Annotated in this window: 89 protein-coding genes, 7 tRNA genes and 7 pseudogenes (2 of these 103 running past the window's edge); 37 read left to right on the top strand and 66 right to left on the bottom strand. The window is 42.9% G+C overall.

The window, feature by feature from the left end; genetic code table 11:
- The 3 genes from JXR92_RS11885 to uvrA form a co-directional block, all read right to left on the bottom strand.
- Nucleotides 1-519 carry the start of a peptide MFS transporter gene (locus tag JXR92_RS11885; protein WP_005825349.1) on the bottom strand. The gene continues 1,002 nt to the left of window position 1, outside the view, so 519 of the gene's 1,521 nt are visible here — the first part of the coding sequence; it begins with the start codon at nt 517-519; its stop codon lies beyond the left edge, outside the window.
- 117 nt (nt 520-636) lie between these two features.
- Nucleotides 637-1,116: a Cys-tRNA(Pro) deacylase gene (gene ybaK, locus JXR92_RS11880; RefSeq protein ID WP_005825350.1), complete on the bottom strand. Its 480-nt coding sequence runs from the start codon at nt 1,114-1,116 to the stop codon at nt 637-639.
- A gap of 25 nt (nt 1,117-1,141) precedes the next feature.
- Nucleotides 1,142-3,973 (bottom strand): excinuclease ABC subunit UvrA, encoded by a 2,832-nt coding sequence (gene uvrA, locus JXR92_RS11875; RefSeq protein ID WP_117599498.1) that lies wholly within the window; start codon nt 3,971-3,973, stop codon nt 1,142-1,144.
- A gap of 189 nt (nt 3,974-4,162) precedes the next feature.
- Between uvrA and JXR92_RS11870 the strand changes: the two genes are divergently transcribed.
- Nucleotides 4,163-5,953 carry a LysM peptidoglycan-binding domain-containing protein gene (locus JXR92_RS11870; protein WP_117599497.1) on the top strand — a complete coding sequence of 597 codons (1,791 nt, stop codon included), beginning with the start codon at nt 4,163-4,165 and terminating at the stop codon, nt 5,951-5,953.
- 73 nt (nt 5,954-6,026) lie between these two features.
- Nucleotides 6,027-6,728 carry a porin family protein gene (locus tag JXR92_RS11865; protein ID WP_008663316.1) on the top strand — a complete coding sequence of 234 codons (702 nt, stop codon included), beginning with the start codon at nt 6,027-6,029 and terminating at the stop codon, nt 6,726-6,728.
- A gap of 168 nt (nt 6,729-6,896) precedes the next feature.
- Here the strand turns inward: JXR92_RS11865 and JXR92_RS11860 are convergent, their stop codons facing one another.
- The 5 genes from JXR92_RS11860 to JXR92_RS11840 all read right to left on the bottom strand — a co-directional run bounded on the left by JXR92_RS11860 (nt 6,897) and on the right by JXR92_RS11840 (nt 10,501).
- Nucleotides 6,897-7,358 (bottom strand): DUF4293 domain-containing protein, encoded by a 462-nt coding sequence (locus JXR92_RS11860; protein ID WP_005825355.1) that lies wholly within the window; start codon nt 7,356-7,358, stop codon nt 6,897-6,899.
- Complete coding sequence (locus tag JXR92_RS11855; protein WP_005825356.1) at nt 7,358-7,693, bottom strand: DNA-directed RNA polymerase subunit omega; 336 nt, start codon at nt 7,691-7,693, stop codon at nt 7,358-7,360. Before JXR92_RS11855 ends, JXR92_RS11860 begins: the two co-directional genes overlap by 1 nt.
- 24 nt (nt 7,694-7,717) lie before the next feature.
- Nucleotides 7,718-8,536, bottom strand: coding sequence for an outer membrane protein assembly factor BamD (locus tag JXR92_RS11850; protein ID WP_009038614.1), 819 nt, complete (start codon nt 8,534-8,536; stop codon nt 7,718-7,720).
- 196 nt (nt 8,537-8,732) lie between these two features.
- Nucleotides 8,733-9,158, bottom strand: a complete 426-nt coding sequence (locus JXR92_RS11845; protein WP_057098070.1) for an amino acid-binding protein — start codon at nt 9,156-9,158, stop codon at nt 8,733-8,735.
- A gap of 44 nt (nt 9,159-9,202) precedes the next feature.
- A complete protein-coding gene (locus JXR92_RS11840) occupies nt 9,203-10,501 on the bottom strand; it encodes a phenylacetate--CoA ligase family protein (RefSeq protein WP_131226144.1) in 1,299 nt (432 codons plus the stop codon).
- 116 nt (nt 10,502-10,617) lie between these two features.
- Between JXR92_RS11840 and uvrB the strand changes: the two genes are divergently transcribed.
- From uvrB to JXR92_RS11820, 4 genes are all read left to right on the top strand, one after another.
- On the top strand, nt 10,618-12,678 hold the full coding sequence (gene uvrB / locus JXR92_RS11835; RefSeq protein WP_117964397.1) for an excinuclease ABC subunit UvrB: 2,061 nt from the start codon (nt 10,618-10,620) through the stop codon (nt 12,676-12,678).
- 86 nt (nt 12,679-12,764) lie between these two features.
- Nucleotides 12,765-13,820 (top strand): linear amide C-N hydrolase, encoded by a 1,056-nt coding sequence (locus JXR92_RS11830; RefSeq protein ID WP_117599726.1) that lies wholly within the window; start codon nt 12,765-12,767, stop codon nt 13,818-13,820.
- Between the two features lie 133 nt (nt 13,821-13,953).
- A complete protein-coding gene (locus tag JXR92_RS11825; protein WP_138346061.1) occupies nt 13,954-17,295 on the top strand; it encodes a UvrD-helicase domain-containing protein in 3,342 nt (1,113 codons plus the stop codon).
- 44 nt (nt 17,296-17,339) lie between these two features.
- Nucleotides 17,340-20,234 carry a PD-(D/E)XK nuclease family protein gene (locus JXR92_RS11820; RefSeq protein ID WP_138346063.1) on the top strand — a complete coding sequence of 965 codons (2,895 nt, stop codon included), beginning with the start codon at nt 17,340-17,342 and terminating at the stop codon, nt 20,232-20,234.
- 102 nt (nt 20,235-20,336) lie between these two features.
- On the opposite strand, the gene JXR92_RS11815 is transcribed toward JXR92_RS11820, so the two are convergent.
- The 5 genes from JXR92_RS11815 to JXR92_RS11795 all read right to left on the bottom strand — a co-directional run bounded on the left by JXR92_RS11815 (nt 20,337) and on the right by JXR92_RS11795 (nt 24,821).
- Nucleotides 20,337-21,461 (bottom strand): ATP-binding response regulator, encoded by a 1,125-nt coding sequence (locus tag JXR92_RS11815; RefSeq protein WP_117599492.1) that lies wholly within the window; start codon nt 21,459-21,461, stop codon nt 20,337-20,339.
- A 41-nt stretch (nt 21,462-21,502) separates the two neighbouring features.
- Nucleotides 21,503-22,438 (bottom strand): UDP-glucuronic acid decarboxylase family protein, encoded by a 936-nt coding sequence (locus tag JXR92_RS11810; RefSeq protein ID WP_117964401.1) that lies wholly within the window; start codon nt 22,436-22,438, stop codon nt 21,503-21,505.
- Nucleotides 22,439-22,603: 165 nt separating this feature from the next.
- Entirely contained in the window at nt 22,604-23,137 is a 534-nt protein-coding gene (locus tag JXR92_RS11805; RefSeq protein ID WP_117599490.1) for an IbrB-like domain-containing protein, read from the bottom strand.
- Entirely contained in the window at nt 23,134-24,423 is a 1,290-nt protein-coding gene (locus tag JXR92_RS11800; protein WP_087332529.1) for a DUF3440 domain-containing protein, read from the bottom strand. Before JXR92_RS11800 ends, JXR92_RS11805 begins: the two co-directional genes overlap by 4 nt.
- Nucleotides 24,424-24,425: 2 nt before the next feature.
- Nucleotides 24,426-24,821 (bottom strand): hypothetical protein, encoded by a 396-nt coding sequence (locus JXR92_RS11795; protein ID WP_117599489.1) that lies wholly within the window; start codon nt 24,819-24,821, stop codon nt 24,426-24,428.
- A gap of 193 nt (nt 24,822-25,014) precedes the next feature.
- Between JXR92_RS11795 and JXR92_RS11790 the strand changes: the two genes are divergently transcribed.
- Complete coding sequence (locus tag JXR92_RS11790; protein WP_117599488.1) at nt 25,015-25,566, top strand: chromate transporter; 552 nt, start codon at nt 25,015-25,017, stop codon at nt 25,564-25,566.
- A complete protein-coding gene (locus tag JXR92_RS11785; RefSeq protein ID WP_117599487.1) occupies nt 25,563-26,087 on the top strand; it encodes a chromate transporter in 525 nt (174 codons plus the stop codon). The genes JXR92_RS11790 and JXR92_RS11785 overlap by 4 nt, the downstream gene beginning before the upstream one ends.
- Here the strand turns inward: JXR92_RS11785 and JXR92_RS11780 are convergent.
- Nucleotides 26,079-27,296, bottom strand: coding sequence for a sugar MFS transporter (locus JXR92_RS11780; RefSeq protein ID WP_117599486.1), 1,218 nt, complete (start codon nt 27,294-27,296; stop codon nt 26,079-26,081). The two genes, JXR92_RS11785 and JXR92_RS11780, sit on opposite strands and share 9 nt — an antisense overlap.
- Nucleotides 27,297-27,449: 153 nt before the next feature.
- On the opposite strand from JXR92_RS11780, the gene JXR92_RS11775 reads away from it, so the two are divergent.
- Both JXR92_RS11775 and JXR92_RS11770 read left to right on the top strand, forming a co-directional pair.
- Nucleotides 27,450-28,334, top strand: a complete 885-nt coding sequence (locus JXR92_RS11775) for an AraC family transcriptional regulator (RefSeq protein ID WP_117599485.1) — start codon at nt 27,450-27,452, stop codon at nt 28,332-28,334.
- Nucleotides 28,335-28,427: 93 nt separating this feature from the next.
- The gene (locus JXR92_RS11770; RefSeq protein ID WP_117599484.1) at nt 28,428-28,847 is read left to right on the top strand and encodes a pyridoxamine 5'-phosphate oxidase family protein; all 420 of its coding nucleotides are present in this window, start codon (nt 28,428-28,430) and stop codon (nt 28,845-28,847) included.
- Here JXR92_RS11770 and JXR92_RS11765 read toward each other — a convergent pair.
- The 6 genes from JXR92_RS11765 to JXR92_RS11740 all read right to left on the bottom strand — a co-directional run bounded on the left by JXR92_RS11765 (nt 28,824) and on the right by JXR92_RS11740 (nt 33,616).
- Entirely contained in the window at nt 28,824-29,993 is a 1,170-nt protein-coding gene (locus JXR92_RS11765; protein ID WP_117599483.1) for a MalY/PatB family protein, read from the bottom strand. The two genes, JXR92_RS11770 and JXR92_RS11765, sit on opposite strands and share 24 nt — an antisense overlap.
- Complete coding sequence (locus JXR92_RS11760) at nt 29,990-30,856, bottom strand: DUF3737 family protein (protein ID WP_117964406.1); 867 nt, start codon at nt 30,854-30,856, stop codon at nt 29,990-29,992. Before JXR92_RS11760 ends, JXR92_RS11765 begins: the two co-directional genes overlap by 4 nt.
- A gap of 16 nt (nt 30,857-30,872) precedes the next feature.
- Nucleotides 30,873-31,436 (bottom strand): sugar O-acetyltransferase, encoded by a 564-nt coding sequence (locus JXR92_RS11755; RefSeq protein ID WP_117964407.1) that lies wholly within the window; start codon nt 31,434-31,436, stop codon nt 30,873-30,875.
- Nucleotides 31,437-31,444: 8 nt separating this feature from the next.
- On the bottom strand, nt 31,445-32,260 hold the full coding sequence (locus JXR92_RS11750; RefSeq protein ID WP_117599480.1) for a carboxymuconolactone decarboxylase family protein: 816 nt from the start codon (nt 32,258-32,260) through the stop codon (nt 31,445-31,447).
- An 11-nt stretch (nt 32,261-32,271) separates the two neighbouring features.
- On the bottom strand, nt 32,272-33,267 hold the full coding sequence (locus JXR92_RS11745; RefSeq protein WP_138346065.1) for a flavin reductase: 996 nt from the start codon (nt 33,265-33,267) through the stop codon (nt 32,272-32,274).
- Between the two features lie 275 nt (nt 33,268-33,542).
- Nucleotides 33,543-33,616, bottom strand: a tRNA-Asp gene (locus tag JXR92_RS11740).
- A gap of 165 nt (nt 33,617-33,781) precedes the next feature.
- Between JXR92_RS11740 and JXR92_RS11735 the strand changes: the two genes are divergently transcribed.
- A complete protein-coding gene (locus tag JXR92_RS11735; protein ID WP_117599478.1) occupies nt 33,782-35,098 on the top strand; it encodes an aminotransferase class I/II-fold pyridoxal phosphate-dependent enzyme in 1,317 nt (438 codons plus the stop codon).
- A 28-nt stretch (nt 35,099-35,126) separates the two neighbouring features.
- Here the strand turns inward: JXR92_RS11735 and JXR92_RS11730 are convergent, their stop codons facing one another.
- Nucleotides 35,127-36,707, bottom strand: coding sequence for a SusD/RagB family nutrient-binding outer membrane lipoprotein (locus JXR92_RS11730; protein WP_119961884.1), 1,581 nt, complete (start codon nt 36,705-36,707; stop codon nt 35,127-35,129).
- Nucleotides 36,708-36,727: 20 nt separating this feature from the next.
- Entirely contained in the window at nt 36,728-39,835 is a 3,108-nt protein-coding gene (locus JXR92_RS11725; protein ID WP_138346067.1) for a SusC/RagA family TonB-linked outer membrane protein, read from the bottom strand.
- 139 nt (nt 39,836-39,974) lie between these two features.
- Here JXR92_RS11725 and JXR92_RS11720 point away from each other — a divergent pair, with 139 nt between their 5' ends.
- Nucleotides 39,975-40,568: a YqgE/AlgH family protein gene (locus JXR92_RS11720; RefSeq protein ID WP_165491398.1), complete on the top strand. Its 594-nt coding sequence runs from the start codon at nt 39,975-39,977 to the stop codon at nt 40,566-40,568.
- On the opposite strand, the gene JXR92_RS11715 is transcribed toward JXR92_RS11720, so the two are convergent.
- Genes JXR92_RS11715 through recR form a run of 3 tightly spaced genes read right to left on the bottom strand, consistent with a single transcriptional unit; the run spans nt 40,561 to nt 42,236 of the window.
- Nucleotides 40,561-41,097 carry a GNAT family N-acetyltransferase gene (locus JXR92_RS11715; RefSeq protein WP_117599474.1) on the bottom strand — a complete coding sequence of 179 codons (537 nt, stop codon included), beginning with the start codon at nt 41,095-41,097 and terminating at the stop codon, nt 40,561-40,563. The two genes, JXR92_RS11720 and JXR92_RS11715, sit on opposite strands and share 8 nt — an antisense overlap.
- A 13-nt stretch (nt 41,098-41,110) precedes the next feature.
- Nucleotides 41,111-41,569, bottom strand: coding sequence for a hypothetical protein (locus tag JXR92_RS11710; RefSeq protein ID WP_117599473.1), 459 nt, complete (start codon nt 41,567-41,569; stop codon nt 41,111-41,113).
- Between the two features lie 49 nt (nt 41,570-41,618).
- Complete coding sequence (recR, locus tag JXR92_RS11705) at nt 41,619-42,236, bottom strand: recombination mediator RecR (RefSeq protein ID WP_035448317.1); 618 nt, start codon at nt 42,234-42,236, stop codon at nt 41,619-41,621.
- A 175-nt stretch (nt 42,237-42,411) separates the two neighbouring features.
- Between recR and yihA the strand changes: the two genes are divergently transcribed.
- Both yihA and JXR92_RS11695 read left to right on the top strand, forming a co-directional pair.
- Nucleotides 42,412-43,020: a ribosome biogenesis GTP-binding protein YihA/YsxC gene (gene yihA, locus JXR92_RS11700; RefSeq protein ID WP_009036961.1), complete on the top strand. Its 609-nt coding sequence runs from the start codon at nt 42,412-42,414 to the stop codon at nt 43,018-43,020.
- A gap of 11 nt (nt 43,021-43,031) precedes the next feature.
- Entirely contained in the window at nt 43,032-43,628 is a 597-nt protein-coding gene (locus JXR92_RS11695) for a DUF4923 family protein (protein ID WP_044468698.1), read from the top strand.
- A 72-nt stretch (nt 43,629-43,700) separates the two neighbouring features.
- Here JXR92_RS11695 and JXR92_RS11690 read toward each other — a convergent pair.
- The 8 genes from JXR92_RS11690 to JXR92_RS11655 form a co-directional block, all read right to left on the bottom strand.
- Nucleotides 43,701-43,773 (bottom strand) — tRNA-Gly (locus JXR92_RS11690).
- Nucleotides 43,774-43,805: 32 nt separating this feature from the next.
- Nucleotides 43,806-43,887, bottom strand: a tRNA-Leu gene (locus JXR92_RS11685).
- A gap of 27 nt (nt 43,888-43,914) precedes the next feature.
- A tRNA-Gly gene (locus JXR92_RS11680) sits at nt 43,915-43,987 on the bottom strand.
- 14 nt (nt 43,988-44,001) lie between these two features.
- Nucleotides 44,002-44,085, bottom strand: a tRNA-Leu gene (locus JXR92_RS11675).
- A gap of 40 nt (nt 44,086-44,125) precedes the next feature.
- Nucleotides 44,126-44,210 (bottom strand) — tRNA-Leu (locus JXR92_RS11670).
- 28 nt (nt 44,211-44,238) lie between these two features.
- A tRNA-Gly gene (locus JXR92_RS11665) sits at nt 44,239-44,311 on the bottom strand.
- A 111-nt stretch (nt 44,312-44,422) separates the two neighbouring features.
- Nucleotides 44,423-45,568, bottom strand: coding sequence for a carboxynorspermidine decarboxylase (nspC, locus tag JXR92_RS11660; protein WP_035448315.1), 1,146 nt, complete (start codon nt 45,566-45,568; stop codon nt 44,423-44,425).
- 141 nt (nt 45,569-45,709) lie between these two features.
- Nucleotides 45,710-48,064, bottom strand: coding sequence for an ATP-dependent helicase (locus JXR92_RS11655; protein WP_138346069.1), 2,355 nt, complete (start codon nt 48,062-48,064; stop codon nt 45,710-45,712).
- A 144-nt stretch (nt 48,065-48,208) separates the two neighbouring features.
- Between JXR92_RS11655 and JXR92_RS11650 the strand changes: the two genes are divergently transcribed.
- Nucleotides 48,209-48,829, top strand: coding sequence for a superoxide dismutase (locus tag JXR92_RS11650; protein ID WP_117599469.1), 621 nt, complete (start codon nt 48,209-48,211; stop codon nt 48,827-48,829).
- Nucleotides 48,830-48,997: 168 nt separating this feature from the next.
- Nucleotides 48,998-49,606 carry a thiamine phosphate synthase gene (locus JXR92_RS11645; protein WP_117599468.1) on the top strand — a complete coding sequence of 203 codons (609 nt, stop codon included), beginning with the start codon at nt 48,998-49,000 and terminating at the stop codon, nt 49,604-49,606.
- Between the two features lie 13 nt (nt 49,607-49,619).
- On the opposite strand, the gene JXR92_RS11640 is transcribed toward JXR92_RS11645, so the two are convergent.
- The 11 genes and pseudogenes from JXR92_RS11640 to JXR92_RS11590 all read right to left on the bottom strand — a co-directional run bounded on the left by JXR92_RS11640 (nt 49,620) and on the right by JXR92_RS11590 (nt 70,358).
- A complete protein-coding gene (locus JXR92_RS11640; RefSeq protein ID WP_117599467.1) occupies nt 49,620-50,504 on the bottom strand; it encodes a sensor histidine kinase in 885 nt (294 codons plus the stop codon).
- Nucleotides 50,505-50,991: 487 nt separating this feature from the next.
- Nucleotides 50,992-51,366, bottom strand: a pseudogene (locus JXR92_RS11635) (transposase); the annotation flags it as partial.
- Between the two features lie 851 nt (nt 51,367-52,217).
- Nucleotides 52,218-54,227: a glycoside hydrolase family 65 protein gene (locus JXR92_RS11630; RefSeq protein WP_117599466.1), complete on the bottom strand. Its 2,010-nt coding sequence runs from the start codon at nt 54,225-54,227 to the stop codon at nt 52,218-52,220.
- A gap of 64 nt (nt 54,228-54,291) precedes the next feature.
- Nucleotides 54,292-56,577, bottom strand: a complete 2,286-nt coding sequence (gene bglX, locus JXR92_RS11625; RefSeq protein WP_117599465.1) for a beta-glucosidase BglX — start codon at nt 56,575-56,577, stop codon at nt 54,292-54,294.
- Between the two features lie 23 nt (nt 56,578-56,600).
- Entirely contained in the window at nt 56,601-58,547 is a 1,947-nt protein-coding gene (locus JXR92_RS11620) for a glycoside hydrolase family 97 protein (RefSeq protein ID WP_119961877.1), read from the bottom strand.
- 12 nt (nt 58,548-58,559) lie between these two features.
- Nucleotides 58,560-59,411: a glycoside hydrolase family protein gene (locus JXR92_RS11615; RefSeq protein ID WP_226791157.1), complete on the bottom strand. Its 852-nt coding sequence runs from the start codon at nt 59,409-59,411 to the stop codon at nt 58,560-58,562.
- A gap of 155 nt (nt 59,412-59,566) precedes the next feature.
- Nucleotides 59,567-61,219, bottom strand: coding sequence for a RagB/SusD family nutrient uptake outer membrane protein (locus JXR92_RS11610; protein ID WP_117599463.1), 1,653 nt, complete (start codon nt 61,217-61,219; stop codon nt 59,567-59,569).
- A gap of 21 nt (nt 61,220-61,240) precedes the next feature.
- Entirely contained in the window at nt 61,241-64,663 is a 3,423-nt protein-coding gene (locus JXR92_RS11605) for a SusC/RagA family TonB-linked outer membrane protein (protein WP_117599462.1), read from the bottom strand.
- A 143-nt stretch (nt 64,664-64,806) separates the two neighbouring features.
- A pseudogene (locus tag JXR92_RS11600) lies at nt 64,807-67,021 on the bottom strand (glycoside hydrolase family 3 C-terminal domain-containing protein).
- A gap of 52 nt (nt 67,022-67,073) precedes the next feature.
- A complete protein-coding gene (locus JXR92_RS11595) occupies nt 67,074-68,081 on the bottom strand; it encodes a glycoside hydrolase family 43 protein (protein WP_117599461.1) in 1,008 nt (335 codons plus the stop codon).
- Nucleotides 68,082-68,153: 72 nt separating this feature from the next.
- Complete coding sequence (locus tag JXR92_RS11590; protein WP_117599460.1) at nt 68,154-70,358, bottom strand: alpha-galactosidase; 2,205 nt, start codon at nt 70,356-70,358, stop codon at nt 68,154-68,156.
- 791 nt (nt 70,359-71,149) lie between these two features.
- Here JXR92_RS11590 and JXR92_RS11585 point away from each other — a divergent pair.
- Entirely contained in the window at nt 71,150-71,746 is a 597-nt protein-coding gene (locus JXR92_RS11585; protein ID WP_117599459.1) for an RNA polymerase sigma-70 factor, read from the top strand.
- 65 nt (nt 71,747-71,811) lie between these two features.
- Here JXR92_RS11585 and JXR92_RS17485 read toward each other — a convergent pair.
- Nucleotides 71,812-73,027 (bottom strand): annotated as a pseudogene (locus tag JXR92_RS17485) (transposase).
- 248 nt (nt 73,028-73,275) lie between these two features.
- Here JXR92_RS17485 and JXR92_RS11570 point away from each other — a divergent pair.
- A complete protein-coding gene (locus tag JXR92_RS11570) occupies nt 73,276-74,301 on the top strand; it encodes a FecR family protein (protein WP_117599458.1) in 1,026 nt (341 codons plus the stop codon).
- Between the two features lie 297 nt (nt 74,302-74,598).
- On the opposite strand, the pseudogene JXR92_RS11565 reads toward JXR92_RS11570, so the two are convergent.
- From JXR92_RS11565 to JXR92_RS11545, 5 genes and pseudogenes are all read right to left on the bottom strand, one after another.
- Nucleotides 74,599-75,813: pseudogene (locus tag JXR92_RS11565) on the bottom strand (IS256 family transposase).
- Between the two features lie 30 nt (nt 75,814-75,843).
- A complete protein-coding gene (locus tag JXR92_RS11560; RefSeq protein ID WP_373153097.1) occupies nt 75,844-76,341 on the bottom strand; it encodes a hypothetical protein in 498 nt (165 codons plus the stop codon).
- A 51-nt stretch (nt 76,342-76,392) separates the two neighbouring features.
- Nucleotides 76,393-76,643, bottom strand: a pseudogene (locus tag JXR92_RS11555) (chromosome partitioning protein ParA); the annotation flags it as partial.
- 209 nt (nt 76,644-76,852) lie between these two features.
- Nucleotides 76,853-78,318, bottom strand: a pseudogene (locus JXR92_RS11550) (relaxase/mobilization nuclease domain-containing protein).
- 53 nt (nt 78,319-78,371) lie between these two features.
- Nucleotides 78,372-78,766: pseudogene (locus tag JXR92_RS11545) on the bottom strand (hypothetical protein).
- A 734-nt stretch (nt 78,767-79,500) separates the two neighbouring features.
- Here JXR92_RS11545 and JXR92_RS11540 point away from each other — a divergent pair.
- The 3 genes from JXR92_RS11540 to JXR92_RS11530 all read left to right on the top strand — a co-directional run bounded on the left by JXR92_RS11540 (nt 79,501) and on the right by JXR92_RS11530 (nt 81,471).
- Entirely contained in the window at nt 79,501-80,340 is an 840-nt protein-coding gene (locus JXR92_RS11540) for an ADP-ribosylglycohydrolase family protein (RefSeq protein WP_117600526.1), read from the top strand.
- 163 nt (nt 80,341-80,503) lie between these two features.
- On the top strand, nt 80,504-80,716 hold the full coding sequence (locus JXR92_RS11535; protein ID WP_117600527.1) for a hypothetical protein: 213 nt from the start codon (nt 80,504-80,506) through the stop codon (nt 80,714-80,716).
- Nucleotides 80,689-81,471, top strand: coding sequence for a hypothetical protein (locus JXR92_RS11530; protein WP_138345467.1), 783 nt, complete (start codon nt 80,689-80,691; stop codon nt 81,469-81,471). Before JXR92_RS11535 ends, JXR92_RS11530 begins: the two co-directional genes overlap by 28 nt.
- A 186-nt stretch (nt 81,472-81,657) precedes the next feature.
- Here the strand turns inward: JXR92_RS11530 and JXR92_RS11525 are convergent, their stop codons facing one another.
- Both JXR92_RS11525 and JXR92_RS11520 read right to left on the bottom strand, forming a co-directional pair.
- Complete coding sequence (locus JXR92_RS11525) at nt 81,658-81,903, bottom strand: hypothetical protein (protein WP_226791151.1); 246 nt, start codon at nt 81,901-81,903, stop codon at nt 81,658-81,660.
- 524 nt (nt 81,904-82,427) lie between these two features.
- Nucleotides 82,428-82,886, bottom strand: a complete 459-nt coding sequence (locus JXR92_RS11520; RefSeq protein ID WP_055298279.1) for a helix-turn-helix domain-containing protein — start codon at nt 82,884-82,886, stop codon at nt 82,428-82,430.
- Between the two features lie 144 nt (nt 82,887-83,030).
- On the opposite strand from JXR92_RS11520, the gene JXR92_RS11515 reads away from it, so the two are divergent.
- From JXR92_RS11515 to JXR92_RS11490, 6 genes are all read left to right on the top strand, one after another.
- Nucleotides 83,031-83,222 (top strand): hypothetical protein, encoded by a 192-nt coding sequence (locus tag JXR92_RS11515; RefSeq protein WP_007843190.1) that lies wholly within the window; start codon nt 83,031-83,033, stop codon nt 83,220-83,222.
- An 18-nt stretch (nt 83,223-83,240) separates the two neighbouring features.
- On the top strand, nt 83,241-83,555 hold the full coding sequence (locus JXR92_RS11510) for a hypothetical protein (RefSeq protein ID WP_055298277.1): 315 nt from the start codon (nt 83,241-83,243) through the stop codon (nt 83,553-83,555).
- 204 nt (nt 83,556-83,759) lie between these two features.
- Nucleotides 83,760-83,963 carry a hypothetical protein gene (locus JXR92_RS11505; protein WP_005649194.1) on the top strand — a complete coding sequence of 68 codons (204 nt, stop codon included), beginning with the start codon at nt 83,760-83,762 and terminating at the stop codon, nt 83,961-83,963.
- Entirely contained in the window at nt 83,960-87,199 is a 3,240-nt protein-coding gene (locus tag JXR92_RS11500) for a DNA primase (RefSeq protein WP_206897462.1), read from the top strand. Before JXR92_RS11505 ends, JXR92_RS11500 begins: the two co-directional genes overlap by 4 nt.
- Nucleotides 87,200-87,365: 166 nt before the next feature.
- Complete coding sequence (locus tag JXR92_RS11495) at nt 87,366-87,917, top strand: Panacea domain-containing protein (protein WP_055298275.1); 552 nt, start codon at nt 87,366-87,368, stop codon at nt 87,915-87,917.
- The gene (locus JXR92_RS11490) at nt 87,914-88,366 is read left to right on the top strand and encodes a hypothetical protein (RefSeq protein ID WP_055298273.1); all 453 of its coding nucleotides are present in this window, start codon (nt 87,914-87,916) and stop codon (nt 88,364-88,366) included. The genes JXR92_RS11495 and JXR92_RS11490 overlap by 4 nt, the downstream gene beginning before the upstream one ends.
- 115 nt (nt 88,367-88,481) lie before the next feature.
- On the opposite strand, the gene JXR92_RS11485 is transcribed toward JXR92_RS11490, so the two are convergent.
- From JXR92_RS11485 to JXR92_RS11475, 3 genes are all read right to left on the bottom strand, one after another.
- Entirely contained in the window at nt 88,482-89,375 is an 894-nt protein-coding gene (locus tag JXR92_RS11485; RefSeq protein WP_055298271.1) for a helix-turn-helix transcriptional regulator, read from the bottom strand.
- 114 nt (nt 89,376-89,489) lie between these two features.
- Entirely contained in the window at nt 89,490-89,978 is a 489-nt protein-coding gene (locus JXR92_RS11480) for an SLOG family protein (protein WP_055298269.1), read from the bottom strand.
- A gap of 4 nt (nt 89,979-89,982) precedes the next feature.
- Complete coding sequence (locus JXR92_RS11475; protein ID WP_055298267.1) at nt 89,983-90,543, bottom strand: phosphoribosyltransferase; 561 nt, start codon at nt 90,541-90,543, stop codon at nt 89,983-89,985.
- Between the two features lie 760 nt (nt 90,544-91,303).
- Here JXR92_RS11475 and JXR92_RS11470 point away from each other — a divergent pair.
- Nucleotides 91,304-91,525 (top strand): helix-turn-helix domain-containing protein, encoded by a 222-nt coding sequence (locus JXR92_RS11470; RefSeq protein WP_055298265.1) that lies wholly within the window; start codon nt 91,304-91,306, stop codon nt 91,523-91,525.
- Here the strand turns inward: JXR92_RS11470 and JXR92_RS11465 are convergent.
- Together JXR92_RS11465 and JXR92_RS11460 are read right to left on the bottom strand one after the other, a co-directional pair.
- Entirely contained in the window at nt 91,522-91,905 is a 384-nt protein-coding gene (locus JXR92_RS11465; protein ID WP_055298263.1) for a hypothetical protein, read from the bottom strand. The two genes, JXR92_RS11470 and JXR92_RS11465, sit on opposite strands and share 4 nt — an antisense overlap.
- A 99-nt stretch (nt 91,906-92,004) precedes the next feature.
- Entirely contained in the window at nt 92,005-92,364 is a 360-nt protein-coding gene (locus tag JXR92_RS11460; protein WP_055298261.1) for a hypothetical protein, read from the bottom strand.
- A gap of 1,485 nt (nt 92,365-93,849) precedes the next feature.
- On the opposite strand from JXR92_RS11460, the gene JXR92_RS11455 reads away from it, so the two are divergent.
- From JXR92_RS11455 to JXR92_RS11420, 8 genes are all read left to right on the top strand, one after another.
- Entirely contained in the window at nt 93,850-94,080 is a 231-nt protein-coding gene (locus JXR92_RS11455; RefSeq protein ID WP_055298259.1) for a helix-turn-helix transcriptional regulator, read from the top strand.
- The gene (locus JXR92_RS11450; protein WP_055298257.1) at nt 94,055-97,303 is read left to right on the top strand and encodes a helicase-related protein; all 3,249 of its coding nucleotides are present in this window, start codon (nt 94,055-94,057) and stop codon (nt 97,301-97,303) included. The genes JXR92_RS11455 and JXR92_RS11450 overlap by 26 nt, the downstream gene beginning before the upstream one ends.
- A 4-nt stretch (nt 97,304-97,307) precedes the next feature.
- The gene (locus JXR92_RS11445; RefSeq protein ID WP_055298255.1) at nt 97,308-97,973 is read left to right on the top strand and encodes a DUF4391 domain-containing protein; all 666 of its coding nucleotides are present in this window, start codon (nt 97,308-97,310) and stop codon (nt 97,971-97,973) included.
- A 42-nt stretch (nt 97,974-98,015) separates the two neighbouring features.
- Nucleotides 98,016-100,025 carry a DUF262 domain-containing protein gene (locus JXR92_RS11440; RefSeq protein WP_055298253.1) on the top strand — a complete coding sequence of 670 codons (2,010 nt, stop codon included), beginning with the start codon at nt 98,016-98,018 and terminating at the stop codon, nt 100,023-100,025.
- A gap of 4 nt (nt 100,026-100,029) precedes the next feature.
- Nucleotides 100,030-101,982 (top strand): site-specific DNA-methyltransferase, encoded by a 1,953-nt coding sequence (locus JXR92_RS11435; protein ID WP_055298251.1) that lies wholly within the window; start codon nt 100,030-100,032, stop codon nt 101,980-101,982.
- A 2-nt stretch (nt 101,983-101,984) separates the two neighbouring features.
- On the top strand, nt 101,985-105,167 hold the full coding sequence (locus JXR92_RS11430) for a type III restriction-modification system endonuclease (RefSeq protein WP_055298249.1): 3,183 nt from the start codon (nt 101,985-101,987) through the stop codon (nt 105,165-105,167).
- Between the two features lie 73 nt (nt 105,168-105,240).
- On the top strand, nt 105,241-106,329 hold the full coding sequence (locus tag JXR92_RS11425; RefSeq protein ID WP_055298247.1) for a hypothetical protein: 1,089 nt from the start codon (nt 105,241-105,243) through the stop codon (nt 106,327-106,329).
- Between the two features lie 369 nt (nt 106,330-106,698).
- A complete protein-coding gene (locus JXR92_RS11420; protein WP_055298245.1) occupies nt 106,699-107,172 on the top strand; it encodes a hypothetical protein in 474 nt (157 codons plus the stop codon).
- A gap of 252 nt (nt 107,173-107,424) precedes the next feature.
- Here JXR92_RS11420 and JXR92_RS11415 read toward each other — a convergent pair whose 3' ends face one another.
- The 9 genes from JXR92_RS11415 to JXR92_RS11375 are packed head-to-tail and all read right to left on the bottom strand — an operon-like array spanning nt 107,425 to nt 114,850.
- A complete protein-coding gene (locus JXR92_RS11415; RefSeq protein WP_055298243.1) occupies nt 107,425-108,090 on the bottom strand; it encodes a hypothetical protein in 666 nt (221 codons plus the stop codon).
- A complete protein-coding gene (locus tag JXR92_RS11410) occupies nt 108,087-108,632 on the bottom strand; it encodes a hypothetical protein (protein WP_055298242.1) in 546 nt (181 codons plus the stop codon). The genes JXR92_RS11415 and JXR92_RS11410 overlap by 4 nt, the downstream gene beginning before the upstream one ends.
- Nucleotides 108,629-109,174, bottom strand: coding sequence for a topoisomerase C-terminal repeat-containing protein (locus tag JXR92_RS11405; RefSeq protein WP_055298240.1), 546 nt, complete (start codon nt 109,172-109,174; stop codon nt 108,629-108,631). The genes JXR92_RS11410 and JXR92_RS11405 overlap by 4 nt, the downstream gene beginning before the upstream one ends.
- 26 nt (nt 109,175-109,200) lie before the next feature.
- Nucleotides 109,201-109,941: a hypothetical protein gene (locus JXR92_RS11400; RefSeq protein WP_055298238.1), complete on the bottom strand. Its 741-nt coding sequence runs from the start codon at nt 109,939-109,941 to the stop codon at nt 109,201-109,203.
- 5 nt (nt 109,942-109,946) lie between these two features.
- Nucleotides 109,947-111,134 carry a toprim domain-containing protein gene (locus JXR92_RS11395; protein WP_055298236.1) on the bottom strand — a complete coding sequence of 396 codons (1,188 nt, stop codon included), beginning with the start codon at nt 111,132-111,134 and terminating at the stop codon, nt 109,947-109,949.
- Nucleotides 111,135-111,164: 30 nt separating this feature from the next.
- The gene (locus JXR92_RS11390) at nt 111,165-112,490 is read right to left on the bottom strand and encodes an ArdC family protein (protein WP_055298234.1); all 1,326 of its coding nucleotides are present in this window, start codon (nt 112,488-112,490) and stop codon (nt 111,165-111,167) included.
- Nucleotides 112,474-112,704: a hypothetical protein gene (locus tag JXR92_RS11385; protein ID WP_005649252.1), complete on the bottom strand. Its 231-nt coding sequence runs from the start codon at nt 112,702-112,704 to the stop codon at nt 112,474-112,476. The genes JXR92_RS11390 and JXR92_RS11385 overlap by 17 nt, the downstream gene beginning before the upstream one ends.
- Before the next feature lie 29 nt (nt 112,705-112,733).
- Nucleotides 112,734-114,053 (bottom strand): MutS N-terminal domain-containing protein, encoded by a 1,320-nt coding sequence (locus JXR92_RS11380; RefSeq protein WP_055298232.1) that lies wholly within the window; start codon nt 114,051-114,053, stop codon nt 112,734-112,736.
- 11 nt (nt 114,054-114,064) lie between these two features.
- Nucleotides 114,065-114,850: a DUF4099 domain-containing protein gene (locus JXR92_RS11375; RefSeq protein WP_081029531.1), complete on the bottom strand. Its 786-nt coding sequence runs from the start codon at nt 114,848-114,850 to the stop codon at nt 114,065-114,067.
- An 83-nt stretch (nt 114,851-114,933) separates the two neighbouring features.
- On the opposite strand from JXR92_RS11375, the gene JXR92_RS11370 reads away from it, so the two are divergent.
- Nucleotides 114,934-115,343 carry the 5' portion of a glucosaminidase domain-containing protein gene (locus JXR92_RS11370; RefSeq protein WP_055298230.1) on the top strand. 226 nt of this gene lie beyond the right edge of the window, so only the first 410 of its 636 coding nucleotides appear in the window; it begins with the start codon at nt 114,934-114,936; the stop codon falls past the right edge of the window.

Below are 115,343 nucleotides of genomic sequence, written 5' to 3'. Positions count from 1 at the left end.
CCACCAGTTACGCACGCCTACTGCGGCAAACGGGGCAAAGATGGCACCTACATTGATGAACATATAGAATAAGGAGAAACCGGAATCGCGCATGCTGGAGTACTGAGGATTGTCGTACATCTGCCCTACGAGCGCTTGAAGATTTCCCTTGAAAAGACCATTTCCGAAAGCAATGACAAACAAGGCTGCACAAGTAATCACCAGAAACAAGGTCTTATTGGCAACCGGTGTAGGAGACGGGATGGCCAGCATCAAGTAACCTACCGCCATCAAAACAATACCGGCAAAGATGGTACCTTTGTAATTACGGGTTCTGTCGGCAATAATACCACCTATCAATGCTAGAATGTAAATAGAAAAATAAAATGTTGAGTAGATCAAACCTGCCTCTTTTCCATCCAGTCCGAACTTGGCTTGCAGAAAAAGTACAAGAATGGCCATCATGGTATAAAAGCCGAAACGCTCGCCCAAATTAGCAAAAGATGCGGCAATCAGACCTTTAGGGTGTTTGTTGAACATAAAAATTAGTTTTTAGAATTAGTAATTGGATTGATTTCTTGAATAATTCCTGCAAATATATAAATTCTATTGAAGATTTCCTTATAAAATTAAAATATCTCGGCAGAAATAGAAGATTTATTCATTAAAAAGAATACAAACCTCTGCATGCACTTCCCTTACCAAATCCTTCGGATCCAACTTAAGCTGCAAACCGCGTTGTCCGGCACTGATATAGATATACGGAAACCGCAGGCACGTTTCATGGATATAGGTAGGGAAAGGTTTCTTCATGCCGATGGGTGAACACCCACCCCGGATATAGCCAGTCAGAGGTAAAAGTTCCTTAACCGGGATAAGGTCACATTTTTTGTTTCCTGACGCTTTTGCCGCCAGCTTCAAATCCACTTCGTGCTCACCCGGGATGACACAGACAAAATAACCGGATTTATCACCGTGAAGAATCAGCGTCTTGAACACGCAATTGATGTCCTCACCCAAACTGGCAGCTACATGCACTGCACTTAAGTCGTTCTCATCCACCTCGTAGGGAATGAGCTCATACGCAATCTTGGCCTTGTCGAGAAGCCTTGCTGCATTCGTCTTATTGATTTTCATAATATTCTCTATGATGAGATAATTATCACTTGATATTCAATTCTTCACGCAGGAACTTAGGCGTATAGCCTTTCTTGCTTTTAGCAACCTCTTCCGGGGTTCCGCAGGAAAGGAGTTCTCCCCCTCCCTTACCGCCTTCTGGCCCCATATCGATGATATAGTCCGCCATCTTGATGACATCGAGATTATGCTCTATGACGATGACGGTATTCCCTTTGTCTACAAGTTTGTTCAACACGTTCATCAAAACGCGGATATCTTCGAAATGAAGTCCGGTAGTAGGTTCGTCAAGGATATACAGAGTCTTGCCCGTATCACGTTTGGAAAGTTCCGTAGCCAACTTCACGCGCTGGCTCTCACCTCCGGAGAGCGTGGTGGAAGACTGGCCCAACTTGATATAACCCAATCCCACTTCCTGGATAACCTTAATTTTGTTCAATATCTGAGGCACATTCTCGAAAAACTCCACCGCACGGTTGATGGTCATATCCAGCACATCGGCAATGGATTTTCCCTTAAAACGCACTTCCAGCGTCTCTCGGTTGTAACGCTTGCCGTGACATACCTCGCAAGGCACATACACATCCGGCAGGAAATTCATCTCAATGCACTTGTACCCATTGCCTTGGCAAGCTTCGCAGCGTCCGCCACTGACGTTGAAGGAAAAGCGTCCCGCCTTATATCCACGTATCTTCGCTTCGGGCAAGCCGACAAACAGATTGCGGATATCGGAAAACACACCGGTATAAGTGGCAGGATTGGAACGCGGCGTTCGTCCCAAAGGAGACTGGTCCACATTCACCACCTTGTCTATATATTCCAGCCCTTCAATACTGTCATAGTCCAAAGGATCCTGCAGTGAACGATAGAACTTCTGCGAAAGAATAGGCTGCAACGTCTCGTTGATAAGCGTGGACTTGCCACTGCCGGAAACACCGGTAACGCAAATCAGCTTGCCCAGCGGGAACTCCACATCCACATTCTTCAGATTATTACCCTTGGCGCCACGCAGCCACAGACTGTGTCCATTGCCCTCGCGACGCTTGGCAGGCACCTCAATGGCACGCTCACCATTCAAGTATTGGGAAGTCAGCGTATGCGTCCGGAGCATTTCACGGGGAGTACCGGCAAAGACAACATCCCCTCCCAGCCTACCAGCTTTCGGCCCCATATCAATGACATAATCGGCGGCAAGCATCATATCCTTGTCATGCTCCACCACAATGACGGAGTTGCCAATGTCACGCAGTTCCTTCAAAGAGTGTATCAAGCGCTGGTTGTCGCGTTGGTGCAGGCCGATACTCGGCTCATCCAATATATACAGCACATTCACCAGCTGTGAACCTATCTGCGTAGCCAGGCGGATACGCTGGCTTTCACCACCGGAAAGGCTGACGGAACTACGGTTCAGCGAAAGATAATCCAGACCTACATCAAGCAGAAATTTGAGCCGTGTACGGATTTCCTTCAGGATTTCACCGGCAATCTGCTGTTGTTTGCTACTAAGATACGGGTCTACGTTTACCAGCCAGTCATACAGTTCATTGATGTCCATCGTAGACAATTCGTAGATGTTCTTGTCGTGAATGCGGAATGAAAGCGCTTCCTTATTCAACTTGGCGCCATGACACTCCGGACAAACGGCAGTCTTGGCAAACTGGTCCGCCCACTTCTGTGCCGTGGCAGAAGCATCCTTCTCCTGCAACATCTGGATATACTTTACAACCCCCTCAAACGTCACAAAATAATCGGAAGAGGTGCCTATCAGTGAACTCTTTATCTTGATACGCTCGTCCGAGCCGTAGAGAATCTCGTCGATGGCATCCTCCGGTAAGTCTTTGACCGGTGTTTTCAGCGTTGCTTCATATTTCTCCAGCAAGGCAGTAATCTGCCAGAAGATCATGCTGTTCTTGGCTTTCCCCAACGGTGCGATGGCACCTCCGGCAATGGAGAGCTCACGGTCGGGAATCACCTTGTCAATATCAATCTGGCTGACCACCCCCAATCCCTTACACTTAGGGCATGCACCTTGCGGCGAATTGAAGGAAAAGTTGTGCGGCGCCGGTTCCCGATAGGACAACCCCGTCACGGGACACATCAGCCGTTTGCTGTAATGACGCACGCTATCCGTCTGCGCATCGAGTATCATCAGCAATCCGTCACCTTGACGCATGGCAGTGGCCACGCTGTTCTTCAGGCGTGTGTCATCCTTGTCCGTCACCACCAGCTTGTCTATCACCACCTCCACATCATGGTTCTTATAGCGGTCCAGCTTCATGCCTGGCAAGGCTTCGCACACCTCACCATCCACACGTACGTAGAGATAGCCTTTCTTACGCACCTGCTCGAAGAGCTCCTTGTAATGCCCCTTACGGCTGCGCACCAGCGGAGCAAGGATATAAATGCGTTTTCCTTTGTAATCCTTCAGGATAAGATCAAGTATCTGTTCCTCGGTATACTTCACCATCTTCTCGCCGGAGAGATAAGAATAAGCCTCTCCCGCACGGGCATACAACAAACGAAGGTAATCATAAACCTCTGTCGTTGTACCCACCGTGGAACGTGGATTCTTATTCGTGGTTTTCTGCTCGATGGAGATAACCGGACTCAGTCCCGTTATCTTATCCACGTCCGGACGTTCCAAATTTCCCAGGAAGTTACGGGCATAGGCTGAAAAGGTCTCGATATAGCGGCGCTGCCCTTCGGCAAAAATAGTATCGAATGCCAAAGAGGACTTGCCGCTTCCGCTCAGGCCTGTAATCACAGTCAGGCTGTTACGGGGAATCTCGGCATCGATATTCTTGAGGTTGTGCACGCGCGCACCATATACATTGATATATTCTGTTTCTTCTTGCATGTTGATTTATCCTATCGTTTTAACTGCAAAAATAACTGTTTCCCCCCGAATATCAGCCGAAAAGCGCTATTTTTCAGTTTTGAAATGCACAATATTATTTCTTAACGCAATCCTTTGGTTTGAATGCCACAATATTCGTACCTTTGCAGCTACTTTGGGAAATTGTAAACATAAACCAACGATTACTGAATGAAAACGATTAACCGCATTATCTGCTCCCTGCTGCTTGCCAGTGCATGCAGTATCGGTGCAATAGCACAAGAGAATCAATCTTATTTTCTGCATACTATCGAAAAAGGACAAAGTCTCTACTCCATCGCCAGCATGTACGGCGTCAGCCAGTCGGACATCATCAAACTGAACCCCGGCAGTGACGAGAAAATATTCATCGGACGCACATTGCGTATTCCACGCAGCGCTGCCAACATACAAAAAGAAACATACCATACCATCGAAACCGGTGAGACCCTTTACCGACTGACCGTGAAATACAATGTATCTGCCAAAGCCATCTGTGACGCCAACCCGGGACTGAGCGCCGAGAATTTCCGTATCGGACAAGTAATCCGTATCCCTTCCACAACCGAGCCCCAAACCATGGTCCCGGTTGAGACACAAAGCAGCACTGTGGTTGCCAACAACAATATTCTCGGCCCCGTAGAGTCACGATGCCGTGACATGCATAAAGTGAAGCGGAAAGAAACCGTATTCAGCATCAGCCGTGAATACGGCATCAGCGAAGCCGAACTGATAGCCGCCAACCCGGAATTAAAAGGCGAAAACAAAATAAAGAAGGGAACCTTCCTCTGCATTCCCTATCCCAAAGCACAGACGGAGCAAAATATCCAGTCGCAGGCAATACCTACCGACAGCGAGCTGTTCCGTGAAAACCGGAAAAAGACAGAACGCTTCAGCACCATCAAGGCTGCCGTCATCCTTCCCTTCCTGGACGGGGTATCAAAGAGCGAGTCTTCCCGTATGGTGGAATACTACGAAGGCCTGCTGATGGCCGTAGACAGCTTGAAACGTACTGGCACTTCCATTGACTTGTACACTTACAATTCTGGTCCCGAAAGTGCCTCGCTGAACTCCATCCTGGGCAAAAGCGAGATGAAAGACATGGACATCATCTTCGGGCCTCTGTACCAACAGCACATCAAACCTCTGGCCGAGTTTGCCAAGAAACAAGACACACGCCTGGTGATACCATTCACATCGAAAGACAACACGGTATTCCAGAATCCGGCGGTCTATCAGATAAATACCCCCCAATCCTATCTGTACTCCGAGGTGTACGACCACTTTGTGCGCCAGTTCCCCAATGCCAACGTCATCTTCATTGAAGCCAGCCAGGGCACCAAGGACAAGGCAGAATTCATCAAGGGACTGAAAGATGAACTGCGCAACCGTTCCATCCCGATGAAGAGCTTGAAAGAGGATGTCACCGTAGAATCCCTGAAAACAGTATTACGCACGGACCGTGAGAATATCTTTATCCCCACATCCGGCAGTAACCTGACATTGATTAAGATACTTCCCCAATTGACCTTATTGGTGCGCGAACAACCCGAAAGCCGTATCCATCTGTTCGGCTATCCGGAATGGCAGACCTACACCAAAGACCACTTGGAAGCCTTCTTTGAACTGGACACCTATTTCTATTCCTCTTTCTATACCAACAACCTGCTGCCTGCCGCCATCAACTTTACCAAAAACTACCGCAGATGGTATGGCAAGGAGATGGACGAGCGCTATCCCAAATTCGGAATGCTGGGCTTCGATACCGGTTATTTCTTCCTGAAAGGACTTGCGCGCTATGGCTCTTCTTTCGAGAAGAACATGCAGGGACTGGATTTGATTCCCATCCAGACCGGCTTCAAGTTCCAACGGGTAAACAACTGGGGAGGCTTCATCAACAAGAAGGTGTTCTTCGTGCACTTCACCAAGAACTTTGAGCTGGTGAAGTTGGACTTTGATTAGGGATTAAGGATTAATAATCTGATAATCCACTATATAACTATTAACTTGTAGCTTGTAACTTATAACTTATAACATGAACCTGAGAACAATCATCATATTCGCCCTGCTGGTGTGTGCATGTATATTGCCCCTGCATGCGCAGGTGGGCGAGCAACGCCACAACTTCGCTGTGGGCGTCAATGGAGGCATCAATCTGAATAGCGTAAGCTTCTCTCCCTCTGTCAAGCAGAAGAATCTGATGGGTATCAACGGCGGTGTAACAGCCCGATACATTTCCGAAAAATACTTCAGTATGATTTGCGGTGCACAAATCGAGCTGAACTTCTCACAACACGGTTGGGACGAGTATTACGAGGACTATCCCACACTGAGCTACACCCGCACCATGAACTATGTGGAAATACCGTTCCTGGCACATCTGGCATTCGGCAAGGACCGCGGTTTGCAATTCTTCATCCATGCCGGTCCGCAGATAGGTTTCCTGCTTGGCGACAGCGAAAAAATAGACGGCGACTGGGACGGCACTGTAGCAGAATCCTACACCAACATCACCGTGGAACAGCACGGCAAGGCCATAGACAACAAATTCGACTACGGCATTGCAGGCGGAGCAGGCATAGAGCTGCGCACCAAGGCAGGCAATTTCATCGTAGAAGGAAGATACTACTATGCTTTATCCGATTTCTATGGCAGCACCAAGAAAGACTTTTTCTCACGCTCCGCACACGGAGTCATTACGGCCAAGATAACTTATCTCTTCGACTTGAAGAAGTAATGCTTATAGGAGACACCCGTTTCCACACGTAGGAACGACAATTTCCTCTAATGGGAACAGTATAATGGAACGGCTTAACCTCAAGCGGAAACGATAAAAAAGGCAGACCACGTATTCCGAATGAAATACGTGGTCTGCCTTTTGTTATTATCAAGTAGATAAACCTTCTTATCTTCTTAAACGGTCTGCCGCCTTCACCATCACCTCATCTTTGTAGATGGCACGGAAGGCCAGATAGTTAAGGATGATGGCTACCACCGGAAGGCAAAGCGCCCATCCTAACTGGAAAGTCATTGCATCCAAATCACCCTTCAAAATAAACATAAATACACAGAAGGCTATGTAGTAGCCTATCAGCAGAATGCTGCTGAAAATCGTCATGCGTATTTGCAACATACGGTTACGGAAAAGGAATATCGTACAGAAGGCAACAAGTGCACTGAGCAACAATATCCCGAACAAGCCCCAAGTAGACTGAAATCCTCCGTCGGCCAAAGCCACTCCCAGAGGTTTGAAAACATGCGCCGTCACTCCGTCCGCTCCGATGAACTGTCCTACAGGCATGCAAATTGCCACAACCAACAGGATAGTTACCAACAACAAATAAACAGATTGAATACGTTGTATCATTACTGTAATTTTTCTTTTTCCTTAGCCGGGTTACGATAGTAAATCTTACCCTCCACATACTCTTGTGTTGCAATCAATGTCGGCTTCGGCAGTTTTTCGTAATAGCGGGAAATCTCAATCTGTTCCCGGTTTTCGAACACTTCTTCCAAATTATCATTGTAAGAGGCAAACTCAGCAAGCTTTTTGGAAAGGTCATTCTTGATTTCCACACTAATCTGGTTGGCACGTTTTCCGATAATCGCTACGCTTTCGTATACATTACCGGTATCCTCACACAACTCCATCATATCACGGGTCACCGTAGTAGTAGGAGCATTTGTCTTTCTGTAATCCATAAATTTATCTATTGTATTATTATATTATTGCTCTTCACTTCCTTCTCCCAGCATTTTCTGTGCTTCCTTAAAGATTCGGTCGACTTCCTTCATATACTTACTTTCGGGGAACTCATTTTTAAAGGCATAACATTCATCCACAGCTTCGCGGTAACGTTCTGCCCTTTTGTCTTCCACACTGTATACAGCCAACTCATACTTGGCACGCAAGATAAGAATGGATAAATCTTCACGCAGGTTGGTATAGGGATAATCCTTCAAAGCATTCTGCGCAGTGATAACGCAAGCCTGATAGTTGTTACCCAGATAATTACCCATATTATAATAAAGTTTTGCAGACAGATACTCCTTCATCACCAGCTTGTCCTGCAAGGCAAATATCATGTTCTGCGCCTCCTCTTTCTTGGAACTTTGCGGGAAGTATTCCATAAACATCTGCAACTGCTGGATGGCGCTATACGTGCCGGATTGGTCCAAACGCGGCTCCGGAGTATCCAGATACAAAGCTTTACCGGCGTGGAAACGTGCCAGTTCTGTGAATGTACCGCGGGGATAAACGTTGTAGTATTGAATGAAAGTCTGCGCAGCAGTCTGATAATCCTTCTGGTTATAGTAACTCATGCCCAGCATATAGAGGGATTCCTCTGCCTTATCAGTACCTTTGAGAATAGCAATCAATTCGTTGAGCAAAGTGGCAGCACGGTTATACTGACCTTTTGCGAAGTAATTTTTTGCCGCTTCGTACTTGTATTCGTAATCTGTGCTTTTCAGCAATTTGTTGTATTCTCCACACGAGGAGAGCAGCAATGCTGCAAGCAGAGTTATTAGGATGTTCTTCTTCATTACTTTTGTTCAAATAATGCGCAAAGATAGGGGTTCGCATCGAATAAAGCAACGATACGAGCCTTAATTTTTCAAAAACCAGACGAACGGGCAGGAAATAAGGATTAATGGTTAGGAATTAGGGATTAGCGGTTAGTGCCATGCGGAGTAATAGCGCAACCACCAACCACTAATCGCTAATCACTATTTTTACATTTTACAGCTTATACAAATCGCTTGCCGCCAGCAAATCAACCTTTTTTTCTGTCAATACACGGATGCAGTTATCCATGTCGTTAGGACGGATGATGACATTGGCCGTTTCACCGTTGGCAAAGGAATACATGTACTCGATGAAGACACCTTCATCGGAGAGGAAGCGGAGCACTTTCGCCAATGAGCCGGGAATATTGGGACAACTGATGCCTACCACATCCGTTACATTCACAGCGAAGTGATTATCTTTCAAAGCTTTATATGCTTTATCCGGTTCAGAAACAATACCACGAAGGATACCGAAATCGGCATTCTCTGCAATACATAGAGCAGAAAGGTTGACACCTTCTTTTGCAAGAACTTCAGTCACCTCTGTGAGGCGGCCGGACTTGTTCTCCAGAAAAATGGAAAGTTGTTTTGCTACCATAGGTTCATTTACTATTTGACAATTTACAATTTACAATTTGGCAATTACAATTTGCGGTTGTCGATGACGCGCTTGGCTTTGCCTACGCTGCGCTCAATACTGCGTGGTTCTACCAGACGGACATCTACACCGAGACCGAGTACGCTCTGCAGGCGGGCTACGAGCTTCTTCTTCAAAGCCAGCATCTTGTTGATTTCGTCGGAATAGTATTCGGGACGAACTTCAACCTGCAACTCCATGGTATCGGTATTGTTCTTGCGATCTACCAGTAAGAGGTAGTGAGGTTCGAACTCCGGCATTTCGAGAATGACAGACTCGATCTGGGTGGGGAATACATTGACACCACGAATAATCAGCATGTCATCGCTACGTCCCAAAATGCGGTCCATACGGACCAGTGTGCGTCCACAGGAGCACTTATCGTAGTGCAGGGCGGTGAGGTCCTTGGTACGGTAGCGCAACAGCGGCATCCCCTCTTTGGTAAGGTGAGTGAACACCAATTCGCCGGTTTCTCCAGGGGCAACCGGTTCGAGGGTCTTCGGGTCTACAATCTCGGGGAAGTAATGGTCTTCGTTGAGGTGAGTGCCGTGCTGGCACTCGCACTCGTAACCTACACCGGGACCGGCAATCTCGCTAAGTCCATAAATATCAAAAGCCTTGATTCCCAGCTTTGTTTCAATATCCCGACGCATATTTTCGGTCCATGGCTCGGCGCCAAAGGCTCCTATTTTCAACTTGAAATCTTCTCGGGGAAGGCCGGAGTCCTTGATGGCATCTGCCAGATAGAGGGCGTATGAGGGTGTGCAGCAAAGCACGGTAGAACCGAAATCATGCATCAGTGTAATCTGCTTCTCTGTATTACCGCTGGACATCGGGATGACAGAAGCTCCGATATTCTCGGCACCGGCATGCGCACCCAGTCCGCCGGTGAAAAGTCCGTAACCGTAGGACACCTGGAAAATATCCGAACTACCGGCACCATAGGCGGTAAAGGCCCGTGAAAGGCATTCGGACCATACTGAAAGGTCTTTCCGGGTATAGCCTACTACAGTGGGCTTTCCAGTAGTGCCGGAAGAGGCATGAATACGCACAATCTGGCTCATAGGTACGGCACAGAGGCCAAAGGGATAATTGTCCCGCAAGTCATACTTGGTGGTAAAAGGCAGTTTTACAATATCATCTATACTGTTTATGTCATCGGGAGTAATTCCCAGTTCCTGCATTTTCTTACGGTAAAAAGGAGTGTCATGATACACACGTTCCACAGTCTTTTTGAGACGAATGCTCTGGATTTTACGAAGGCTTTCGCGGTCCATGCATTCGATGCTTTCATTCCAAATCATGTTTTTCGTTGTATTACAATTATTAATGGTTATTATCAATATAGCTGCAAAGTAAACAAAAAAATTTTGTTTATCTCAAAGATTTTACCGAATATTGCCGCTTCTAAGAAGAGAAAATGAACAAATTCGAACTGACATCCGCTTACCAGCCCACCGGTGACCAACCGGAGGCCATCGCACAGCTGACCGAAGGCGTGCGCGAGGGGCTTCCCGCACAGACATTACTTGGTGTCACCGGGTCCGGAAAGACATTCACCATAGCCAACGTCATTGCCAACATCAACAAACCAACGCTGATATTGAGCCACAACAAGACGCTGGCCGCCCAGTTGTACAGCGAGTTCAAAGGATTCTTCCCGAACAATGCTGTGGAATACTATGTGTCCTACTACGACTATTACCAGCCCGAAGCCTATCTGCCCTCTTCGGACACTTATATAGAAAAAGACCTTGCCATCAACGACGAGATAGACAAGTTGCGCCTTGCCGCCACCTCGGCCCTGCTTTCGGGCAGAAAAGACGTAGTGGTGGTATCCTCCGTTTCGTGCATCTACGGCATGGGGAACCCGGCAGACTTCTATAACAACGTCATCGAAGTGCAGCAAGGCAAGAATTTCAGTCGCAATGTCTTCCTGCGACGCTTGGTGGACAGTCTTTATGTACGCAACGACATTGACCTGAACCGTGGCAACTTCCGCGTGAAAGGCGATACGGTGGACATTTATCTGGCTTACGCCGACAACCTGCTGCGCGTCACCTTTTGGGGAGACGAGGTGGATAGCATTGAAGAGGTAGACCCTCTGAGCGGCGTAACTGTTGCCAAGTTCGACGCTTATAAGATTTATCCCGCCAACCTCTTCATGACCACCAAAGAAGCCACATTACGTGCCATCCACGAAATAGAGGACGACCTTCACAAGCAGGTACAATGGTTTGAAAACGAAGGCCGCCCATTCGAAGCCAAACGCTTGCAGGAACGGGTGACCTACGATATGGAAATGATACGCGAATTGGGGCATTGCTCCGGCATTGAGAATTATTCGCGCTACTTTGACGGACGTGCTGCCGGTACCCGCCCCTACTGCCTGCTGGACTTCTTCCCCGAAGATTTCCTGATAGTCATTGACGAAAGCCATGTCAGCGTTCCGCAGATACGTGCCATGTATGGAGGTGACCGTGCCCGCAAGATAAACCTGGTGGAGTACGGGTTCCGCTTGCCGGCTGCCATGGATAACCGCCCGCTGAAGTTCGATGAATTCGAGGAGATGGCCAAGCAAGTGATTTATGTCAGCGCCACACCGGCAGATTACGAGCTGATGAAATCCGAAGGCATCGTAGTAGAGCAGGTCATCCGCCCGACCGGACTCTTGGACCCTATCATCCAGGTACGTCCCAGCCACAACCAGATAGATGACCTAATGGAAGAGATACAGCTGCGCATCGAGAAGAACGAGCGTACCCTCGTCACCACCCTCACCAAACGAATGGCGGAAGAACTGACGGAATATCTGCTGAACAACAACGTGAAGTGTAATTACATCCACAGCGACGTAGATACTTTGGAGCGTGTAAAGATTATGGGTGACTTGCGCGAAGGCGTTTACGATGTACTTGTCGGCGTCAATCTGCTGCGTGAAGGCCTCGACCTGCCCGAAGTCTCTCTCGTTGCCATCCTCGATGCAGACAAGGAAGGTTTCCTCCGTTCCCATCGCTCACTGACACAGACTGCCGGGCGTGCCGCCCGTAACGTGAACGGCATGGTCATCATGTATGCCGACAAGATAACGGACAGCATGCAACTGACCATCGACGAAACCAACCGCCGTCGCGAGAAACAGTTGAAGTACAACGAAGAGCACGGCATCACGCCCCAGCAAATCAAGAAAGCGAAGAACCTCAATGTGTTTGCCACCAACGAGGCTGCCGGCGAAGCCGTCCTCAGCGGCGAGAAGTTCACTTCCAGTGCCCCCCGTCCCTATGTGGAACAAGAAAGTACATCTACGCTGGCTGCCGACCCGATAGTGCAGTACATGAGCCGCAAGCAACTGGAAAAGAGTATCGAACGTACCAAGAAGCTTATGCAGGAAGCCGCCAAGAAGCTCGACTTTATCGAAGCCGCCCAGTACCGTGACGAAGTACTGAAAATGGAAGAATTGCTGAAAGAAAAAGACGAGTAAGGAATTTCACCTCTTTTCCTCAAACTATACTCCTCTCCTTTTGTTACTCTATGAAACAGAGTATTAATCATAAAAACAAAAGCGAGATGAATAAACCAATAAAGACAATAGCTGTTGCACTGGCTGCCATAGCCGCCATGAGTGTACAACAAACAGAAGCGTGTACCCGCGCCACCTACATCGGTCCTGACAATACAGTCATTACGGGACGTACGATGGACTGGAAAGAAGACCTTATGAGTAACATCTATGTATTCCCACGAGGCATGCAGAGGGCAGGTTACAACAAAGGAAATACGGTGAACTGGACTTCCAGGTACGGCAGTGTCATTGCCACCGGTTATGACATAGGAACCTGCGACGGTATGAACGAGAAAGGTCTGGTTGCCAGCCTGCTCTTCCTTCCAGAGTCCGTTTACCATCGACCGGGAGACAACCGCCCGATTATGGGCATCAGTATCTGGACGCAATACGTACTCGACAATTTTGCAACCGTACGCGAAGCTGTAGATGAACTGAAAAAAGAATCCTTCCGCATTGATGCACCGGACCTGCCCAACGGTGCCGCTTCCACCCTGCATCTAGCCATCACAGATGAAACCGGAAACACGGCTGTCTTGGAATACATAGACGGAAACCTTGAGATACATGAAGGAAAGCAATATCAAGTAATGACCAACTCTCCCAAATATGAACTCCAGCTGGGTATCAACGACTATTGGAAAGAGGTAGGCGGACTGAATATGTTACCGGGAACCAACCGCTCCAGCGACCGCTTTGTACGCGCATCATTCTACATCAATGCCATTCCGCAAACAGCAGATGCAAAGATTGCCGTACCCAGTGTATTGAGCGTAATGCGCAATGTTTCTGTACCGTTCGGTATCACCACACCGGACAAGCCTCATATCTCCTCCACCCGTTGGCGTTCTGTATCCGACCAGAAAAACAAAGTATATTATTTTGAATCTACCATGACTCCCAACTTGTTCTGGCTCGACCTGAATAAAATTGATTTCAGTCCGAATGCAAGCATCAAGAAGCTTTCGCTGACGAACGGAGAAATCTATGCAGGAGATGCCGTAAAAGATTTGAAAGACAGCAAGGGATTTGTATTCCTATTCCAGACACCGGTAATGTAGTATAGACCATACGTATAGCCTCTTGATAACGGATGCTTCCCCACTTATTTCTATTAAGAGAAAGCAGGGAAGCATTCATTTTTTCATTATTTTTATGTACGTTTGCAGATATATACTCAATGCAGCAACTTACATGGAATTATTAGTATACAAAGCCTCCGCCGGCTCCGGCAAGACCTTTACGCTGGCTGTGGAATACATCAAGCATTTGATAATCAATCCACGCGCCTACCGGCAGATACTTGCCGTAACCTTCACTAACAAGGCCACGGCAGAGATGAAGGAGCGCATACTGACACAGCTTTACGGCATCTGGAAGGGAGAACCCGCATCGAAAGCGTATTTGGAAAGGATTAAGGATGAAGGGTTAAGGATAAAAGATGAAAAGGCGGGAAACGGAAACAATCGGCTGTTGACGGACGAAGACATCCGCCAACGGGCCGGCATGGCACTGCAATACATGCTGCACGACTACAGCCGTTTCCGAGTGGAAACCATCGACTCCTTCTTCCAATCCGTGATGCGCAACCTTGCCCGCGAACTGGAACTGAGTCCTAACCTAAGCATAGAGCTGAACAACAGTGAAGTGCTGAGTGATGCCGTAGACAGCCTCATCGAAAAACTTACCCCCACTTCTCCCGTGCTGGCGTGGCTACTGGACTACATCGACGAGCGTATCCGCGACGACAAACGCTGGAACGTATCGAACGAGGTGAAAAGTTTCGGACGAAATATCTTCGATGAAAGCTACATAGAACGCGGTGAAAAACTACGGCAATGCCTGCGTACTCCGAATACGCTGAAACTCTACCGGGATGTGCTGCGCGATATGGAAACCGAGGCTCTGGAACAGATGAAAAGCTTCTACGACCAGTTTGAGGGCGAACTGGAAGGGCATGCCCTTACTCCCGAAGACTTGAAAGGAGGTGCCCGAGGTATCGGCAGTTACTTCCGCAAGCTGCGCGATGGCAGACTTTCTGACAAGGATGTGCTGAACGCCACCCTGCAAAACAGCCTGACAGATGCAAAAAACTGGGCAACGAAAACATCCTCACGAAAGGACGACATCATCCGTCTGGCAGAAACCAGTCTGATGCCTCTACTGCAGGAAGCCGAAAGAATGCGTCCGCAACGCAACCGTACCCTAAACAGTTGCCGCCTCTCGCTCCAGCACCTCAACAAACTGCAACTTCTCAATCATATCGACGAAGAGGTACGCACGCTAAACCGGGAGCACAACCGCTTTCTGCTCTCGGATACCAACGCCCTACTGCACAAACTGGTGCGCGAGGGTGACTCTTCGTTCGTCTTCGAGAAAATCGGCGCCAACATACGCAACGTCATGATTGACGAGTTCCAGGACACCAGCCGCATGCAATGGGACAACTTCCGCCTGCTGCTGCTCGAAGGACTTTCGCAAGGAGCCGACAGTCTGATTGTGGGAGATGTGAAGCAGTCCATCTACCGCTGGCGGAACGGGGACTGGGGAATACTGAATAGTTTAGGCAATGAAGAATTGAAAATGGAGAATAGAGAATCAAGTTCTCCATTAAACAACTTCCCCGTCCGTGTGGAAACCCTAAAAACAAACCGACGTAGCGAAACCAACATTATCCGTTTCAACAACCAAGTATTTACCGCTGCCATAGACTACCTCAATGCGCTACACCTGAACGAACTGAAAGAGGATTGCCTACCCCTGAAACGCGCTTATGCCGACGTAGTGCAGGAATCGCCCAAGAACACGGAGTACGGCTACGTAAAAGCTGCCTTCCTTGAACCGGACGATGAACACAACTATACAGAGCAGACCCTTCTCGCCTTAGGAGAAGAAGTACAGCGGCTGCTGGAAGAGGGCGTAACACTGAATGACATCACTATCCTTGTCCGCAAGAACAAGAATATCCCACCGATAGCCGACTATTTCGACAAAGAGCTGCATCTCTCTGTCGTGTCCGACGAAGCTTTCCGTCTGGATGCCTCCCTTGCCATCTGCATGCTGATGGATGCCCTGCGCTGCCTGTCGAATCCGGAGAACAAGATTGCGGAGGCTGCACTGATGGAGAATTACAAATTACAAATGACAAATGACGAGCAACCGGAATTCACAACAGCCACTCCCCTTCCCGAAGCCTTTACCTCCCGACGGGAAACGCTGCGCCTGATGCCTTTGTATGAGTTACTGGAAGAACTGTTCAGCATCTTCACCATGAGCTGCATTGAAAAGCAGGATGCCTACCTCTTCTCCTTTTTCGATGCTGTGACGGAGTATCTGCAAAGCAATTCTTCCGAGCTGGACAGCTTCATCCGCTACTGGGACGAAACCCTTTGCAGCAAGACCATCCCCAGCGGTGAGATGGACGGTATACGTATCCTCTCCATCCACAAGTCCAAAGGACTGGAATTCCATACCGTACTGATTCCCTTCTGCGACTGGAAGCTGGAGAACGAAACCAACAACCAGCTGGTGTGGTGCATCCCACCGGAAGAGCCCTATAATGCCATCAGCTTAGTGCCGGTGAACTATTCCACCACCATGGCGGAATCCATATACCGGCAGGACTATCTGCACGAACGGCTTCAGCTATGGGTGGACAATCTGAATCTGCTGTACGTGGCCTTTACCCGTGCCGGCAAGAACCTCATCCTCTGGAGCCGGAAGGAACAGAAGGGAACCATGTCCGAACTCCTTGCCAACACCTTGCCCCGCATAGCCAAAGACGGAGCAGGCAGTTGGGACGAAGAAGCTGCCATATACGAGAACGGCAAGATTTGTCTCTCCTCCATCCCCGTCTCACAGCATGACGCAGACAACCCTACTGATGACGAAGCCAAACCTCTATGCTACGAACAGAAACCTCTATACTGCGAACGTAAACCTGAGGTTTATGAACAGCAACCGGTCAACAGACTTTCGCAAAAGCCGGTCAAACTGCCCGTCCACATGGAGAGTATGCTCCACGACATCGAGTTCCGGCAATCCAACCGTTCGGCAGACTTCATAGCAGGAGTGGACGAAGCAGAATCCAGCCAGCGTTTCATCAACCGGGGACGTTTGCTGCATACCTTATTCTCTGCTATCGAAACCGAAGAAGATATTGACAATGCCATCAGCCAGCTCGTCTTTGAAGGAGTAATTGGACGAAGTGAGACGGAAGAAGAAATACGCGACCTCACCGAACGCGCCTTCTCCCTGCCCCAAGTCAAGGACTGGTATTCGGGGACGTGGCGGCTGTTCAATGAATGCGACATCATCTGGCAGGAAAACGGCGAACTGCGGACACGCCGCCCGGACCGTGTGATGATGCGTGGTGAAGAAATCGTAGTGGTAGACTTCAAGTTCGGAAAGCCGAATAAGAAGTACAACAAGCAAGTACAGAGATACATGCAACTGCTGGTCCGCATGGGGTATGCCGCAGAAAATATACGGGGCTACTTGTGGTATGTAGAGGAGAACAACATAGAACCGGTATAAACTCACTCTCCATCCACTATCAACTATCAATTATCAACTGAATTATGAAAACATTTCTCCAACTGGTCGCCCACGACCTTTACGCCAAAATAGGAAACGACCTCTCGCGCACCGCCATCGTTTTCCCCAACAAACGTGCCAGTCTGTTCTTCAACGAATACCTGGCAGCCGAAACGGACCGCCCCTTGTGGTCGCCCGCCTACGTCAGCATCAGCGAACTATTCCGGCAACTCTCGCCACTAAAGTCCGGTGACCCCATCCGCCTGGTATGCGAACTGTATAAGGTGTTCCGCGAAGAGACCCACAGTGAAGAGACTCTGGATGACTTCTACTTCTGGGGAGAACTGCTCATCAGCGACTTCGACGACGTGGACAAAAACCTCGTAGATGCCGACAAGCTCTTCAGCAATCTGCAGGAACTGAAGAACATCATGGACGGCTACGACTTCCTTGACCAAGAGCAGGAAGAAGCCATCCGCCAATTCTTCCAAAATTTCTCCATAGAAAAGCGCACGGAGCTGAAAGCAAAATTCATCTCCCTCTGGGATAAGTTGGGCGACATCTACCGCCACTACCGCCGAAACCTCACGGAACTTGGCATCGCCTACGAAGGCATGATGTACCGCAATGTCATGGAGCAACTCAACACCGACCGACTACGCTACGACCGCTATGTATTTGTCGGCTTCAACGTGCTGAATAGAGTAGAAACCCGTTTCTTTCAGCTCTTGCAGAATGCCGGAAAAGCGATGTTCTATTGGGACTATGACGTATTCTACACCCGCCTCCCACGCGAACAAAAACCACCCTATACCCACGAAGCAGGCGAATTCATCCTCCGCAACCTAAAGCTGTTCCCCAACCAGCTCCCCGAAAAATCCTTTGATGTACTGCGGAAACCCAAGAATGTACGCTTTATCTCCGCTTCTACGGAAAATGCACAAGCCCGTTACTTGCCTCAATGGATTAGGGAGAACGAAAAACAGAGAAATGAAGAATCTTCATTAAAGGATACTGCCGTCGTCCTCTGCAACGAATCCCTACTGCTTCCCGTCCTCCACTCCATTCCGGCAGAGGTAAAGAACGTCAACATCACAATGGGATTCCCCCTTGCCCAAACTCCGGTATACAGCTTCATCAACGCCCTTGTAGAACTACAGACTACCGGCTACCACACAGGTACCGGACGATATACTTACGAGACCGTACTCACCCTGCTGAAACATCCTTATACCCGGCAGCTTTCCTCCCATGCCGAAGTACTGGAAAGACGGCTTACGCAGGACAATCGCTTCTATCCTCTTCCCTCGGAGCTGAAGCAGGACGCATTCCTTGAACAAGTCTTTACACCACAGAACGGCATCGCCGCCCTATGCAGCTACCTCACCGAACTGCTTCGCGAAGTAGCCGTCCTCTACCGCCAGGAAAAAGACGTGGAAGACATCTTCAACCAGCTGTACCGTGAGTCTCTGTTCAAAAGTTACACTCTCGTCAATCGCCTGCTCAATCTGATAGAGACCGGGGAACTGAGTAGCCTGCGCACAGACACGCTGAAGCGACTGCTGAACCGGCTGCTTACCTCTGCCAACATCCCCTTCCACGGAGAGCCCGCCATCGGCATGCAAGTAATGGGTGTGCTGGAAACGCGTAACCTCGACTTCCGCAATCTCATCATGCTCTCCCTCAACGAAGGGCAATTGCCCAAAGCCGGAGGCGAGTCCTCCTTCATCCCCTACAACCTAAGGAAAGCCTTCGGCATGACCACCATAGAGCACAAAAATGCCGTCTATGCCTACTACTTCTACCGCCTCATCCAGCGGGCAGAAAACGTCACCTTATTATATAACACCTCTTCGGACGGACTGAACCGCGGGGAAATGTCCCGCTTCATGCTGCAATTCCTGGTAGAATCGCCACACAACATCTCCCTTGAGTACCTTGAAGCCGGACAATCCCCCCAGCAAGCCCGGGAAATTGAGATTCACAAGACACCGGAGATGTTGCAACAGATGTTCGATGCCTACGACATCCACCGACGTCCCCAAGCGTTCTTCTCCCCCTCTGCCCTCAATGCCTATCTGGACTGCCGGCTGAAATTCTACTACCGATACGTAGCTGGCCTGAAAGCTCCCGATGAAGTAAGCGCCGAGATAGACTCCGCCCTCTTCGGCACCATCTTCCACCGTTCTGCCGAACTGGTGTACAACGAACTGATAGCCAACGGACGGGAGATACGTAAAGATGACCTGGAACAATTACTGAAAGACGATGTTCGCCTGCAAGCCTATGTGGACAATGCTTTCAAAGAAAAGTTCTTCCATGTGCCCCTTACGGAGCAACCGGAGTATAACGGTACGCAGCTCATCCATTCCAAAGTCATCGCCTCTTACCTGCGCCAGCTCCTGCGCAATGACCTGCAATATGCCCCGTTCCGTATGGAGGGCATGGAACAGGACGTCAGAGAAACGATGGAAATAGATACTCCGCAAGGAAAGCTTGCCTTACAGATAGGCGGTACCATCGACCGCCTGGACAGCAAAGGAGACACGCTACGTATTGTGGACTACAAGACAGGCGGTACTCCCAAGACTCCAGAAAATATAGAACAACTGTTTACTCCCGCCGACAACCGTCCCAACTATATTTTCCAGACGTTTTTGTACGCCGCCATCCTCTGCCGCAAGCAATCGCTGAAGGTAGCCCCTTCCCTGCTCTACATCCACCGGGCAGCTTCCGAAAGCTACTCCCCGATCATCGAAATGGGAGCGCCACGACAACCCAAGGTACCGGTCAACAACTTCGCTTTCTTCGAAGACGAGTTCCGCAAACGGCTGCACGGACTCCTGCAGGAGATATTCAGCCAAGAAGAAACATTCAGCCAAACAGAGGATACCCGGAAATGTGAATATTGCGATTTCCGCAGTCTGTGTAAGAGATAAAAAAACAGACCATCCGTTCATAAGAAACAGACGGTCTATTTGAGTCTGACGGATGGTCTGTTTTACTTCAACGGACCATCCGTTCTATTTTCTTCGTTATCATTACTTCACCGGAATAGAGAAGCTGAATATGGAGCCTTCGCCCTCCTTGGAAGTAAACCACAGTTTACCGCCATTCTTCACGACAAAATCCTTGCACAGCAACAAGCCCAGTCCCGAGCCTTCTTCGTTGTTCGTACCGAACGTGCTGAAATGCGTATCAGCATGCAACAATTTCTTCTGCCCTTCCTCGCTGATGCCACAGCCATGATCTTGAACACTAACAACTGCCATACCATTCACTTCCTCCATCTTCACCAATATTTCGGAATTCTCCTTGCTGAACTTGATGGCATTGCTCAACAAGTTGCGGACTACCGTCTTCAGCATGTCAATATCAGCGTTAACCATCATTCTCTCCGGTTTCATCTCGCGGATTCTTATCTTTTTCAGACTTGCCACCATACTAAAAATCTCAATGACACCGTCTGTCACTTCGACGAGATCCACATCCTGATAAACCACATTCAACTTACCGATTTGACTCTTTGTCCATTTCAGCAAGTTATCCAGCAATGAGAACACATCCTCCGTTGTCTGATTAGCCATCGTCAGAAGCTCGTACATTTCAGCACCTATTTTCTCAAATGGCAAGTTCAATATCAGCATATTCAGCACCATCTTGATGGATCCCATCGGAGAACGCAGGTCATGGGCAATCACCGAATAGAGCTTGTCACGCCCGGCAATGGTACGTTGCAGTTCTTCCGTCTTACTCAAAATCAGCCGCTTGGCAGCTACCAAAGATATTTGGTGGGTAACACGGATAATCAGTTCCTCCTTATTGAAAGGTTTAGAGATGAAGTCATTCGCTCCTACCTGAAAGCCTTTCACAATATCTGCCGTACTATTCAGTGCGGTCAGAAAGATGATCGGAATTTCAGCAGTCTGCGGATTTGACTTTAAATGTTGGGCTACTTCAAAACCACTCATGTCCGGCATCATTACATCAAGCAAAACCAAGTCAGGATTTTCCTTTTCCACCTGCTCCAATGCCTGCCGCCCGTTACTCGCAGTAGCAATTGCGAATTTCTCGTTTGTCAAAAGCACTTTCAACAATAAAACATTTGACATCACATCGTCAACGATGAGGATCTTGTATTCGGAAGGATTTATTTCCATGTTCATCTTTCTATATTGTTTTTCCCGTTATCAAAATCACTATTTAGTTAGGAACGATATTCCTTAAAATACTCTATTATATACTGTAAACCCTCTTCCAACTCTATAGTCGGTTCCCAGCCCAACTTTTCCTTTGCCAGAGTGATGTCCGGCTGACGCTGTTTAGGATCATCATGAGGCAATGGTTTGAAAATCAGTTTCGATTTGGAATTCGTCAACCTGATGACCTTTTCCGCCAGTTCCAATATGGAGAATTCATTCGGATTTCCCAAGTTTACCGGACCGATAAAATCGTCCTCCGTATTCATCATCCGTACCATACCTTCTATACAGTCATCTACATACTGGAAACTCCGTGTCTGATTGCCCGAACCGTATATCGTAATATCCTGGTTCTGCAATGCCTGAACCACGAAATTGGAAACCACCCGTCCGTCATTCGGCAGCATCCGAGGACCGTACGTATTGAATATACGGATAATCTTGATCCGCACTCCATTCTGGCGGTGATAGTCCATAAACAATGTCTCGGCACAACGCTTCCCTTCATCATAACAAGAACGGAGGCCGATTGGATTTACATTTCCCCAATAACTTTCCACTTGGGGATGAATAACGGGGTCACCGTACACTTCGCTGGTAGAGGCCTGCAATATCTTGGCATTCGTCTTTTTGGCCAGTTCCAGCATATTGATGGCGCCCAATACAGAAGTCTTGATAGTTTTAATGGCGTCATATTGGTAGTGGATGGGAGAAGCGGGACAAGCAAGATTATAGATTTCGTCCACATCTGCATCATAAGGGGTTTCCACATCATGCAGTACAAACTCAAAGCGGGGATTGCTCTTCAGATGAGTGATATTTCCTTCCGAACCGGTGAAAAGATTATCCAGACAAATCACCTGATGCCCATCGTTTATCAATCGGGTACAAAGGTGAGAACCTATAAAACCAGCACCACCACTAACCAAAATTTTCTTCATGTAATGTTTTTTATAGTGCCTTAAAGCACATAAGACCTATTCTGTTTGTTTTGATGCTGACAAATGTAGGCGATTTGACTAAATTATGCAAGTTTGCAACGAAATATTTCACTTATTAATGAATATAAAGAGGCAGATTAAAAAATCCACCCCTGAAACATTCATTTATTTATCCAACATATACTCTTCTTTCTTATCCGGAATGCTGAAGTCCTTGTTCGCAAATAAGTCTGCCAAACCCGAAATTTGCTTTAAACGCAATACTTCGTCGCGATCCATTCCGATATTCTTCATTATCCATTCATCCGACATGCCGGCTCTGTCCAATTCCGCAACAATATGGCACATCAACTCGATGTTGTGCGTGCCACGGGCACGATTGTGACGGATAGTGGATGCCATACGGTTGGAAAGTTCCTTGTCAATCACTACCACGGGAAGCAACCCGTTTTCGCGCTGATAAATCCTCTTGGATGTCTTCAACACCTGATAACGGTGGTAGCCGTCCACCAGGATGTAATTATCCGCTTCCTCATCATAGTAACAGACACAAGGCATGGTGAAACCATCTTCCCAAATGGAAAGCTCCAAAAGCTTCATTTCGGGCGGTGCCACTACATTCGGATTGTAATCGTTTGCTTGTATCTTCTCTATTGGAATTGCCTTTACATTATATACCGGACTTTTATCTACGCTCATAACATCATATTTTTGAATTGTTCCATTATCTTGTCTCTTTTGTATGCCTCTTCCTTGTTCAAGGCAAACCCCATGTACTTGCAGGCATGGTCGTTCTTCAGGATGCATATGCACATCCGCTTATAAGTGGGGATTTCCCGGAATTCCGCGATGTCAATATCATCCAGATAGTCCATGCGCACCGGTTTCTTGTTCGTCTTGTAATTCGTGGTATTTATCACTTCGATGGACACTCCTGCATCCCTCAGCTTCTGGATGGTCTCGTCAGCCAGACACCCCCCCTTTGTACGCCAAAATTCAATGCTAACGGTAAGCTTTTTCAAGTAGTTCCTCCGGGTCTCTTCCGGCAAGGTGGAAAGCAGGAACTGCATAAAGCCCTTCCACGTATACCCTTCGGGCAGTCGGACCGTTTGCCACCCCATAGCACGCGTCCCTCCATAAATACCGGTAAAGTTCACCCCGTTGACCCGCCCTATCATTCTTCCCCAAGTATTCGGGTCGATGACGCGATACAGCTTCAAGCTCTCTTGTGCCTCACAGAGAAAAGGGCTTGCCACACGCTGGCGTTCGATATTGACCCCGGCTTTATAATATAGGTCATACAAATGGTTATAGTCAAAGCCGAATTTACCATTGGCTGTCCAGATATCCGTCGTCTTCCAATCATAAATGGGATAAGCATTGAAAATGTCATTGCCTATCTTCGAGGTCCAGCGGTAATTGTGGTACATCTGATACTTCCGGTTCAGATGAATGCTGCGCCAGCGGTTAAAACTCTCTTGCGTACGGATGCCTATGAGAAAGCAGGCACGCACTCCGTCCTTCTTCTCATGCAGCCATTTGGCAAAGTGCATCTGGAACTCATAATCCCACATTTCGGGAGTGTAGAAAGGAAACGTCTCTTTAGTGAGGCAGCCTTTCGGCATTTTCCTCACCCAAATGTCCTCCAAATCCTCCTGCCACGGACGCCAGTAGCTCTGGTACATCGACGTACAAGTCGTTACACGGAAAGGCACGCAAACACGGTACACCTCCAATATATCCTTATTCGCCTCCAATACCCGGTCCACATAATCAATGGTCATGCTGTACTGTATTTCATAGTCCATATGGAATACACACAGTTTACGGTTCAACCGGTTCCGGCGGATATAGTCTATGCATAAATTCAGCAACACTCCACTATCTTTCCCTCCCGAAAAAGAGACGCATATCGTGTCAAACTCCCTAAAAATCACATCAAGACGTTCTTGTGCCAGTTCATACACATTTTTGGGTGCAGCCATAATTATTTGTTTTTCTTCATTTTCACATAACGGGTCCATACCTTGTCTTCCAAAAAGCCCAGCTCGCTGAAGACATCCCTATCTTCGACAAAGCTAACAGCCGTCAGGCTACTCTCCTTGCCCTGCTTCTCAAGTACCTTTTCCAGAAGCAATTTCAGAGTGTCAACATTCCTTTCCTTAATATAATAGTTGTTGATGACACATTCATACTTCTTGTGCTCCACTGGCACAAAACCTACAACATGTTTATTATCCAAAGCAACAAACCACTCGTACTCTTCCGCTGTCCTGAAAGGATAATTGTAGTTCTGTTTCAGTACTTCCGGACTCATAACCAAAGGGGCTACAAGCTCATACAGCTTCTTATCCGTACCATGTAATTGCACTATCTGTATCATACCTACATTTTATATTATTTGTAATTACGTGTTAAAGATAAAGCTTATTTACGACGGAATATCCTCCTTTTAAATAGATTTAAGAATATAGCCCTACAATATAAAATATCAATAAATAAATATTATACCCCTAATTTGTATATGTTGATTAATTTGGGTTTCTTTGCAAAAGAACGTCACCCGAAGAGAAATAATGAAATATTTACTGCTTTTTATGACCTTTGCCAAGATAGGAATGTTCACTATCGGTGGTGGATACGCTATGATACCTCTCATTGAACGGGAAATCGTAAAAAAGAGATGGATGAGTAAAGAAGATTTCATGGAAATGTTTGCGTTGAGCCAGTCACTTCCCGGTGTTTTTGCTGTCAATATATCCATATTCGTCGGCTACAAGCTGCATAAAGTAAAAGGCAGCCTGGTGTGTGCACTTGCCACAATCCTCCCCTCTTTTGTCATCATGATGCTGATAGCCATGTCCTTCGCTCATTTCCAGGACAACCAGGTGATGATACGCATCTTTAATGGCATCCGTCCGGCAGTAGTCGCACTGATTGTGATACCCTGCATTTCGGCTGCACGGGCGCTGAAGCTGAAGTATTGGCAACCGGTGCTTCCAGCCATCGCCACCATACTCATCTGGCAATTCGGGCTATCCCCCGTATACATTGTCCTTGCAGGAATTGCAGGAGGAATGCTCTATACATTATGGTTAAAAGATAAACTGAGAAAATTACAGATATGATTTATTGGCAGCTGATATTGGTATATCTGAAAATCGGAATGTTCGGTTTTGGAGGCGGTTACGCCATGTTGTCCCTCATCCAATACGAGGTGGTGGACCACCATCACTGGCTCACCCTGCAACAATTCACGGACGTGGTGGCCATCTCGCAGATGACGCCCGGTCCGATAGGCATCAACAGTGCCACCTATGTGGGCTATGCAGTTACTCAAAGCGTGTGGGGAGCTGTCGTGGCCACCGTTGCAGTATGCCTTCCCTCGTTCATCCTGGTATTGCTCATCTCTTACTTCTTCGTGAAATGCAAAGACAACAAATACATCAAGGCGGCAATGTCTGGACTACTGCCCATGTCCGTATCATTGATAGCTGCTGCTGCCCTATTGCTGATGAACAAGGAAAATTTCATAGATTACAAAAGCATACTTATCTTTGCAGCCGCTTTCGGCGTGACGTGGAAGTGGCACCTTCACCCTATCTTACTGATAATCCTTGCCGGAATCGCAGGATTCCTTCTATATTGAGGAAGCGGTAGAGACGGACACCATCTTGCGAGCATATGCCCATACCACGCAATAGGCAACCAGCGGTACAATGAACGCCCACACCATCGTCGTATGGTCTGCCACCAGTCCCATCAACAGCGGACCTACCACGCCTCCCACGGGAGACATCATCAGGAAAGAGGAAGCCCTCTTGGTATGGTTGCCCAGCCCGCGCAAGGAAAGGGCAAAAATCGTGGGAAACATAATAGCCTCAAACGCATATCCGCACAACAGAGCTGCAAGCGATATCATCCCTACATCCAGCAGTACCAACGAAGTAGTCACTACTGTCCCCGTAGCACACACCAGCAACATTTTCTCGGCACGCACACGTCCCATAATCCAGCTACCGGCAAAACGTCCCAACATAAATAATCCCAGTCCACCGAAAGAAAGCACTACGGAAGCTTCGCGGGCATTCATCCAATTCTGCTCCACCACGTAATTGATGAAGAAGCTGTTGATGGAAATCTCGCCGACCTCATAGGCAAACAAGGCTATCAGCCCGAAAATGAAAAGCCGGTGTGACCACAATCCGACCTTATTACCAGCTTCGTCCACCTCCACACTATGTTCAATCTCGGGCAACTTGATTCTTGAAAAGACCAGCGCTACCAGCAACACAATTACCCCCATGCAGATATAGGGCAATGCGACATTACCCGAGCCCGTCTGCCCATCCTTCGAGAAGAGTAGCAGTCCAGCCAGTACCGGCGCACAGATACATCCCAGACCATTGAAGGATTGTGCGAAATTCAGTCGGCTGGCAGCAGTTTCCTTTGCGCCCAATTCTGTGGCATAAGGATTGGCGGCAGTTTCAAGAAATGTCAGTCCGCAGCCTATCACGAACAATGCAAACAAGAAAAGATTAAAAGACAGATAATGCTGCCCGGGGATAAAGAGCAGCGAACCGATGCCGTAGAGCAACAAACCGAATACCACACCCCGGCGGTATCCGAAGCGACTGATGAAAAGTCCTGCAGGAATGGCCATAATGAAGTATCCCATATACATCGTCATCTGTATAAAGGCCGAATGTGTCTTCGTGATATCCAGTATCTCTTGAAAGTGCTTGTTCAGTACATTCAGAATGGCATGGGCAAATCCCCACAAAAAGAAAAGAGAGGTAATCAAAATGAAGGGCACAAGGTATTGTCTGCCCACCAATGGTATTCGTTTCTGTTTCATAATATGATAATTCCAGACAATCGTTGCAAGGCGATTGATAATTGCGGGTGCAAAGATAAACAAAACTCCCGGTCTTTACCCAACATTTTCCTATTCGCTATTGTACGGAGCAGCTTTTTCTCTAACTTTACTGCCATCATACAATGTTAAGCCATGAAAAATGCCATCCCACGATACAATTTCTACAAAACTAAGTACGGAAGCGAACTTCTGATAGATGTCGTTGATTTGCAGTATACCCGGAAATTCTTGACCCAGGGAAAAGTACATATTCTGACCTACTATGACATCACCTTCATCACAGAAGGAGAAGGAGAATTCACTATCGGTAACCGGACACACTTGGCAGCTCCCGGTGATGTATTCTTCTCCAAACCAGGTGAGGTGCGCAGTTGGGACACAGACCGTATCGGCAACGGTCATGCTCTAATTTTTGAGGATACCTTTTTGACCTCTTTCTTCAAAGACCCACTATTCGTGCAGCACCTCCCGTTCTTCCGAATGGGAAAAACGGCAGACAAACTCCAACTGCCGAACGGGCTCTATGCACGGATACTCCAACTTCTGCACGACATAAAGGTCGAAATCGACTCTTTCCACCCACACGATACGGGCATATTACGCGCCTTACTTTACGAAGTCCTCATGCTACTCAACCGTGCCTACCGCACCTCTATCCCTCCGGAGACGGGTAAGGAGCCACATAAAGATATCAGCAGCTTCCACCTCAGCCGATTCTTCGAATTGGTTGGGGAGCACTTCCGGGAGCAGCATTCTGTACAATTCTATGCCGATAAACTATGCATCACTCCCAACTATCTGAACGAAATCCTCTCTTCGGCCATAAACATCAATGCCAAGCAGTACATACTCAACAAGATTACAGACGAAGCCCAGCGTCTGCTCACCTACACCGACCTCCCCATTTCAGAAATAGCCTCTGAACTTCATTTCTCAACCGTCTCCTACTTTGTACGTAGTTTCCGACAATGTATAGGGTATACTCCCCTCGCCTACCGGAAAATGGAGAAACCGTGAAAAGTGACATATCCTCCTTCTTTTTTATTGTACAAAAGTTCCACTTACCGGCTATCTTTGCCCTTGAAACAATAACCCATAAAAAAACAAACAATGAGAAATGCAGAAAAAACAGTAGGAAACATGATTGACAAGGAAAAAACCATCTTTGTCGGTTCGATGGATGCCGAAGGCTTTCCCAACATCAAGGCCATGTTGCAAACCCGCAAAAGGGAAGGGATCAAACACATTTACCTATCAACGAACACCTCGTCGATGCGCGTTTCGCAATTTCTCAAAAATAACCGGGCATGCCTTTACGTCTGCAACACACGCTTCTTCAAGGGCGTAATGCTGCGCGGCACGATGGAGATACTGACGGACAGCACCAGTAAGGAAATGATATGGCAGGAAGGCGACACTATGTACTACCCCGAAGGAGTGACTGATCCCGATTATTGTGTCCTGAAGTTCACCGCCTTCGCCGGTAGGTATTACAGCGGATTTAAATCAGAAGACTTCACGATAGAATAAACGGGCCATCCGTTCCAGTCCATCAGCAAGCAGAGCCCGGGGGCAAGCGATATTCAGCCGGATAAAGCCCTCTCCACCGGGACCGTACATCGTACCGGAATTGACCATCAAGTGCTGTTGTTCTTGCAAACGCAAGGCGACAGCATCTGAGTTGATACCAGAGGCACTGCAGTCTATCCAAACCAAATAAGTTCCTTCGAGTGGCAACACGGGATATTGTGGTAACCGTTCCTTGAAAAAGCGGCAGAGGTATTCGTAATTCCCCCGCAGATATTTCCGCAAGGCATCGAGCCATTCCCCACCTTCGTTATAAGCTGCCATTGTGGCGATTACGCCGAACGGATTGACGTCGCATACCTCGTTGATATTGATGGCTCTGTCAATACGGCGGCGCACCTCTTCATCGGCTGCGATGATATTGGCGATTTGCAACCCGGCAAGGTTGAACGCCTTGCTCGGCGAAACGCAAGTAACGGAATTTTGCAAAAAGCGTTCAGACAAGGAGGCAAAGGGTGTGTAGTCATATCCTTCGTAAGTCAGTTCACAATGAATCTCATCCGCCACGACAAACACCTCATTCCGTAAACAAATATCACCTATATGCTGCAGTTCTTCCGGAGTCCAGACCCGTCCGACCGGATTGTGAGGATTGCACAGCAGCAGGATTTTTGCTTTCGGATCGGAAGCTTTCCTTTCAAGATCGGCAAAGTCGATTACGTAGCGGCCATCCTGATAAATGAGATTATTGGCAAACAACTCGCATCCGTCATTACGGATAGATGAATAGAAACAATTATAGGCAGGAGTCTGAACGATGACTTTATCACCCGGCATGGCCAAGGCTTTGATAATGGCTGACAGAGCCGGCACGAGACCACTCGTATAGATAATCCACCGGGAATCAACCTGCCAGCGATGCCGGTCATCGAACCACCGGACAACCGCATCATAATAGGCTTCGGGTACTTTTGTATAACCGAAAATACCGTGCGCCACCCGCTTTTGTAAGGCATCGATAATAGCGGGTGCTGTACGAAAATCCATATCCGCCACCCACATGGGCAGTACATTCTCCTCTTCGGGAATATCCCATTTATAAGAATTCGTCCCGCGACGCGAGATGATTGTATCGAAATCGTATTTCATAATTTATAAATCCAGTTACCATCCCAAAGCCTCAACTCACAATCGGCAGGCGCCTTTATATTTTCGTCGAGAATGATTTCCCCATAGCTTTCGGCAGTGATACAGCCTGTCCGTGGATTCTTCACCCCGCCTATTGTTCCTTTGATGGTTGCCTGCACCGAACTATATTCAAAAGCCCGGTCGCAGTCGGGACCAAAGGTGCAATTCTCCAGTACGAGGTCGTGGGCATAGCAGAGCGGTTGCTCACCGGTTATATGGCAATTCACCAACCGGAGATTGTGCGAATGCCAGCCGAGATATTCGCCGCTGAGTTCAGAATCGTAGATTGTCACATTCTCCACCTCCCAGAAGGCATCCTTCGTAGTGATTTTGGCATTGCGCAACTCCACATTCTTCACATACTGGAAAACGTACTTGCTGTCGCTTTCCAATCCGTCTATGCGGATGTCGCTGCTGAACATGAACGGATAAGTTCCTCCATGCAGTTTCAGATTTTTGATATTCAGTTTTTTACAACGCCAGAACACCTCATCGGCATCGTTTATCTCTACATTCTCTATTTCGATGTCGTGCATCTCGCGAAACATTTTGGGTGCATCGATACGCGTATCAGTCATTTTCAGATGGTCGGAATACCACAGTGCCGAACGCCCGCCGACATCGAAAAAACAACGGTCGATAACAAATCCGTGAACATGCCAGAAGGGATAATTTCCTTCGAACCGACAATCAACAGCTTCGATGTTGCTGCATTCCTTGATGGCTGATTCTCCAGCACGGATAACTACATTCTCCAAACGTAAGTCATGCGATTCGAACAAAGGTCTTTCTCCGCCAAATGCTGTATTTGATATTATTTTCACCTTGTTTTCAATTTTATTATTCTATTCTCTTTATCAATTTTGCGGGGACACCACCTACTATTGTATTTGCTTCCACATCTTTCGTCACGACCGCTCCAGCTCCCACCACAGCATTGTCACCAATTGTCACTCCTTGAAGAATTGTTGCATTAGAACCTACCCAGACATTCTTGCCCAGTACAATTGGTGCCGGATAGGTAGTTTGGCGTTCAGCCGGAGGCAAACCATGATTGAGCGTTGCAAAGACTACATTATGCCCAATTTGGCATCCGTCGCCGATTATCACACCACCATGGTCTTGAAAATGACAGCAGGCATTAATAAATACGCCTTCGCCCACTGTTATATTCTTCCCGAAATCGGCATAAAACGGCGGAAATACTCGGAACGATGACGGAACTTGATAACCGAACAATTCGGATAGCAACTCACGTACTTCGTCCGGCGTATAGTATGCGGTGTTCAGCCGGAAAGTGATACGCCTGGCTTCACTGCTCATTTCGTCCATAAAACGGTGTATCTCCTCCGTATTAAGCGCTTGACGCGTCTTTACATATTCTTTGAATTCGTTCGTAGTCATAGTTTCTCCTATTTAAGTTTATCGTATTCTTCATCCGTCACCGGTTCTAGCCATTCATTAGAAGTATCCTCACCGGGAACTTCGAAAGCAAGATGGGCAAACCAACCATCAGAAGCAGCACCGTGCCAATGCTTCACATTTGCAGGGATATGGATAACCGTACCGGGTAGAATCTCTACTGCCGGCTTGCCCTCTTCTTGATACCACCCACGACCGGCAACACCGATAAGCATCTGTCCACCGCCTTTAGTAGCACGGTGTATGTGCCAGTTATTGCGGCAACGAGGCTCGAAAGTGACGTTAGAGACGGAAACCTGCTCACGTGAAACGGGAGCAAGATAGCTGTTACCTATGAAGTACTGTGCGTATGCTGTGTTCGGTTCTCCAATGGGGAAAATCATTTCACGCTGGAACGCGGCTTTGGTATCTTCACCGGCAGTGTCCTCTGCCCATACGCCTTTGGCCAGATTAAACGCTGCCCACGCTTTGGGCCAACCGGCATAGAAACCGATATGGGTGATGATTTCAGCAATCTCCGTACGGGTGATGCCGTTCTTTTTTGCCGACTGAAGGTGGAACACGAGCGAATTATCCGTGATTCCTTGACTGATAAGAGAAGTTATAGTTACCAAACTACGGTCACGCAGACCGAGTTTGTCGGTGCGGCTCCAGACCTCGCCAAAGAGGACATCGTCGTTTAGTTCCGCAAATTTAGGAGCAAACTCACCCAACTGGGTACGTCCTGCTGTCTGTACTATCTTTTCTTGTGCCATAATATTGAGTGTTAAAATGCTGAATACTGAAATTAAAAAAATCTTGTTCATAGTCGTTCTATTTATTGCATGAAGTTATTGAGCTTGTTAGCCGGATTAAGTGGCGTCTGGTCAGACAAGACCAATGATTTGACCATGTGCAACGTTCCTTGCTTGTATTTCTGAAAGTGTTCTGATGCAATATGTTTTTCATAAGCCGCACGGCTCGCATAGGTTTCGAGAATAGTCACCTTGCAGGGATTCTCCTTCTCGCCGACCGCATACATAGTCAGCACGCCCGATTCGATGCGCAGAGAGATTTCGCCTACTTCGGTTGCGTATTTCATATATTCGTCGAGATACTGCGGATAAACTTCGATTTTCGACAACCGCACGATACCGTCAGCACTCATCGGCTCTTTAGCGCACATACCCGGCTGCTTATCCAGATTCAGGCATTTGCCGATAATCTCTCCCGTGGCAAGGTAGGAATAGGTCGGAAATTCAAACAATACGGGTTTCAGCTTCGTATAGTCAAGTTTCCCGTTATTATCAAGCACTTCAGGAGCAGCGTATGTATTGACTATCGCACAAATGAAATTGTCGAAACCTTCAGTTTCATAGATGTCTACCACCTCACACTCCATGGTGAGGGGTGATGCGTCTATAACAGGGGTACCGTTTTCGCCAATATGGTAGGCAAACACCTCCGACTTATCGACCGTCGCACCGCTTACACTTCCCACATAGTCAGCTTTCGGCAATATTTCACGACTCACTAGATTGACGGAAAGTCGTTTTGAGGCCTTTATCCCTTGATTAGTGTAATGGCTTTTACTCATGCTGATGAGTATCCGGTCATGTCCAATAACACCCGTATGGCCTACCACTAGCCAGTTTACTTTCCCTTCAACCTCCGCCCCGACAACCGTCATCGGCTTGGGATAGAGAGCCAACAGATTTCCGAGATTTTTCTTGTTCGTTTCCATTATATTGGGTTGAACGGTGTTCTCCTTCACTGGGATACTGCACGACATTATGACAAGCAGTGACAGAACTCCTAAAATTATTTTTGCCATACGCTATATTACTCTATTTTTCTTGTTAAACTTCTGATGACAAAGGTACCGCGATAGCACAAGCGAAGGTGTATATGATTTACGGATATTTGTACCCGAATTCCCGATTATACCGCAAGAAAGTTCAAGTTCATCAGATGAGTATAGTAAGACTGGCAGAAATCCCACGAATAATCCCATGCATGATTTTTTAATCGTTATTCTTGCCGATACAGAAAAAAAGCTCTGAAATCCTTGAATTTCAGAGCTTTGCTTTAATTTGATATTTGCTTTCGCGGTGCGTACGGGACTCGAACCCGTGACCCCATGCGTGACAGGCATGTATTCTAACCAACTGAACTAACGCACCATTATTTCATTCTTTCGTTGCTATCTCTCTCGATTGCGGTTGCAAAGGTAGACAAAATTCTTATATCTGCAATAGCTTGAAAGAAAAAAAATCATCTTTTTTTTAACATAGCTTGATTATAAGAGATTTATGTTACCTTTGCAAAACTAAATTAATATTGAAATCATGAGAAATACTCCTATTGAACGTAAGTTGATAGATGAAACTATCGCAGATTTTCATATCACAGACTTTGCCAAAGCAACTATCCGTGAAGTCAAAGCCATTGCAGCCAATGCCGAAGCGGCATCGGGTGTGGAATTCATAAAAATGGAAATGGGTGTACCCGGACTCCCCCCCTCAGCCGTCGGCGTAAAGGCAGAGGTGGAGGCATTGCAGAATGGTATTGCCAGCCTCTACCCGGACATCAACGGACTCCCCGCCTTGAAGCAGGAAGCATCCCGTTTCATCAAAGCCTTTATCAATGTAGATGTAGCCCCCGAAGGTTGCGTACCAGTTACCGGTTCCATGCAAGGAACTTTTGCTTCATTCCTCACATGCAGCCAGTGCGATGAGAAAAAGGATACCATTCTCTTCATCGATCCCGGTTTCCCGGTACAGAAGCAGCAGTTGGTCGTGATGGGACAGAAATATGAAACCTTTGACGTATATGACTACCGTGGCAACAAGTTGAAAGCGAAGTTGGAAAGTTACCTCAGCAAAGGAAATATCTCTGCCATCGTCTATTCCAATCCCAACAATCCCAGCTGGATTTGCCTAAAAGAAGAAGAATTGCGCATCATCGGCGAACTGGCAACCAAATATGACGTCATTGTGCTGGAAGACCTCGCCTACTTTGCCATGGACTTCCGCCAAGACTTGAGCAAACCGTTCCAAGCGCCTTACCAACCTTCTGTGGCACACTATACGGACCTTTACGTGCTGCTCATTTCCGGTTCCAAAGCTTTCAGCTATGCCGGTCAACGTATCGGTGTCAGCTGCATTTCGGACAAACTGTATCATCGGGCCTATCCCGGGTTGACACAACGCTACGGCGGCGGCACCTTCGGCACAGTATTCATCCACCGCGTACTCTATGCGCTCTCTTCCGGCACCAGCCACTCTGCGCAGTATGCTCTTGCCGCCATGCTTAAAGCAGCCAATGAAGGTCAATACAACTTCCTTGATGAAGTGAAAGTATACGGTGAACGTGCCCGCCGCCTGAAAGAAATCTTCTTGCGCCACGGTTTCCACTTGGTATACGACAATGATTTGGGTGATCCCGTTGCCGACGGTTTCTACTTCACCATCGGTTACCCGGGCATGAGTAGCGGAGAACTTGCGCGGGAACTAATGTACTACGGTGTAAGCGCCATTTCGCTGGTGACCACCGGAAGCCATCAGGAAGGATTACGTGCCTGCACTTCCTTTATCCAAGACCATCAGTACGACCAGTTGGACGAACGTATGGCAATTTTTGCCGAGAATCACCCCATCCAATAAAAAATATCCCTATATAAATAAGGTGTTTCTACCAGTTGATGCCGGTATCCCACCACAATCGGGTACCGGCATTGTCATCTCCACCCAGTACCTCTACCAAAGCGGCATACTGCTCGGCATTCTCCGTCTTCAGTCCGCCGGGAAAGTTCAGACGGCGAATCATTGTCTCAGTATCTATGCACCCGTCTTTACTGTGATTAAAGCGTACGGGGAATAGCCGGGGATACCCCGTACGGCGCTGTTCAGCCCAAGCTTCACACCCTTCGGGAAACATGGCAATCCATTTTTGGGTAATAATCTTCTCCAGTTTCGTATCCCTATCCGCTGACTCCAGCCAGCGTGGCGAAACCTGACAACGGGCGGTAATATCATTCTCCATATCGTAGGTATCCACAAAATCGGCAGGCAACAAGTTGCTCTCCAGATAAGCGTCGGACTGCAAGATGCCATACTGACGGAAAGAAGCCATTACCCCTTCTTCATAGCAGATTTTCGCCGACTCATCAGTCCATCCCCGTAGGGCAGCCTCGGCACGCAGGAACCAGACTTCTGCTGCCGGCATCAACACTGCATCAGTCTGCTGGGTAACTTTCAATTTTGAGAGTGTATTATAATAGTTATGTGCAAAGCATGTACCCTGACGAATGCCGCGATACTCGCCTGCAAACTGTTCATTCTGGCAAGTGGCAAAATAGATTTCACGACGGGGATCTTCATATCCGTTCAGTATGGACTCCATCGGCGCTCCCATATAAGCTTCATTCCAAACAAGGTTTATCTCGCCCAACGGATTGGTATATCCACTCGCTGTGGAAACCGCCACCGACTCGTCCGCCTCCCGAATGACTCCGTATTCATTATCCATCGCCTTACGGAATTCCGTTTTTGCCTTCTCCGGACTGGCTACCGCGATGCGCATGGCAAGCCGCATCCTCAACGAGTTGGCAAACTTTATCCAAGAGTCATAATCACCGTCCAACAACATATCGAAACGCGCAAACTCCGAAGCTCTCGGATGCTCGACAATATAATCGGAAAGTACAGCAACAGCCGTATCGAGTTCACAGAAAAAGGCATTATAGACCTCTTTCTGCGTGTCAGGCATATAACGGGCTTCGGGATCGGCAAAATGACTATACACAATAGGGCCGTAATAGTCCGTGACACGGTGCATCACTTCCACCTTCAGTATCTTGGTAATGCCGAAAAAGGCAGGCATACGGTCACGTGTGGCATTCTCCGACTGATATATCTGCGGGAAAACATACTCATAGGTATGTCCCCACATGGCGCTGTTCCATCCATCCTGCAAGTTGTAGTCCGAATTGTGCGAACCTCCATTCAGAGGCTTGGCATCGTGCATGTAACCGCTGAACATGTCGGCATTCAAATTCTGGGTCAATTGAAAAGGCCAGTTCTTCCCCTTTCCGTAGTCGTAATTGAAATAGATGCCTTGCTGGATGATTCCAAGACGGATGCCATGTTCGTTATAGTCGGCCTGCAAGTCCTCGTCCGTCACGCCGGACTTGTCCGTATTGATTTCCTTAAAGTCCCGCGTACAAGCCAGAAACACGAAAACCATGCCAATCAGTACTATAATCCTCTTCATATCAAGTCTCCCTCCCCCTCTTAAAATTCACACTTCAAAGAAAATCCCCAACTACGCGTGGTAGGCATACCGTAGACTTCAATTCCCTGGTTATCGTTGCCCGTAGAGAGTACCAGGTCAGGGTCGAAAGGCGCCTTTTTGTAGAAGAAGAACAAGTTGCGTCCCGAAAAGGACAGTTGTGCCCGCTTGAGGACTTTGGTCTTTTCCATCCAGGCAGCAGGCAGTTGGTAGCCCACGGACAGCTCACGCAGCCTGATGTTCGTGGCATCATACATATAATATTCCGTCACCCCGGCCCGTCCGCCTACAACATTCTTATAAAATCCTTTCACATTATCTATCCGGTTACCTTCAAGCATTACATAACCTTTGTCCCTGGCCCGGGCCGTGACTTCAGAAACGCCATACATATCCATATCCGCCTGCGTCTGAGACAAAATATCGCCTCCAAAGCGACAATCCACCAGAAAATAGAAAGAAAAATTCTTGTAAGACAGCATATGATTCCAGCCAAGCATCAGTTTTGGATTGGCATTGCCCACTTTCACCGTATTGCCATCACCTTCCACCAAAGGCATCCCGGTATTGTCTCCTTCCGTGCCGTAAACGATATCGCCCGCATCGTCACGTACAAAAGCTTTTCCGTAGATGTCACCGATAGAGCCCCCTTTCACCAATTTCATGGCATAACTGGACGAGAAGCTGGTAGGACCGTAAAGAAACTCCTTCAGCGCTTCGTGCAGTGAAATTATCTTGTTGCGGTTGGTGGAAAAGTTCACCTCTGTTTTCCACTTGAAATGGTTCGTCAGCAAAGGAACGGCATCCAGTGAAACCTCCCACCCCACATTCTGTATATTACCCGCATTGACATAACGGTAGGCATATTTATCGCCCGACAGAGTAGGAAGCTTGAAGAACTGGTTCCGGGTATTCGTCTTATAGAAAGTGGCATTCAAGCCAATGCGATTCTTCAAAAAACGCGCTTCTATACCCGCCTCAAAGGAGTGCGTCATCTCCGGTTCCATATCCTTGAACGGCGCGGCATCACTTGCCAAGAACTCTCCGCCTGCCGTGATATGCGAGGAAGGATTTGTGATGAACATGGGAATATCATTGCCCACCATGCTGTATGCCCCCCTTATCTTTGCCAGTGACACCCATCGGGGTAAAGTCATCAGCTTATTGAATATCAGCGAAAATCCCACGGAGGGATAGAAGAACCCGCTTTTCTCATGAGATGTATAAGCCAGCGTGGAGGACCAGTCATTACGGGCCGACAAATCAAGATAGACAAACTCGTTGTAGCCCAGTTGTGCCGTCGCAAACAAGGACTGCAATTGGCGCCGCACATCAATCTTCTGGTCCAGCCCGGCAGAACCATTCATGATGATATTGGCCAGATTGAACACATTGGCATATTTCAGCGAAGCTGTTTTAGAGTCATAGCGGGTGGAGTTCACTGTCTTATCATTGATACTGGCACCGAGCACCGCGTTGAGAGAGAATGCATCCCACTGCTTTTTCATCATCAGTATGGCGTCTCCGTAATATTGGGTTTCCTGATAGTCCATCTCAATATAACGCCCATTGGCTCCCGCTAACGCCGGAGCGGTAGAGGCATAGAACTGCTGGCGCACCTTGTCGTTAATATAGTCTACATTGCCACGGGTCTGCAGGCTTAACCAATCGTTTATCTTCAGATTGGCGGATAAGGAGACTATGACATGCATGCGGTTCTCCTTGCTCAATATGCGATTGGTAATCCAGTAGGGATTCTGCTCAAAATCCTCGTAGGAGGTATGCCAATTCTGTATGTTCAAGTTTCTACCCTCATCATAAACCTCGAAGTTCTCCTTATAATAAGCAATATCCTCACCCCGTGGAAAACGGTAGAGCCCCACCAAAGGATTCATGTAGAAACCACCCACGGTAGGCTTGTTCTTCACCACCTGGCGCATCAGGTTCATACTGCCATCTAACTTCAGACGGGAATTCAATAGAACGGAAGTCTCTCTGAAAGTGAGGTTGTGCTTCGAAAGGTTATGTTTCCCAATGATGCCATGCCCCGTAGTATTGGCATAGGAGAAATAGTTCTGCAACTTCTCATTGCCGTGACTCAAGGAGATGGAAGTTATGGAGGTGACACCAGTAGAGAAGAAGTCTCTCAGATTATCGTATTCGGGAAGGTTTGCCCGTTCTCCCCAACTGTCTACACCATCACTTACTCCATAGCGGTTCTGCATCTTGGGTAGCGCAAAAGCATTGTCGAACATCAGGCTCGTCGAGAAAGAAACACCGCGCTGCCCGTACGACTGCCCCTTCTTTGTAGTAATCAGTATCACCCCATTGGCAGCCTGGCTACCATACAAAGCTGCCGCGGGAGCTCCTTTCAGGATACTGATGCTCTCTATATCTTCAGGATTCAGATTGGAAATGCCGTCCCCTCCGTCACGGTTGCCAGCATTGGCCGTCCCGCCTATGGCAGAGTATGCTTGCTCGGAGGTGGAGTTCAGAATGGGAACACCGTCTATCACGTACAGAGGTTGGTTGTCACTCGCCACCGAACGGACTCCACGGATACTGACTTTGGCTGAAGCTCCCAGACCGGAAGAAACCTGGTTAACACGCACACCAGCTGACTTGCCGGTCAACGAAGTGATTAAGTTGGGCATTTTTACTCGAGTCAATTCCTCGTTTTTTATTAAATCTGTGGCATAAGAAAGAGAATTTTCTTTCTTTTCGATACCCAAAGCGGTAACAATGACATTATCCAGCTCTATCATATTTTCTCTTAGTGTGATATGAAAGGTCGAACGTCCTTCCACCTCAATATCCTGGGAAATGTAGCCGATAAATGAAACACGGAGCACTGCATTATCGGCAACCACCAGCGTGAATTTTCCTTCCGAATCCGCTATCGCACCATTGGCCGTTTCTTTCTCCTGAATAGTGGCACCGGCCAGCGGAAACCCACCTTCATCCAGCACACAGCCACTTACCGTCACTTTGGAAAGCTGTATTTCGGAATGCCCCGGACGTTGCATACGCTCCCAAAATCCCTCCGGGCAATCCGTCCATCCTATAGAAAACAGCCCTAAAATTAACATATATAGTGTAGTATACTTCATTGTATTAAATTGCCAATTACTTGCAAATTTAAGCATTTTCTTCGAATAAAAAAACCATAAAATCTGAGAAAAGAAACTTTTAAAATGAAAAACAGCGAAGAACTTTTGTTTATTGTGGAATATTATGTATATTAGGGGCATGTATAGCAATATAGATCTATTCAAGATAGAAACAAACCATGTGGTTCCTGCCCGGGGAAAGGTCTTGATTTCCGAACCCTTTTTGTGTGACCACATGTTTGGGCGATCCGTCATTCTACTGGTGGACCATACACATGACGGCACAATGGGACTGGTTATGAACAAACCTCTCCCCCTATTCTTGAATGATGTGCTGAAAGACTTCAACTGCCCGGAAAACATACCTATCTATAAAGGAGGACCGCTCAGTACAGATACGTTGTTCTATTTGCACACGCTCAAGGGCATTACCGGAGCATTGCCCATCGGCAAAGGCTTCTACCTGAACGGTGACTTTGAAGCCATTAAAAACTACATCATGCAGGGAAATTCCGTTAAAGGCAGAATCAGATTTTTTTTGGGATACTCCGGCTGGGAGTACGAACAGCTGGACCGGGAAATTGAAGAAAACACTTGGCTGGTAGGCAAAGAAAACATCAGCTCGCTAATGGACGAGGCAGCCAGCGGCACACTCTGGAAGAAGGCATTGTGCAAGCTGGGAGCAAAATATGAAATATGGTCGCGTTTCCCCCAGATTCCAACGTTCAATTAGTGTTGCGGAGAAGTTGCAACAATACGACATCCTTATAGCACCCTCCTACGCGCCACCACTCCCTCAAAAGCCCGCAACGCACAAAACCGCAGGATTCAAAAAGGCGGATACTTGCCTCATTATCCACCGAAATATGGACTATCAACTGCTTCAGATATAGGAAACTGAAAACATAGTCGCACAGCAAACGCAACGCTTCCTTGGCATAACCATTGCCCTGATACTCCTTCCGTATAGCAATGCCCACCTCTCCCCGGGCATGCATGGGAGAAAACTCTGTAATATCAATGGTGCCTATCACCGCATCATCCTCTACACGTACAATCATCATACGCAGCTGGCGGTCGGCAAACATATCGCATTCGGAATTCTCAATATATTGTTTCAAGACAAATCTGGAATAGGGCACGGTGAAGTTCGTCACATCCCAAGTCCGGGAATCATTCTCCATAGCATACATCACTTCCAAGTCTTCCGGCTCCATAGCACGTAGACGCACCCTTTCACTACAGAAATAAGATTTATTCATATCTTCCAGTCGGTTACATTTCTTCTTCTTTATTGATATGCAGTTCTTTACGCAGGCGTCCATCACCCGGCAGGCAGAACAGAGAAGCCGTCAGTCCTATCAGTGCACACAGTACACCCGTACTGCTCAACATTATATAATAGGTGAAAAAACCTGCAAGCACTGGTATGGCAAGCAATGCCAGCCGCACGCCACTCCACAACGCATAAAGGCGGAGGGCTTCGGGAAGCGTCACTACATCTATTTTCCGGATTAATACCCATGAAAAGAGTTTCAGGGATACGGGCACGCAAGAGGCAGCCAGCAGAATGGTTATCGTCTCAGCCATATAGATAGCACGTACATCTCCGGCATACATACCTACCCATTCGCCTCCGGTTTCTCCAAGCAGGACGAGTAGGATGGGGAGCATCCAGAAATAAGCAAAAGTTGTTCGGACACGCAATGCAGTCTTCTTTATTTGTTCTTCCATTTAGTGAATTGATAGTGGATAATGAATAATTGATAGAAGCCCAACACGATCAGGCAGTTCCGGAAAATGGAGTGCGGTTCACGATACTGCGTCCCAGAGTCACTTCATCCGTATACTCCAATTCGTCGCCGATGGAAATGCCACGGGCTATGACGGAGAGCTTCACACCCAGTTTTTCCAGCTTGCGGTAGATATAAAAGTTTGTCGTATCTCCCTCCATCGTCGTGCTCAGGGCAAGAATCACTTCATTGATGCCACCGGCGGCTACCCGCTGCACAAGGCTTTCTATCTGCAAGTCTCCGGGACCAATGCCATCCATCGGCGAGATGACGCCTCCCAACACGTGATACAAACCACGGAACTGTTGTGTGGCTTCCACAGCCATCACATCACGGATATTCTCTACCACACAGACCACGGAAGCGTCCCGTTGCGGACTGGAACAGATGCGGCACGTCTCCGTATCTGATATATTATGGCATACCTTGCAATATTTCACTTCATGCTTCAGCGTCACAATGGCATTGCCGAACGCTTCCACCACTGCCGTATCCTGGCGGAGCAGGTGAAGAACCAGCCTCATAGCCGTCTTACGTCCCACTCCGGGCAACTTGGCAAACTCATTTACCGCCTTCTCCAATAATGTCGAGGGAAACTGTCCATTCATACTTAAAATTTTCCTATTGGCCACAAAGATAGTGCAAACCGAATGCAGAATAAAATGAACTCGTTCATTTTTTATGCTGAGGTGCAGCCTATCTTCGCTTTCTGGGCAAAGATAGTGCAAACTTATGAAATTAGTGCTACCTTTGCCACACGTAAAACCCCAAAAAGGCAACAAAATGGATATTACAAACGCCGAATTCGTCATCAGTAACACAGACGTGCGGAAATGCCCCGCCGGTACATTTCCCGAATATGCTTTCATCGGACGCTCCAACGTAGGAAAATCCAGTCTTATCAATATGCTGACCGGAAGGAAAGGACTCGCCATGACCTCTGCCACACCGGGAAAGACCATGCTTATCAACCATTTCCTAATCAACAAGAGCTGGTACATTGTAGACCTTCCGGGATATGGCTACGCCAAACGGGGACAGAAAGGTCAGGAACAAATCAAACGTATTATAGAAAGTTATATACTGCAACGCGAACAGATGACTTGTCTGTTTGTTCTTATAGATAGCCGGCTGGCTCCCCAAGCCATCGACCTCGAGTTTACGGAATGGCTGGGCGAGAACGGCGTACCCTTTGCCATCGTCTTCACAAAGGCCGACAAACTGAAAGGCGGCAGACTGAACACCCACATCAACGAATACCTGGAACAGTTGAAGGAACAGTGGGAAGAGCTGCCTCCCTACTTCATCACCTCTTCTGAAAACCGCATGGGACGGAAAGAGCTGCTGGACTATATCGAAAGTATCAACAAAAGCCTGAATAGCAAACAATAGACATAAGTAAAATGAAAAGATTAGTTTTTTGGCAACTGTTTGTTGCCGCACTACTGCTGACCGGCAATAGTCACGCACAATCCATCAAGGATTTGTTCAACAAAGAAAATATAGAGAAGGCGGTAAATGCCGTGACCGGCAAGTCAACAGCGGATATGACCGGCACTTGGTCGTATACCGGCTCCGCCATTGAATTCGAATCGGACAACCTGCTGCAGAAAGCCGGCGGTGCCGTTGCCGCCACAGCCGCAGAAAAGAAACTGGACGAACAGCTTGCCAAAGTAGGCATCAAAGCCGGGCAAATGTCATTCACATTCAACGCCGACAGCACATTCAGCGCCAAAGTAGGGCAAAAGAGCATGAAGGGAAGCTACTCCTACAATGCATCCACCCAAAAGGTCAACTTGAAATTCGCCAAGCTGATAGGTATGAATGCCAAGGTCAACGCTACCTCCACAACTATGGACCTGCTGTTCGAATCGGACAAGCTACTGAAACTGATAACCTTCCTCTCCAGCAAAAGCAGCAACTCCACTCTGAAGAGTATCGGCTCGCTGGCCAACAGCTACGACGGAATGATGCTCGGATTCTCATTACAGAAACTGTAACAACAACTTCCATACAACAAAAAAATCCCGCAAGCACCGAACAATGCTTGCGGGATTTTTTTATCTGAAAAGAGCGGAAAACGAGACTCGAACTCGCGACCCTAACCTTGGCAAGGTTATGCTCTACCAACTGAGCTATTTCCGCATTGGATGACTCTCCTTTTTTGAGGAGTAAAGTGCCCAGAACAGGACTCGAACCTGCATGCCTCTCGACACACGCACCTGAAACGTGCGCGTCTACCAATTCCGCCACCTGGGCATAAGTCATCTTCAATACATCTGAAAGAGCGGAAAACGAGACTCGAACTCGCGACCCTAACCTTGGCAAGGTTATGCTCTACCAACTGAGCTATTTCCGCAATGTATAAAAGCGTGAAGAGAAGGAGACTCGAACTCCCACGACATAATTGTCACTACCCCCTCAAAGTAGCGCGTCTACCAATTCCGCCACCTCTCCAACTTACTTTCAACAATTCAAAGAACCGACTGCTTTACCTTGGTGCCCAGAACAGGACTCGAACCTGCATGCCTCTCGACACACGCACCTGAAACGTGCGCGTCTACCAATTCCGCCACCTGGGCATAGGTAATTGCAATCTAAACTGCGTTGAGCGGAAAACGAGACTCGAACTCGCGACCCTAACCTTGGCAAGGTTATGCTCTACCAACTGAGCTATTTCCGCGATTGCGGATGCAAAGGTAGATATTTTCCTTAAACCTGCAAACATTCTGCAGACTTTTTTCACACAGAAAAGTGTACATTTTCGCCAGGCATACAAGCAGACTTTTGATTATCAACTCATTCGCCCACGATAATCTTCATAAGAAAATTGCTTGAAAACTTCAGCTTTTCCTTCTTTTGTCCACATTGCAATGGCCGGATGGTGAATTCCATTGAACATATTCGTCTTTACAGTGGTGTAATGTATCATGTCCTCAAAGACGATTCTCTCCCCTATCTGCAGCTCATGGTCGAAACTCCACAGTCCCATATAGTCGCCGCTCAAGCAGGAGTTTCCTCCAAGGCGATAGACGTAAGGGCCCGCATCGCCCATCTCCGCTCCACGCACTGCAGGCTGATAGGGCATCTCCAGACAATCCGGCATGTGGCACGTAAAGCTAACGTTGAGAATGGCGGTACGAATGCCGCGGTTTTCCACAATGTCCACTATCTCCGAGCTCAGCACACCGGTCTGCCAAGTAAAAGCGGAACCGGGCTCAAGAATGATTTGAAGATGTGGATAGCGCCCCTTCAAGCCCTGCAACAGACGGACAAGATGCTCTACATCATAATCCTTACGCGTCATCAGATGCCCGCCTCCTAAATTCAACCACTTAATCTGTGAGAACCAGCGGGAGAATTTTCCTTCCAAGTGCTCCAATGTGTGTTCCAGCTCGTAGGAAGAAGACTCGCAGTGACAATGACAGTGAAAACCTTCAATACCCGCCGGAAGTTCTTCGGGAAGCTGGTCGGCCATTACACCGAAGCGGGTACCGGGTGCGCAGGGATTATAAAGCTCCGTTTCCACCTCAGAGTATTCAGGATTGATACGGATACCGCAGGAAATGCCGCTTCCCTCCGCCACCACTACCGGATAAAAGCGGTGGAACTGCGAAAGCGAATTGAAAGTAATATGGCTGCTGCACCGCATTATCTCCGGAAAATCGGCCTCGGTATAGGCAGGCGAGTACGTATGTGCCTTACTTCCGAACTCCTCCAATGCCAGACGGGCTTCGTAGACAGAACTTGCCGTAGAGTGGTCTATATACTCCCTGAAAATGGGAAAGGAACGCCACATGGCAAATGATTTGAAAGCGAGGATTATCTCCACACCTGCGCGGTCGGCCACACTTTTTATCAGTGCGAGGTTCTTTCTCAGCAATCCTTCTTCCATAATATAGCAGGGAGAAGGGAAAAGGGAAAAGTCTTTATTTGTCATTCTTCTATCTATATTTACTATTCTAAATTGTCCGTATGTATCGTTCTAACTGTCTTTTTTAAGATACCACAGTCCTACACTCATGCCATCATCCTCTTACAAGTATCCCGCCTCTGTGTGAGACAAAAGATGCGTACTATCCTATGACAGCACTTTGAAACGCGCGAAGCGCAGCAAAAGTTGTTTGTCTCCCGCATTCTTGAAGCGGATGGTGGCTTTCGCATTGTCTCCTTCGCCCTCCACTTTCAAAACTTCACCCAGGCCGAAACGTTCGTGCTCTATCAGTTGTCCCTGCTGTACACGGTTGGCAGACGCGCCGGCAGAAGGCGATGTACTTGCCGTATTTGCAGAAGGCGCCACCCGTTTCAGGTTACGTGGAACGGTCGGCGCAATAATCTGCTGCTTCGGCCGTACAGACACACGCTCTTTTCCTCCATACGGAGCATCTTCCCTATCAGGCGCAAAGCCTCTGGCGTTCTCCCTGCGGAAAACGGCAGCTTCCTCCTCTACCCTGCGGAACATTCCCGCATCCTGAGGCAGGCGCAGGAACCGTACGTCTATATCCTTCAGAAAACGGCTGGGACTGCCAAACTCCATCTTGCCGTACCGGAAACGCGTCTTTGCATACGATAGGAAACAGTGTTCTTCGGCACGTGTGATGGCTACATAGAACAGCCGCCGTTCTTCCTCCAATGCCCGGGGAGAGTCACCCACCATGCTGCTGGGAAAAAGATTCTCCTCCATCCCCACTACAAACACATTCTTGAACTCCAATCCCTTGGCCGAATGTACAGTCATCAGGGTTATCTTCTCATCGTCCCCATCCTTATCCGAATCCTGGTCGGTAAGAAGGGAAACTTCCGAAAGGAAGTCACCCAACAACACGTTAGAGTTTCCTTCCTCCTGCCGTTGGGCGCAAAAATCACTCATACCGTTCACCAGCTCCTCTATATTCTCCTTACGGCTCAGATTCTCGGGAGAGTTGTCTTGACACACATCATTGATGATGCCCGATTGGCGAATAATGTCAGCACCAATCTCGTAGGCATTCTTCTCCGCAGCATCTGTGATAAAGGCAGATATAAGTTCGCGGAATGCCTGCAACTTTCCCACCGTACCTTTATTGAAGTTCAAGCCATACGCCAACGGCTCACAAAGCACGGTCCACAAACTGACATTGTGCCCGGTGGCGGCAGCAATGATTTTTCCCACTGTCGTATCTCCGATACCCCGTGCAGGATAATTGATAATACGTTTGAAAGCCTCTTCATCATTGGGATTCACTATCAGACGGAAGTAAGCGATAACATCTTTGATTTCCTTGCGTTGATAGAACGACAAACCTCCGTAAATACGGTAAGGCATACTGCGTTTGCGCATGGCTTCCTCAAAAATACGGCTCTGCGCATTGGTACGGTAGAGTATCGCAAAATCAGAGTAGGCATAGCGCTTTTCACGCCGCAGTTCAGCTATCTTATTCACCACAATATCCCCTTCTTCCACGTCACTGTATGCCTGGTACACACCGATGGCCTCTCCCTTCTCCTTTTCCGAGAACACTTCCTTGCGTATCTGCCACTGGTTCTTTTCTATCAGGCTGTTGGCCGCGCGGACAATGGTCTGGGTGGAACGGTAATTCTGCTCCAGCTTGAAGACCTTCGTATCGGGATATACTTTCGTAAAATAGAGAATATTGTCAATATCGGCACCACGGAAGGAGTAGATACTCTGTGCATCATCCCCCACCACACAGACATGCTGATGGTTCTTGGCAAGTTGCAGCACGATGCTGTGCTGTGCAAAATTGGTATCCTGATACTCATCCACCAGAATGTAACGGAACTGGTCTTGATAACGCGCCAACACCTCGGGGTGGTCCCGGAACAGCAGGAATGTGTAGAACAGCAAATCGTCGAAGTCCATCGCATCCGCCTGCCGGCAACGCTCCCAATATCTCTGGTAGATGTCGCGAAGCGCCGGAACCTTGGCAGCACGGTCTCCTTCGTAAGTCTCCTTGTTGTTGGCATAGCCTGCCGGAGAAACCAGATGATTCTTGGCATTCGAGATACGCGCCTGCACCATCCCCGGCTTGTACACTTTCTCATCCAGCCCCATTTCCTTGATAATGGAACGTATCAGGCTTTTACTGTCCGCCGTATCGTAAATGGTAAACTGCGAAGTGAAGCCGATATGCCCGGCCTCGACATGCAGAATGCGCAGGAATATGGAGTGAAAGGTTCCCATCCACAGATGGCGCGCCCTCTCCGGCCCCATCTGACGGGCTATACGCTCCTTCATTTCGCGCGCCGCCTTGTTGGTAAAGGTCAATGCCAGAATGTTCCAAGGCTGGTAGCCATTCTCCAGCAGATAAGCAATCTTGTAGGTCAGCACGCGCGTCTTTCCCGAACCGGCACCGGCTATCACCAGTGACGGACCGTCATTGTATAACACCGCGTTCCGTTGTCCTTCGTTCAGTTCCTCTATATAATCGGGCATATCCGTATAATCTTAAAATGATGATATTTTTCCTTCCTTTGTTTTTACGGAGGCAAAGATAAAAAAAGCTTCGGAGACGTACGAACATTTCTATAGGTTATAGTGTTTATATAGTAAAGTTCCAAAATTAAATAATTGAAACTTATGAATACAATATTAACGATTTTAATGATAACAGTTATGACTTACGAAATGCCAAAACTTCCCTACACTAACAATGCACTGGAACCTGTAATCAGTCAGCAAACCATAGATTACCACTACGGTAAACATCTGCAAACCTACGTGAACAACCTCAACAACCTCGTTCCGGGAACGGAATTTGAAGGCAAAGACCTGGTAACCATTGTTGCCACAGCACCGGACGGTGCCATCTTCAACAATGCAGGACAAGTGTTGAACCACACATTATACTTCTTACAGCTTGCCCCGAAGCCTGCCCACAGCGAGCCTACCGGCAAGCTGGCAGAAGCCATCAAACGCGACTTCGGCAGCTTTGAGAATTTTAAGAAGGAATTCAACGCGGCAGCTGTCGGCTTGTTCGGCTCCGGATGGGCTTGGTTGTCTGCCGACAAGAACGGCAAACTCCACATCACCAAAGAAGCCAACGGTAGCAATCCGGTACGCGCCGGTCTTGTTCCGCTACTCGGATTCGACGTGTGGGAACATGCCTACTATCTTGATTACCAGAACCGCCGTGCCGATCACGTAAACGAATTGTGGAGCATCGTTGATTGGGATGCGGTAAGTAAAAGATTCAAATAGACCAACGAGGTCCCACAAAGCCATGTGAAGGACGCCTTCTTGAGTTATAAAGACGCAAGAAGGCGTTTTCTTGTTTAAAGCAGCCATCTAACATATTTTAAAGAAATTCCTTGGCTTCTACCATAAGTATTCATTAACTTTGCTAAACTTAAAAGTTAAACGAAAGAAATGAAACTCATCGTAGTAACAGCACCCACATTTTTTGTGGAAGAAGACAAGATTATCACGGCACTATTCGAAGAGGGGCTGGATATTCTACATCTGAGGAAGCCGGAAACTCCCGCCATGTATTCAGAACGACTTTTAACGCTGATACCCCAAAAATACCATAAGCGCATCATTACTCATGAACACTTCTACCTACAGGAAGAATTCAGCCTGATGGGGATTCATCTAAACACCCGCAACCCCAAAGAACCGCACGATTATTCAGGACACATCAGCTGTACCTGCCACTCGCTGGACGAAGTGCGGAACAAGAAACATTTTTATGACTATCTATTCTTGAGTCCGATATATAATTGCATCACAAAGACCGGAGTTACATCAGGCTTTACAGCCGAAGAACTACGACAAGCAGAAAAAAGTAAAATTATAGACAGCAAAGTCATGGCTTTGGGAGGCATTACCTCCGATAACATCCTGGAGATAAAGGATTACGGATTCGGTGGTGCCGTTATAATGGGTGACTTATGGAATAAATTCAACGCCTGCACCGACCGCGATTATCTGGAAGTAATCCGCCACTTCAAGAAGCTGAAGGAAATGGCTGATTGAGAGCGCAGGTAAATCAAAATTTACCGTACTCTTTGTATTCAATACCGGCAGGCAACGTAAAATAGAAAGTGGAGCCTTCCCCTTTCTTGGACTCCACACCTATACCTCCCCCATAGTGTTCCACAATGGATTTAGTGATGGAAAGCCCCAACCCCGTACCTTTAATATTGTAGTTCATCTTCACAAACCGTTCAAAGATGGCATGTCTTCCCACTTCATCAATGCCACAGCCTGTATCTGCCACATAAAAATAGAAGTTATGATTACTCAATCTCCTACAACCGATTTTCACACTGCCCATCTCCGTAAACTTCAAGGCGTTCCTCACCAAGTTACCTATAACTTGGGCAAAGCGCACGCGATCTACCACCAAACGGCATTGAGGCAGCCGTTCTACAAACTCCACCTGAATACCTGTGGGATGCGAGCGCATATTCTCTGTCGTGCAGACTTCATCAATCAGCGCGTTCACATCCGCTTCTCCATCATTATATTCCAGGGTCTTTGCCTCAATCTTTGAATAGTCCAGCAAGTCATTGACCAGTTGCAGCAGCGAGTCCTTGTTATCATTAATCTCTTTCAGGAAAGCCATACGGGTTTCTCTGTCCAGATCATCCATTTCGGCAAGCATAGTTGTAAAGCCTACAATAGCATTCAAAGGAGTACGAATTTCGTGAGTCATATTAGCTATGAAAGCATCCTTCAGCTGGTTGGATTCTTCGGCAACCTCATTAATGCGCTGCAACGTCTTCAACCTTTTGCTTTTACTGATGGAAATGATTATCATGATGACCAAAAGCAGAATGACAATCATGCCAAAACTGTATATCAATGCTTCATCCTTCTGATAGAGGCCGCTGGTCCAGACATCATATGCTGCCGTAATTGTTAGCATCATCGTTTATTGCTTGCTTATTGGAAAACTATAAAATTATAGGAAGCAAATATACTAAAGAAAATACAAATAAATTAATAGAAACTACAGTTTTTTTTCCAACAAAATGGGCCGCATGCCATTACCAAGTAAAGCATGCAGTCCATAAATTCATTATTCAGTATTATTGGTATCAGCCTTCAATGGCAGCCTGTGCCACTCTAATATAGCTATGAAAATCAATTGCAAACACTTCCTGTGTAAGCAAATGTTTATTTAAAGTTTAAAGTTTGATGGATTTTCCATCATGACTTAAAGGCATCGTTGAAAAGCTGGCTTAACTATCAGATGCTTACACTATGCTGGTAAGCTCTGAGCCTGCAACTCATATCTATTACTTCACTAAAATCTTGTACTCACCACAACCTCTACCAATCTCTCCAGACTAGGCAACTATGGTTAATACTATGGTTATTTCTTTATTGGTTCACCCACCTTCTCCTTATAGAAGGATATCTTTAGATAATTGTATGCTACTTATTCCTTTCTTATGGGTTAAGAATATATACAATGCATAGAACCATTTCTTTAATGATACATGACTACCTTCAAACATTGTACCAAGAGTAACCGTAAATCTTTTCTTACATTGTTTACATTTATATAGTCCTTTAAATTCTCCATTAGACTTTAACTTATAATGCTCTTTCGTTTGACAATTACAGTGTGGGCAAATTGGTTCTCCATGCCATTTAATATCTTCAAGAAATTCTCTGCATAATTTTTCATCATAAAAGGATTTCATCAAATCAATAAATGACTTTACTCCTCGCATTTGTTTATTCTTCTTTATTATTTCTACAATATTGATTATTTCTGTTTCCAATTGACATGTTATTTTTATTATATAAACATAATAAAAAAAACCTAACACACAGAATATAAGTTATTAAAAAATAGATACTTAAATAAAACAATTGGGTATAATTATCATATACATATATCCTGTAATTATTGCTCATTTAAACATTAACCAAGTGCTTCCAATACGATACTTGGAACACTTGGCTTTTATCTGAGTATAATTATCATATCTATATAAAAAATAGAACCCGACTGCCGGAAACAATCAAGTTCTTAATGCAAATTTACCAGTCTCCCATAATCAATTCGATTAAGGGGTTAATCAGCCAAATGCGCTATAATATTTGGCAGATTTTTACTGTAAAACATAAAACGCTGTGAAGCGTTCTAATCAGTTTTTTTAATTTGGTCATAATTGTAATCTCTCTATTTAAGGAGATTACAGTATTTATTTACCACTTTTTACCAAAATTGGCTGATTTACATAAAGGAGCATTATTTAACCTTTACAAATCGGTTTTCAGTATCAGAAAACCGATTTTTTATCGAATTTCGACTATTATCCATGATATTAGAAACAAAGTTTAACAGAACTAACTTTTCGATTCACTTGAAAACAGGCATAAAAAATAGGGAAACCTAAAAGATTTCCCCTATTGAAATAAGATATAAATAGATAGAATTAAAATTAGTATATTAAAGTATATAATTGGGAAAAAAGAATTCGCTTCATACAATCAATACTTCGGTTAAAAGAAACCGATTCTTTAAAACTAAACATAGAAAATGCAAACATCTTTAAAGGCCTTTCCTATTGAAACTCTTTAAGCTAATCATGCACTAAATCAAAAACTATATTTTCATGAAGAGTATTTATTGTTCACGGACATATGTTCTGCGATTTGCTCCCACTCCCTTTACAACGATTTTCTTCCAATGCCTAGGCAGTGCTGAAGGCAACTGTTTAATACCTTCATCGGTCAAGTCCAAACCACAAAAACCATTAATCACCATCTGAAGCAATCCGCCTGCCCCAGTAGTAAAATAAGGATTTGTTCCTCCTGCACCTTCAGAGATTACCCCGAAAGGCGGCAACTGATTTGGCCGGAAACTACGCACGAACAATTCGTAGGCCTTCTCACCATCACCCAACCGAGCATACTGCAGAGCCAATACAGAATAAGACATGGCAGGCCCTGTTTTATCGATTTTGGGCTCATAGTAGAGTAAATCTCTCTTTATTTCCTCTGGTTGAGTTATGACTTTTAACGGATATGCCAACAAGTTCGCATCTGCCTGTTTAATAACCTGACCATCATATCCATCATATTCTCTAGTCACTCCATCTGAGAATCTGGGTATTCGCAGTCTCTCTGCAATAATGTTCCAAGAAACAGGGGGTGCTACACCACAAAGAACTGCCGCTTTGGAAGCATCTTGCAGAGCGCACATCGCAGCCGCATTGGTAAATGCATTATCATTGACCCCCTCAGCATACTCATCGGCACAAACTACATTGCAAATTGAGTAAGAACCGTCTTCATTCTGCTCCACACGGCTTGACAAGAATTCAGCCACTTTTTCCATCAGAGGATATCCTTCTTCTCGCAACCAACGCATATCACGGCTCATACAATAATAATCCCAAGCAGCAATAGCAATATCTGCCGATATATGATGTTCAAAAGGACCTGTCAAGGCAAAAGTAGGACATGATTCCTCACCAGCATCGTCACTTTCCCAAGGGAACATGGCACCATCATAACCATAGCTAAATGCCCGCTGACACGCTGGTTTCAGCCGATCGGTACGATAATCCATCATTGAGCGTGCTATTCCCTGATTGAGAAAAAGCATAGGAGGAAACATCCAAAACTCCGTATCCCAAAAAATATGTCCATTATACCCTTGCGATGTCAATCCGAACGGTGGTATGCTCAAGCGACTACCTGAACGAGCGCTTGAATATAAGTGAAAAAGAGCAAAACGCACGGCAAGCTGCGCTTCGGCATCACCTACAATTTGAATATCCCCTTCCCATAACTCATTCCATTGTTTCAAATGTAAATCCATCAGCCTATCAACCCCTTCCTTAGCTCCATAAATAACCTCTCGATCGGATTCATTGCAAGGATCTATAAAATCACGATGCGTACAGACAGCACCTAACAAAGCAAAAGAAAATGTTTCTCCTTTCTTTAGATCCTTTGTAAATACGTTTCGACCATTACCAGTCTCTGTAACTTCCGTTTCATGCTCAAAAATGAAAGTCGAAGTAGCAGAGACCTGCAGTTTTCTATGCCTAGTCAAAGCGGAGGTACGTAAAAGTTTCAAATTGAGTCCAAAATCCTTAATACTCTTCCGGTGCACTACAGGCTGCAAAAAATCATCGGGGACATCAGCACTATTTTCCACCGACAAGCCGACAGGATCTAAAGCTTTTACGTTCACTCTCACCAAACCTGCATAAGGCATACTGCGCAAGGCGCAGATACTATAAGATACTTCCAACTTATTGGCATAAACAAATCGAGTCTGGTGTATGGCTTCTTTCATATTGATACATTGTTCCCAATCGGATAAAAGTTTTCCATCCAATACTTCCCCATCCACTTTCATATCTATACAGAACGGGTTAATACCACAAATCAGCCTACTAACATCATGTGGAACACCTGCATCAAACACATGATTCAGTACTACCTGCTTGACAGAGAAAGGTTCTTTCCAAGGTAAAATACCAATTCCTCCATTTCCTACGGCAGTACCATAATAGGTGCTATGATAATCTGATGTCTTTATACTCCAAAACAGATCTTGGGCATGAACAAAAGTAAATCCACACACTATCCATATCAAAGCTAACAGTATATTTTTTTTCATAACTATATTATATCTAATACTAATGTTCTAAAAGCGAATATGATACAAAGAAGACAGATAAAAGCTATTCTGCAAAAAATGTTTTAGACTGTACGTCCCGACTATTTGTACCTACCATGACTTCAAAATCTCCAGGTTCATAAACATATTGCAATTTCGAATTGTAGAATTTTAAATCCTCCTCTGCAATTACAAACTTAACTTCACGGCTTTCCCCCTTCTTTAAGAAAATGCGTTCGAATTTCCTCAGTTCCTTTACCGGACGAACAACATCGGCATAGATATCACGCAAATACAATTGCACGACTTCATAACCATCATAACCTCCTTCGTTTCTAACAGTAACAGAAACAATTATTTTTCCACCTTTCTTTAAAACATTAGAACTTAATACCATATCGTCATATCGGAAATGGGTATAACTCAATCCATAACCAAATGGGTATAATGGGTCATTGCTATCTTCTAAATAATTACTTGTATAACGATTAAACGTACATCTATCCGGATCAGGACGACCTGTATTGTGACTATTGTAATACAACGGAAGTTGCCCTACAGAACGTGGGAATGAAGTCGTAAGCTTTCCACTGGGACTCACTTTTCCAAACAACACGTCAGCAATGGCATCTCCAGCTTCACTACCAGCAAACCAAACATTTAGAATGGAAGGAACAATAGCTGATTCTTCAACTAGCACTAAAGGACGCCCCGTGAAGAGAAGCAACACAACAGGTTTTCCTGTTTTGACTAATGCTTTTAACAAGTCACGCTGAGCATCTGGAATTTCCAGCATAGTTCGTGAAGCAGACTCCCCACTCATCTCAGTACATTCACCCAAAGCAGCTACAATAACATCTGCTCGGGCAGCTATCTGCAATGCTTCTTTCAATAAAGTCTGATTATTTCCACGGTCCAATGGACGCATACCCGCAGCTGCCTTTTCAAGATTTTCATCATAGAAAACATTACTTCCTTTAGCATAAAGGACTTCTCCTTTATCACCTACCGCATCACGAATCCCTTCGAGTAACGTACGATGTTTAGAAGGAGTACACATCATACTCCACGTTCCACACATATTATTACGTGCATTAGCCATCGGACCAATCAGTGCTATTTTTCCTTTAGTAGAAAGGGGAAGCAATGACTTCTCATTTTTTAGCAGAACAAATGTTTCAGATGCAATGCTGCGAGCAATAGAACGATGCTCAGTAGTATAAAGCTGTTTCGATGCTCGTAGGGTATCACTATATTTATAAGGATTGTCAAACAGCCCTAATTTATATTTAGCTTCCAATACACGACGACAAGCCATATTGATTTGTTCTTCAGTCACTTCTCCCTTTTGAAGAGATTCTTTCAATGTGTTCAGAAAACCAGAGGATACCATATCCATATCCGTTCCTGCCTGTAGAGAACGTGCTGATGCTTCTTGCAGAGGAGCAATACCGTGCGAAGACATTTCGGCAATGGAATTATAATCTGTAACCAACAACCCTTTGAATCCCCATTCTTTTCTGAGCAAGTCAGAAATCAACCATTTATTCGCAGTGGCTGGAATTCCATCAACAATATTGAATGAGCTCATAACACTACCCACCCCGGCATCTACAGCTGCTTTATAAGGAGCAAGGTATTCATTATACATTCGTAATCGGCTCATATCTACCGTATTGTAATCACGTCCTGATTCTGAGGCTCCATAAAGAGCAAAATGTTTTACACAGGAAAGAATTTCATCGTTCCGTTGTAAATTGTTTCCTTGATATCCCCGTACATAGGCCTTTGCCATTAAAGAACCAAGATAAGGATCTTCTCCACTTCCTTCTGCTATACGCCCCCAACGTGCATCACGACAAATATCTACCATCGGACTGAATGTCCAATTCACACCATCTGCACTAGCTTCAATAGCAGATATGCGAGCCATTTTTTCGACAGCTAACGTATCCCAACTACACGAAAGAGCCAATGGAATAGGGAAAATTGTTTCATAGCCATGAACTACATCTGCACCAACAAGCAAGGGAATTTTCAGCCTACTTTCTTCCACGGCCAAACATTGTAATTCGTAAATTTTATCGATGCCTTTCACATTAAAAAAGCCACCTATCTCCTGCTTACGAATCATTTCACTCAGTTCTCCATTTTTCACAGTTCCTGTTGTGATATCACCCCCAGAAGGCAAATTCAACTGACCAATTTTTTCACGCAACGTCATGCGATCCATCAAATCACTGACACACTTATCCATTTGATTATCAGCTACATCAATTCGAGGAGAGGAACATGCTTCTCCTAATATAGCAACAAGGAATGCTAGAAGAAAATGCCAATATGTTTTCATATTCAGATTAACAATTATTGTTTTTATTCTATAACAGCAGCAAAACCACCGTTTCTCTTCATGGTAATAGTAATAGACGAAGTCTTTGTAACGGGAGTCTGCTTGTGTCTATAATCCATAGCTTGCCGATTAGCATTAATGCCATCTTCAAAACTACTCATTCGATAAGAGCGCCCTTCTTCCAGAAAATCAAGAGGAATTTCAAATTTCCTTTCCTGTACTGCATTGTTGGTTATACCTCCAATAAACCACTTCTTCCCCTTGCGCTTGGCTACAATTACATACTCCCCAACCTTAGCCTTAAGCGCCTTGGTCTGATCCCAAGTTACAGGGACCTGTGAAATAAAACGAGCACAATCCTCATTTTTTCTGTAATTAACCGGATTGTCAGCCAACATTTGCAATCCACTCTCAAAAAGAACGAATGTAGCTAATTGAAAAGCCCGTGTTCCTACACCCGCCGAATTTGGACGTAAAGCACTGTAGAGTTCAGGTTGCATACTTATCATGGGTCCTGGTGTGTAATCCATAGGGCCTACCGCATTACGCATAAAAGGAAGGTATACAGTGTTATCTGGATAACATCCCCTCATATGTTCCAGACCTTTCACTCCTTCATAGGAAACGACATTGGGATATTTATATTCTAAACCTCCAGGAGTAAAAGATCCATGAAAATCAACTAGGAGATGATGCTTAGCAGCTTCTTTAGCTACACGTTCATAGAAATTCACCATCCACTGGTCACTTCTATCCATAAAGTCGATTTTAACCCCTTTAATCCCCCAATCTTCGTAAGTCTTGAACAAATCAAAATTTTGTTCCACAGCTACCCACGATAGCCATAAGATAATGCCTACATTCTTGTCTTTTCCATACTGAATCAATTCCGGTAAGCGCATTTGTGAATTGGGCTTGTTAGGATTAAGCACAGTTTCAGCCCATCCGGCATCCATTACAATATATGGAACATGAAAGGATGAAGCAAAATCTATGTAATATTTATAAGTATCATAATTGCATCCCGACACAAAATTAACATCTGGACCATAAAGAGCTGCATCATGCCACCATTCCCAACTAGCCAACCCTGGCTTAATCCATGAATTGTCTTCAAGAACACTTTTAGTAGCCAATTTGTAATTCATGGTGTTTTCAATGAGCTGGGAATCGTCGCTACTAATAACAAAATAACGCCATGGGTAATTCCGATTTCCTTCAGTTTTTGCTATATAATCAGCCTCTTTAGTAATTTTCATACTCAGATTTCCATCTTCTGCAAACTCCAAAGGTGCTTTGGGGAAAACGGCATTAAATCCATTATAACCATTTCCCTTTAAAAACATACAAGGATAATCAAAACGATCGGATTCGCCCACCAATATTTTATATTGCTTGCGAGTATCAATCAAGATGGGAAGTACGGACATCTTGTCCGTACCCTTCCATTCTTGACAGGTAACATGTGTATACTCTTCTTCATAAGGTGTTTTAAAACCTGAAGGCTGTTGTAAATGGAGCAGATACTCTTCTGGAAAGGAAATAGCAAAATCTTCTCCAAGTACCTCAACCTTATTGGTCTTACGAGTAATAAAACGATAAGCTACCCCATCATCAAAAGCGAAGAATTCAACGGAATAACCTTTGAAATCAAGAGTAAGAGCATTATAACAACTCGTAATAGAAGAGAATTTAAGAGGAACTACAGGCTTCAACTCTTTTGAGAAGCTATTACGCTTCTGTCGCAACAACTTTGGGTTATCTCCCAAAATTTCATCATCTAATAATAAGCGAAGATAATTGTCCTTTAATAAAACTTCATCATTATAGTAAATATCATAATAAATCTTATCTGATAAACAAAACTCCACTTTTATAGTCTTTTCAGGAGAAAACAAAGTCATTTTTTTCTTGCCATATACTGCCGTAGCAAGTAGCCCTATTAACAATAACAGATAATATTTCTTCATACACATGTTTTATTATTTTTGTGAGAATGATGATAAAACGTGATTATACTCCTTTTCACTCAACCGCACCATAGCCCCATGCCGGGAGTCGGGAATCTTACAATCACAAACTACCCATTTTTCTGCCTCTATATGCTCAGCATCAAAACGTACATACTCGTATGGATATCTTTCTGAAAAAATCATCCATCCCTTACCATCGGGTTTTGGCATGAGAATAGGAGCTTCAAAATAAGTACTGGGAGTAGTGACAGGGTGCTTTGGATTTATCAAAGCATAAGAGCCGGTCAAGCATGATGACTTAGCCAATCGAATAGATTTCCCTGTAGGTACACCATCTTCCGGCCACCTTTCGTCCTTAATAACCGCATAGTAGTTTTTACCAATTTTGCGGATTATGACATCAATAGTGGCCATCTCAGATTCATCCTTGTCTGAAAAATCAAACAAACGTTTTGGAGAAGAAAAAGAGCTAAAATCTTCAGTTAGCACATAATATGTACGCATGCTTCTCCATTCATCATCTCCTTTGGCTCCTTTTTTAGCTGCATGCCACGTAACAATATACTGTCTGGAATCCTCATCATAATACAATTTAGGTGCACCGAACCAATTTCTTTCAGTATAATAATTATCAGTAAGGATAAAAGGAGATACTGGAAGTTCCTTTTCAATACTCCAGACTACAAGATCACTTGAGGTCCAAAGCAATGGTTTCTGGTTTTTCTCTGAAACACCGATCATATAATACCTATTGTCATGACCTTTGATTATATCAGGATGTCCTCTGTATTCAGCATTTACTCGTTGATTATTATTCAGTTTAGTCCATTTGCGTGCATCTCTACTTATGTAGTAGTACATATGCCCATAGTCTTCATGTCGCATATGGGCAAAAAGGTACCCTCCCTGAAATTGCGTATTATGAGACTGTCCCTGAACATTCGAAAAGTAAATGCTGACAAGGCATACACAGAAAGTGCTAATAAGTAAGTCCTTAAATTTCATGTATCTAAATTTTAATTAGCCAATGCAATATCATCTTCCCAGTGAGGACGACTATAAGTTTGACTCAAATCCTTTCCGTACGATTTAGCTTGTTCCACCAAATAATTTGGAAGTGGCATGTACTGATGAGTAGGAAGCATTTCTTTAGCCTTGAAACATGCTTGTGCATATTTATTAAAGCGGATTAAATCTATTTTTCGATGTCCTTCATAGAGAAACTCTTTTGCTCTTTCATCTAATATGACATCTAGGAAAGCCTCCTTGGTGGCAGTTTGCTGAGCTGACAAATCACTTAAACCACTTCTTCTTCTCACTTGATTAACAGCATCTACAGCTTGAGAAGAAGGCGCAGCATTAGATCGCCTAACATCTACCTCCGCCATCATCAGCAATACATCAGCCCAACGAGCCAATGGAAAATCGTTACCCTGGAAAGTCGTATTAGTTTCAATGGGGTACTTATAAATAATATATCCACTCCATCGCTGACCCAAATCTTCTTTGGTCACCTTCCCAGTAACCGTGCCTTGATTATTGACCCAATACTCATCCAATATCACAGCCCGACGTTTATCATTTGGTTCATAACTATCATACAGTTTTGGTGAAACATTGTATGCCTGCATCCATCCACCTCCTTGATAGTTAAAAGGTGTAGGATTTCCCTTGTCATCAACTTTAGAAGCATCGTTAGGCGTAGCAAGCATAGACAATGGAAAGAAATTACCGCTACTAACGTCCCCATTGGCAGAAGGATCACAACTTAAAGCCATAATGATTTCACAATTAAAATCATTCGCAGCCTTAAACATATCAACATAAGGATTATCCCCCTTCTTAAACAAACTATATCGATTATCTTTACTCAATTCTTGATACATCTGCATGGCTTTATCATAATAGCCTGTCATATGTTCTCCTTCATTAAGGCAATGTTTCATCATACAAAATTTAGCATAATCTGAAGTATAACGACCGCGTTCCTTTACTTCATTAGGCAGATTATCCGCAGCAAACTGAAAATCATTATAAATCCAGGTACTCATTTCGTCCAACGAAGGTCTGACTAGGTTAGTCAAAGCTGCTTCATTATTTATATTATCCTTATCCACAATTGCAGGCAATGGTCCATAAATATGCATGAGATAATAAAGCATCAGGCCTCTACACAAATGAGCTTCACCTAACAGTCTTTCCTTGCTGATTGTTTTGAAAATTTGATCGTCTGCCTGCTCTAAAGTAGAGATAATCTCAGTAAAGCGAGTAATCTGGGCTAACTTAGGAATATGGTTGATATTATGCTCACCCACCCATGAACGTTCTGCGTAGACACAATCCCTGTAATCTGCTTGAGAAAGTTTCATCCATGAACCCCAGCCTAAGTTCCATGCGGCCATATTATCAGACGGAGCCTCAAAAACTCTCAGTATACCCCCTTCAGGGATATAGAAACTATGCTGACCCGGATCGTTTCCTATTTGATACTGCCATGTTGTTGTAAAAGGAATATAGCACGTCATCGTGTAATCTTCATATTCACTTTCTGTTTTAGGATAGTTTTCCGGATTCAATGTTCCGAAAAGTTTAGGATCGAAATTATCTTCACAGCCAGATAAGGCTAATGATGTAATAAAAAACAATATGAAGGATTTTATATTTTTCATAATCACAGTTATTAATATTAATTAGAATACAATGTTTGTTCCAAGTGTGAATGTGCGAGCTTGAGGATATTCGCCTCTGGATGCATTGTTTGCTCCACCCCCACCTGTATATATTTCGGGGTCAAAGCCCTTAAATTTACTGATGACAAACGGATTTTGAACATCTGCATAAACTTTAATGCCTTTCACATATTTTTTGAGTTTACCCAAGATTTTATCCCTGAAATTATAGGATAAAGTTATATTTCTCATTCTCACAAACGAGGCATTTTCCATGTCTATATTAACGCCAGCACCTCCAGGCAATGCACCCATGCGATCCACGGCCAGTCCAGGACGAGTACCATTGGGATTGGTTTGAGAGTTCCAAAGCAGGTAAGCATATTTGTTAGTATTTTCCGGATAGTCTACCGCTAACGGACCAGGTAATGCAGCTCTATACGCAATATTAGACTTAAGGATTCCAAATTGTCCGTACATGAAGAAACTGAACTCCCAATTCTTATAAGTGAATGTATTGCCAAAACCAATATAAATATCTGGTGTATTATCTTTTAGGTAGATATCATTTTCATCAATTTTTCCATCATTGTTCTTATCATCAATAATTGGACAACCTGGAAGTTGGGCTTCTGCCTGCAATGTTTTTTGTGACTCCGGCATATTGCTGCGGTCAGCGTTAATAATACCAGTCATCTTATAGTAATAGTAGGCATTCATAGGTTCCTTGTTTCTTTTTTGATAGCTACGATAATCATAGTTCGGCATTCTTTCTTTCCAGAACGAATTCGTTTTCGAGAAAGTCAGTTGCGTGTTCCAATTAAAATCTCCGACCATATTTTTAGTATCAAGCATAATTTCCCATCCTTGACGATAGAAATGGCCTCCATTTATAGGACGAGTTGGGTAAATGGCAAGAGGTGATGTTGATGCATAGCCCAATAAGCTGGTCACATCATTGCGGAATACATCAATACTACCACTTACTCGGTTTTTGAACAAGTAGAAATCCAAACCGATATTCTTCATGATAGTTTTTTGCCAACTTACGTCAGGATAATTAGTTCCCATTGAGACACAAGGTACATAAAAAAGGCCATTATCATTGAAGCCTACCTTAAATCCGCTAGGCTCATAAACACCATAAAGTGAACTACCTAAATTATCCTGTCCTGTTTTACCATAACTAGCTCTCAGTTTTAACAAATTAATCCAAAAAACATCCTTAAGAAATTTTTCATTTGAAATTTTCCACGCTGCTGAAACAGAAGGGAACAAAGCATATTTTTTCCCTGGAAAAAACTTATCGGTTCCATCTCGACGAAGGGTCGCTGAAATGACATATCTATCCAAGACATCGAAGCTTAATTTAAAGAACTGAGATCTTTTTTCATTTTTCAATGTATGAGAAGTTGGATATATCTTTCCTTTTGCTGAACTAATATCATGCTCATTAATCATGTCGTGTGTATCTTCGTAAGAGATACCGTATCCTTCATTGCTTTCCAAATATTTTCCCATACCAGCCATGGCATCCACTTGTACGAAATTAAACATATATTTCGAAAATGACAACATCGCTTCTAGGGTTTGTGTCTGTCTACGCTGTGAGTAAATATTTCCTCTTGACTTATACATTCTGGCAAAATACACATCGGATGGAATGAATGTTGATCTTCTGACATTTTCTTGATTCATGCCATATACCCCTTTAAATACTAGAATGTCTTTATACAACTTCGCGTTGATAGAGAAATTTAAACTATATCCATTCTCTTTACTATAGTCCACAATATCCTCCATTGCTTTGGGATTAGGAATATTACGGAAAATTGTATAACTCCCATCATCCTGCTTCACCGGCAAATAAGATGGATACAGAAGAGCTGATGTCAAAACACTAGGAGCAACATCACCCTGATTTCCTGTATCAGTACCAATTATACCATTATCATATGTATTCTGATTAGCGTTAAAAACCGATGTCAAGTTCAAGAAAGGGAACAAATCCAAACCTAAATTACCATGAACTGAATATTTAGTCATGCCAGATCTTGATACAGTACCTTGCTGCTTCAGGTAGCTTCCTCCTAGATAATACTTAAATTTAGAGTGTCCTCCGCTAATCGTCAGATTATGTTTGGTAAGGAAACCATTACGTAATACCAAGTCCTTCCAGTCCGTATCGGTTGCATTTTGCATATCCGCTTCAGTAAACTGGGGTTTCCATTTTCCATCATAAGGAGTTGTTCCATAAGGATATTGCTTGTTATTATACAAATAGTTTTCCTTATTGAAAACATTAGCTAACTCCATGTACTCTTTTGAATTCAGAACATCTAGATATGGATAGTTACGTACAAAAGAATAGCTGCCATCATACACAATATTAGGTGCTCCTTCTTTTCCTTTCTTAGTAGTAATCAATATAACTCCATTATCAGCTCCAATACCATAGATAGCCGCAGAGGCATCTTTAAGAATTTCTACAGACTCCACATCTGCCGGATTTAAATTGGCAATACCATTACGATCGATATTATTCGGAAGACCCACTTGGCCACAATTACCACTAAGGGCGTTATTCGGCATAACGATACCATCAATTACATAGATAGGATTTCCTCCTCCACGAATTGATATATTCACCTTTCCATCTGGCTGCATACTATTCACTGTTGCCTGTAACCCAGCAGCTCGTCCCATCAATAATTGGTTAACATGGCTGGTACCAGCTTGTGAAATTTTATCAGTTTTCACTTGCGCAATAGCGGTCGTAAGATTTTTCTTCGACACAGAGCCATAACCCACAACTACAACTTCATCAATGAGTTTTATATCTTCACTCAGATAAATTTCTAAAAACGATTTATCCAGCACATCAAGCACTTGCGACTCATATCCAATATAAGAAACAACAATTTTCTTATCTGCTGAAACATTTATTGCAAAATTACCATTAATATCGCTGATTGCGCCAATTGATTCCTTTTCCACCGCGATACTTGCCCCAATTATAGGTTCCCCTGTTTTACGGTCTTTGATTATACCTTTCAACATTTTTGTATTGGTCTTTACCGTTTTTTTTGCGCTCAGTATAATCTGTCTATTCTTGATTTGATACTGAATAGAAGTTCCTTTCAGCAAGGTTTCCAATACATTATGTATTGTTTGTTTATCAACATGTATAGTACGCTTTTGACGAACATCAATCACCTGTTTACTATACTGAAAAGAATACGCTGTTTTCTCTTCGATCTTGCTTAACACATGCTCCAATGATACATTATCCAAATGAAGCGTTATTTTCTCGTTCTGTGCCCAACCAATTCCAGTAGATAACAGCACAATTAAAAAGAATAAAAAAGGATACTTTTTATTTTTCATAGTTTTAAAAATTTGATAATTATATTTTGTCTTTATTGCTTTGCTAATTTTAGCCAATTCTTTCCCGTTTATATTAAAGACTGTTTAGAAAGAAAACCCCACATAAAAACACCTAAAAATTTTTAGTTTTTTTCGTCAGCCTACCAATATCATCGTAAATATCTGTAATACTATATATTAATGATATGGCAAATATGAAACTATTTCAGTTCGAAACAAACTTTAGAACGAATATCAGCAGATGAAGAAGCTATCAAAGCTTCATATTTTCCTGGCTCAGCAGCCCATTTATGCTGTTTGTCGTCAAAGTATGATAGTTCTTCAGCTGTAATAGTAAACAAACCCTCTTTCGTTTCATTTGGCTGAAGTTCTACTTTACAAAAGCCCTTCAATTCTTTAATGAGCCAAATTACAGAAAATTTCAGACTTTTAATATATAGCTGTATAACTTCAGCCCCAACACGTTTGCCTGTATTTGTAATTGGAAGAGTAATACATAACTGCCCACTCTTGTCCATAGACGTGCTACTTACCTTGGGGTTTCCATACTCAAATGTAGTATAGCTTAAGCCATGACCAAAAGGGAAATTGGGTGTTAACTTGTTTTTATCAATAAAGCGATAACCAACAAATAATCCTTCGTTATAGGGTATGTCATAAACCTCATTTCCTAAAGCATCGACACCTTTGTGACCTGGATATTCGTCCACCCTGTGAGCACCACACTGATCAAGACCCGCATAATAAGTATATGGAAGCTTACCACTAGGACTAACATCCCCCATGAGTATAGAAGCCCAAACATTGCCAGTTTCACTTCCCAGGTACCAAGCTTGATTCTTCCAAGGCATAGCTACACCTGTTCCACTGATGTTGATTACAACCAGTTTTTTATTAACTTGCAGTAAATCCATAATCAATCCATTTTGATTATAAGGCAAATCCATTGTTGTTCGGTCCGTACCTTCACAATCCTAATAGTTACTTTTATTTAGTCCTCCTATAAAAAGAACGATATCAGCATTACCAGCTGCGTGCAGAGCTTCTGCTCCGATTTCTTCTGGACTACGGTCATCCTTCAAGTTTTGCCCAGTTTTTACCCCCAGTAGGATCACCTACGTATCCACGGGCATATATGATTTCAGCTTGTTTACCAATACGTTTTCTCAGTCCTTCCAAAGGAGTAACTTCATACTTGGCTTTCAAAGAGGAAGAGCCACCTCCAACAGTCATCATTTTAATGGCATTTTCACCAATAACAGTAATACGTCTTACCTTTGATAAATCAATTGGAAGTAAATTTTCATTGTTTTGCAAAAGTACCATACCTTCTGCTCCTACTTTTCGGCAAGCATCTTTATGTGCATCTGCGACCATTGATCCCCAGGGTCGATCACTATTCATGGCAGTACGAAACGTTAGTCTTAATACTCGACGCACCTTTTCGTTTAATTCTTTATCAGTATAAATGCCTTCTTTTATACCTTTCAAATATGGGTTTGCCAACCAATAGTTATCATAGGCATTGCTAGCCCCCTCTGTTAACCCATCTGTCCAGCTTCCGAACTCCATATCCAAGCCTCCAATAATAGCAGTTTGTGTATCATGAACAGCTCCCCAATCTGATATGACCGCACCATCCCACTACCATTCTTCTTTCAAAATCTGATTCATCAGTATTGGATTATAACTAGCGTGTTCGCCTCGAAATAAATTATAGCCTCCCATAAAGTACCAAGCCTTACCCTCTACTGCAGCTGCCTTAAAACCTGGAAGGTATATTTCATAAAGCGTACGATCATCAACTATCGGATTGGAAGTGTGACGGTTGATTTTATTATTATTTAAAGCAAAGTGCTTCATGCAAGCAGAAACCCCATTGCTTTGCACGCCCTAAACATAGGGTACCACCATACGACTAATCAGGTATGGATCTTCTCCCATATACTCAAAATTACGTCCACAAAGAGGAGTTCTATAAACATTTATCCTAGGACCTAGTAATACACTTTTGTTGCGGAAACGAGCCTCTTTTCCAATGCTTTTATAAAATAAAGCCATGTCGGGATTCCATGTAGCCGCCAGACAAGAAAGTGCAAGAAAAGCCATGCAAGAATCATTGGTCCAACCTGCCTGATCCCATTCATCCCACATGACCTCAGGACGTATGCCCATTGGACCATTAGTACACCATAATTCCGGAATACCCAATCTGGGCACACCAGGAGCACTGAATTTAGATTGCGCATGAATAATATTTATTTTTTCCTGTAAAGTCATACGAGAAAGAGCATCCTCCACACGCTGTTTTATTGGTTGATTTTTATCCAAATAGACTGGAGTTTGCGCTGAAGCGGATATACCACAAAACACAAAAGCGCAAAATGTAATAGTTTTCAGTGTTTTAATTTTCATATTTAGCATTTTTGAATTGTAACAAAGTCTATTATTGAAAGAAAGCTACCACTTATCTCAAAGAAGTTAAAGAGCTGCGCGTAACCCCCTTAAACGTCATTTTTACAGGTTTTATATAACCTTCATCATCAAAAAACATCCGTTCTATGCAAACAACACGGGCATTCCCATCTGTTTCATTTAAGGGATGGCGATGATACACTATATACCATTCATCATCTTTCAACCCCTTTATCACAGAATGGTGTCCAGCTCCAGTAGCAACCTCCTCATCTTGTTCCAATATTTTTCCGACTCGCTTAAAAGGCCCGAATGGCGAATCTGCCATGGCGTAAGCTACACAATAGTCAGGACCAGTCCAATCACCTTCTGACCACATAAAATAATACTTCCCTTGATGCTTTAACATAAAAGGCCCTTCAACATAATTGTCTGGAGTTACTTCCTTACAAAGCGAGCCATCTTCAAAGGGAACAAGATGCAACAAATCATCACTTAATTTCACCATATTGCAATGCCCCCAACCTCCATAATACATGTAATAACTGCCATCATCATCCTTGAATACAAACTGATCGATAGGTTGTGCCCCGTTTATTATCTCATTGATTAATGGCTTACCCAAAGCATCCTTAAACGGCCCTTCTGGACTATCAGCAACAGCTACGCCGATACCACCAATTTCACCTTCGTGGACATCATTAGCAGAAAAGTACAGATAATACTTTTCATTAGCATAAATAATTGCGGGTGCCCATAGAGCTTTTTCCAACCAGGATACATTTTCTACCGAAAGAATTTTGGAGTGCTTTTTCCAAGTCACAAGATCGGGTGAAGAAAAAGCATCTAAAAATAGTTGCTGCTCAAATGGAGCTGAATAAGTAGGAAAAATCCAGTAACGGTTGTCAAACACTACCCCTTCAGGATCGGCATACCATCCTTCAAATAACGGATTGCCACTTTCTTGAACAGCTTTCGTATTGTTCAGTGAACACGACGAAAAGAATTGCCCACCTAACAATACATAAAAAACTAATAATTTGCACTTTATATTTAACATATGAGCTCTATTAATCGAAGTATGGATGCAGCCATATTCACTGCATCCATACAGTTAAAGATGTATTATGACTTACTTAACCTCAGTCAGCTCCAACACCCAGCTATCATACTCCTTATTTAAATCAAGAGCAAAACCGGCATTCATCAAAAGATCACCGGAAAAAATCCGATTGTGTAAATAACAAGGTTTATCATCTGCAGCCAAATTTAATTCTCTTATTTGATACTTCTTGTTTTTATCCAAACCATCCAGACGCACATGATGTAATCGTGGGTTAACATAGTGTTCCATTTTAAAAGCAAAGAACACTGCACGGTCTTTATTCTCAGTAACATACATCATTGACGCAACCGCTTTCTTTTCATACGGAGAAATCAGACGATATTGGTCTCCATACTGAATAACCGTACGAATCCCTTTATAAGTGTCAATGGCCTTTTTGGAAAATTCTTTTTCATCTGCATTCATATTCTTAGGTTGAATTTCCATACCTAAGCGACCAGTCATCGCAACATCAAAACGAAATTTCAATGGAACAAGACGGCCTGTCTGATGATTGGACGATGCACTTACATGCTGAGCCATTGCTATAGATGGATAAAAGTAAGATGTTCCCCATTGGATGAAGAGGCGCTGCAAAGCATCTGTATTATCACTAACCCAAAACTCGTTGAAATAAGGCATCACTCCGTAGCTGGCACGTCCGCCACCACTACCACAAGCTTGCATAACTACATCAGGGTATTTAGCGCGAATCCTTTCCAATACATTTATTAAGCCACGGTGATAATCAATATAAATATGTGATTGTTTATCCTTTGGCAGGTAGCTTGAGCCATAGTTCATTATTTCTCCATTAGCATCCCATTTGATATAAGCAATTTCCGGATTCTTACTCAATAGCCCATCTACTACACTGAAAACAAAATCCTGAACCTTAGGATTACACAAGTCCAGTACTACTTGTGTACCACCACGGCCACACATTAATTCTCTATTCATAGAACGCAGTACCCAATCAGGGTGCTTTTCAACCAACTCACTTTTTGTATTAGTAAATTCCGGTTCGATCCAAATACCAAACTTAATCCCATATTTTTTAGCAGTATCTGTAAGTCCTTTAATACCATGAGGGAGTTTTTGAGTGTCTACTACCCAGTCACCCAATGATGAATTATCTTGTATACGACGATATTTATTCCCGAACCATCCGTCGTCCATTACAAATAGTTCACCACCCATGGCTGCGAAATCCTTCATCATCTGATCCATTTCTTGTTCCTTGATATTAAGGTAAACCCCTTCCCAGCTGTTCAACAGAATATCTCTCGGCTTATCACAGCTATATACCATACCCATACGAGCCCATCGGTGGAGGTTCCTACTAGCTTCACCTAATCCTTCACAAGAATAAGTAAGAGCAAGTTTAGGAGTAGTAAATACTTCACGTGGTTCAAGTTTGTATTCAGAAGCCTCTTCATTCATACCGGCAAAAACATGATGCACATGACTACCATACGTATCATCAGAATCTATCCTAATTTTCGTACGTCCACCCCAACACAGAACAGCTCCAATAACACGTCCACTATTTTCCTGAGGTTTACCATCCAATGAAAACATAACCTCTGAGTGTTCACCCAATCCGTTACGTACTCCATCCATATTTTTTATAACTTTCATCCCAGAAGTCAACGGTTCTGTAGTAATCCGAGTCTCAGTACCCCAATGTCCGGATAGAGAAGAGATCCACACGTCGCCTCTACGAATCATAAAATGACCTGAATCAAAGCGCTTAAGTACTACCGCTTTCTTTTCGTTATGAGAATATTCAGTCCATGTTTCAATAATATCCAAATTGTTGAAAGCCCGAAAATTCAACGTTACATAAAAAGGGTAAACTCTGTCTTTTAAATGAATCACTGTAAGCTTTGCGCTTTTTTCATCCAAAGTTTCCACTTTGTCTACAATCAAATCCAATGTTAAGTTACCATCAGCATGAACCACCTGTAATGCTGAACTTTCATAAGATGAAGTACCAAATACCGGATAAGCTGGACGGCTCAATCCATTCCACGAATCAAAGACCTGATCTATTTGATTCTCATTAATTCTGTCACCAAAATAAGCAAATTGCAATTGCTGACCCTCTCCCCACGTATTCAATAAAATAGATGAACGGGGAGTAGAAATTAGTACTTTGCCATTCCATGCCTGAAGAATACCAGCAGGATATAACAAGCATAACAATAATACATAAACGATTTTCTTCATTGTTTTAAATTATTCAGTTAAACACATTCTAGTAAATTGTACTCGGATTTTCATTTAAAGAAATAAACGGATACGCAAAGATTGGCGGGCGCACAGCGCAAGTGTAACCATTAAAGTATCTGCTCATAGACTAATAGTTAAAAGGTTAATTAATATATTTATAGTAATGCTATCTGTAATACAAAGAATAATACGCATAATGTGTTAAGTAACCACACACTATAAATTTCCACCTATTCATGATTTATAGACTCATGAACTCAATTCCTCCATTAAAAGATTTAGGCGGCCATAGTATTCCACGCATAACATTTTTAAGACGGTTAACAACGTGATCACCACAGTATATTAACACTTTTTTATATATAGATATCAAACTATTTACATACCTTACTTCAAAAAAAGAACTGCCAATCTACCAGATCATTCTATAATTATAAATATGAAGAAGACAGATATACTATTAAATAATAAAGGTTATGTATGCTAAAGCTATGTCAAACTGAACACAAGGAATGAGCCATATAGAGCATACCTTAACACATATCCAATTGATAGATTTTTCCAAAAGAATCTTGCATAATTAAAAGGATTTGGCTAATTTTGACCATGTTCTATGGTTCAGTTTTTTCATGTGAAAAGCGGGGACTTTTCTTTAACTTACTGAATTTAAGGATATTATCAACTTAAATACTTAATTATTAATTAATTAGTTAGTTATAACTTTATTTTTTGTCATCTATTTACATATTTACCAAACAATTATAAATCTAATAGTTATAGAACACGCAATGGAAGATGAACAAACAAATAGGACAAAAAGTGCGTCAGAAGATTCTTTTTACATAAAAGAGCTTAAACAAGGAAATATAAAAGCCTTTGAGTTTCTATTTAATAAGTATTATAAAGACCTTGTCTATTTTTGCAACGTTTTTCTAAAGGACCAAGAAAATAGTGAAGATTTGGTACAGGATATCTTTGCACGCTTATGGGAAAATCGAGAACATCTCGATATTAAAGGTGCTTTAAAATCGTATCTTATGACTGCCGTGAAAAACAATAGTTTAGAAGAACTCAAACATCAGAATGTTATTAGGGTCTATCAAGATTATGCAATTGCTCACAATGACCCATTTGACTATGATGTAGAAAACTATATTTTATACTCAGAATTAAATCAACAACTTCAAAAGGAACTGAATAAACTCCCTAAAGAAATGAGGGAAGTATTTGAAATGCATCGATTTAAGAATAAGAAATACCATGAAATTGCCAATGAATTAAATGTATCAGTGAGAACAATAGAAAATCGAATCAGCAAGGTGTTAGAGGTTTTAAGAAAGAACATGAAAGGGTTTTATAACTTTATTTTATATTCTTTTTTATAAAAAAATGGTGGTATATTCTTTTACAACAGTCTTATAATTAATAGTTTGTTAAGAATTCGCCAAGCTTAAGCGGCTCTGGCTGTAAATAAAATGAGTTCTTTGAAAAGTTTGTCAATAACTTGCATGTCTGGGTTAATCCCAAACACGCAAATAAATCGTTCAAGCATATAAGCATTGTGTATGAATGACTTGCAAGAGGATATGGAATAGGCTATTCCGAGCCTCTTACATGCCGCTTTGGCCAAGTTGACAGCTGCAAGCGATGCATTGAAGTGAAAATTCAACTTTCTGAAGTCAGTTAACTGACAGTTGGTGATTCCTGCATGTTGCTTTCCATCTCTAAAGCAAAATTCCAACTGGAACCTGGTTCTGTAATAATCCAAGACTTCGCGTCCATCCATGGAATCGTCTGTAGAGAAATAAAGCTGCCACTTGTCTGTCCTCCCGTCCATCGGATATCAGACGGCTAAGGAAACATACCTTTTGAGAGCTTTTGCATATACACTCAATCCGTACAGCTTTCCCTTGTTCACCTCGTATTCCTTGCACCGGGTCAGATCTAGATTGGCAAAGTCAATCCTGCCGTCAAACCACTTGGGATGGCCAGGTTTTCCTGTTTTCTTTTCCAATGTTGGATAGTACAGGACTACGTCATTCCTGAAGCGGCTGATGACATGGAAATCACTCTCACACATAGGCGTTATGAACGTTTCCTTGGAAAAGAATGCGTCTGCAACCACCGTTCTGAATATGCTCTGTAGCTCGTCTTTTCTACTGATAAGATAGTTGCTATACCAGTCAACTAGGTTCTTACCCATATTATCCAAGGTCTTACAATCCGACGTCTGAATGGAACCTAAAGTCATGCATTCATGGTTGTCGATGTCAATGACACCGATGCCCATGATTTCCAATCTTCGCTTATAATCCCCGGCACAGCCTGACCAGAAGACCAATCCAAGGTGTCTTATGACCGGACTTGGGGATATAGGAAGGATCGATGGTGATGGCTTTTCTTTTGCCTATGAGATGCTTGCTGATGATAGAGGCGTTGAACGCAAACCGGTCGAAAGTTTCATTCCCAAAAAGGTTACGGTATGTCTGTTCCGAAAAACATCCATACCTGCCCAATTGGAGGAAATTTATACGATCCGGGATGGCCATGAATAATTTCATGGTGTCCATGAACGTTTTTTCAAAAGGTTTGTGTATATTCACGACTGATTTGAGAGCCGACAGGCACTCGGATTGGTATTGCATAAGGAGTGTTTCTTTAGCCATAACCAGATGAATAGTTAACTTTTAATTTACTAAAAAATCAACAAATCATGCAGCACTTTTACCTTTGTTATCAGCATGTTAGCTCACTTTTTTCAGCACATTTCTTCATGCTTAACCATTCGTTTTTGACAACATTTCAATGACCTCTTTAATGTTTTCGAACCGACTCTTGCCGGTTCTATTATTTAACTTTTAATATTTCGGTAAAAATTTACCGAAATATTGATAATTTGAAACGAGATTAAAATATGAGAGAAGAGAATCAATATAGAATAGCTGAACTTATTCTGAGATATTTAGAAACAAAGGCATCGCTAGAGGAAATAACTGAACTAAAAGAATGGATTAGTCTTTCGGAAGAAAATAGAATTTTTTTTCAAAAAATGAGAAATATTTGGGAAATGACAGATCCTTCCACTAGTCAAATGAACATTGACATACAGTCGGCATTACTCAAAACAAAAGTCAAAGCAGGAATCGAACCAGGAAAAACGAATGTTTCCACACCCAAACAAATAGTACTCTATTTTCAACGAATAGCTGCTATTCTCTTTTTTCCTATTCTGATAACCTTGTTCACCCTAATGATGAATAAGAAAGAAGAGTCGCTGACCTATTATAAAGCGAGTACACCTTACGGTTCTATTTCGGAAATTATTTTGCCGGACAGCTCGAAGGTTTGGTTAGATGCTGGTAGTACATTGGAATACCCTTCGCAATTTATAAATAACACACGAAGGGTATGCATGAGTGGCGAGGCATACTTTGAAGTACACGCTGATAAAAATAACCCTTTCATCATTCAAGCTGATGAATTGGAAATTACAGCCACTGGTACGGCCTTTAACGTTGCTAGTTTTACACATAGCATGGAGCAAAAAATCACATTAATATCTGGGAAAGTATCTGTTTCACAAGGCAAAGAAACAAAACACCTACTTCCTGGTCAACAATTAACCTACCAGCGAAACACCAAACGTATGGAAATAACTTCCACCGATACATTTAAATATATAGCCTGGAAAGATGGGATCATCGCATTTAGAGATGATTCTTTAGAAACTATTCTTGATCGACTAGAACAAGTCTATAAGGTCCGATTTGTCATGAAAGACCTTGATATAAAACAATATACATATAGAGCAACATTTAAAGGAGAGAATTTGGATGAAATAATAAATTGTATGGAAGAAGGGGCACCTATAAAATTTCGAAAAAGGTATAACGATTTCAAGCAGGGAGATACACTTACAATAGAAGTAAGTAAAAAGTAACCCGCTATCGGAATTTACAATTATAAAACCGTTGATTGGTATCAGACATACACAAATCTATACCAACAATGGGTTTTATATGATTGGCCTTTTAAAGATAAATAACAATAGCCGCTTAGTGCATTAGTACGAGGTAGATGAGAGCACTTTTCAGAGAATGGATAAAATCAATAGTAACGATGAAATAAGGGTAGTGTAAAATAAACTGTGTCACGCATTATTTCCTATTAGAAAACTCATCGGTCGGGGAACGGCCAGCACCAAGGGGCGGGACCACCCGTCCCGACGAGCGTAAAATTACAATAATTTAAATCGTTCTCCAAACTTTATGGCCAGTTGCTGTGAGATTGTAGCCCAATTGGCAAGTGGCATAGTTCACTCCTTCCGTATATTACGGTATGCAAGATAAACCAGTTTTTCAAGGGCTGTATCCGACGGGAACACGCCTTTGTTTTTTGTTACCTTACGGATCTGACGGTGATACCCTTCAACAGTATTTGTTGTATATATGAGCTTACGAATAGCCGGAGTGTACTGGAAATATTCGGACAGCTTATCCCAATTGTCTTGCCAGGACCCGATAACGATAGGATACTGTTCACCCCATTTTTCTTCCAGCTTAAGAAGTTCATTTTCTGCCGATTCTTTATTTACAGCCTGATAAACGCATTTCAAATCCTTCAGGAATTCCTTTTGATTTTTGGAGCCTACATGTTTGACGGAATTACGAATCTGATGTACAGCACAAAGCTGTACGGCTGCATTGGGATAAACGCTTTGGATTGCTTCAGGAAAACCTCTCAAGCCGTCTATACAGGCTATAAGAATATCTTCAACTCCACGGTTCTGAAGGTCTGTCAGAACACTGAGCCAGAAGTTTGCTCCCTCATTTCTTGATATATACATTCCGAGCAGCTCCTTATGTCCTTCTCTGTCAATACCCAGCACATTATAGATTGCACGTGTAACAGCACAACCACGTTCATCCGTTACTTTATAATGGATGGCATCCATCCAGACTATAGGATAGACAGAATCAAGCATACGTGATTTCCATGCCTTTATGTCCGGAAGTACACGGTCTGTAATGGAACTGATTGTATCTGCCGATACACGATTACCAAGATTCTCTTCCATCCAGTCACTAATCTCACGTGTGCTGTTGCCAAGAGCATACAGGCCAATTATACGGTCAGCAACGTCTTCTGCCAGAATGGTCTCACGCTTCTTAATAAATTGTGGATCAAAACTTGAATTACGGTCACGGGGAGTGGATACGGTTACCTCACCCAATGGAGTCTGGACCTACTTTTGCATTTTCCCGTTACGGCGGTTACCCATCTGACGTTCTTCTTCTGTAAGATATGCATCCATCTCACCCTCCAGAGCTGCATTCAGAATGTTTTCCAATAAAGGGGCAAAAGCACCGTCTTTACCTAACAAAGGCTTACCTGCTTTCAGCTGTTCAATAGCCTTGTTCTTGATACTCTCAAAATCAAATTCTTCTTTCATACAAAAAACAGTGTTAGCAAAGTTAATATTTTATTTCTTTTCTTTGCTGACACAGTTTAATTTACATCCTCCATATCGCATGCTTTCGCAGTGATAGATTATGGTGCCCAGGTCACATTCACCGGTTTCAGCCAACTGGTCGATGACTTTGAAGATGTCATCCACCAGGATGCCGTCCGTCATGATGGCTTCGCGGTAGCTCGGTGAGCAGAAGGGGTGGTCGTTACTTTCAGAGTGTTCTTCATCATAGGCATCATCGTTGCTTTCTTCGGATGCTTGTTCATCAGAAGGTTTTTCAGACTCTGCTTCTTTAGCAGGTTCCTCGGTCGTTTCATCATCCGAAGATTGAGAAGAAGTTTCGTCCTGTTCGGTGTCCAATTCAGTTTCATTGGATGTTTCTTCTGAGTTGTCTGATTGCTCCTTTTCATCGTCGGATTCTTCTTTCCCTTCCTGTGAAGCATCGGCATCCGATTGTGCTTCGGATTCCTCTTTCTTTTCCTCTTCCTTCTTCGGTTCCTCCCTGCTCACCTTATGAGGTCGGAAGGACTGTGCTTCGTCCGATATGTCTACATCCTCCTCAGGTGAGTCGATGAGTACCACATCTATCTCTGGGTCATTGTGCAGTTTCTCCACCAGCGAGGTCCTATCCACTTTGTTGTTGGGTTCGTATGACCAGACTTCATAGGGTAGTTGTTCCTCTCATACTTCTTGATGTCTGCCTTGCGGCATTTCATGATCAAGTGTTGGAAGTCGCAGTCGATGATAACCACCCGGACGCCTTTTGCCACTAAGTAGTTGGCAAAGGTGACTATGACCGGGGTCTGTATCATGTTGTTTTCCGTTTATTAAATTCGCAAGCAAAAGTAAATGCTGGAACAGGGAAAACCTAAATGTACAACATCAATGTGCTTTCGGTTGCTAAAACCGGGGGGTGAATGGATTTCGGAACAAGGGAATCTGAGAAAAATTAGCCCAAAAAGTTACAACTAAAAGTCCCCATTTGACTTTCTGTTGTAACTTAAATCATTAAACATCAATACTAAATCTTCAACGAGCGTCCGTCGTCCACCTCGTCGTAGTTCGTTTTCTTGCCAACTTCCCATTCGCGGTTAGCACTGTGACTGCCGACTCCTTCTTTCCGGAGTTTACCCAATCCTTGATGGGACTTCCGCTGTAAACTTTTGATTGGATTGAGTGTATTCTTCTTGGGCTTCTTCTTCACCCGTTCCACATCAAAACCTTCTTGATACATAGCGCTGCGGGGGGGACTTCACTTCGGGATTCTGGAATATATCACGCAATTTGTCCACAGCATCAGCATACTTGGGAGGACGTTCTGTAGAAATGTCCACCAGGTCCGGACGGTCCACCTTGAATGCCTTGCACAGCATTTCCACTTCGGCTTCGTTCTGCAGGCGGAATTTCTCAATGAAACTGATGCGATTATTACGGTCTATGGCCTTGGCCATGAAAGGCGGCAAGGGTCTGCTCTGGCCATCGTAGTAGATGACACCTTTCTTTATATAGGCATGCTGTTTCTTGAATTTCTGGAAGATTTCTCCCTGCGTGGCCTTAGGATTGAGGGTCAGCAACTGGTCTATGAATGCTTCTATCCGGTCAAAGCGTTGTTCGGGGTAGCAAAGTCGAGCAGTTCTTCTACGGCAAGGACCCGGGCACCATGAATGACGGTCTTGTTGGCATGGTCTATCAGCATATAGCCGTAGGGCTTGTCTTTCTTGCCGAAGAAAACCACATCCACTCCGAAGTTCTTCTTTATTTCCTTCTGCAGTTCTTCCTTGTTGGCGCATACATCCCGGTATTTCTTCAGGTAGGCTCTCAACTGGCGATTGCGTGCCTTATCCTGATAGCCTTTCTTGAACAGGGCTTCAATCTCTGCCAGAGGAATTTTCTTTTGGATTCTGCCTCCTTGCTTGACGAAGACGTTCCCGTCTTTCTGAAAGACTTCATAGCCCATGGTTCCTATCACGGCCTTGAACTGGGTGAAGGAAGAAAAGCTGTACTGTTTGACGGCCTCGATGTCCTTGTCTGTTTTCTGCTGCCGGTCCATACCGAGTATCTTGTCAATGAGCGTCTGCATTCATGGTTATGCTGTATCTTGCGACCGTTGGGCGCCACTCTCGAAGTAACAATGTGTAGGTGTGCATTGTCTGTATCGTTGTGGGAATAAATGAGCCAGGGTTGTCCGGGTTCGGCATAGCCCATTTCTTGAAGATACTGGTGCGCGAAATCAAGCAACTGGGCTTCTGACATCTCGTAGCCCTTGCAGGAGATGGCTGCATGGAACTGGGCTTTCTGGATTCTGGGATTCATGGAGGAATATTCCATGAGAAACTGAGCCAGCTCTTCAGGGGTTGGCTTGCGCACTTCACCGAGTGCTCCGAAGTTTTTTATCTCCAGTAACCGGGCTACACCTTTCGCCACCTTCCGTTCATTATAATCTACGGCATGGAAGTTCGAACTTCCGGGTAAAATGGTTGCAATCATCTGAATATTCGGATTAGTTGGGTTCAACGGTTAAAGTATATACCGCACAAACATTACTTCAGTGTTTTGTTTTTTATACACTTGAGTGTAATCAATTCCAAATCCCGTTTGATGCGGTTCATCGTTTCCTGTGTTTCCCGAATGGTTGGAAGCACAATCTCTTGGCTATAGCTGGGTGCGAGTAACCAGGCTACCGCCAGCTCATTGGCTCGTTTGACCACCTGATTTAGGTTTCCGCCTGCCCAGGACAGTTCGTTCTGATTCTTTCGGTAAAATTCTCCGAGTTCTCGGATCAACTCGATGCGTTCCTTCACATCCACATTGAAAAATTCCTGCACTGCAGACAGGATATAGTGGCTCACAGAGTGGAATGAGCCTGATTTTTCCTTCAACAGTTGGGCTTCCTCGGGATAAGCCGTAACTGGAATACTTTGGTTTTCTGTTTCATACTTCCTTTGATTACTTGTTAGCTGGGTTCTCTGGACACCTATTTCGCATAGCGAAACAGCGATTTATCGCTCCGTTGCGGCAGTAATCGGCAAGTGACTCTTGTGAGGACAAAACTCCGTTTTGTAATGACAAGAGTACAACTTGCTTGACAAATCCTACAACGCAGTTCGATGTCTTCCCGGTAGCTTTAGAGACCTCAAAGAAGCACAAAAAACGGCGAAACGCAAAAATTCACAACATCATTCTTGGGAAAAATATTCGGTAATATTAGCCTGATTATCAAGTGTTCCAAATTTCTTTATCCGTAGTTTTCTGCATCTTTGGAACGGCATACGTCTGTATAGAAATCACTTGTTGCCAAGCTGGGCTATTGCCTTGAACTAATGGTTCATCCGTCCCATATTCCAAGGTTGCAAAGGCTATACATACTTCAATGTTCTATAGACAATGACTTCAAGGGCAAAAGGGCATTACTGCGTATGGACTCAGAACAGAAGTGAAAAAGAAGTGTGGAAGCGTATGGAAATGCGGCCGTATAAAAGTATCAACAGCAAATATCATGGTACTTATGACCTAAAACATAGAGAGTGTCTCACTTTTTGAGGGAGTATCGTGGTAACTTTGCATTAAAGTCCATCGGTTGGCTCTGTATGAGATACAAAATGAGTATATTTACGGACATTACTGGTGGCAACAGCTTTGAGTAAGTAGAATCACTAAAACAGGAAGAATATGATTGGAAGTATCATTGGGGACATCGTAGGCAGTATCTACGAGTTCAGTAACATACGAACCAAGGACTTTGAGTTCTTCGGTCGCTACGTGGAATACACAGACGACAGCATCCTGACGTTGGCTACAGCGGATGCGATTCTGGCCGGACGCCTTTCACTGGTGGCGGATTACTATGTCCGGTATGCGGAAGCTTATCCCTCTCCGATGGGAGGATATGGAAACTGTTTCCAGAATTGGGTCATCCAGAAGACAAGAACCGGATATGCTCCGGCATACAACAGCTGCGGCAACGGATCGGCCATGCGTGTAGGTCCGGTGGGTTGGGCATTCGATACGAAAAATGACACCATGAATGCCGCCAAGGTTTCAGCGGAAGGAACGCATAACCATCCGGAGGGCATCAAGGGTGCACAGGCTACAGCCATGTGTATCTTCCTGGCCCGTAAGGGAGCATCGAAAGATGAGATTCAGCAATGTATGGAGCAGGAATTCGGCTATCGTTTCCCGCTCACCATTGCCGAACTGCAAAAACGTTATTCCTGGAATGGAGTTGATGGGGAAGGCAATGGCGGCATCTGTCAGGACAGCGTTCCGCAAGCCATTCAATGTGCGCTGCAGGCTACGGATTTTGAAGATGCTGTCCGTAATGCCATCAGTATCGGTGGCGATTCCGATACCATCGGCTGCATCACCGGTTCCATTGCTGAAGCTCTTTATGGGGTGCCTGCGAACATGTGTGAAAAAGCGATGACCTATCTGCCCGAGAACTTCCAGAAACTGGTTACTGAGTTTGAAGCGAAATACGGAAGTGGACTGCGTAAAACAGAAGGAAGATGACTTTCCTGGAAAAATACATTTGGGTGGTCAATACGCTTTCCCACGCTGGAGAGAAGGGACTTTCTTTGAAGGAGCTCAACGAGAAATGGCTCCTCAATGAAGATCCAGTAATGGCAAACCAATCCCCAGACAGACCTTTGACCGGTGGAAAGGCAACATCCTTATGTCGTTAGGAGTGCTGATTGAATGCAACTGGAAGGATAGCTTTCGCTATTACATTGCCAATCCGGAGAGTTTGAAGAACGGAACGCTGAATCGGTGGTTGCTTGGCACTTATGCCACCGCCCAATGCACAAGTGGACAAAAGACTTATGGAAAATGTACGAAACCGATTAAAAACTTGATACAATGGAAAAGACCAAACAAGAATTACTGAAAGAATGGAGTGAACTGTGGATACCGAAATTTAATGAACTCTCACAGAAGTATAACACTCCGTATTATACCCAATCACCTCTCAACGTAATTGAAACTGACATTGAACTGATGGTAGTAGGAATAAATCCCAAAGGAAACGGGAAATGTACCTCTACCCATACAGTTGATGGTTACTTGGAGGGAAACAAAGAATGGTGGAGCAAGCGGTTCGACAAGGAATTGAAAGATTCCCGTTTTCTTGCCAACGGACGATTGTTCCTTGGGTATGGTTCCAAATACCCGGACAGCCAGATTGATGATGACAAGAAGGTGGTATGGACAAATCTTTCTCCGTTTGAGTCATCTAAAGGTGTAAGTAACTTGAAGAAAGAGCTGTTGGCTGAAGGTATTAAAAGCACTATAGAGCTAATAAACATACTCAAACCAAAAAGGATTGTTTTCATGGAAACAAATGCTTTTGATACGCTCAGAAAGAATATGGATGAGTCTGAGTCAGATGCTATCCAATCTGTTCAAGTCTTTGATAACTTGAAATGGGAAGTTGGCACATTTTTTGGCATTCCAGCAATAAGCATTTTACATCCATCGGCTACTGATTGGTTGGTGAGCAAATATTTCATATCCGTATTTCTCTTTCTTCATAATCTTATCATTCATGAGTTTCCAAACAAACCTTTGAAAGAGATTAGAAATGCAATGCGTAATGAATTAAAACTTTGGAAACAGCGCATCCAGGCAGAAGATGAACTTTAATAGCATAAGTAACTCGCCTTGGTCAAGTGGAACCCCACAAGACCAAGGCGAGTTTTTTAGCCCATTCGCTCACAAATGTAATAATAAACATTCATCTCCAATCGTAATGAATATAGCGCATTCTCACGAAACAAAATCTCCCAAAACCATGAGTTGAAAGCACTGAAAATTAACATTTAAAGAGTTCTAACGTTCTGTGCTATGGGCAGTGTTGGTTCTGTTCAGTCGGTCTGTATATTGTCGAACGAGCATTGAGCAATACTCATTAACGACAGGGTCGGTCGGTTCATTCTCTTTAGAGATATAATTCGCATCAACAATCTTGTTGGTCTTGATGTAACCCGGTTTTCTGTTGTGTACGATGCGAGTGTACACTGCATAAAGGCCGTCTGTTCTCAGCTTCCTTACGATTGCTTTTAATGTAGTTGTCATAAGCTTTTAATTTTACGCTGCCATAGGCTTTTTTGATGGTGTAAGCAGGTGTAAGCAACATCAGTTTTAGTGTAAGCAGTGAGTAAGCGAGTACGTACATTTGGCGCGGTTTCCATTGTCAAGTGTACGAACCGTATAAGAACAACATAGGCTGTAACTCATGTATTTCAATGAGTTACAGCCTATTATTTTAATTAAGCCAATTTGGAATTATTCCTCAACAGCCGCCTGTGCCACTTTCAGATAGAATTGAAAATCAAAATCTTATGCAACTTTAGCAAGTGATTTGTAAGTTTATGATTATCATTCCTGGCAATAGTACATAAAAAGTAGTCTTATTCCTCTATCGCAGCTTGCGCCTCTTTAATTCATATCTGAATATCAGTAGCTTCCCTTTGTTTTGTAAGTAGTTTGTAAGTTTCAGGACTCTTCCTTTTTATGGATTACTTGAAAAAGGTAAGCTGCAAAATGGTTTTAATCATTGAGTTATCTGTATGGGTACTACAGATGAAATAATTAATGTCTTATTCCTTTCTCCTTTCTTTTAATAGTTCAATAATTATATCCTTATCCTTCAGGTTTGAATCAAGTCGTAAAATCTGTGAGTTCAGACTCTCTATCTGTTCCTTCAGAAGCTTGATTGTTTCCCTCAGGTTCTCTGTTTCTTTCTTTTCGCTGGATAACTGTACGGCCAGTTCAGCATCACCTATCAGGTTGTTTGCATTACCGTCCAATGCAACGGCTGCAAGGTGTGCCGATATATGATGCTGTCTCGGACAGAAAAGGGAAAAGAAATTGAAGTCCAATGCTTCGCTGACTTTAATAAGTCTGTTTGTCTCCATTGTCTCCCTTTCCAGTATGCGGTTTATGTGCTGCTGCGGTACACCTATTTTGCGCCCAAGCTCAGATTTGCTCAATCCAAGCTCGTTGCGTCTTTTGTCGATAGCCTGACCTACATGCACGTGTTTTATGTCATTACCCATGCGATTCCTTCAATAAATACGTCTTAAACAATAAATCATCAAACAAATATTTGGTTATATAAACCATTTTATGTTACTTTGTAGTGTAACCTATTCATTTGATGAATACAAAGTTAAACATTAAATATTAAACATCCAATAATTATGTCTGAAAACTTAGAAAAAATCCGTCCGGCACTTGTTGCCCTTGAAGTAGGTGAATCCGTTTCATTCCCCATTTCACGTTTGAAAAGCGTCCGTACCCAGGCCTCAGAGCTTGGTGCCATCTACAACCGTCAGTTCAAGACCAGGACTGACAGGGAAAACCATACCATTACGGTCAAACGAACAGTATAGAAACCAAATCAGGTTTATATGAAGATATTACAGTTTCTGGACCATCTTATACCATACGAAACATTCCTGAATGACCTCTCCTCCAGAATTGTCAGGCAACTGAAAGCCGACAAGGATGATCCTGAATTTATCAGCCAAAGGAAGGCATACGAGCTGTTTGGCCGCAGGAATGTAGAAAGGTGGAAACGTCAGGGAAAGGTGGTTTCCTATAAAAGACCGGGTAAGGTGGAATACCGCACGGCAGACCTCAGGCTCCTGCAGCGTACCACCCAGGACTATTTTGATGAAAGTCAGCCAAAACAGACAGAAAAGCCGGTCAAGAAAGATAAATGATAAACATATTATGGCTAATATTTTAATAATGGTAAACTATATATGTTTGCTTTAGCCGTGATACTCTATGAAATATAAAGAAAGCAATTATAGTAGGTACAGGAATGTGCATCAGTAACCTTTGTTCACCAGCTTATAGTTTTGCCACTTAACAATAAAGCCGGACAGGTATTTGTATCGCACATTCATAATGATTTTATAATAATGAAAGAAATCAGACCAGCGTGCGATCCAAACGGTGTCTATTCAGTCAAGCGCACCTGTGCTGAACTCGGTATCAGCAACAAGACACTCAAAAAATACAGAGAAAACGGGTATATCCAACCGCTTAATCCTAATAATGTCAGCCGTCCGAAATACTCCGGCCAGTCAATAATCGATTGTTGGAACCTGCTCAGTACGTTATGATAAGCGAAACAACCATATGGAAAGTAAGGGAACTTGCCATAGAAGACGTACTCAGTCCTTATGTCAGACTGTCCAGAAAAGGTTCAACACTGATGGGACTTTGTCCTTTTCATTCCGAAAATACCGGTTCCTTTGCCGTTACCCCAAGCAAGAATCTCTTCCACTGCTTCAGCTGTAACCGTGGCGGTGATTCCATTACTTTTATAATGGAAAAGGAAAACCTTTCCTTCAGTGCCGCCGTGGAATTTATTGCCAGGAACCATAATATTCCGGTAGAATACATCAGTGAAGAGCGCAGTGAGGAACAGATGGCCGAAGCCAGGCACCGGGAGTCACTTCTGACAGTTCTCGATACAGTCCAGACCTTCTTCCTACAAAATTTAAGAGCAACAGACAAGGAAGAGAGCCTTGATGCCAGGGCCTACGCATACAGCCGGTGGCATGAGGAGTTCTGTGCCTTTGCCGGAATAGGCTATGCACCGAAAGATGGTCAGGTCTTTATAGATTTCTGCAGAAGCAAGGCTCTGAACGAAGAACTGCTGTACGAACTTGGCATGTTCAAGCGTGGTGAAGACGGCAACACATACGCCATGTTCCGACAGCGTATCATGATTCCCGTGAGAAACAGATGGGGACGCATCATTGCCTATACGGCCAGATACATCGGAGACAACAGGAAAGCTCCCAAGTATATCAACTCGGCAACAAGCATGATTTACTCCAAGGGAGAAACAGTATTCGGTATTGACCGTGCAACCAGACTGCGTGATGCCGACTATTATATCATTGTGGAAGGCGCTCCTGATGTCCTGAGAATGCAGTCAATAGGATACGACAATACGGTAGCGTCACTTGGAACAGCCTGGAGTGACAGCCAGTTCGAACAGCTGAAGAAACATGTTTCTTCATTATGCTTTATTCCGGATTCAGATATAGCTGAAGGCAAATCATACGGACCGGGATTTGAGGCGGTGATGACCAACGGGGCTGCAGCCATAAGAAAAGGATTCCATGTAACAGTCAGGGAACTTCCTTTTGCAGAAATTCCATCCGAAACCGAAGGAGAAATTCAATATGCCAAGAATGATGCAGACAGCTATATCCGCAGCAGGGAAGATTATACTTCACTTCCGGAAAAGCATTTTATCATCTGGTTGGCACAGAAACGTTTTCTGGTAACCGGTTCCATGGTAGAGGAAAGAAAGTGTGTTGCGGAAATAGCAGACCTGTTGCGCTATATAAAAGACCAGCTTGTGTATGACCAGTGTATAGAACAACTCTCCAGACTGCACGGCAAGGTAAAGCTATGGCGTGATGCCGTTACCCAGGCACGTGGGGAAGCCAGGAGAAGGAACGACAAACCTGCGGCCATGAACGAGATGCAGCGTGAAGCTGAACTGCTGCGCCAGTTCGGTCTGTTCGTCAGGGAAAACTGTTACTACTCCATCGGTGAAGATGATGATGAACCGTCAAGAATCTCCAACTTCATAATGAAACCACTGTTCCATATCGAGGATGAGATAAACGGAACCAGAATCTTCCGTATGAGGAATATGTACAATGTATGCAGGGTCATAGAACTGAAGGAGTCTGAATTATGCTCGCTGAGCAACTTCCAACAGAAGGTTGGTTCACTGGGCAATTATGTATGGCTGGCCAAGATAGACAAACTCAACCGTGTAAAGGAATACCTGTACTCAAAGACCGATACGGCAGAACGTATCAGAAAACTTGGCTGGAATGCAGCTGAAGGATTCTTTGCTTTTGGAAACGGAATATTTTTTGCAGGCACATTCAATGCTGTTGACGAATTGGGTATAGTCCGTTGTATCAACGGCAAGGCCTTCTATATACCGGCCACTTCAAAAATCTATCTAAACAATCCGGAGATATTCCAGTTTGAAAGACTCATGGTACATGAGAACCATAACGGGATAAAACTGTATGATTACGTAAAAAGACTTATGGAAGTGTTCAGTGAGAATGCAAGCATAGCCTTCTGTTACCTTCTTGCCACCCTCTTCCGTGACATCATATTCAGACGCACCCGTCACTTTCCCATCCTGAACCTTTTCGGTGAGAAAGGAACCGGTAAGACAACCTTGGCTACTTCCCTCCAGTCCTTCTTCCTGCACGGAGTTGATCCGCCCAATCTCGGTGTAACTTCCGTACCTGCCATGAACGACCGTGTATCACAGGCAGTCAATACTCTTGCCGTGCTGGACGAATACAAGAATGACCTTGACATCCGCAAGATAGCCTATCTGAAAGGACTCTGGGGTGGTGGCGGTCAGACCAAGAAGAATACAAACACAGACGGTATGGCAGCACAGACCATTGTTACAACAGGTGTAGCCCTTTGCGGCCAGGACAAGCCGACACAGGATATGGCACTCTATACCCGTGTCATCTTCCTTGCCTTTTCAAAGACATCATTCAACCAGAATGAGAAAAGGGTTTATGAAGACCTTGTATCAGTATGCAACATGGGGCTTACCCACCTCACTCTGGAGATACTGGGACACAGGGAACTGTTTGAAAAAAACTTTCCGGAAATATATTCCATCACCAAGCGTGAACTGGCTGCGAAACTGGAAAATGAAACCATCCATGACCGTATATTCGGAAACTGGGTTATTCCATTGGCTACATTCAGAACACTGGAGACAGTCATTGACGTACCTTTCAGTTATGCGGAGCTTTTTGAAACAGCAGTCAAAGGAATACGCAACCAGAATGAGCTGGCTCAGGAAAGTTCAGAGATAGCAGACTTCTGGAGTATGCTTCAGGGATTCCAGACTTCAGGGAAATGTATCGAGAAGGCACATTACCGCATAAGGTATATGAAATCCTTCCGTCCGTTGTCTGTCAAGGAAGATATAGAATTTAAGGAGGCACGTCCGATTCTCTATCTGAACACAGCAGCCGTTGCATCACTGTTCAACAGCCGGAATGCAGGTTCAACTTCCAACCGCTCGAACTGGTCCACCATCATGTCTTACCTGAAATCCCATGCTTCATATTTGGGACTGAAACAGGACAGATTCACCATACTTCTGCCAAGCGGACTTCCTGACTACACCATTGACATTGTGAATGGAGAGCAGGTTAAGAAGGTAAAGGTAAACCGACCTAAGGCATTATGCTTTGATTATCTCCAGTTGAAAGAGACTTTCGGGCTGGATCTTGAAACTGAGGTTGTGGCTGAAGTGCAAGATATGCAGGAAGGAATGTAAATCAAAAATGATTATGTATATATTCTAATTTGAAATGATAATATTTTGAAAGAGAGTTTTATCTATTAAAAAGTTTGAAGTTAGTATTTTATAATTTATATCTTTACATTTTAGTAATATGGATTTTTTTTGTAATTTTGCCAAGCATATACATATCAGTACATTTATGAATAAATACGAACAGCAAAAAATTATAGAAGTTGTATTGTACATCCTCAATAAAACTGGTGGAATTGATTTCTATCATGTTTTTAAAATTATATATTTTGCCGAATTAAAGCATTTGGCAAAATGGGGGCATCGTATTATCACAGATAATTTATGTGCACTTGATTATGGTCCTGTCCCAACTATGCTATATGATGCTGTAAAAGGAACAAATGCAAAAGGTACTTTTTTGGCAGATTTGTTTAAGGAGAATGTAAAATTTGCTGGTAATGATGCTCCAAATGTTTTACTGGCTGAAGCTCCAGCAAATATGAATTATATCTCTGAATCAGAAATTGAAGCATTGGATGAATCAATTGCCGAAAATGCTAGTTTGACTTTTGGACAACTAAAAGAAAAGTCACATGACCAAGCCTGGTATGAAGCTTTTCATAGAGTAAATGGCACAAATGTTATTTCACCTATAACAATGCTAAAAGTGATGCATGCTGATGAATCTATTATTGAGTATGTAAAAGAACAGCTTGAACTTGAAGAAGAGTTTGTATGACAACGTTATTTGAAATGCTCAATAATGATAGTATAAAAGCCATTGCTAAAAATACGGTAAAAGTAGGTGATGTTTATCGTATAAAGATGGATGAAAGAAATGGTATCAAACCCAAGGCTGGAGATAAGTCTCGAAATAAGTATTTTATTGTACTTGGTTTTGATAGTGAAGGAAATGCTTATGGAGGAGTAATCATAAACTCTGAAATAAATCCTAACATACCTCAATCTATGAAAAATTGTCATTTGCATATAGAGTGTAGTAAGTATAGCTTTTTAGATCATGACTCATATGTTGATTGCTCAAAATTAAAAATAGCGAATATTGAGAAATTTGGAAAATGGCAATATCTTGGCTTTTTCTCTTTAGAAGATGTTCAGTTAATAACAACAACCATTCAAGGCAGCCCAAACGAAACAAAAGAACATCTTGCTATGTTTGGATTATAATTTAAATAATAAAACTAAAAACATGTATTGAAGACGTAACGACTTTATGTTGTTACGTCTTTAATTTTATCAAAATCGTTGTTTTTGTATTGATATAAAACTAAATGAAAAATTATCATATGATGTATCTATTCCTGATGTATCCAATCTTCTGAAGCAGTTTCATTCTCAGCTTTTCCGGATAAGCAATCTCCACCTTGTCACCGAGAGCCAGTATTTCATCAACCAGTTCATCAGTCACAAGAAGTGTGTAATCAAATGACGTGAAAGTCCCCATATCATTCCTTTCTACCTGAGAATGGTGGAAAGGATGCTTCCTCAGATAATCAGCAAATGGACCGTAAGCCCTTAGAGTAACCTCTTCCGGCAGCTGTCCGGTTGGAGCTACAACACCAATGGAGTCTGAAAGACGAGTAGCCAGCGAAAATCTGCAGTCAGTCTGAAAACTGTTTCCGCTGAGATAGATTCTTGTCAGTGCATCAAGAGGAACAGCACAGAATTCTGATCCGTTCCTGTACCCGAGCAAATACCAGCGGTTATGGAACAGCTTCAAACCTTCCGGTCGGAAACGGCCTTCCACTTCATTGCCCTTGTCATTCGTATAGAATATGTACAGTTCATGCCCTTCGCTGATACACTCCGATATATCCGGCAGGTATTCAATACCATTTGACATGTCAGGCAGTACAACACGATGGAACAGACACGGACTGCTTTTAAGAGCCACATCAATGATACGGGTGTTGAACAGCCAGTTTCGGCAACTGTCACCGAGTATTTCATCCAGATTCTGGATATAATATGTATAGTCCTTTCTGTTACATGCAATGACTATACCAAAATTCTCCTCAATCATCTTTCTGTGATGATGGAATGTGCGCAGATTCAACGGCTTTCCATTGTATAAGAAATGATGCTTCCATATCTCACAAAGCCTTTCAAAAGTGACCTTTCTTTCCTGATAGACTGTATGTAACAGCCAAATGTAACGGTTGTAGATATTGTTCATAAAACTACTTCTCGTAACTTGTTTAACAATCTAAATATAAGCATTATAAATGAGATATGCAAGAAAATTGCACATCTATTTTTACAATATTTTCAGTATAATACGGACTGGTTTTCAGTACAGATTTACTATGTCCATGCCTTTCTTTACTGCCTCCCTGCAGGTGTAGAATGTCCCACCATAAGGTTTGCCGTCATAAAAGGCTATCACGCCGCATGAATGCTCCAGCATGAAATCATTGCGCCTTAGAAGACATCCTTTGAAATAATGTTCACTCAATACGATAACCCGGTCAGCCTGGGAAATTATTTTATGATAACGCTCTTTTTCCATGGATGGCCACCGGCAGCTCTGTCTTCTGAAAGGTACAACGGCAATGAGCCGTATATCCGGATACTTTCCCTTCAGTGATAATACAGTTTCAGCTGCCATCAGGTCGAATCCCATGGCCATGCCTGAATAGAAGCTGGTTATACCCGATTTGCAAGCGACGGACACGGCTTCAACAAGCCGTGCCCTTATTTCATTCTGCCTTTCTACGGCAACAGTTCTGTGTCCCGTGAAAGCCAATGACTTTGATTTTTCTGATAATATTCCGTTCATAGTTTTATACTTTATAATGGGTTCTTGCAAGGAAGATGCCTTCAATGACATTTGCTCCGAAACTCTCCAGCTGATTTGCATACATACCGAAACTGATTCCGCGTGTTATTACATCATCGAAGACTATGACTGCCTTTCCTCTGAACCACTCTTCATCAAACTCGATAATGCTCACCTTTCTGATTTCCTTTTCATCCTTGCGGTTTTCATGAATAGCAAGTCTTTCTCCGCATACCCTTACATGGTCATATCCGTTTATCGCTCCTGTGAGTTCACATACCCTTCTGCAGAAGTCCATATACCGGATTTCATTCTTTCTTACTGATGATGCTGGAACCGGAATGAATACCAACTGTGAGCATCTGCTGCCGTGTTCCTCAATCATTCTTGCAGCCGTCATCTGTGCTACCGCTTCATGAGACTTTCCGTCCTTGAAGTCATAAACCAACTGTCTGTCGGCGATTTCCTTCTCGCCCACATTCTGAATACGTTTGGGAAAATACTTGCAGAACCATGTCTGTGGCTTTTCCAACTGCTTTCTGATGCTTTCGTCCATCTGTACCATACGCTCTGATTTTTTTCCCTTCTGTCAGCAAGTTTTTCAGCTTGCCCGAAGGATATTTTTGCAGTTCTCAGAAGCGCAGGCATTCAATAAGGCAAACTACAAGGGAAGCTGAAAATACGCTCAACCCCGTTTGAGGAAGATTTTCAGCCCTGTGTTTGACGTTTGCAATGCCGGAGATACCTTTGCAAAAAAATATCTGCAGAGGCATGCTGAACAAACCTGTGGCTGTAATGGTACATTAGGATAACCATGTATCCCTTTCGCATCAGATGTTTTCAGATAATAAAATGCACCCGTTTCAGGGGTGACAGTGTTGACAAAGAGTATCTGTCAGTGTATCAGACACTTCATATAGAAATCATACGTTGACAAACGTTGACAAGTGTAGCCACAATTTTCTGTCCGCTAAAAATCCATAGCCAAACGTTGACACATTATAATACTCTATTCTTTATAAGAAAAATCAGAAAGAATATAATATACTGTATTACAGCAATTTCCCAGACTGACTTTATACCGGATTTTCATTGGATTTGCTGTCAACGCTGTCAACCATCAAATATATTCCTTCCTGATTTTCATAAAAAAGATTCGCTATCAATCGCCAAACCTGCTGTATTGAATATGAGAGGTAACACATAATCCATACAAATCCCACAATCTCCGGAATAATCCCATATTTGACGTATTGACAGCTAATAATCAGTTATTTACATTTGCGGTATCCCATAAACGAAAAGATTAACCAGCATGAGATATAATGAAAGTCGTTCCGGAAAAGACATATTCAGTAAAGGAGGCAGCACGCTACCTGGGTGTTCACCGCTGCACCATCTATGCCTATATCCGTTATTTGGAAAAGCCGCTGGCTTTCCTGAAGATACCTGACAAGGCAAAAAGGGTGTTCAGAGGAATCGACCTGATAGCCTACAAGGAAACCGGTCTGCCCAAACGTGGCCGCAAGCGTAAGGAACACCGTTAGTTCAGTCTGTCCCATGGAATGGTATCCAGGACATTATATTGGGTATTCATAGCTGCGAGTTCAAGAGCCAATAGCCTTGCCCTTAGCCTGACATCCTCCATGTCGGCCACGGCCTGAAGGAACTCCGAAGGTTCCATTGCTCCTGACTGAATCATCCACTCCCTTGCACATTTCTCAGGAACAACGGCACTGACGAAAGAGAGTATTTCTTTTGCTATGCAGCTGGCTGTGCCGTCACCGGCTTCAATGGTAAAGCAGAACGGTACACCGCTCGAAGTCTTCCTCCTGAAATTGAGAAACCGGATTCTATCCATGTTTTCCATAGAAACGCTCCACCCATGCCGGGCAGAGATATTAAAAATATTACGACAATTTTCCATTTACCATACACTTATAGTTTTGTTTTCATTTACCTGCTATAATAAGCAGCCGGTCTTGTCTGTGACGGATAGGACCGGCCACTTTTGTTTATCTACAACTTATTCAAACCTTGCAAGAAAATTCTGTAGTCTTTGGTCTTGAATTTGTTTTAGAGGAACTGGTTTGAAGTTACATAGTTGTTGAACTTTGAATTTGCCCAAACCTTCTTCGGCCATGTCAAGTTCCACATTTGATAGTTCATTCAGTGAGATGTATCCATATTCATCTTCCATAAGTCCAATAACTATACCAAAAAGGATTACATCATCGCCTTCTTGATTTCCTTCAAGGATGAACCAACGAATCGAACCAATAGCAAAAACAGCACGGCAAATAGCTTCATTACCTTTTCCATCCTGTGAATACAGTGGATACCCTTCCAGAGCTTCCATTAATTGTGTTGTCATTAATCTACACATATTGACTAAAAATTTAATAGGTTGTTTAATAAGTTTAAAATCTCATTTTTTTCCCTTTTGTAAAGCTCATTGAGCTTCATAGCCGGGAAAACCGTTTTATGTGCATTAATAACTGCGGACAAAATAGAGAATAAGACAAGTGTGAAGTCAGAGAATGCAGACGGAATACCCAAATTTTTGAAGTATGAGAAAATTTGTGGAAGGCTGCCGTCAAGTCCTCCGACTGAAAGCGCAAGCGTCACTTGGCGTTTCTCCAGTCCGCAGTACCTTTGCACATAAGAAACGGTTCCGGCTATGATGCTCCAATGATTTCCTGATATTCAGTATTCAAAGATTCTGAAGAGCATAGTATCCGTTTTCAGACAAACTACCGGTAACCAGTTGCCAATGTCAGAGCCTTTGAAGTGAAGAGCAGCGCAACCTTAAAGGCTCTGTCTTTGGCAACTGTCCTGATTTATCTGCATGATTGTATGAACCTGTCGGGTGAAACTTGCCTGGTATCGGGATACGAAGCAAGTCAGCCTGTTAGTTTCCGTAGCATAAGGCAAGTTGTTCCGGCATCGCATGAAATACGAACAGTCGGAACAGATTGCCTGTATTTTAAGATGGGTATTCAAGGATATAGGACGTTCCGTCAGTGCAAGCTTTAGCCTGCATCATCGGGACGGTCTGCTTGTATTCATTTTTCAGACATATTATCAATAACCAGTTGTCAATGTCAGAGCCTTTAAAGTGAAGAGTAGCGCAACCTTAAAGGCTCTGTCTTTGGCAACTGTCCTGACTTATCTGCATGATTGTATGAACCTGTCGGGTGAAACTTGCCTGGTATCGGGATACGAAGCAAGTCAGCCGGTTAGTTTCCGTAGCATAAGGCAAGTTGTTCCGGCATCGCATGAAATACGAATAGTCGGAACAGATTGCCTGTATTTTAAGACGAGTATTCAAGGATACAGGCCGTTCCGTCAGTGCAAGCTTTAGCCTGCATCATCGGGACGGTCTGCTTGTATTCATTTTTCAGACATATTATCAATAACCAGTTGTCAATGTCAGAGCCTTTAAAGTGAAGAGTAGCGCAACCTTAAAGGCTCTGTCTTTAGCAACTGCCCTGATTTATCTGCATGATTGTATGAACCTGTCGGGTGAAACTTGCCTGGTATCGGGATACGAAGCAAGTCAGCCGGTTAGTTTCCGTAGCATAAGGCAAGTTGTTTCGGCATCGCATGAAATACAAACAGTCGGAACAGTTTGCCTGTATTTTAAGAAAAGTATTCAAGGATATAGGACGTTCCGGCATTGCAAGCTTTAGCCTGTATCAGCATAACGGACTATTTGCTTTCGTTTTCAAACATGTATCCAATAATTAGTTACGATATTGGAGACTTTGGGGCTTTACACGGCTAAATTAGCCGAATATTATCTAATTCATTTTTAAACTTTATACATTATTACTATCTTTGCGTATAACGCAAAGAAATTGAGAATACAATGGCCAATATTAATAGATTAAAAGTTGTTTTAGTAGAGAAAAAGAAAACCAGTAAGTGGTTGGCTTCTGAGTTGAAGAAAGATCCAGCAACAGTATCTAAATGGTGTACGAATATTTCACAGCCAGATTTACAGACTCTGACTAAGATTGCTCTTTTGTTAGGTGTTGAAGTTCGAGATTTAATTAATAAGAACGAGGATATTTATGAGAACACCGAAGCAATTCAATAATATAACGGAACGTGTTATAGATGATTTGAAACAGGTATTGTCTTCGGGTAATAGCCAAATCTCTATAGCTGCAGCCAGTTTTTCTATTTATGCATATGAAGCATTGAAAGAAGAACTGGAAAAGGTGGACTGTGTAAATTTTATTTTTACTTCACCGACATTCTATACGGATAAGTCTGAAAAGCAAAAAAGAGAGTTCTATATTCCTAAACTAAATCGTGAAAGGAGTCTTTTCGGATCTGATTTTGAAATAAGGCTTCGAAACCAGCTTACACAACGAGCTATTGCAAGAGAATGTGCAGACTGGATTCGTAGAAAAGCACGGTTCAAGACAAACATAACTCATGGTTCTATGAATACCTTCCTCAATATAAAGGAAGGCGAAGAAACATATACATATATGCCTTTTAATGAGTTTACAACTACTGAACTTGGGCTTGATAGAGGAAATAATATATGTCCGATGGTTGTAGGTATGCCTGGACATAGTTCTACAGATATGTTTCTGAAGAATTTTGCAGAATTATGGAAAGACAAAGAGAAATTTCAGGATGTGACAGATAATGTCATAGAAAATATCGAAACCGTTTATAAGGAGAATGCACCGGCTTTTATCTATTTCATTACGTTATACAATATCTTCAATGAGTTTTTAGAAGACATCAGTGAGGATGTATTACCTAATGAAGCTACAGGATTCAAAAGTAGTGTTATATGGAATAAACTGTATAATTTCCAGCGTGATGCATCATTGGCAATCATCAACAAACTGGAAAAATACAACGGGTGTATTCTTGCTGATAGTGTGGGATTGGGAAAAACATTTACGGCTCTTTCAGTTATCAAGTATTACGAAAACCGAAACAGAAATGTATTGGTTCTTTGTCCCAAAAAGTTGAACGACAACTGGCAGACATTCCGCTCCAACTATAAAAATAATCCGGTATTGGCAGACCGTTTGCGTTATGACATTCTGTTTCATTCCGACCTGTCAAGGGATAAAGGTTTGAGTAATGGACTTGACTTGGAACGGGTGAACTGGGGGAATTATGATTTGATTGTAATAGATGAAAGCCATAATTTCCGCAATGGTGGTCGGTTTGACAATGAGGATGAAGATGATGATTTCAAGGAAAACCGTTATGCCCGACTGATGAATAAAGTTATACGCAGTGGTGTGAAGACAAAGGTTCTTATGCTTTCCGCTACACCGGTAAACAACCGTTTCAGTGATTTGAAAAATCAACTGCAATTAGCGTATGAAGGAAAGGCCGAGAATATAAACGATTTGCTTGATGCAGGAAAGAATATAGATAGCATTTTCAGAGATGCGCAGACTGTTTATTCTAAATGGGCTAAATTGCCTCCGGAAAAGAGAACAACAGAGAAGCTGGTAGATTCATTAAGTTATGATTTCTTCCAGTTGCTTGATGCAGTTACCATAGCCAGAAGCCGAAGCCATATCATCAAGTATTACAACACGAATGATGTGGGCAAATTTCCTAAGCGCTTGTCGCCTATATCGCGTAGACCTAAACTTACGGATTTGAACGATGCTATTACCTTTGCAGATATAGCAGAAATGCTTAACAGATTAAATCTTTCCATATATACACCTTCTCTGTTTATTTTTGAGAGTGAAAAAGTCAATTACGGAATAGATTTTGAAGGCGAGGGACTCACCGTAGATGGTCGTGAAAAAGGTATTCGAAAATTGATGGCTATCAACTTGCTGAAGCGTCTGGAAAGTAGCGTGAACTCTTTCCGTTTGACTTTGACAAGAATACGTGATTTTATAAAAGATTCTATTACGGCTATTGATAAATTCCAGGAAAGCGGTGCAGGTACAATAGATGTAACTGATTTTTCAGAGGATTTTGATACTGAAGATAATGAAAATGATCCGTTTGTAGGTCGTAAATCAAAAATCAATCTCCGGGACATGGATTATGTGAGTTGGCGGCGTGATTTAAAAGCTGATTTGGAAGCGCTGGAACTGCTAATCCTTATGCTGAAGGATATTACGCCGGAACATGATATGAAATTGCAACGGCTGGTAACAGACTTGAAAAACAAGTTTGAACATCCAATCAATGATAGCAATAAGAAAGTGTTGATATTTACAGCTTTTGCCGATACAGCAAACTATCTCTATGAGCAACTTTCGGGTAGGATTCTGAACGATTGCGGATTACATACAGCTCTGATAACCGGCAGTACAGAAGGGAAATGTACGTTGCCGAAACTGAAATGTACATTCAATGATGTATTGACCTACTTCTCTCCTTTGTCAAAAGACCGGGATGCTATTCATCCGAATGATACAAGGGAAATAGATGTACTGATTGCAACCGACTGTATCAGTGAAGGACAGAATTTGCAGGACTGTGATTATTTGATTAACTACGATATACATTGGAATCCAGTACGTATTATTCAGCGTTTTGGCCGAATAGATCGTATAGGAAGCAAAAATGATGTGATTCAGCTTATGAATTACTGGCCGGATATGGAATTGGATGATTACATCAAGCTGAAAGGTCGTGTGGAAAGTAGAATGAAAGCAACGGTTATTACCAGTACAGGGGATGATAATCTGTTATCTGCTAATGAAAAAGGTGATTTGGAGTACCGCCGCAATCAGTTGAAGAAATTGCAGAATGAAGTGGTAGATATTGAGGATATGGATACTGGTGTCAATATTATGGATTTGGGACTGAATGAGTTCCGTTTGGATTTATTGGCAAATCTGAAAGAGCATCCCAATATGGATTTGACACCGTTTGGTATGAGTGCGGTGGTCAATGCTTCCGAATTGGTGGAACCGGGTGTTATGTATGTGTTGAAGAACAAGAACAACAGTGTGAATATCGACCGCTCTAATCTACTGCATCTGTTCTATATGGTTTATCTTTCTCATACAGGAACCGTTATCTGTGACCATCTGTCACCTAAAAAATTGCTTGACAAGATGCGTTATGCCTGCAAGGATAAAACAGAACCGGATAAAATACTCTGCAAGCAGTTCAATAAGGAAACACGTGATGGAAAGAATATGCATCATTATAGCGATTTATTGAAAATGGCTATAGAAAGTATCATTACGGTAAAAGAAGAAAATGATATAGATAGTTTATTCTCTGTTGGAGAGACATCAGCTCTTACTAATATTATCAAAGGTTTAGATGATTTTGAATTGATTTGTTTTTTGGTTATAAAATAGCTTTATGGAAAATCTTTTGAACTTGCCTGTATCGACCATAGTTGATAAAACCGTCCCTAAAAATGCTTTTTGGGGACGAGATTCTTCTATACGTAATATTCTTACTCATGAGTTTGATAGTATCATTTGGCTTTATAAGTTAACTCCTGCAACTTTAAATGTTGAGAAGGGGAATAACGTTGATGAAATAGATATTTTTTATTGTAAAATGAAAAATGACAATTATGATATTAACATCTTTCGTAATATTGATGCATTGTTGCCTAGGCAAACTTTATTCATAATTGAGCATAATAATAAATTGGATTTATTAATCCACCATAAAGAAATGACCATAGTTAAAGGTGAACAGAAATGGATTTGTAGTTCACCGGAAATAAAACAATGTATAGAAAAAGAATCATTTTGTTTACAAATTATTGGTCATACAATGGATACCGTATATAGTGGTTTATTAAACCAGATTTCATCTTTAAACATTCGAACAGAAGATGAATATAAATTAAAAAAGGCCAATATCGAGGTAATAACGAACTTAAAAAAACAAATTTCAATTCTTGAATCAAAGGCTCGTAAGGAAGTTCAGTACAGAAAGAAGTTTGAACTGCACCAAAAAATATTGGTTTTGCAAAATGAGTTGGATGCACTCAAAAACTGTGATATTAATTAAGTTTTGAATAAATAATTGAACCTTATAAAAATAAATCCCAATATGGCAGACCTTCATGTAAGTAAAAAAAATATAAGAAGTTTGTTAAGTCTTGATGACGCAAACACTAAAGGCAAAACATTTATTATACCAGAATACCAACGTCCGTATCGCTGGGATAAGGATACATGTGATGTTTTATGGACGGATTTTGTGAATTTCTATATAGATCATAAAGATGACGATAAAGAATACTTCCTAGGGTCTATTGTGACTTGCGCAGATTCAGATAATAGTTCATACATTGATATTATTGATGGCCAACAGAGAATAACATCGTTGTTATTGTTACTACGTGCGTTTTATTATAAATTAGAGAAACAAAATGTCAGTGATCCAGATGATGATGATGTAAAAGGGTTAATGCAATCAATAGAACCATGTATATGGAAGGTCAATCCTATGTCTAAGAAAGTTACAGATAAGGCTTCTACACATATTAAATCATTAGTTGCAACGGACGATGCAAATGAAGAATTTCAAATAATTCTGGAAAGTGGTGAAATCCCTGCACATAGTAATTCAAGTTATGCTGAGAATTATAAAACTTTCTTGGAAAAATGTAATGATTATGCTCAGAATGCATTATCAGGATGGAAAGAACTATGTCTTTTCATTCTTGAAAGATGCATAATTCTCCCTATAGAATGTACAGATTTAGATTCTGCGCTTACTATTTTTGGAACATTGAACAATCGTGGTTTAGCTTTATCGGACTCTGATATATTTAAAGCAGAGCTATATAAACTTTGTAAAACAGCTGATGAAAAGAAACAATTTACAAATGAATGGAAACAGTTAGAGCAAACTGTAGAGGATGGAGGTTTTACTCTAGATGACCTATTTCGTTATTACATGCATGTAAATAGAGCAAGCCGTAATATTACAGCAAAAGAAATAGCTCTTAGGGCATTTTATGCAGGAGAAGGAAGTAAATTCGCTATATTCAAGGAACCAAACTTCTTTAAAGAGTTAACAGATTTAGCTGAATTTTGGAATTCTGTATATTCATATGAAGATATCTATTGTGAAGATGAAGCAAAAAAATATATACATTGTCTAAGCTATTATCCTAATGAGTATTGGAAATATCCTGTTTCAGTGTTCTTCCAAGTACATAAAAGAAAAGATGATTTTAGAACACTTTTCACGCTGTATTTAAAAAAGCTTTTGGCATTTATGTTTGCTCGTTTTATTGAAAATCCAACGGTAAATGCAGTTAGAGATAAGGTTTTTAGTTTTTATGTTGAAACATTCAAAACAGGTACTTTTACTTTGGATTCTTATAAGCTGCCTGATACATTTGAGTCACACTTGAAACGTTTTCCAACGTCGAAAATGGCAAAAGGACTTTTATTATTGAATGCATATCTATTTGATCCCAAGCAAACGCTTTTATCGGGTAAACTTGAAATAGAACATATTTTACCACAAAGGTGGCAAAATACTAACTACAATGGATGGGATAAAGCTGAAGCAGAAAAGCATATAGAAATGTTTGGTAATAAGATAATATTTGAAAAGCGTCTAAATATTCAAGCTGGGAATGGCTATTTTGGCAAAAAGAAATCAGATTACTACTGTAAATCCAAAGTTCATGAAGTAGTAGCGTTATCAAAATATCCTCAAAATGACTGGTTAAAAGAAGACATAGAGCAACGTGAAGATAAGATTATCCAGAGGCTCATGGATTTTTTTGTAGAAAATATAAACAATGATAAGAAGAATACAGTTTTGACAAAAAACTTATGTTTTCATTTGCAATCAGGCCAAGAAGAGTTTAAATTGAATGAAACTTGTTTTCAAGATGGAACTATCCTTTATGAATTAGAATGTCATGAAATAGATATGGCTAAATCGTCACTAACAAAAAAGGTTTTTGCTGATTTCTGCATATCAAATGAAGACCCTGATTTATTACTTGAACATATAGGTAAAACTAAAATATTATCAGGTAATATTATATTCCTAGATGAAAAGAATGATATAATTGTAAATTTTTTAGAAAAATAAGAACATGATAAATAAACTAAATATGATGACAAAAAATAAAGCTGACGAGAACTTTTATAAACTGGCAGCTTTATTTCCCAATGCCGTTACTGAAACAATAGATGAGAATGGCGAGGTAGTTCGAGCTATTGATAAAGATATTTTGATGCAAGAGATATCTGTAAAAGTGGTGGAAGGACGTGAGGAACGTTATCAGTTTACATGGCCTGATAAGCGTAAAGCTATTATAGCTGCAAATGCACCGTCAACAAATACTTTACGTCCTTGTCGAAAAGAAAGCGTAAACTTTGATACGACACAGAATCTTTATATTGAAGGCGACAATCTTGAGGTTCTAAAATTACTTCAAGAAGATTATCTGGGTTCTATAAAATTGATATATATTGATCCGCCATATAATACGGGTAAGGAGTTTGTCTATCCTGACAAATTTGCTCAAAGCACTGAAGTATATATGAAGCATTCGGGACAGTTTGATGAAGAAGGAAACATTATATCTCCTAATCTTGAGTCAAATGGTAGGTTTCATACAGATTGGCTTAATATGATGTATTCACGTCTTAAGATATCGTTGAATCTTTTAAAAAAAGACGGTGTAATATTTATCAGCATAGATCAACATGAGGAAGCAAATCTTAAAAAAATCTGCAATGAGATTTTTGGGGCATCAAACTTTGTGGGCGAAATTATTTGGCAGTCAGCAACAGATAATAATCCAAGACAGATTTCTACAGAACATGAATACATAGTATGCTATGCAAAAGATATAAACGAGTTGTCACCTTGGCTTATAGAATCTAAGAAAGCTCAGAGTATCATTACACAATATAATATAATTAAAGAGCAATATAATGATATCTCAGAACAGCAGAAAGAATTAAGGAAGTGGATAAAAGCGAACCTTAATGACTTACAGGGTGTTGCACATTATAATAATGTGGATGAAAGAGGTGTTTATAGCAATTCAACAAATTCTTCAAATACAAAACCTGGAGGATATACTTTTGACATTATCCATCCAGTAACAGGAAAACCATGTGTAAAACCTGCATTTGGTTGGAGATGGGCAGAAAAAACTTTCTGGGATTATGACAAGGCTGGAGATATTGAATGGGGTAAAGATGAAACAACACAGCCACACGTAAAGAAGCGCATAGAAACAGTAAAAGAGCAATTTAAAAGTATTTATTATGAAGATGGACGAGCTTCAACAAAACAATTAGAACAATTGCTTGGAGGAAAGAAGATTTTTGATAATCCTAAATCCGTTTCTCTTTTAATGCGTATTATAAATTTCGCAGCTCAAGATGATGATTGTATTATTCTTGATTACTTTTCAGGCTCAGCAACTACAGCTCATGCGGTAATGGAGATAAATGCAACATTAGGAGCACATAAAAAATTTATTATGGTTCAATTACAAGAGCCAACAGATGAAAAAAGTCCGGCATATAAAGCTGGATATAAGAATATATGCGAGATAGGTAAAGAACGTATCAGAAAGGCAGCAGAACTTATAAAACAAACTTATCCAGGCTCAAAATTTGATGAAGGATTCAGAGTATTAAAATTAGATAGTAGTAATATGCAGCAAGTGTGGTATACTCCTAACGAATATGTTACCAAGAATCTGTTTGAAAGTACCATTGATAACGTAAAACTTGATAGAACAGGTGAAGACTTGCTGTTTCAGGCAATGCTCGAATTAGATTGTCAGTTGTCTGGGAAAATTGAAATATCGGAAATATCAGGAAAAACTGTATATTTTGTAAACGATAATTATATTATTGCTTGTTTTGATAAGGACGTTACTGACAATGTAATAGTTGAAATTGCAAAGAAAAAACCATATTTCTTTGTAATGTGCGATAGTTCAATGGCTAACGATAGTGTTGCTGTAAATTTTGAACAGATATTTAAGTCATATAGTCCAGATACTAGTTTGAAAATCTATTAAACATGAAATTTAATTTTAAGATTCAATCATATCAAACAGATGCTGTAAATAGCATAGTTAGTGTTTTTGCCGGTCAACCCAAATATGATGATTCGAGCGAAAATACATTATATGCTCGTGATATAGGCAAGAAAAACAAAAATGCAAGTAAAAAGGAAATTACTGAACTCCAATTACATTTTAAAGAAATGGGTATGGAGATAGATCAGTATGATGCTGAAGAACAAATCAATTCGGCAGGATATAGAAATGCCGATATCGTATTAAGTGATGACCTTTTACTAGACAATATAAAAACTGTCCAAGCACAACAAAATATTCACCAATCATCTATATTATCAAAAGATTTAGGACGGTGTTCATTGGACGTAGAAATGGAAACTGGTACAGGTAAGACTTATGTGTACATAAAAACTATGTTCGAACTCAACAAGCAATACGGCTGGAATAAATTTATAATAGTAGTACCAAGTATTGCTATCCGTGAAGGAGTAAAGAAATCCATGGAAATGACAGTTGAGCATTTTATGGAATATTATGGGAAAAAGGCTCGATTTTTTGTATATAATAGTAGTGATTTAAATGCGCTAGATAAATATTCGAGTGATGCAGGTATTAATGTTATGATTATTAATACCCAAGCTTTTGCATCTTCTTTAAAAGAAGGTGCAAAAAATAAGGAAAGCCGAATCATTTACTCTGTTAGAGATGATTTCGGAAGTCGTAGGCCTATTGATGTAATCAAAGTAAATAGACCTATTGTAATTCTGGATGAACCTCAAAAAATGGGAGGAGCTGCAACGCAAAAAGGTATAAAGAATTTTAATCCTTTATTTACAATCAACTATTCTGCAACGCATAAGAACCATCATAATGAAGTTTATGTGCTTGACGCATTAGATGCTTATAACAAAAAACTTGTAAAGAAAATTCAGGTAAAAGGATTTGAAATACATAATTTACGTGGAACAGATAGATATATTTTCTTTGAGAAAATAATAATTTCCAGCAATAAGCCGCCTATGGCTAAGCTTGAAATAGAGGTCCGTCAAGCTAGTGGTGTTGTCCGGAGAAGTAAGGTTTTAGGAGAAGGTGATAATTTATTTCTTGAATCTAATGGACTACAGCAATATAAAGATGGGTATGTCATTAATCATATTGATCCTTTTAATTCAATTATTGAATTCATTAATGGAGAAGCCTTGTCAGTAGGAACAGTTGTTGGTGATGTTTCAGAGAAAGATATGAGAAGAATCCAGATAAGAGAAACTATTCAATCTCATTTTGACAAGGAAGAGTCACTTTTTCGTCAAGGGATTAAGACTCTTTCACTTTTCTTTATAGATGAGGTTTCAAAGTATCGAATTTATGATGAATTTGGTGATGAACAGCTTGGAGAATATGGAAAAATATTTGAAGAAGAATATAAAAATATTCTGAGTGAAAAACTTTCCTTATTTGCTGCCAATGGTGAGGATGCAATGACTGATGAATACCAAAAATATCTTAGACGTTTCGATGCACATCAAGTTCATAAAGGGTATTTCAGTATTGATAAAAAAGGTCATAGCATCAATAGTGAACTGAAAAAAGGTTCTGACATATCAGATGATATATCAGCGTACGACTTGATTTTGAAAAATAAAGAACGGTTATTAAGCTTTGAGGAGCCAACACGTTTTATATTTTCTCATTCAGCACTTAGAGAAGGATGGGATAATCCTAATGTATTCCAAATTTGTACTTTGAAACATTCTGATAGTGCTACAGCCAAAAGACAAGAAGTCGGTCGTGGATTACGTCTTGCCGTGAATAAATCTGGTATAAGGATGGATGCAGAGACTATAGGAGAAGATTTAGTTCATGAAATTAATAAGTTAACTGTAATAGCTAGTGAAAGTTACTCGTCTTTTGTTTCAGATCTACAGAAAGAAACAAAAGAAGTGTTATATGACAGACCAACTAAAGCTACAACAGAGTATTTCAAAGGTAAGATTTTGACTTATGATGGTCAAACAATAACTATTGATGATCAGCAAGCAGCTAGTATAATTGCATATTTAAGTGATAATGATTATATAGATTCAAAGGGTAATATTACTGTAGAATATCACAAGGCTGTTGCTAACGGAACATTAGAACCCTTACCAAAAAAGTTGCGTATAATGGAGGAATCAATACATAAATTGATTCAATCTATATTTGATGAACATGCTTTAGATGGAATGATAGAAAATGGTCATGAGACAACTATTCAAGATAATTGTCTTAATGATAATTTTAAGAAAAAGGAATTCCAGGAACTTTGGAGAAGAATAAATCATAAATATGCTTATACAGTAGATTTTGATAGCGAAGAACTCATACGAAAGTCTGTAGAAGAAATAAACTCGAATCTTCATGTAGCTCAAGTAAGGTATAGTATTACAACTGGCCAGCAGGAAGAACATTTGTCGCAATCACAAGTAGCAAGTGGAACAGCATTCAGTTCTATAAGTTCACGAACACAGAATTTACGTAATGCTCATGCTTGTACAACATCTTATGATTTGATTGGTGATATAGCAAAAGGGGCTGTTATAACAAGAAAAACAGCAAGCCGCATTCTAAGCATGTTAGATAATGATAAAAAATACATGTTTGCTATCAACCCCGAGGAATTTATCATTAAAGTCATAAATATGATAAAGGCACAAAAGGCTACTATGATAGTGGAACATATTACATACAATCAAATAGAGGGTAAATACGATAGTTCTATTTTCACATCTGAGAGACGTAATGTTGGATTTGATAAGGCGATTAGAACAAAACGTCATATTACTGATTATGTGTTTACAGATGGAACAGCGGAAGATAGTATTGAAAAGAAGTTCTGTCAGAGTCTTGAAAAAGCCGAAGAGGTGGAAGTATATGCAAAACTCCCTAAAGGATTCCATATTCCTACACCGGTAGGCAATTATTCACCAGACTGGGCTATTGCTTTCAAAAAAGGAACAGTTAAACATATATTCTTTATTGCAGAAACTAAAGGGACAATGGAATCATTGCAATTTAGAAAAATAGAAGAAGCAAAGATAAAATGTGCGACTAAACTTTTTAATGAAATATCAACAGAAGGTGTTCGTTATCATGAAGTTAGTAGCTATAAAGAACTGCTTGATGTAATGGAAACAATAAAATAACTCAATTCAAACAAACTTCCTTTTAGGTAATGAGATTCAAATAGAAGTGTATAAAAATTAAAAGTTTAATATTATGGCATTCAAAAATTATAGAAAAGAAACTTCAGAGAGAAGTGATGAAGCCAATTGGGCAAAAAAAATTCTTATTGAAAAAACAGGGCTATTTTTTGATTCAATTGAAGGTTGCAATGAAAATAAAGATAACATTGTAACGCATTTAATGGAGCGAGCTCGAATTGATTTTTCGGATGAAAAATCAACAGATGAAGAAGTACTTAAAGAAATAATCAAACTTGAAACATTAGATACGCTTCAACGAAAAATTAATTTTGCTAAATCCTTTAATTGCCCATTAACTTATGTATTGTACTGCAATGAGAATAAACATGTTTGGGTTTATACAATAACAGCAATAGATACATGTAAATATGAAGCCGTTTACAGCAGCTTTGTGGCATTTTCTAATTGGATTGCAGAGATAAAAGGTTGGAAATCGTCAAAATCATTTAGAGAAAAACAAGATTTGCCAGAATTTGATAAAGCATTAAGAGCCGCAGGATGTGCATGGCCAACAAATATAGATTGCTTCGTTTCAAATGAGAAATTCGAACCTATTTGTATTATTGAATTTCAGAATGCAAATAAAACCTCAGTTGAAAAACATTGTAACAATGAGTTTTTATGGGGAAAGTATACAGGAAGTACTGATTGGGGAAAAACCATATACTATAATGATGTAAGAAGATGGTTATCTCAAGAAATACTTAGAGTTCAGTCAGGTTTGAGGCTATTTGTTGTTACTTGGTCTGAATCTTCAGAAGATTTTATTTTGAAAGAAATAGATCAGGTCACATTGCCACAGTTTCCCCGTGAGAAGAATTGGAGATTACATAATCAGATAGAAGAAAATCTCCATAATTTGGCTGTTTATTATAGAGTTAATAAAGATTATGCGCTAAGATATGCAAAATGGATTTCTGAGAATACATCTTCATATAATCTATCGTATAATGATGGATCTATGGAAATGATATTTCATAGTCCAAAACTGAATGTCGCAAATAAAACATTTCCTAAATTATATTATAAATTTAAACATCTAGAAAAAAATAACAAAGAGAAACTGCCTATTATTTTCTTAGAGCTTTTGGGAAACAATTGAAAACTAAGTAGAAAATTTTATCTGAAATTATACACACCATAAAGTAATAGCTATTATAGCTATTACTTTATATATTAATATTAAGAATTATCGCTTGTTTTATTATGGATTTATATTTAGTAACTTATCAAATTCAAATAATACTATACAATAAACTCAAAAGAATAATCTGATAAGAATTTTAAAATACAATCGAAAACGATAGAATATTTTAATATCATATGCGAAATTTATTTACACATAAAAAATATCAAATATCTTTATAGGTTAAAATGTGAGATACAAGAACTTCCATGGGAAATTTGGACAGATAATGATGTACATGATCCTAACTATAAACAGAAAAGAATACAATTAATTGGAAAAGTTATGCATATACAGAACCGCATCAGAGGGTATGTTATTGCTAAGTATGGAGAAGGTGAATTATCTAAAGAATTCTCAGAATATTCATTTTTCACAATAGGATATAGAGCAAACACTTTTAATGTAGAAAATAACAAAGCATGGAGTCGAGGGAAAGAATGTTTCTTATATTTTATTGACAAATTAATTGATTTTACAGAGGCTGAAAATAAATGCGAATCGATTGATTGGAAAAAAGAAATAGCAAAATGGCTCATGTTCATAACAATTGTGTTAACATCTATATTCTTATTGTTTGGTGCAAATGATTTAATAAAAACCATATCGTTATTTGGTGATATAGAAATTAAAAAGAAATTACAGTTTACACTTTGTATCATGATGATTACTGCCAATATAATATGGGCAAAGAATTGGAAAGAATTATTGCCTATTACCACGTCATTTATTGGTGCTTTAGTTGGACTTCAGGTATGAGTAAATCATTATGAAGAATGTAAAAATGAACAAGATATACCAATACGTTGTTTAGAAATCTTTTCACTAAGTGTATTTTATTAGGAATGTAACAATATCAAATCTACGCTGGTTAACATTTTCTGTTTTATAGTGTAAAATGCTTAATAAAGATAGTGTGCCGAAGTAACACACTATCTTTAGATTGTTAAAATATAATTCTTATTAAGAGTTAATATTGCAGTTTATATAAAATAAAAAGATGTTATATTATTAATAGATGGAAATCGTTGGTCGAAATTTATGTATATGAACTTTAGGGGTCTCTTGAATAGTTCCTGACTGCATAGAATAAAGCCAGGCTTTATTCTCCTTTTGCCCTTCCACTTCAGTAGAAGACCATAACCAGCATTCACTCGGATTCAGATTAATCGGAGTTCCACCGACTTCAGTTATACATTCATTAATCTGATACCGGACAGCGAACAGATAAGAGAGTTGCCGGACAGAAGGAATATAGGCCGATTGTCCATAACTCCACAAATCAAAAGATTTGATAGCTATTGGTGATTGGACTTCCTCATTATTGAACAAAGAATAGGTATTCTCATTTCCGTCCTCATCAGTCAATGATGCAGAAGTCCCCTGGTCAATACCAAGACTGTCGGCAAAAGCCAGCGGTTCCATATCATGAATGTAAACTGCATAACCAAGATTGTCAGTTTCTGCACTACGGTTTACATGGAAAACTATGGCAACAGCTTCTTTGTCAGATTGCTTGAATTTGTCCATGGACAATATATTTCCGTCCGAACAAACCACATTGCCAACCTGAAGGGAAGATAACAGTTCGGTAACATCTTCATGTTCACAATGACAGGAAGTGAGCAACAGCCCACTCCATGCCAGAATCGGTAATAAAAATCTTTTCAGCTTCATAACAGTGGGATTTCAAATGACCTGATTACACATTGCGCTTCCTTGTCCATAATGAACCAGTATTCAGAACGGTATGGCTGTCCGTCAGAATCAGTAGCTTCATACTCTATCTTTACCTTCCAGCCACTGAACGGCTTGCGTTCCTGACTGGCTTCATCACCAGCAGGCTTCAGTTCCCCTGTAACCATCAGAGAGCGGAGTGCCGTCATGGCATCCATCTGACGTTTCATCTGTCCGGATATCCCGTGACATTCTGAATCCGGATTATCAAAATCCGTATCCTCCATAAACCTGCGGCTGATTTTCATCATGGCTACAGAAAGAGCCATCTTCTCCTTCATGGTAACATACTCACGGCCAAATACAGAATCCGGTTTGCTGATACCGACAATCTTTACGGATTCCGGATTGTCCACCGAAGCCATCAGTGCCTTTTTGGCCATATCCTGTGCCTTGTTCCCGCTGTTGCCGGAACAGCCGGTTCCCATTCCGAGCAGAACTGCCACTGCAGGCAGTATCAGTAGTTTCTTTCCCTGTTTCATATCTTTACGATTTGAAGTTTGTCCGGAGCCAGACCGAGACGTTTGCGGTAAATTGAACCGTCCTCCCGGTACATCTCCAGTTCGGATGAAGTAATGTTCTTCTCACAAAGCTCTTTCGCCTCTTCCAGTGTCAGCTGATGGCCGCCTATATTCCTCCATATGGCGAATGAACACGGTGCTTCCTGATTGCTGTAGTTGGAACAGTTGAAAGCCCTTGTTCCCACACGCACCTCGCCGCCGCAGTGCGGACACCTGCCGATAACAGACTGCATATTGACTGCACCGTCATCAGCAAGTTCCAGCACTGTCGGGAAAGTCTTTCCTTCCTTGGTGGAAAAGCCGTCCAGAAGGATGCAGCGTTTCTCTAAAAATTCAGCAATCTCCTCGTCATTCATTTTCCGGTTGCCGATGATGGCATTGATGTTGAGCACACAAGAAGGATGCTCACCTGTGTTGTTTTCGCAGCGATACCCCTTGCAGGTCTTCACCACGTTGCTGCCGCAGAACGGGCAGCGTCCTATAATCTTCTTTTCTGAATCCATATTCCTGATAAGTTACATTGTTTGAATTAATTGAATGAGAATCCACGGTTCCAGTCCGCAACGATTCCTCCTATAATGTTCTTGCCGGACATCACATTTGCCCATCCTTCCGGGTCAAGAGAGAACCAGAGGTCGTTCCATGAGAGTGTGCGTATCTGCCATGCCAGGATAAAGAGGTCGGTATTAACAGCCTCCAGTCTGGTCAGTACCTCGTTTGCTATGTAGTACCGCTCGGAAGAACTGAGCAGGTTTACCTTGTGCTTCTCCTTGCCTCCGTCAGAACCGCCTGTATCATAGCTTCCGGAAGTCACCAGCTGCTTCATGAACGGATAAAGCGCAGCCATCTGGGTTGCGGCATCAGCCAGCTCGTCCGAAACGATTGTAGCAATGGCCGTTCCCTTCAGGTTACTGCCGACCGATTTGAGCAGCAGATTACAGTTCTGAGGTATTTCCGTGGCCACCAGTTCCCCAGCACGCTTAATCTGATAGATATTCTGCATTGCACCCTGTGCATTGGAAAGATATTCCAGCATCTTGTCCTCCACACTGTGTACCCTGTCGAGTGCAACCGTTACGGCAGTCTCGGCAGCAATGATTTTCTCGTGTGCCTTCTGACGTTTATCATAGATATTCTTCAGAGTGGAAGTCTGTGCAAAGACAGCACCCGTCAGCGTCGGGTCTGTCTGTTGTGCAAAAGTGTCCGCACCTTTCAGCAGAAAAACTGCAAGGGCAGCCACTACCGTTATTATTAACTTGATTCTGTCCATATCATTCAGATTTTACGTCCTTTATTCCTTTGTTCACTCAGATTCTGTTCACGCTCCTCCTTATGTGGTGAAATCACCGGCTCCATCGGCCTGTTCAGCAGACAGTCGTTCCAATCCTTGAAAGCCTTTGGAGGAAGCCACTGTCCCATACGGTACCGGATGTTCAGCTGCCTGGCAACCTGGGCCAGTAGGGGACGCTCCATGTCAGGCTCGAATATCTTTCCCTTCGCTTCAATCCGGATGCCGCCGTCAGTCCTGCTTATCTTCATCTGAATACCTTCCTGCAGAGCCATCATGCGCAGTCCGTATATCCTCCCGGCCAGATCGTTGTCAAAACAGTCGAAGGCACGTGCATTTGGAAAGCGTTCCATGACTCCGGTTATTTGCCTGTCAGAGAATGTGCCGCCCAGTGAAACCAGAGCCGCACTGTCCCCAATCTGTATCCGGTTCATCTGGTAGAAGGCCATGGCATCAAATGCAGATTCACAGAAAAACACGCTTCTTACATTGTCCGGACTGATACCCGAAGGAACAGCCACCCATGCCGAAGATGACGAATCCGTACCGGCAGCTTTCGACTTGTAACCGCCATGTCCTCTGATTTCATACCCCCTGACTTCATTTCCCTTTCCGTCAGTATATGGGAATCCGATATTGTAACCTTCAAACTTTCCGTTGTTCCTGTCCCTTATAAGGGAAATAAAAGGCGAAAGAGCAGTTACGGTTGCTTTGGACAGTCCGCGCCGGAAAAACAGTCCTGGTATTTTCCCGATGTCAACCGGCTTCACCTCATATCTGGAAGGTTCAAACACGCCTGATGATTTTCCTGCCGATTTAACATACTCCCTGTCCTCCCTGTATTCAGGTTCAGGCATGTTGGCGAAACGTGCCATGACCTTGGCTATCTTCTGCCATTCATCCTTTCCGGATACCGTAAAGGAAGAAAGATTCTCACGGATGAGTGTCACCACATCGCCTTTGGAACCGTCACGCCGGAAAAAGGTCTGTGCCGCCTTGTCGTTGGGATGGCTGACAATCAGCGTATCCCTCCTGTTACCGTCTTCACCGAGTACCAGCTCGATGTAACGTCCGACACCGGCCTTCCTGTCCAGACGGTATCCCAGGGCGTATGCAATGTCGTCAATCCCCACATGGGATTTCATTTCCCTGAAATTAACCTTGTAGTCGCTCATGCTTTCCGATTTAAGATGTTATACAGAATTTCATATACCAAGTCCTGTACCGGCATTCCGGTTCCGGCCCATCATAGTAATCTCCGGTTCGTATGTCTTCCGTGCCGTCATGTTCAGGAAAGCCTCCTTGTCCTTCCAGTCCGTAAGCTGGAAGAATGTCCTGGCCGTTTCCTTGGAAACCTTCTTCAGTCCCAGTTCCACACCATCGTATGACGCACGGATGGCATAGTCTCCGGAACGGGTCTTGACAATGGCCGCATTCTTGAAAGATTTCTCTTCGTCAGCACTCATTGAAGTAAGCGGGTCATTCTTTGCCAGATAAGGCTGCTCGCCGAGAGCCAGACGCTGTTTGTCCACATGGTCAAGAATCAGGTCTGAAGCCTTGTTCACGTCAGCCATGACCGATACGATAAACTTCGGTTCCTGTTTCAGTACACCAATCCACGAGTCCAGATAAGCAGCCGAGTTGTCCGTTATTCTGGAATCAAAGCCCATGGAATGGCTGATCATGGCAGCCGTAAGTTCCGCCACCAGCTCCTCCTTGGCATATTTCGGGTCACCGAACCTGCCGCCCATCTCCCTGTTCAGACGCTCCGGTGTCATGGTGGAGTGAGTCATTTCATGGAGCATGGTAGAATAATACTCCATTCCACCACGGTAGGTTTCTTCCGGAGAATCACCGATATTGAACTGCGCCTTCATGGGCAGCACCACAATATCCTTCGAGGGAGAATAATAGGCACCGTTCTCACGCTTGTCGGCACGTATCGGACAAAGCCACTGCTGCGTCTCCACCATACGGTCGAGTGCGGCATGGGTGTACATACCTTCCGTATCCCTAAGTTCCGGAACCTTGAACCTGTCCATGAGCTTCTGCATCCTCTCCGGCTGTACTTCGGCCAAGTTGGTCTGTGCCACATTGTACACCGGGAATGACTTGATGAAAGGAATGACATCCATATCCTTCTTCTCCTCCTTGCTCATTGCACGGTATTCCTCCGTGCTTATCCTCTTGCCTTGACTGTCCTTTATCATCATATCCCAGTATACCACCGGGAAGGCCTTTTCACCCTTCAGGACATGAGCCTTCAGGTTATGCGCCTGCTTGAAGGTCAGATATACCGGAAGCTGGTAGTTCATGGCTGCGGTATGCATCTGAAGGAAGAAGGAATTGGAACCTGAATAGTTGCGGCCACCCACATTCTGCGGCAGTCCTGCATAACCCGATGCGCCGCCAATCCATCCCTGTTTCCATCCGGTATCCTTCATCTGCTGCATACGCTCAATCATCATTGCAGCGAAGCGGTCTATGGCCGCCTGTCCGCTGTTTCCCTGAGAGTCAGTTCCAGATGCCATAGCTGTCGTCATCCATTACCTGACGGTCCATCTGCCTGATGTCCGTCTGTTCTACATAGAACTCGGCCGATTCATCCGAAGGGTCCGTACCGTGTGACCGGCACCATTCCAGATAATCATCTGCATTCTCACTGTCCATAACAAAGCGGAGGAAACCTATCTTACCCTCCTGCAGAAGCTCCACAAGCTCCTCATGATTCATTTTAGCTGACATATAACTTGTTTTTTAGTTTTCTGATTATGTTACATTTTCATAGAAGCCGATTTCTCCACCTTTGCGGTGTTGGCGGCAAGCATACCGGTTATTTCCGTATTCAGATATTTGGCCGCAATCTGTTCCCTTGTGGCCGTCTTGGTCTTGAAAAGCGAATAACCGTCATCAAAGGAGATTTCATGCCGGGAAGTCTGTCCCTTCTCTCCGAGGTCAACCGACACCTTCCATTTGTTGTCGTTCCTGTCCTTGGCCACGCGTACACCCTTGGGGTCAACACCTTCAGGAAGCTGATACTTCTCGTATGCGGATTTCAGATGCAGACGTTCACCGAAGTTCTTCTCAATAAGCTGGTTCGGAGTGGCCACCCTGTCGAAGTAGGCATTCAGGTCCTGGCGTGAAGCCACGGCAGACATGTTCGTATCCCCAACCTGAACATAGAACTTGTATTTCCCAAAGTCAGGACGCTGCTCGTCCTTCTCTTTATAGACATTGAACTTGTTTACGGTTATAGAGCCGTCCGGTCCTGCAATCTCCATTGGCATACGGAAGGCTTCCTCAGATACCTTCGGCATCAGCTTTGTCGGATAGTAGCGTTCCATGAGTTGCGGTACCGTCATTTCCTTGTTCTGATAGGCAGCAAGGTCTGCTACATCCATCTTCTGCGGCTTGAGCTGCTGTCCGTCAATCTTTGCGGTAAAGTACCAGTCGGCAGGATTGGTGGTACTCTGGTAGGCATGGCCATGAGTTACCTTTTCACCGTTGGCTGTCACCATCTGCGGCTCACGGGGCTTTCGTTCCTGAACTGTTTCCGTTTTCCGTTCGTCATTCTTTTCGGTCTTTACCTCATTATCCGTCCCGGTCTCAGCTTTGGTTTCAACTTTGGCCTTCGACTTCTTTTCCCTTGCAGGTTTTACATCAACAGTGTTCTCCACTGTTCTGTCAGGAGCTTCCTGCGCACCCTGTTCCTTTTTCTTCTTTCCCATATCTGTACTGTTTTGAATGGTTCTGTCATTAATTTCAGTTTTATCCTGTCCGGCCTTCTTCTTCAAAGGACTGTCCAAGGCATCACAGATTGCCACCCTAATACCGGAACGTATCAGTCTGGGCAGATAAACGTCAAGTGCCGATTGTGGGAATGATGCAACCTTTACAGGTCTCTTGTAGTCAGGCAGCATTCTATCTGCAATCTCGATGGCAAGCACTGTGGCAGCCTTGACGGCATCCTGCTTATAGAGTTCATAGAAACTGTTCCGTCTGAACAGCAGCATGGCATCCGGATGCTTTTTTTTCAGTTCGTTGAACTGCCGTATGATACCGGTATCATTATCTGAATCTGTCTTTTTAGTCATAGGAATCAGTATTAGAGCTTAAGGCTGTTTGCTTTTGTTTCCTTCCGGGATGGAGAGAGTGAAATGGCACGCTCCACGGACTGTTTGTCCACCACCTTCTTATATTCCCATCGGTTCTTGTCAGTCATAACAAGGCCGAGATATTCAGGATGAATCTCGTCATAGCGGAGCTTCTGCTGCCTTTCCCATTCCTTCATGTCACCCTTGATAAGCTTGAATCCCTGCTGCTCCTTCAGGTCAATGCCGACTGAAACCTTCTCTCCGCCCACATTCAGTTCAACCGGTTTTCCCTCCCGTACCTGCTGCTTCTGCTGCATACCCAGTTCAATGTCGTTCACCTTCTCCATGTCCTTCAGACGCTGCTCCAGCTTGATGTCTGTAACACGTCTGTGAATGACGGATTTTGTTTCCGGGTCAAGCTGAAGATACTGCTGAGTCTTTTCATCGTTTACGTTGACCGCCTTCTGTATTACCTCACCTCTGGCCAGACGTTCAGCCTCCTGCTGAGTGAGATTGAGAACCTTGTTGCGTTCCCGGTCCAGTTCGGCACGTACTGGATATGCAATCAAAGCCGGAGCACCGTTTTTGTTTGTAGTCATCTGAAGCTTCATCGGCATGGTGATGATGCTGCCGTTCCTTGCGTTGATGGATACCTGCATGATGGGAGTCACTTCACCTGCCATCAGCTTCTCCTTCACTTCCATGGGTAAACTGTTCGCCTTTTCACGGTCGATACCCAGTATTGCCAGTTTTTCGTATGGCAACAAATCGGACTGATTTCTGTTGTGCATTTCCATATTACTGTAATTAAGCTGTTATATTTGCGGTTCTAACCGCCTGAATACCACAAATGTATTCACGGCAATCCCCTGAAAAAGAAATGCGCAACACTATTCTGATTTCATTGCTTCTGATGCTACTGCCGGTAAGCGTATCGGCACAGTTCTATACGATAACCAGAGATTCGGAAATTCTGCCAACAGAAAGACGAAAAGAGTCTTATAACCGTGCAGCAAAGGATGTTACAGAAGGGAAAAAGAATAAGATGATGTCAAAGAATACCCTGACTGTCGGACCGGACAATCAGAAGAAATTGGAAGATAACAGCCGGAATAGTGACAGGAAAGTATCCCTGAAAACTGAACTGCAAAAGAATGCAGATGATATTACTAAATCAGAAAACAATCTTCCTGAACTTACCATCCCCAACCTTTATAAAGAAATCATAAGAAACGGAATCCTATACCCAAAAATAGTTTTGGCTCAGGCTATTTTGGAGACCGGATGGTT

Source organism: Bacteroides parvus, from assembly GCF_017309675.2.
In the GTDB taxonomy this organism is placed as follows: domain Bacteria; phylum Bacteroidota; class Bacteroidia; order Bacteroidales; family Bacteroidaceae; genus Bacteroides; species Bacteroides uniformis.
The sequence above is the reverse complement of the archived record's forward strand: the minus strand, read 5'-3'. Positions and strand labels throughout refer to the sequence as shown.

Bases quoted from the DNA above. Each gene is read 5' to 3' on its own strand.
- JXR92_RS11855 (WP_005825356.1), bottom strand. From the start codon at position 7,693: ATGGATTACAGAAAGACAAATGCTCCTACTACTACGGTGACCCGTGAT.
- JXR92_RS11480 (WP_055298269.1), bottom strand. From the start codon at position 89,978: ATGAACGGAATATTATCAGAAAAATCAAAGTCATTGGCTTTCACGGGA.
- JXR92_RS11655 (WP_138346069.1), bottom strand. From the start codon at position 48,064: ATGCCCGATTATATAGAGGAACTGAACGAAGGACAACGGAACGCGGTG.
- JXR92_RS11395 (WP_055298236.1), bottom strand. From the start codon at position 111,134: ATGAGCGACTACAAGGTTAATTTCAGGGAAATGAAATCCCATGTGGGG.
- JXR92_RS11645 (WP_117599468.1), top strand. From the start codon at position 48,998: ATGAAACTCATCGTAGTAACAGCACCCACATTTTTTGTGGAAGAAGAC.
- JXR92_RS11695 (WP_044468698.1), top strand. From the start codon at position 43,032: ATGAAAAGATTAGTTTTTTGGCAACTGTTTGTTGCCGCACTACTGCTG.
- JXR92_RS11490 (WP_055298273.1), top strand. From the start codon at position 87,914: ATGACAACGTTATTTGAAATGCTCAATAATGATAGTATAAAAGCCATT.
- JXR92_RS11755 (WP_117964407.1), bottom strand. From the start codon at position 31,436: ATGACTACGAACGAATTCAAAGAATATGTAAAGACGCGTCAAGCGCTT.
- uvrA (WP_117599498.1), bottom strand. From the start codon at position 3,973: ATGCAAGAAGAAACAGAATATATCAATGTATATGGTGCGCGCGTGCAC.
- JXR92_RS11385 (WP_005649252.1), bottom strand. From the start codon at position 112,704: ATGTCAGCTAAAATGAATCATGAGGAGCTTGTGGAGCTTCTGCAGGAG.
- JXR92_RS11795 (WP_117599489.1), bottom strand. From the start codon at position 24,821: ATGATACAGATAGTGCAATTACATGGTACGGATAAGAAGCTGTATGAG.
- JXR92_RS11830 (WP_117599726.1), top strand. From the start codon at position 12,765: ATGAATAAACCAATAAAGACAATAGCTGTTGCACTGGCTGCCATAGCC.
- JXR92_RS11840 (WP_131226144.1), bottom strand. From the start codon at position 10,501: ATGATTTGGAATGAAAGCATCGAATGCATGGACCGCGAAAGCCTTCGT.
- JXR92_RS11470 (WP_055298265.1), top strand. From the start codon at position 91,304: ATGAAAGTCGTTCCGGAAAAGACATATTCAGTAAAGGAGGCAGCACGC.
- JXR92_RS11425 (WP_055298247.1), top strand. From the start codon at position 105,241: ATGGCATTCAAAAATTATAGAAAAGAAACTTCAGAGAGAAGTGATGAA.
- JXR92_RS11475 (WP_055298267.1), bottom strand. From the start codon at position 90,543: ATGGTACAGATGGACGAAAGCATCAGAAAGCAGTTGGAAAAGCCACAG.
- JXR92_RS11520 (WP_055298279.1), bottom strand. From the start codon at position 82,886: ATGGGTAATGACATAAAACACGTGCATGTAGGTCAGGCTATCGACAAA.
- JXR92_RS11465 (WP_055298263.1), bottom strand. From the start codon at position 91,905: ATGGAAAATTGTCGTAATATTTTTAATATCTCTGCCCGGCATGGGTGG.
- JXR92_RS11420 (WP_055298245.1), top strand. From the start codon at position 106,699: ATGCATATACAGAACCGCATCAGAGGGTATGTTATTGCTAAGTATGGA.
- JXR92_RS11735 (WP_117599478.1), top strand. From the start codon at position 33,782: ATGAGAAATACTCCTATTGAACGTAAGTTGATAGATGAAACTATCGCA.
- JXR92_RS11435 (WP_055298251.1), top strand. From the start codon at position 100,030: ATGATAAATAAACTAAATATGATGACAAAAAATAAAGCTGACGAGAAC.
- JXR92_RS11765 (WP_117599483.1), bottom strand. From the start codon at position 29,993: ATGAAATACGATTTCGATACAATCATCTCGCGTCGCGGGACGAATTCT.
- JXR92_RS11485 (WP_055298271.1), bottom strand. From the start codon at position 89,375: ATGAACAATATCTACAACCGTTACATTTGGCTGTTACATACAGTCTAT.
- JXR92_RS11715 (WP_117599474.1), bottom strand. From the start codon at position 41,097: ATGAATAAATCTTATTTCTGTAGTGAAAGGGTGCGTCTACGTGCTATG.
- JXR92_RS11570 (WP_117599458.1), top strand. From the start codon at position 73,276: ATGAGAGAAGAGAATCAATATAGAATAGCTGAACTTATTCTGAGATAT.
- JXR92_RS11440 (WP_055298253.1), top strand. From the start codon at position 98,016: ATGGCAGACCTTCATGTAAGTAAAAAAAATATAAGAAGTTTGTTAAGT.
- JXR92_RS11525 (WP_226791151.1), bottom strand. From the start codon at position 81,903: ATGACAACTACATTAAAAGCAATCGTAAGGAAGCTGAGAACAGACGGC.
- JXR92_RS11530 (WP_138345467.1), top strand. From the start codon at position 80,689: ATGGAAAAGACCAAACAAGAATTACTGAAAGAATGGAGTGAACTGTGG.
- JXR92_RS11650 (WP_117599469.1), top strand. From the start codon at position 48,209: ATGAATACAATATTAACGATTTTAATGATAACAGTTATGACTTACGAA.
- JXR92_RS11540 (WP_117600526.1), top strand. From the start codon at position 79,501: ATGATTGGAAGTATCATTGGGGACATCGTAGGCAGTATCTACGAGTTC.
- JXR92_RS11745 (WP_138346065.1), bottom strand. From the start codon at position 33,267: ATGGCAAAAATAATTTTAGGAGTTCTGTCACTGCTTGTCATAATGTCG.
- JXR92_RS11380 (WP_055298232.1), bottom strand. From the start codon at position 114,053: ATGACTAAAAAGACAGATTCAGATAATGATACCGGTATCATACGGCAG.
- JXR92_RS11865 (WP_008663316.1), top strand. From the start codon at position 6,027: ATGAACCTGAGAACAATCATCATATTCGCCCTGCTGGTGTGTGCATGT.
- JXR92_RS11845 (WP_057098070.1), bottom strand. From the start codon at position 9,158: ATGGTAGCAAAACAACTTTCCATTTTTCTGGAGAACAAGTCCGGCCGC.
- JXR92_RS11415 (WP_055298243.1), bottom strand. From the start codon at position 108,090: ATGAAGCTGAAAAGATTTTTATTACCGATTCTGGCATGGAGTGGGCTG.
- JXR92_RS11720 (WP_165491398.1), top strand. From the start codon at position 39,975: ATGTATAGCAATATAGATCTATTCAAGATAGAAACAAACCATGTGGTT.
- JXR92_RS11615 (WP_226791157.1), bottom strand. From the start codon at position 59,411: ATGTACTACTACATAAGTAGAGATGCACGCAAATGGACTAAACTGAAT.
- JXR92_RS11595 (WP_117599461.1), bottom strand. From the start codon at position 68,081: ATGTTAAATATAAAGTGCAAATTATTAGTTTTTTATGTATTGTTAGGT.
- JXR92_RS11630 (WP_117599466.1), bottom strand. From the start codon at position 54,227: ATGAAAAAAAATATACTGTTAGCTTTGATATGGATAGTGTGTGGATTT.
- JXR92_RS11430 (WP_055298249.1), top strand. From the start codon at position 101,985: ATGAAATTTAATTTTAAGATTCAATCATATCAAACAGATGCTGTAAAT.
- JXR92_RS11805 (WP_117599490.1), bottom strand. From the start codon at position 23,137: ATGAGCGTAGATAAAAGTCCGGTATATAATGTAAAGGCAATTCCAATA.
- JXR92_RS11870 (WP_117599497.1), top strand. From the start codon at position 4,163: ATGAAAACGATTAACCGCATTATCTGCTCCCTGCTGCTTGCCAGTGCA.
- recR (WP_035448317.1), bottom strand. From the start codon at position 42,236: ATGAATGGACAGTTTCCCTCGACATTATTGGAGAAGGCGGTAAATGAG.
- JXR92_RS11585 (WP_117599459.1), top strand. From the start codon at position 71,150: ATGGAAGATGAACAAACAAATAGGACAAAAAGTGCGTCAGAAGATTCT.
- JXR92_RS11750 (WP_117599480.1), bottom strand. From the start codon at position 32,260: ATGAACAAGATTTTTTTAATTTCAGTATTCAGCATTTTAACACTCAAT.
- ybaK (WP_005825350.1), bottom strand. From the start codon at position 1,116: ATGAAAATCAATAAGACGAATGCAGCAAGGCTTCTCGACAAGGCCAAG.
- JXR92_RS11800 (WP_087332529.1), bottom strand. From the start codon at position 24,423: ATGGCTGCACCCAAAAATGTGTATGAACTGGCACAAGAACGTCTTGAT.
- JXR92_RS11790 (WP_117599488.1), top strand. From the start codon at position 25,015: ATGAAATATTTACTGCTTTTTATGACCTTTGCCAAGATAGGAATGTTC.
- uvrB (WP_117964397.1), top strand. From the start codon at position 10,618: ATGAACAAATTCGAACTGACATCCGCTTACCAGCCCACCGGTGACCAA.
- JXR92_RS11825 (WP_138346061.1), top strand. From the start codon at position 13,954: ATGGAATTATTAGTATACAAAGCCTCCGCCGGCTCCGGCAAGACCTTT.
- JXR92_RS11640 (WP_117599467.1), bottom strand. From the start codon at position 50,504: ATGATGCTAACAATTACGGCAGCATATGATGTCTGGACCAGCGGCCTC.
- JXR92_RS11710 (WP_117599473.1), bottom strand. From the start codon at position 41,569: ATGGAAGAACAAATAAAGAAGACTGCATTGCGTGTCCGAACAACTTTT.
- JXR92_RS11770 (WP_117599484.1), top strand. From the start codon at position 28,428: ATGAGAAATGCAGAAAAAACAGTAGGAAACATGATTGACAAGGAAAAA.
- JXR92_RS11375 (WP_081029531.1), bottom strand. From the start codon at position 114,850: ATGGAAATGCACAACAGAAATCAGTCCGATTTGTTGCCATACGAAAAA.
- nspC (WP_035448315.1), bottom strand. From the start codon at position 45,568: ATGACAAATAAAGACTTTTCCCTTTTCCCTTCTCCCTGCTATATTATG.
- JXR92_RS11400 (WP_055298238.1), bottom strand. From the start codon at position 109,941: ATGGACAGAATCAAGTTAATAATAACGGTAGTGGCTGCCCTTGCAGTT.
- JXR92_RS11860 (WP_005825355.1), bottom strand. From the start codon at position 7,358: ATGATACAACGTATTCAATCTGTTTATTTGTTGTTGGTAACTATCCTG.
- JXR92_RS11620 (WP_119961877.1), bottom strand. From the start codon at position 58,547: ATGAAGAAATATTATCTGTTATTGTTAATAGGGCTACTTGCTACGGCA.
- JXR92_RS11785 (WP_117599487.1), top strand. From the start codon at position 25,563: ATGATTTATTGGCAGCTGATATTGGTATATCTGAAAATCGGAATGTTC.
- JXR92_RS11445 (WP_055298255.1), top strand. From the start codon at position 97,308: ATGGAAAATCTTTTGAACTTGCCTGTATCGACCATAGTTGATAAAACC.
- JXR92_RS11815 (WP_117599492.1), bottom strand. From the start codon at position 21,461: ATGAACATGGAAATAAATCCTTCCGAATACAAGATCCTCATCGTTGAC.
- JXR92_RS11730 (WP_119961884.1), bottom strand. From the start codon at position 36,707: ATGAAGAGGATTATAGTACTGATTGGCATGGTTTTCGTGTTTCTGGCT.
- JXR92_RS11455 (WP_055298259.1), top strand. From the start codon at position 93,850: ATGGCCAATATTAATAGATTAAAAGTTGTTTTAGTAGAGAAAAAGAAA.
- JXR92_RS11390 (WP_055298234.1), bottom strand. From the start codon at position 112,490: ATGGCATCTGGAACTGACTCTCAGGGAAACAGCGGACAGGCGGCCATA.
- JXR92_RS11775 (WP_117599485.1), top strand. From the start codon at position 27,450: ATGAAAAATGCCATCCCACGATACAATTTCTACAAAACTAAGTACGGA.
- yihA (WP_009036961.1), top strand. From the start codon at position 42,412: ATGGATATTACAAACGCCGAATTCGTCATCAGTAACACAGACGTGCGG.
- JXR92_RS11535 (WP_117600527.1), top strand. From the start codon at position 80,504: ATGTCGTTAGGAGTGCTGATTGAATGCAACTGGAAGGATAGCTTTCGC.
- JXR92_RS11515 (WP_007843190.1), top strand. From the start codon at position 83,031: ATGTCTGAAAACTTAGAAAAAATCCGTCCGGCACTTGTTGCCCTTGAA.
- JXR92_RS11780 (WP_117599486.1), bottom strand. From the start codon at position 27,296: ATGAAACAGAAACGAATACCATTGGTGGGCAGACAATACCTTGTGCCC.
- JXR92_RS11820 (WP_138346063.1), top strand. From the start codon at position 17,340: ATGAAAACATTTCTCCAACTGGTCGCCCACGACCTTTACGCCAAAATA.
- JXR92_RS11850 (WP_009038614.1), bottom strand. From the start codon at position 8,536: ATGAAGAAGAACATCCTAATAACTCTGCTTGCAGCATTGCTGCTCTCC.
- JXR92_RS11725 (WP_138346067.1), bottom strand. From the start codon at position 39,835: ATGAAGTATACTACACTATATATGTTAATTTTAGGGCTGTTTTCTATA.
- JXR92_RS11460 (WP_055298261.1), bottom strand. From the start codon at position 92,364: ATGTGTAGATTAATGACAACACAATTAATGGAAGCTCTGGAAGGGTAT.
- JXR92_RS11505 (WP_005649194.1), top strand. From the start codon at position 83,760: ATGAAAGAAATCAGACCAGCGTGCGATCCAAACGGTGTCTATTCAGTC.
- JXR92_RS11610 (WP_117599463.1), bottom strand. From the start codon at position 61,219: ATGAAAAATATAAAATCCTTCATATTGTTTTTTATTACATCATTAGCC.
- JXR92_RS11405 (WP_055298240.1), bottom strand. From the start codon at position 109,174: ATGGATTCAGAAAAGAAGATTATAGGACGCTGCCCGTTCTGCGGCAGC.
- JXR92_RS11500 (WP_206897462.1), top strand. From the start codon at position 83,960: ATGATAAGCGAAACAACCATATGGAAAGTAAGGGAACTTGCCATAGAA.
- JXR92_RS11510 (WP_055298277.1), top strand. From the start codon at position 83,241: ATGAAGATATTACAGTTTCTGGACCATCTTATACCATACGAAACATTC.
- bglX (WP_117599465.1), bottom strand. From the start codon at position 56,577: ATGAAAACATATTGGCATTTTCTTCTAGCATTCCTTGTTGCTATATTA.
- JXR92_RS11495 (WP_055298275.1), top strand. From the start codon at position 87,366: ATGAATAAATACGAACAGCAAAAAATTATAGAAGTTGTATTGTACATC.
- JXR92_RS11810 (WP_117964401.1), bottom strand. From the start codon at position 22,438: ATGAAGAAAATTTTGGTTAGTGGTGGTGCTGGTTTTATAGGTTCTCAC.
- JXR92_RS11450 (WP_055298257.1), top strand. From the start codon at position 94,055: ATGAGAACACCGAAGCAATTCAATAATATAACGGAACGTGTTATAGAT.
- JXR92_RS11590 (WP_117599460.1), bottom strand. From the start codon at position 70,358: ATGAAGAAAATCGTTTATGTATTATTGTTATGCTTGTTATATCCTGCT.
- JXR92_RS11410 (WP_055298242.1), bottom strand. From the start codon at position 108,632: ATGAAACAGGGAAAGAAACTACTGATACTGCCTGCAGTGGCAGTTCTG.